112 protein-coding genes, 6 tRNA genes and 3 pseudogenes (2 of these 121 running past the window's edge) are annotated in these 112,936 nt (G+C 52.3%); 56 read left to right on the plus strand and 65 right to left on the minus strand.

Annotation, left to right across the window (positions count from 1 at the left end):
• Both mfd and MON40_RS05270 read right to left on the minus strand, forming a co-directional pair.
• On the minus strand, positions 1-2,683 hold the 5' portion of the coding sequence (gene mfd / locus MON40_RS05265; protein WP_003779363.1) for a transcription-repair coupling factor. Its footprint begins 1,001 nt before the window's first position; the window shows 2,683 of its 3,684 coding nt (coding positions 1-2,683); the start codon lies at positions 2,681-2,683; the stop codon falls past the left edge of the window.
• Positions 2,684-2,881: 198 nt separating this feature from the next.
• Positions 2,882-3,211: a DUF6984 family protein gene (locus MON40_RS05270; RefSeq protein ID WP_242926018.1), complete on the minus strand. Its 330-nt coding sequence runs from the start codon at positions 3,209-3,211 to the stop codon at positions 2,882-2,884.
• A gap of 297 nt (positions 3,212-3,508) precedes the next feature.
• Between MON40_RS05270 and MON40_RS05275 the strand changes: the two genes are divergently transcribed.
• On the plus strand, positions 3,509-4,027 hold the full coding sequence (locus tag MON40_RS05275; protein ID WP_039863156.1) for an LIC11966 family surface protein: 519 nt from the start codon (positions 3,509-3,511) through the stop codon (positions 4,025-4,027).
• A 293-nt stretch (positions 4,028-4,320) separates the two neighbouring features.
• Here the strand turns inward: MON40_RS05275 and MON40_RS05285 are convergent, their stop codons facing one another.
• The gene (locus MON40_RS05285) at positions 4,321-5,013 is read right to left on the minus strand and encodes a VIT1/CCC1 transporter family protein (protein ID WP_003779375.1); all 693 of its coding nucleotides are present in this window, start codon (positions 5,011-5,013) and stop codon (positions 4,321-4,323) included.
• Positions 5,014-5,201: 188 nt separating this feature from the next.
• Here MON40_RS05285 and MON40_RS05290 point away from each other — a divergent pair, with 188 nt between their 5' ends.
• Together MON40_RS05290 and MON40_RS05295 are read left to right on the plus strand one after the other, a co-directional pair.
• Positions 5,202-6,629, plus strand: a complete 1,428-nt coding sequence (locus MON40_RS05290) for an acyl-CoA dehydrogenase family protein (RefSeq protein WP_147611985.1) — start codon at positions 5,202-5,204, stop codon at positions 6,627-6,629.
• 118 nt (positions 6,630-6,747) lie between these two features.
• Entirely contained in the window at positions 6,748-7,317 is a 570-nt protein-coding gene (locus MON40_RS05295) for a hypothetical protein (protein WP_003779379.1), read from the plus strand.
• Between the two features lie 326 nt (positions 7,318-7,643).
• On the opposite strand, the gene typA is transcribed toward MON40_RS05295, so the two are convergent.
• Positions 7,644-9,455: a translational GTPase TypA gene (gene typA, locus MON40_RS05300; RefSeq protein ID WP_003765802.1), complete on the minus strand. Its 1,812-nt coding sequence runs from the start codon at positions 9,453-9,455 to the stop codon at positions 7,644-7,646.
• Positions 9,456-10,094: 639 nt separating this feature from the next.
• Here typA and bfr (MON40_RS05305) point away from each other — a divergent pair.
• The 8 genes and pseudogenes from bfr (MON40_RS05305) to MON40_RS05340 all read left to right on the plus strand — a co-directional run bounded on the left by bfr (MON40_RS05305) (position 10,095) and on the right by MON40_RS05340 (position 16,009).
• Positions 10,095-10,559, plus strand: a complete 465-nt coding sequence (gene bfr / locus MON40_RS05305; protein WP_003755417.1) for a bacterioferritin — start codon at positions 10,095-10,097, stop codon at positions 10,557-10,559.
• Between the two features lie 22 nt (positions 10,560-10,581).
• Positions 10,582-11,055, plus strand: coding sequence for a bacterioferritin (gene bfr / locus MON40_RS05310; RefSeq protein WP_003755415.1), 474 nt, complete (start codon positions 10,582-10,584; stop codon positions 11,053-11,055).
• A gap of 79 nt (positions 11,056-11,134) precedes the next feature.
• A pseudogene (locus MON40_RS05315) lies at positions 11,135-11,319 on the plus strand (hypothetical protein); the annotation flags it as partial.
• Between the two features lie 373 nt (positions 11,320-11,692).
• Entirely contained in the window at positions 11,693-12,196 is a 504-nt protein-coding gene (locus MON40_RS05320; protein ID WP_003778070.1) for a hypothetical protein, read from the plus strand.
• 125 nt (positions 12,197-12,321) lie between these two features.
• Positions 12,322-12,876 (plus strand): hypothetical protein, encoded by a 555-nt coding sequence (locus MON40_RS05325; protein ID WP_003755407.1) that lies wholly within the window; start codon positions 12,322-12,324, stop codon positions 12,874-12,876.
• 291 nt (positions 12,877-13,167) lie between these two features.
• Positions 13,168-14,118 carry a thioredoxin-disulfide reductase gene (gene trxB / locus MON40_RS05330; protein ID WP_003778074.1) on the plus strand — a complete coding sequence of 317 codons (951 nt, stop codon included), beginning with the start codon at positions 13,168-13,170 and terminating at the stop codon, positions 14,116-14,118.
• A 208-nt stretch (positions 14,119-14,326) separates the two neighbouring features.
• Complete coding sequence (corA, locus tag MON40_RS05335; RefSeq protein WP_039862941.1) at positions 14,327-15,397, plus strand: magnesium/cobalt transporter CorA; 1,071 nt, start codon at positions 14,327-14,329, stop codon at positions 15,395-15,397.
• Positions 15,398-15,526: 129 nt separating this feature from the next.
• Complete coding sequence (locus MON40_RS05340) at positions 15,527-16,009, plus strand: acyl-CoA thioesterase (protein WP_003755401.1); 483 nt, start codon at positions 15,527-15,529, stop codon at positions 16,007-16,009.
• Between the two features lie 152 nt (positions 16,010-16,161).
• On the opposite strand, the gene MON40_RS05345 is transcribed toward MON40_RS05340, so the two are convergent.
• Positions 16,162-16,626 carry a universal stress protein gene (locus MON40_RS05345; RefSeq protein ID WP_003755397.1) on the minus strand — a complete coding sequence of 155 codons (465 nt, stop codon included), beginning with the start codon at positions 16,624-16,626 and terminating at the stop codon, positions 16,162-16,164.
• A 192-nt stretch (positions 16,627-16,818) separates the two neighbouring features.
• Between MON40_RS05345 and MON40_RS05350 the strand changes: the two genes are divergently transcribed.
• The 5 genes from MON40_RS05350 (at position 16,819) to brnQ (ending at position 21,135) form a co-directional block, all read left to right on the plus strand.
• The gene (locus MON40_RS05350; protein WP_003778078.1) at positions 16,819-17,595 is read left to right on the plus strand and encodes a tRNA threonylcarbamoyladenosine dehydratase; all 777 of its coding nucleotides are present in this window, start codon (positions 16,819-16,821) and stop codon (positions 17,593-17,595) included.
• A 1-nt stretch (position 17,596) separates the two neighbouring features.
• Positions 17,597-18,067, plus strand: coding sequence for a hypothetical protein (locus MON40_RS05355; RefSeq protein ID WP_003741001.1), 471 nt, complete (start codon positions 17,597-17,599; stop codon positions 18,065-18,067).
• 51 nt (positions 18,068-18,118) lie between these two features.
• Positions 18,119-18,577 carry a hypothetical protein gene (locus MON40_RS05360; RefSeq protein ID WP_003755393.1) on the plus strand — a complete coding sequence of 153 codons (459 nt, stop codon included), beginning with the start codon at positions 18,119-18,121 and terminating at the stop codon, positions 18,575-18,577.
• 105 nt (positions 18,578-18,682) lie between these two features.
• On the plus strand, positions 18,683-19,570 hold the full coding sequence (locus tag MON40_RS05365) for a segregation and condensation protein A (protein ID WP_003778081.1): 888 nt from the start codon (positions 18,683-18,685) through the stop codon (positions 19,568-19,570).
• 227 nt (positions 19,571-19,797) lie between these two features.
• Positions 19,798-21,135, plus strand: a complete 1,338-nt coding sequence (brnQ, locus tag MON40_RS05370; RefSeq protein ID WP_003778085.1) for a branched-chain amino acid transport system II carrier protein — start codon at positions 19,798-19,800, stop codon at positions 21,133-21,135.
• A 141-nt stretch (positions 21,136-21,276) separates the two neighbouring features.
• On the opposite strand, the gene MON40_RS05375 is transcribed toward brnQ, so the two are convergent.
• The 11 genes from MON40_RS05375 to MON40_RS05425 form a co-directional block, all read right to left on the minus strand.
• Positions 21,277-22,410 carry an AAA family ATPase gene (locus MON40_RS05375; RefSeq protein ID WP_003778086.1) on the minus strand — a complete coding sequence of 378 codons (1,134 nt, stop codon included), beginning with the start codon at positions 22,408-22,410 and terminating at the stop codon, positions 21,277-21,279.
• A 32-nt stretch (positions 22,411-22,442) separates the two neighbouring features.
• The gene (locus tag MON40_RS05380) at positions 22,443-23,249 is read right to left on the minus strand and encodes an RNA ligase family protein (protein WP_003778088.1); all 807 of its coding nucleotides are present in this window, start codon (positions 23,247-23,249) and stop codon (positions 22,443-22,445) included.
• Positions 23,250-23,302: 53 nt separating this feature from the next.
• Positions 23,303-24,604, minus strand: a complete 1,302-nt coding sequence (gene paeA, locus MON40_RS05385) for a polyamine export protein PaeA (RefSeq protein WP_039862946.1) — start codon at positions 24,602-24,604, stop codon at positions 23,303-23,305.
• Between the two features lie 85 nt (positions 24,605-24,689).
• Positions 24,690-25,043 carry a DUF5713 family protein gene (locus tag MON40_RS05390; RefSeq protein WP_003778092.1) on the minus strand — a complete coding sequence of 118 codons (354 nt, stop codon included), beginning with the start codon at positions 25,041-25,043 and terminating at the stop codon, positions 24,690-24,692.
• A 146-nt stretch (positions 25,044-25,189) separates the two neighbouring features.
• Positions 25,190-26,374, minus strand: coding sequence for an NYN domain-containing protein (locus MON40_RS05395; RefSeq protein ID WP_003778094.1), 1,185 nt, complete (start codon positions 26,372-26,374; stop codon positions 25,190-25,192).
• Positions 26,375-26,441: 67 nt separating this feature from the next.
• Positions 26,442-27,428: a malate dehydrogenase gene (locus MON40_RS05400; RefSeq protein WP_003762913.1), complete on the minus strand. Its 987-nt coding sequence runs from the start codon at positions 27,426-27,428 to the stop codon at positions 26,442-26,444.
• Between the two features lie 125 nt (positions 27,429-27,553).
• A complete protein-coding gene (gene radA / locus MON40_RS05405; RefSeq protein WP_003778096.1) occupies positions 27,554-28,933 on the minus strand; it encodes a DNA repair protein RadA in 1,380 nt (459 codons plus the stop codon).
• A gap of 94 nt (positions 28,934-29,027) precedes the next feature.
• On the minus strand, positions 29,028-30,530 hold the full coding sequence (locus tag MON40_RS05410) for a S41 family peptidase (RefSeq protein WP_003763010.1): 1,503 nt from the start codon (positions 30,528-30,530) through the stop codon (positions 29,028-29,030).
• Positions 30,531-30,794: 264 nt separating this feature from the next.
• Positions 30,795-32,549 carry a peptidoglycan DD-metalloendopeptidase family protein gene (locus tag MON40_RS05415; RefSeq protein ID WP_003778098.1) on the minus strand — a complete coding sequence of 585 codons (1,755 nt, stop codon included), beginning with the start codon at positions 32,547-32,549 and terminating at the stop codon, positions 30,795-30,797.
• A gap of 183 nt (positions 32,550-32,732) precedes the next feature.
• Positions 32,733-33,377, minus strand: coding sequence for an alpha/beta hydrolase (locus MON40_RS05420; RefSeq protein WP_003778099.1), 645 nt, complete (start codon positions 33,375-33,377; stop codon positions 32,733-32,735).
• A 102-nt stretch (positions 33,378-33,479) separates the two neighbouring features.
• On the minus strand, positions 33,480-34,271 hold the full coding sequence (locus MON40_RS05425; RefSeq protein WP_003778103.1) for a polyamine aminopropyltransferase: 792 nt from the start codon (positions 34,269-34,271) through the stop codon (positions 33,480-33,482).
• A 243-nt stretch (positions 34,272-34,514) separates the two neighbouring features.
• Between MON40_RS05425 and MON40_RS05430 the strand changes: the two genes are divergently transcribed.
• The 4 genes from MON40_RS05430 (at position 34,515) to panC (ending at position 36,630) form a co-directional block, all read left to right on the plus strand.
• Positions 34,515-34,590 (plus strand) — tRNA-Thr (locus MON40_RS05430).
• 36 nt (positions 34,591-34,626) lie between these two features.
• Positions 34,627-34,702: transfer RNA gene (locus MON40_RS05435), tRNA-Thr, on the plus strand.
• Between the two features lie 131 nt (positions 34,703-34,833).
• The gene (panB, locus tag MON40_RS05440; RefSeq protein WP_039862949.1) at positions 34,834-35,622 is read left to right on the plus strand and encodes a 3-methyl-2-oxobutanoate hydroxymethyltransferase; all 789 of its coding nucleotides are present in this window, start codon (positions 34,834-34,836) and stop codon (positions 35,620-35,622) included.
• A gap of 171 nt (positions 35,623-35,793) precedes the next feature.
• On the plus strand, positions 35,794-36,630 hold the full coding sequence (gene panC / locus MON40_RS05445) for a pantoate--beta-alanine ligase (RefSeq protein WP_003778109.1): 837 nt from the start codon (positions 35,794-35,796) through the stop codon (positions 36,628-36,630).
• A 70-nt stretch (positions 36,631-36,700) separates the two neighbouring features.
• Here panC and MON40_RS05450 read toward each other — a convergent pair whose 3' ends face one another.
• Both MON40_RS05450 and trkA read right to left on the minus strand, forming a co-directional pair.
• Positions 36,701-37,426 (minus strand): SIMPL domain-containing protein, encoded by a 726-nt coding sequence (locus tag MON40_RS05450; RefSeq protein ID WP_003778111.1) that lies wholly within the window; start codon positions 37,424-37,426, stop codon positions 36,701-36,703.
• Between the two features lie 138 nt (positions 37,427-37,564).
• Entirely contained in the window at positions 37,565-38,977 is a 1,413-nt protein-coding gene (gene trkA, locus MON40_RS05455) for a Trk system potassium transporter TrkA (RefSeq protein ID WP_003762926.1), read from the minus strand.
• 392 nt (positions 38,978-39,369) lie between these two features.
• Here trkA and hisS point away from each other — a divergent pair, with 392 nt between their 5' ends.
• The 10 genes from hisS (at position 39,370) to xerD (ending at position 48,136) form a co-directional block, all read left to right on the plus strand.
• Positions 39,370-40,665 (plus strand): histidine--tRNA ligase, encoded by a 1,296-nt coding sequence (gene hisS, locus MON40_RS05460; RefSeq protein ID WP_039862951.1) that lies wholly within the window; start codon positions 39,370-39,372, stop codon positions 40,663-40,665.
• Positions 40,666-41,295 (plus strand): YfgM family protein, encoded by a 630-nt coding sequence (locus tag MON40_RS05465; RefSeq protein WP_003778117.1) that lies wholly within the window; start codon positions 40,666-40,668, stop codon positions 41,293-41,295.
• Between the two features lie 687 nt (positions 41,296-41,982).
• Positions 41,983-43,440: a ribosome biogenesis GTPase Der gene (der, locus tag MON40_RS05470; protein WP_003778122.1), complete on the plus strand. Its 1,458-nt coding sequence runs from the start codon at positions 41,983-41,985 to the stop codon at positions 43,438-43,440.
• A 368-nt stretch (positions 43,441-43,808) separates the two neighbouring features.
• Positions 43,809-44,099, plus strand: coding sequence for an RNA chaperone Hfq (hfq, locus tag MON40_RS05475; RefSeq protein ID WP_003755341.1), 291 nt, complete (start codon positions 43,809-43,811; stop codon positions 44,097-44,099).
• A 90-nt stretch (positions 44,100-44,189) separates the two neighbouring features.
• Complete coding sequence (gene mnmM / locus MON40_RS05480) at positions 44,190-44,744, plus strand: tRNA 5-(aminomethyl)-2-thiouridylate-methyltransferase MnmM (RefSeq protein WP_003778124.1); 555 nt, start codon at positions 44,190-44,192, stop codon at positions 44,742-44,744.
• Positions 44,745-44,796: 52 nt separating this feature from the next.
• A complete protein-coding gene (locus MON40_RS05485) occupies positions 44,797-45,171 on the plus strand; it encodes a SirB2 family protein (RefSeq protein ID WP_003762962.1) in 375 nt (124 codons plus the stop codon).
• Positions 45,172-45,186: 15 nt separating this feature from the next.
• The gene (gene folK / locus MON40_RS05490; protein ID WP_003778126.1) at positions 45,187-45,681 is read left to right on the plus strand and encodes a 2-amino-4-hydroxy-6-hydroxymethyldihydropteridine diphosphokinase; all 495 of its coding nucleotides are present in this window, start codon (positions 45,187-45,189) and stop codon (positions 45,679-45,681) included.
• A gap of 233 nt (positions 45,682-45,914) precedes the next feature.
• On the plus strand, positions 45,915-46,550 hold the full coding sequence (locus tag MON40_RS05495; RefSeq protein WP_039863011.1) for a deoxynucleoside kinase: 636 nt from the start codon (positions 45,915-45,917) through the stop codon (positions 46,548-46,550).
• A 104-nt stretch (positions 46,551-46,654) separates the two neighbouring features.
• Complete coding sequence (locus tag MON40_RS05500) at positions 46,655-47,092, plus strand: peroxiredoxin (RefSeq protein ID WP_003778131.1); 438 nt, start codon at positions 46,655-46,657, stop codon at positions 47,090-47,092.
• A 168-nt stretch (positions 47,093-47,260) separates the two neighbouring features.
• Positions 47,261-48,136 (plus strand): site-specific tyrosine recombinase XerD, encoded by an 876-nt coding sequence (gene xerD, locus MON40_RS05505; protein ID WP_003778132.1) that lies wholly within the window; start codon positions 47,261-47,263, stop codon positions 48,134-48,136.
• Positions 48,137-48,205: 69 nt separating this feature from the next.
• Here xerD and clpA read toward each other — a convergent pair whose 3' ends face one another.
• Positions 48,206-50,491 (minus strand): ATP-dependent Clp protease ATP-binding subunit ClpA, encoded by a 2,286-nt coding sequence (clpA, locus tag MON40_RS05510; protein WP_003778134.1) that lies wholly within the window; start codon positions 50,489-50,491, stop codon positions 48,206-48,208.
• Position 50,492: 1 nt separating this feature from the next.
• Positions 50,493-50,804, minus strand: a complete 312-nt coding sequence (gene clpS, locus MON40_RS05515; RefSeq protein WP_003755322.1) for an ATP-dependent Clp protease adapter ClpS — start codon at positions 50,802-50,804, stop codon at positions 50,493-50,495.
• 312 nt (positions 50,805-51,116) lie between these two features.
• Between clpS and MON40_RS05520 the strand changes: the two genes are divergently transcribed.
• A complete protein-coding gene (locus MON40_RS05520) occupies positions 51,117-51,320 on the plus strand; it encodes a cold-shock protein (protein WP_002217533.1) in 204 nt (67 codons plus the stop codon).
• An 82-nt stretch (positions 51,321-51,402) separates the two neighbouring features.
• A complete protein-coding gene (locus MON40_RS05525) occupies positions 51,403-51,630 on the plus strand; it encodes a hypothetical protein (RefSeq protein ID WP_039862953.1) in 228 nt (75 codons plus the stop codon).
• Between the two features lie 214 nt (positions 51,631-51,844).
• On the opposite strand, the gene MON40_RS05530 is transcribed toward MON40_RS05525, so the two are convergent.
• Both MON40_RS05530 and MON40_RS05535 read right to left on the minus strand, forming a co-directional pair.
• Positions 51,845-54,070 carry a DNA internalization-related competence protein ComEC/Rec2 gene (locus MON40_RS05530; protein WP_039862954.1) on the minus strand — a complete coding sequence of 742 codons (2,226 nt, stop codon included), beginning with the start codon at positions 54,068-54,070 and terminating at the stop codon, positions 51,845-51,847.
• Between the two features lie 158 nt (positions 54,071-54,228).
• The gene (locus MON40_RS05535) at positions 54,229-55,137 is read right to left on the minus strand and encodes a Dyp-type peroxidase (protein WP_003778142.1); all 909 of its coding nucleotides are present in this window, start codon (positions 55,135-55,137) and stop codon (positions 54,229-54,231) included.
• Between the two features lie 132 nt (positions 55,138-55,269).
• On the opposite strand from MON40_RS05535, the gene MON40_RS05540 reads away from it, so the two are divergent.
• The 3 genes from MON40_RS05540 (at position 55,270) to MON40_RS05550 (ending at position 57,218) form a co-directional block, all read left to right on the plus strand.
• The gene (locus tag MON40_RS05540) at positions 55,270-56,355 is read left to right on the plus strand and encodes a metallophosphoesterase (protein ID WP_003778145.1); all 1,086 of its coding nucleotides are present in this window, start codon (positions 55,270-55,272) and stop codon (positions 56,353-56,355) included.
• A gap of 280 nt (positions 56,356-56,635) precedes the next feature.
• Positions 56,636-56,836, plus strand: coding sequence for a (2Fe-2S)-binding protein (locus tag MON40_RS05545; protein WP_003755307.1), 201 nt, complete (start codon positions 56,636-56,638; stop codon positions 56,834-56,836).
• Between the two features lie 124 nt (positions 56,837-56,960).
• A complete protein-coding gene (locus MON40_RS05550; protein WP_003778149.1) occupies positions 56,961-57,218 on the plus strand; it encodes a glutaredoxin family protein in 258 nt (85 codons plus the stop codon).
• 108 nt (positions 57,219-57,326) lie between these two features.
• Here the strand turns inward: MON40_RS05550 and MON40_RS05555 are convergent, their stop codons facing one another.
• A complete protein-coding gene (locus MON40_RS05555; RefSeq protein ID WP_003778151.1) occupies positions 57,327-57,761 on the minus strand; it encodes a hypothetical protein in 435 nt (144 codons plus the stop codon).
• Positions 57,754-59,061, minus strand: a complete 1,308-nt coding sequence (locus MON40_RS05560; protein WP_003778152.1) for a homoserine dehydrogenase — start codon at positions 59,059-59,061, stop codon at positions 57,754-57,756. Before MON40_RS05560 ends, MON40_RS05555 begins: the two co-directional genes overlap by 8 nt.
• A gap of 348 nt (positions 59,062-59,409) precedes the next feature.
• On the opposite strand from MON40_RS05560, the gene MON40_RS05565 reads away from it, so the two are divergent.
• A complete protein-coding gene (locus MON40_RS05565; protein ID WP_003778154.1) occupies positions 59,410-59,784 on the plus strand; it encodes an Mth938-like domain-containing protein in 375 nt (124 codons plus the stop codon).
• 73 nt (positions 59,785-59,857) lie between these two features.
• Here MON40_RS05565 and MON40_RS05570 read toward each other — a convergent pair whose 3' ends face one another.
• The 14 genes from MON40_RS05570 to MON40_RS05635 all read right to left on the minus strand — a co-directional run bounded on the left by MON40_RS05570 (position 59,858) and on the right by MON40_RS05635 (position 71,443).
• Entirely contained in the window at positions 59,858-60,292 is a 435-nt protein-coding gene (locus MON40_RS05570) for a YiiD C-terminal domain-containing protein (protein WP_003778156.1), read from the minus strand.
• Between the two features lie 84 nt (positions 60,293-60,376).
• A complete protein-coding gene (locus tag MON40_RS05575; RefSeq protein WP_003778157.1) occupies positions 60,377-60,913 on the minus strand; it encodes a gamma carbonic anhydrase family protein in 537 nt (178 codons plus the stop codon).
• A gap of 115 nt (positions 60,914-61,028) precedes the next feature.
• The gene (locus MON40_RS05580; protein ID WP_003778160.1) at positions 61,029-61,319 is read right to left on the minus strand and encodes a hypothetical protein; all 291 of its coding nucleotides are present in this window, start codon (positions 61,317-61,319) and stop codon (positions 61,029-61,031) included.
• A 23-nt stretch (positions 61,320-61,342) separates the two neighbouring features.
• Positions 61,343-61,813 (minus strand): hypothetical protein, encoded by a 471-nt coding sequence (locus MON40_RS05585; RefSeq protein WP_242926019.1) that lies wholly within the window; start codon positions 61,811-61,813, stop codon positions 61,343-61,345.
• 19 nt (positions 61,814-61,832) lie between these two features.
• On the minus strand, positions 61,833-62,015 hold the full coding sequence (locus MON40_RS05590) for a hypothetical protein (protein WP_003778164.1): 183 nt from the start codon (positions 62,013-62,015) through the stop codon (positions 61,833-61,835).
• Positions 62,016-62,173: 158 nt separating this feature from the next.
• Positions 62,174-62,635, minus strand: a complete 462-nt coding sequence (locus MON40_RS05595) for a hypothetical protein (RefSeq protein WP_003778166.1) — start codon at positions 62,633-62,635, stop codon at positions 62,174-62,176.
• A 91-nt stretch (positions 62,636-62,726) separates the two neighbouring features.
• Positions 62,727-63,125, minus strand: a complete 399-nt coding sequence (locus MON40_RS05600) for a hypothetical protein (protein WP_003778167.1) — start codon at positions 63,123-63,125, stop codon at positions 62,727-62,729.
• Positions 63,126-63,434: 309 nt separating this feature from the next.
• Positions 63,435-64,928 carry a cardiolipin synthase gene (gene cls / locus MON40_RS05605; RefSeq protein WP_003778173.1) on the minus strand — a complete coding sequence of 498 codons (1,494 nt, stop codon included), beginning with the start codon at positions 64,926-64,928 and terminating at the stop codon, positions 63,435-63,437.
• A gap of 383 nt (positions 64,929-65,311) precedes the next feature.
• Positions 65,312-65,902, minus strand: coding sequence for a phosphatase PAP2 family protein (locus MON40_RS05610; protein WP_003778178.1), 591 nt, complete (start codon positions 65,900-65,902; stop codon positions 65,312-65,314).
• A gap of 381 nt (positions 65,903-66,283) precedes the next feature.
• Positions 66,284-67,345, minus strand: coding sequence for a uroporphyrinogen decarboxylase (hemE, locus tag MON40_RS05615; protein WP_003778181.1), 1,062 nt, complete (start codon positions 67,343-67,345; stop codon positions 66,284-66,286).
• Positions 67,346-67,499: 154 nt separating this feature from the next.
• Complete coding sequence (locus tag MON40_RS05620) at positions 67,500-67,940, minus strand: hypothetical protein (RefSeq protein ID WP_003778183.1); 441 nt, start codon at positions 67,938-67,940, stop codon at positions 67,500-67,502.
• A gap of 32 nt (positions 67,941-67,972) precedes the next feature.
• Positions 67,973-69,196: a heme biosynthesis protein HemY gene (locus MON40_RS05625; RefSeq protein ID WP_003778185.1), complete on the minus strand. Its 1,224-nt coding sequence runs from the start codon at positions 69,194-69,196 to the stop codon at positions 67,973-67,975.
• Positions 69,193-70,725 (minus strand): uroporphyrinogen-III C-methyltransferase, encoded by a 1,533-nt coding sequence (locus MON40_RS05630; RefSeq protein ID WP_003778187.1) that lies wholly within the window; start codon positions 70,723-70,725, stop codon positions 69,193-69,195. The genes MON40_RS05625 and MON40_RS05630 overlap by 4 nt, the downstream gene beginning before the upstream one ends.
• The gene (locus MON40_RS05635; RefSeq protein ID WP_242926045.1) at positions 70,712-71,443 is read right to left on the minus strand and encodes a uroporphyrinogen-III synthase; all 732 of its coding nucleotides are present in this window, start codon (positions 71,441-71,443) and stop codon (positions 70,712-70,714) included. The genes MON40_RS05630 and MON40_RS05635 overlap by 14 nt, the downstream gene beginning before the upstream one ends.
• Positions 71,444-71,633: 190 nt before the next feature.
• Between MON40_RS05635 and MON40_RS05640 the strand changes: the two genes are divergently transcribed.
• A complete protein-coding gene (locus MON40_RS05640) occupies positions 71,634-72,053 on the plus strand; it encodes a hypothetical protein (protein WP_003778192.1) in 420 nt (139 codons plus the stop codon).
• Between the two features lie 197 nt (positions 72,054-72,250).
• Here the strand turns inward: MON40_RS05640 and MON40_RS05645 are convergent, their stop codons facing one another.
• A complete protein-coding gene (locus MON40_RS05645) occupies positions 72,251-72,997 on the minus strand; it encodes a thermonuclease family protein (protein ID WP_003778194.1) in 747 nt (248 codons plus the stop codon).
• A 73-nt stretch (positions 72,998-73,070) separates the two neighbouring features.
• Positions 73,071-74,111, minus strand: a complete 1,041-nt coding sequence (locus MON40_RS05650) for a sensor histidine kinase (RefSeq protein ID WP_003755259.1) — start codon at positions 74,109-74,111, stop codon at positions 73,071-73,073.
• A gap of 77 nt (positions 74,112-74,188) precedes the next feature.
• Between MON40_RS05650 and argH the strand changes: the two genes are divergently transcribed.
• Positions 74,189-75,568, plus strand: a complete 1,380-nt coding sequence (argH, locus tag MON40_RS05655) for an argininosuccinate lyase (protein WP_039862957.1) — start codon at positions 74,189-74,191, stop codon at positions 75,566-75,568.
• Between the two features lie 71 nt (positions 75,569-75,639).
• Here the strand turns inward: argH and MON40_RS05660 are convergent, their stop codons facing one another.
• Positions 75,640-76,536: an IS3 family transposase gene (locus MON40_RS05660; protein WP_242926020.1), complete on the minus strand. Its 897-nt coding sequence runs from the start codon at positions 76,534-76,536 to the stop codon at positions 75,640-75,642.
• Positions 76,440-76,790, minus strand: a complete 351-nt coding sequence (locus tag MON40_RS05665) for a helix-turn-helix domain-containing protein (protein WP_242926021.1) — start codon at positions 76,788-76,790, stop codon at positions 76,440-76,442. The genes MON40_RS05660 and MON40_RS05665 overlap by 97 nt, the downstream gene beginning before the upstream one ends.
• A gap of 103 nt (positions 76,791-76,893) precedes the next feature.
• Here MON40_RS05665 and MON40_RS05670 point away from each other — a divergent pair.
• Positions 76,894-77,491: pseudogene (locus tag MON40_RS05670) on the plus strand (IS30 family transposase); the annotation flags it as partial.
• Here MON40_RS05670 and MON40_RS05675 read toward each other — a convergent pair.
• Together MON40_RS05675 and MON40_RS05680 are read right to left on the minus strand one after the other, a co-directional pair.
• Positions 77,447-77,713, minus strand: coding sequence for a hypothetical protein (locus MON40_RS05675; RefSeq protein WP_224783336.1), 267 nt, complete (start codon positions 77,711-77,713; stop codon positions 77,447-77,449). The pseudogene MON40_RS05670 and the gene MON40_RS05675 sit on opposite strands and share 45 nt — an antisense overlap.
• Positions 77,714-77,777: 64 nt before the next feature.
• Positions 77,778-79,931 carry a TonB-dependent siderophore receptor gene (locus tag MON40_RS05680; RefSeq protein ID WP_003778204.1) on the minus strand — a complete coding sequence of 718 codons (2,154 nt, stop codon included), beginning with the start codon at positions 79,929-79,931 and terminating at the stop codon, positions 77,778-77,780.
• 348 nt (positions 79,932-80,279) lie between these two features.
• Between MON40_RS05680 and MON40_RS05685 the strand changes: the two genes are divergently transcribed.
• Together MON40_RS05685 and MON40_RS05690 are read left to right on the plus strand one after the other, a co-directional pair.
• Positions 80,280-81,596 (plus strand): hypothetical protein, encoded by a 1,317-nt coding sequence (locus MON40_RS05685; protein WP_003778208.1) that lies wholly within the window; start codon positions 80,280-80,282, stop codon positions 81,594-81,596.
• An 82-nt stretch (positions 81,597-81,678) separates the two neighbouring features.
• On the plus strand, positions 81,679-82,686 hold the full coding sequence (locus MON40_RS05690) for an IS5 family transposase (protein ID WP_003778210.1): 1,008 nt from the start codon (positions 81,679-81,681) through the stop codon (positions 82,684-82,686).
• Positions 82,687-82,937: 251 nt separating this feature from the next.
• Here MON40_RS05690 and MON40_RS05695 read toward each other — a convergent pair whose 3' ends face one another.
• Both MON40_RS05695 and MON40_RS05700 read right to left on the minus strand, forming a co-directional pair.
• Entirely contained in the window at positions 82,938-83,147 is a 210-nt protein-coding gene (locus MON40_RS05695) for an alpha/beta fold hydrolase (protein ID WP_003778212.1), read from the minus strand.
• Positions 83,148-83,159: 12 nt separating this feature from the next.
• Positions 83,160-83,786 carry an NADPH-dependent F420 reductase gene (locus tag MON40_RS05700; RefSeq protein ID WP_003778214.1) on the minus strand — a complete coding sequence of 209 codons (627 nt, stop codon included), beginning with the start codon at positions 83,784-83,786 and terminating at the stop codon, positions 83,160-83,162.
• Positions 83,787-83,890: 104 nt separating this feature from the next.
• On the opposite strand from MON40_RS05700, the gene MON40_RS05705 reads away from it, so the two are divergent.
• Positions 83,891-84,766: a LysR family transcriptional regulator gene (locus MON40_RS05705; RefSeq protein ID WP_003778217.1), complete on the plus strand. Its 876-nt coding sequence runs from the start codon at positions 83,891-83,893 to the stop codon at positions 84,764-84,766.
• 14 nt (positions 84,767-84,780) lie between these two features.
• Here the strand turns inward: MON40_RS05705 and MON40_RS05710 are convergent, their stop codons facing one another.
• The 6 genes from MON40_RS05710 to MON40_RS05735 all read right to left on the minus strand — a co-directional run bounded on the left by MON40_RS05710 (position 84,781) and on the right by MON40_RS05735 (position 88,185).
• Entirely contained in the window at positions 84,781-84,936 is a 156-nt protein-coding gene (locus tag MON40_RS05710; RefSeq protein ID WP_003778220.1) for a hypothetical protein, read from the minus strand.
• A gap of 91 nt (positions 84,937-85,027) precedes the next feature.
• Positions 85,028-86,392 carry a serine hydrolase domain-containing protein gene (locus MON40_RS05715; protein WP_003778222.1) on the minus strand — a complete coding sequence of 455 codons (1,365 nt, stop codon included), beginning with the start codon at positions 86,390-86,392 and terminating at the stop codon, positions 85,028-85,030.
• 43 nt (positions 86,393-86,435) lie between these two features.
• Entirely contained in the window at positions 86,436-86,723 is a 288-nt protein-coding gene (locus MON40_RS05720) for a hypothetical protein (protein ID WP_147611969.1), read from the minus strand.
• Complete coding sequence (locus MON40_RS05725; protein ID WP_003778226.1) at positions 86,653-86,916, minus strand: hypothetical protein; 264 nt, start codon at positions 86,914-86,916, stop codon at positions 86,653-86,655. Before MON40_RS05725 ends, MON40_RS05720 begins: the two co-directional genes overlap by 71 nt.
• 118 nt (positions 86,917-87,034) lie before the next feature.
• Entirely contained in the window at positions 87,035-87,931 is an 897-nt protein-coding gene (locus MON40_RS05730; protein ID WP_242926022.1) for an IS3 family transposase, read from the minus strand.
• Positions 87,835-88,185, minus strand: a complete 351-nt coding sequence (locus MON40_RS05735) for a helix-turn-helix domain-containing protein (RefSeq protein ID WP_242925880.1) — start codon at positions 88,183-88,185, stop codon at positions 87,835-87,837. Before MON40_RS05735 ends, MON40_RS05730 begins: the two co-directional genes overlap by 97 nt.
• Positions 88,186-88,301: 116 nt before the next feature.
• Between MON40_RS05735 and MON40_RS05740 the strand changes: the two genes are divergently transcribed.
• Positions 88,302-88,748, plus strand: a complete 447-nt coding sequence (locus MON40_RS05740; protein ID WP_242926023.1) for a DMP19 family protein — start codon at positions 88,302-88,304, stop codon at positions 88,746-88,748.
• 39 nt (positions 88,749-88,787) lie between these two features.
• On the opposite strand, the gene glnD is transcribed toward MON40_RS05740, so the two are convergent.
• Positions 88,788-91,349: a [protein-PII] uridylyltransferase gene (glnD, locus tag MON40_RS05745; RefSeq protein WP_003778234.1), complete on the minus strand. Its 2,562-nt coding sequence runs from the start codon at positions 91,347-91,349 to the stop codon at positions 88,788-88,790.
• Between the two features lie 49 nt (positions 91,350-91,398).
• On the minus strand, positions 91,399-91,716 hold the full coding sequence (locus MON40_RS05750) for a helix-turn-helix domain-containing protein (RefSeq protein WP_003755250.1): 318 nt from the start codon (positions 91,714-91,716) through the stop codon (positions 91,399-91,401).
• A gap of 409 nt (positions 91,717-92,125) precedes the next feature.
• On the opposite strand from MON40_RS05750, the gene MON40_RS05755 reads away from it, so the two are divergent.
• From MON40_RS05755 to MON40_RS05800, 10 genes are all read left to right on the plus strand, one after another.
• Positions 92,126-92,202, plus strand: a tRNA-Pro gene (locus MON40_RS05755).
• Positions 92,203-92,488: 286 nt separating this feature from the next.
• Complete coding sequence (locus MON40_RS05760; protein ID WP_003778236.1) at positions 92,489-93,853, plus strand: sodium-dependent transporter; 1,365 nt, start codon at positions 92,489-92,491, stop codon at positions 93,851-93,853.
• Positions 93,854-94,204: 351 nt separating this feature from the next.
• On the plus strand, positions 94,205-96,088 hold the full coding sequence (locus tag MON40_RS05765; RefSeq protein WP_003778238.1) for a tetratricopeptide repeat protein: 1,884 nt from the start codon (positions 94,205-94,207) through the stop codon (positions 96,086-96,088).
• Positions 96,089-96,168: 80 nt separating this feature from the next.
• Positions 96,169-96,759 carry a lipoprotein insertase outer membrane protein LolB gene (lolB, locus tag MON40_RS05770; protein ID WP_070871046.1) on the plus strand — a complete coding sequence of 197 codons (591 nt, stop codon included), beginning with the start codon at positions 96,169-96,171 and terminating at the stop codon, positions 96,757-96,759.
• A gap of 14 nt (positions 96,760-96,773) precedes the next feature.
• The gene (gene ispE / locus MON40_RS05775; protein WP_003778242.1) at positions 96,774-97,622 is read left to right on the plus strand and encodes a 4-(cytidine 5'-diphospho)-2-C-methyl-D-erythritol kinase; all 849 of its coding nucleotides are present in this window, start codon (positions 96,774-96,776) and stop codon (positions 97,620-97,622) included.
• 6 nt (positions 97,623-97,628) lie between these two features.
• Positions 97,629-97,704, plus strand: a tRNA-Gln gene (locus MON40_RS05780).
• 11 nt (positions 97,705-97,715) lie between these two features.
• A tRNA-Gln gene (locus MON40_RS05785) sits at positions 97,716-97,791 on the plus strand.
• 11 nt (positions 97,792-97,802) lie between these two features.
• Positions 97,803-97,878, plus strand: a tRNA-Gln gene (locus tag MON40_RS05790).
• A gap of 243 nt (positions 97,879-98,121) precedes the next feature.
• Positions 98,122-99,105, plus strand: a complete 984-nt coding sequence (locus MON40_RS05795) for a ribose-phosphate pyrophosphokinase (protein WP_045072760.1) — start codon at positions 98,122-98,124, stop codon at positions 99,103-99,105.
• 66 nt (positions 99,106-99,171) lie between these two features.
• Positions 99,172-99,744 carry a 50S ribosomal protein L25/general stress protein Ctc gene (locus MON40_RS05800; RefSeq protein ID WP_003755233.1) on the plus strand — a complete coding sequence of 191 codons (573 nt, stop codon included), beginning with the start codon at positions 99,172-99,174 and terminating at the stop codon, positions 99,742-99,744.
• Positions 99,745-100,030: 286 nt separating this feature from the next.
• Here MON40_RS05800 and MON40_RS05805 read toward each other — a convergent pair whose 3' ends face one another.
• Both MON40_RS05805 and MON40_RS05810 read right to left on the minus strand, forming a co-directional pair.
• A complete protein-coding gene (locus tag MON40_RS05805; protein WP_174263546.1) occupies positions 100,031-100,756 on the minus strand; it encodes a metal ABC transporter ATP-binding protein in 726 nt (241 codons plus the stop codon).
• 454 nt (positions 100,757-101,210) lie between these two features.
• Positions 101,211-101,885, minus strand: coding sequence for a hypothetical protein (locus tag MON40_RS05810; RefSeq protein WP_003778245.1), 675 nt, complete (start codon positions 101,883-101,885; stop codon positions 101,211-101,213).
• 118 nt (positions 101,886-102,003) lie between these two features.
• Between MON40_RS05810 and MON40_RS05815 the strand changes: the two genes are divergently transcribed.
• Positions 102,004-102,447: an RpiB/LacA/LacB family sugar-phosphate isomerase gene (locus MON40_RS05815; RefSeq protein ID WP_003760350.1), complete on the plus strand. Its 444-nt coding sequence runs from the start codon at positions 102,004-102,006 to the stop codon at positions 102,445-102,447.
• Between the two features lie 182 nt (positions 102,448-102,629).
• Here MON40_RS05815 and MON40_RS05820 read toward each other — a convergent pair whose 3' ends face one another.
• The 6 genes from MON40_RS05820 to MON40_RS05850 form a co-directional block, all read right to left on the minus strand.
• The gene (locus tag MON40_RS05820) at positions 102,630-103,247 is read right to left on the minus strand and encodes a hypothetical protein (protein WP_039862967.1); all 618 of its coding nucleotides are present in this window, start codon (positions 103,245-103,247) and stop codon (positions 102,630-102,632) included.
• A 34-nt stretch (positions 103,248-103,281) separates the two neighbouring features.
• Entirely contained in the window at positions 103,282-104,760 is a 1,479-nt protein-coding gene (locus MON40_RS05825; RefSeq protein ID WP_003778250.1) for an AAA family ATPase, read from the minus strand.
• A gap of 90 nt (positions 104,761-104,850) precedes the next feature.
• On the minus strand, positions 104,851-105,009 hold the full coding sequence (locus MON40_RS05830; protein ID WP_167317433.1) for a hypothetical protein: 159 nt from the start codon (positions 105,007-105,009) through the stop codon (positions 104,851-104,853).
• Between the two features lie 124 nt (positions 105,010-105,133).
• Complete coding sequence (locus MON40_RS05835; RefSeq protein ID WP_003778254.1) at positions 105,134-106,708, minus strand: TROVE domain-containing protein; 1,575 nt, start codon at positions 106,706-106,708, stop codon at positions 105,134-105,136.
• Between the two features lie 517 nt (positions 106,709-107,225).
• A complete protein-coding gene (locus MON40_RS05845; protein ID WP_003778256.1) occupies positions 107,226-107,567 on the minus strand; it encodes a hypothetical protein in 342 nt (113 codons plus the stop codon).
• 9 nt (positions 107,568-107,576) lie between these two features.
• Entirely contained in the window at positions 107,577-108,047 is a 471-nt protein-coding gene (locus MON40_RS05850) for a hypothetical protein (protein WP_003778258.1), read from the minus strand.
• Positions 108,048-108,947: 900 nt separating this feature from the next.
• On the opposite strand from MON40_RS05850, the gene MON40_RS05855 reads away from it, so the two are divergent.
• Together MON40_RS05855 and rtcR are read left to right on the plus strand one after the other, a co-directional pair.
• The gene (locus tag MON40_RS05855) at positions 108,948-109,703 is read left to right on the plus strand and encodes a tRNA(His) guanylyltransferase Thg1 family protein (protein WP_003778259.1); all 756 of its coding nucleotides are present in this window, start codon (positions 108,948-108,950) and stop codon (positions 109,701-109,703) included.
• 13 nt (positions 109,704-109,716) lie between these two features.
• Positions 109,717-111,351 carry an RNA repair transcriptional activator RtcR gene (rtcR, locus tag MON40_RS05860; protein WP_003778262.1) on the plus strand — a complete coding sequence of 545 codons (1,635 nt, stop codon included), beginning with the start codon at positions 109,717-109,719 and terminating at the stop codon, positions 111,349-111,351.
• Between the two features lie 172 nt (positions 111,352-111,523).
• Here the strand turns inward: rtcR and MON40_RS05865 are convergent, their stop codons facing one another.
• The 3 genes and pseudogenes from MON40_RS05865 to MON40_RS05875 all read right to left on the minus strand — a co-directional run.
• Positions 111,524-111,979, minus strand: a complete 456-nt coding sequence (locus MON40_RS05865; protein ID WP_003778264.1) for a hypothetical protein — start codon at positions 111,977-111,979, stop codon at positions 111,524-111,526.
• 67 nt (positions 111,980-112,046) lie between these two features.
• Positions 112,047-112,157, minus strand: a pseudogene (locus MON40_RS05870) (IS5/IS1182 family transposase); the annotation flags it as partial.
• A 102-nt stretch (positions 112,158-112,259) separates the two neighbouring features.
• Positions 112,260-112,936: the 3' portion of a F390 synthetase-related protein gene (locus MON40_RS05875; RefSeq protein ID WP_003778268.1), read on the minus strand. The gene runs 610 nt beyond the window's last position; only the last 677 of its 1,287 coding nucleotides appear in the window; its start codon lies off the right edge, out of view; it ends in the stop codon at positions 112,260-112,262.

Below are 112,936 nucleotides of genomic sequence, written 5' to 3' on the forward strand. Positions count from 1 at the left end.
AAAACACTTGCCCGCCGCGTTTGAGTTCGCGCAACACGGCTTCGCGCACGCTGCCTTCGCTGAACGGTTTGACAAAGGTTTTGACGGCGAGGCGGCGGCTGGGCGCGGTGGTAATCAGCGAAAAGTCGCGCAGGCCTTCGAGTGCCATGCTGAGGGTGCGCGGAATCGGCGTGGCGGTCATGGTGAGGATGTCGACATTGGCGCGCAGGCGTTTGAGCTGCTCTTTCTGGCGCACGCCGAAGCGGTGTTCTTCGTCGATGATGACCAATCCTAAGTTTTTGAATTTGATGTCGTCCTGCACCAATTTGTGCGTGCCGATAACGATATCGACCGTGCCGTCCGCCATGCCTTCGAGCGCGGCTTTGGTGGCTTTGCTGTTGTTGAAACGCGAAAGGCTGGCGACTTTCACGGGGAAATCGGCGAAGCGGTCTGCGAAATTTTGCGCGTGCTGCTCGACCAGAAGCGTGGTCGGGGCGAGTACGGCAACCTGTTTGCCGCCCATCACTGCCACAAACGCGGCGCGCAGGGCGACTTCGGTTTTGCCGAAACCGACATCACCGCACACAAGGCGGTCCATCGGCTTCGCCTGCGTCAAATCTTTAATCACGGCGGCGATGGCGGCGGCCTGGTCTTCGGTTTCTTCGTAGCCGAAGCCGTCGGCAAACGCCTGATAGTCCAACTCGTTGATTTCAAACTTGTGTCCCGATTGGGCGGCGCGTTGGGCGTAGAGATTGAGCAATTCGGCGGCGGTATCGCGCGCTTTTTCGGCGGCTTTGCGCTTCGCCTTGTTCCATGCGCCGCTGCCGAGCTTGTGCAGAGCGACGTTTTCATGCGCCTGACCGGAGTAACGGCTGATTAAATGCAGTTGAGAAACAGGTACATAAAGCTGCGCTTCGCCCGCGTATTCGAGCAACATCATTTCGTTGGTTTCGCCGCCCAAATCCATCGTTACCAAGCCCATATACCGCCCGATGCCGTGTTCTTCGTGCACGACGGGGTCGCCGATGTTGATTTCGGCAAGATCGCGCAACAGGCCGTCTGAAACGGCGGCGTGTTTCTTGCGGCGGTTGTGAACGCGCGAACGGGCGACGTATTGGTAGAGCTCGGATTCGGTGATGACGGCGATGGCACCTTGAGCGGCAACTGCTTTGCCCTCTCCCCAACTCTCCCCCACGGGGGAGGGGGTAGGTTGCTGTTGGATTTGCCCGTGCAGATCACTTGCGATGAGGTGCAGGCTGCTTTTAGTTTTCAGGTCGTCTGAAACGGCGGCGGCACTTTGTTCCCTCTCCTGAGGGAGAGGGCTAGGGAGAGGGTTTGTTGCGGTTGTGGAAAATTCGGTTTGGTCGGCAACCGCTTTGCCTTCTCCCTCGGAGGCGAGAGTAGGTTGTTGTTGGCTCGGAGATTGTGACTCGCCCAGTTTGAACCCGTATGCCAACGGCGCGACCGTAATCATCAGCGGCTCGTGTGCCGATAAAAAGCCCTGCCAGTCGGACACGCTTTTGGCTTTCAAGCCGTTTTGCTGCAAGAAGCCGAGCATGGTTTCGCGCCGTCCCAAACTTTCGGCGCACAGCAAAATCCGCCCGTCAAAGGTCGTCTGAAAATCCTTCAATGCCTGCAACGGCTCGTCGGATTGGCGGTTGACGGCAAGGTCGGGCAGGGTGTGTTCCTTGCCGGAAACATCGGGCAGCACTTGTCCGTAGTTTTTCAGACGACCTGCGAACACATCGGCAGAGAGATACAAATGCTGTGGAAGCAAAGGCGGATAGGTTTCATCGCCCTGCGCCATGGCGTAACGCGATTTGACGTCGCTCCAAAAGCGGTTTGCCTCAGCGTGAACGTCGCCCAATGAGACAAACAGCGCATCTTCGCCGATATAGTCAAACAGCGTTTCCAGCTCGTTTTCAAAAAACAGCGGCAGGTAGTATTCCACGCCCGCGCCGAAGTGGCCGTTGCTGACGGCTTTGTACACAGCGGCATCGTTCGGATTGCCATCGACTTCCTCGCGGAAGCGGCTGCGGAAGATTTTTTGCGCCTCGCTGTCGGTGGGGAACTCGTGCGCCGGCAGCAGGCGGATTTCGGAAACGGGGGAGATGGTGCGCTGCGTGTCCGTGTCAAAGGTTTTGATGCTGTCGATTTCATCGTCGAACAAATCGATGCGGTACGGCATCTCGCTGCCCATCGGGAACAAATCGACAATACCGCCGCGCACGGCAAATTCGCCCGCCGCGACAACATGGGAAACATGGTTGTAGCCCGCGTCCACCAAATCGGTTTTCAGACGACCTATATCCAAAGTCTGCCCCGTTTTCAGCCAAAACGTGCGCCCCGCCAAAAACGGCACGGGCGGCAGCTTCTGCATCGCCGTGGCAACCGGTACGAACAACACGTCCGCCGCGCCACTCTTAATCTGCCACAACGCCGACAGCCGCTCCGACACCAAATCCTGATGCGGCGAAAAACGCTCATAAGGCAGCGTTTCCCAGTCCGGCAGGAACACCGCCGTATCGTGCGGACGGAAAAACCGCCATGCCGTCTGAAGGCGCAACGCCTGTTCCGCATCTTGGGTCAGCACGACTTTGAGCCGCTTATGCGGCAGATAACGCGCCAAAGCCAGCGGCAGCGAGCCTTGCGAAAGATTGAGCCAACGGGATTTTTCACGGGGTTTGGGGATAGGGTAGGTCATGGCGTAGGGACAATGGCTTGCGGCAGCCGGAAAATTTTTCGGGCCGCCGTGGTAGGTTGTAAAAGCGGGATTTTAGCAGATTAAAAGCGGGTATAAGGGATAGGATGGTTTGGTTGGTTTTCAGACGGCCTTTGTGTGCCAGAGGGTCGTCTGAAAATGTTTGTCCGTAAAAACCGATTGAAATGGATAGACTGAATATTACGGTTTGTCCGGATAAGCCAATAACGGGCTGAAGTCCGCTTTCCAAATATCCAGTTCATACAGTTGACCGTCGCTGTAAGAATATAGGGTTGCCAAAACCGGAATGCCGTCTTTATCGTGAAACAGGTATTCGGCGATTGGGATGATTTTTAGCGGGCGCGTTTGGTTTGTATCGCTGGAAAACAGAAAACTGCCCATCGCGCCGTCGTCGAGCGTGGTGACGCTGTTGGAAAAACGGGTTTCCAATCGGGCATATTGAGGTTTTTTGTTGGACAGAAGAAGATTCAACAAATCGGTTTCGTCTGCCGTCATCGGGCGTTTGTTCAATGGTTCAACTCCATGTATCTGCTGAAAAAGGGATGGTTCGTCCGGATGTTTTCAGACGACCTTTGGCGGCAGGAAGTCATTCTAGCGGATGCAAGCCGGCAAAGACAGCGGCTGCTTTTTCAGACGACATGTAAGGGTTTGTGATAAGGTATAAAACGTTCCTATTTTGGGAACGAGGTCGTCTGAAAACGGAGGGGAAGGGTATGCCGCAGCAGAAGTGCAGGCAGCAGGCATTTCAGATTTGCGTTATACTTTTCCCCGTCTGTGTACTTTACTTATGAGAAAGGCAGCAAAATTATGATTTTGGAATTCATTAAAAAACTGTTTGGCGCGACTGGCGGCGCATCGTCTTCGTCAAAACGCGGCGGCTGGAATGAGGAAGAGGGCGTGTATTACGCCAAAGGCAGCTACGATAACGCAGTAGAGTACAACAATGAGTTGATGTGTATTGCCAATTTTATGCTCTACCATATGGAAGACATGAACCAGGCAATGGACAAACGCGATTACGCCCAAGCCGAAAAAGTCCGTGTGCAGTGGATAGCCGCGATTCCCAATTACATCGCACAAGCCGATAAATTGGGTGCATACAAAGGCGATGCTTCCCTGTTGAATGCTTTGAAAAATCATCTGCATTTCTTTAGCGATTTGATGGAAGACGGCTATAAAAAGCTAATCCAAATCCGCGCTTCCGGCAAACACGGTTCGGAAGAAGATGAAGAGCAATTGGACGAGAACAACGAGAAAATCTTGGACAGTACCGATAAGTTCAATGAAGTGAGCGACGAGTTTTTGGAAAAATTCGAAGACGAATAAACCGTATAGGCGAATTTTGTATAGTGGATTAAATTTAAATCAGGACAAGGCGACGAAGCCGCAGACAGTACAGATAGTACGGCAAGGCGAGGCAACGCCGTACTGGTTTAAAGTTAATCCACTATAAAACGCTATCTTAAAACCAAAAATCCTCTAAATTCCTTACGACAGAATTTAGAGGATTTTTTTCATCAGCCGTTTTCTATAAAAATATAGAGAACCGCTGATTATCAAAAAGGTCGTCTGAAAACCGGTATGACGGGTTTCGCTACAAGTTTTCAGACGACCTCCATTCAAACTGCTACACCCGCCAGTTTGCCGATTATACCCGTAACCGCCAATGCCGCCACGCCCCACAGGCACACGCGCAAGACGGCGGGGGCGACAGGTGCGCCGCCGAGTTTGGCGGAGGCGTAGCCCAGTGCGGCGAGTCCGAACAAAGTGGTTGCCGCCAGCGTAGGGATCAGGGCGGCGGGAGCGGTCAGCGCGATCAGCAGCGGCAGTATCGCGCCGGCGCAGAACGAACCGGCGGAGGCAAGCGCGGCCTGCATGGGCTTGGCGGCGGAGGTTTCGGTGATGCCGATTTCGTCGCGGGCATGGGCGGAGAGCGCGTCGTGTTCCATCAATGCTTGCGCGACTTCGGCGGCAAGTGCGTCGGACAAACCGCGGCGGCGGTAAATTTCGGTCAGTTCTGCCAGTTCGGCATCGGGATTGGCTTCCAATTCGTGGCGTTCTTTGTGCAAATCGGCTTTTTCCGTGTCCGACTGGCTGGATACGGAAACATATTCACCCGCCGCCATCGAGACCGCGCCGCCGATCAGGGCGGAAACGCCCGTCAGCAGCAGGGTTTGGAAATCGGGGGCGGCAGCCGCGACGCCGGTCAGCAGTGAGGCGGTGGAAATCAGGCCGTCGTTCGCGCCCAATACGCTCGCGCGCAGCCAGTTGTTGCGGTTGCTGAAATGGCGTTCGCTGTGTTGTGAATACATGGCAGTGTTCCGGCGGTGTTTTGCGCTATGGTAGCACCGTATCGGTTTATCGGGGCAGCGTAATCATGCGTTTGCACGCTGAAAATCCGTCCACACTTGATAATCATTGTCGCTTAAACGGGTTTGTGGTATAAATCCTAGAAATTTAGCTCTAAACTCTAATAACTGCCGATTAACCGAGAATCATGATGACACACACCGAATCAAGCGCGCAGCCGTCAACTATGGACACGGCTGCTTTTTTAAAGCATATCGAATCCGCATTCCGCCGCATTTTTTCAGACGACCTCAATCTCATGCAATACCTGCCCGAAGACAAATGGCTTGCCTTGAAGCAGGCGGGTTTGCTGTTGCCCTTCCTCGACAAAAAACATGGCGGCCGCAAGGGCAGCCAGTTTGAAATCCAAGAAGTCCTGCGGATTGCGGGGCATTACGGCGTGCCCGTTACCCTGCGTACCGGCATCGAAGGTGCGCTGGTGTTGCAGCCTCTGCAAGAGTTTGGCGACGAAGCGCAAGTCGCGCAAGGTTTGGACATGGTTTTCAAAGGCGAGGGTGGTGGTTTGGGTATTACCGAACCCGAAACCTCCGGCGCGGCGATTGCCCGCGAAATGCAGTCCTACTACGAATACATCGACGAACAAACGATTTACGTCAACGCCGCGAAATATTGGCAGGGCAACTCGCAAAGCGACTTTCTCCTCGTTGCCGCCAAAGAGCGCAAAAACGGCAAACTCTCCAAAGTCATCAACCTGCTGCTCGTTCCCAAGCAATACATCCGCTACGAAGCCCTCGCATCCGAAGGCCTGCGCGCCGTCCGTTACGCCGTCAACCGCATTGATGCCGAAATGCCCGCTGCCGCCGTCATGAAACTCTCGCAGAGCGATGCCGCCGGTTTGCGCGCGTTCCAAAACATCTTTATCCGCAGCCGCCTGCAACTGATCGGCATGACGCACGGCATCATGGAATACATCATTGACAACCTGAACCGATATGTTCGCCACGACATCAAATTCGTCGATTACGAACGCCGCGAAATCCAACGCCGCCATCAGGTTTCCGAGATTCTTTACCGCTACGTCTGCCATTGCGTTTCGCCCGTTGCCCCCGTCGCCCATCAACTGATGGAGGCAAACATCATCAAAACCCTCGCCACGGAGTACACTTACGCCGCCGCGCAAATGTTGCAAAAACTCTTGGGCGCGAAGGGGTTTGAACGCGGACACACCGCCAGCAATATCGCTATCGACATCCGCCCCTTCACCATCTTCGAAGGTCCGAACGATATGCTTTATGCCGAAATTTACGACCAGTTCGTCCGCGCCACCGCCGAAGAAAAAGAAGCAGGCATTAAGTTGGACAAAAACCAAACCCTGCTCGACCGCCTGCAAACCGACGCCCGCTTTGCCGCCGTTGCGCGCGACTACACTTTACCCGAAGACATCCGCAGCTTCCTGCAGGAACGCACCCTGACCGACGCCTGCGCCTTGCAAAAAGTCTTCATCGGCAAAATCATCGCCCGACTATTTGTCTTCGTACAGGCGGAACACGAAGACACCGCAGCCTTCCTGTTGAACGACATCCGCAAAGACATATTGGACTGCCGATATTGCGGTTGATGGTTTAAGGCAGAGAGGTCGTCTGAAATCGGTTTTCAGACGACCTTGGGCGGATTTTTATGCTTTCGATTCAAAAGCGATTTCATTGCGAAAATCAAATGAATCAAGTGCTTTAGTCATGTTCATTGACTTTCAGACGACCTCCGAGCCCATGACCCTCTCCAAACTTCCTCTTTGGCAGACTCCCGAACAAGTCTGCGACATCTTACTTGCGCTGCCGGAAAAGCAGCGCAATCGTGCGTTGTACGAACTCGTTTCCCTTTTTGATCATGAAAACCCGCAAGGTCGGACGGAAGCCGAAAGTCAGCTTGCCGCCCTGCGCCTGCTGTGGTATGACCCGCGTTTTCAAGGTTTGGAAAACATCAGACATTGGCTGCGCGATGTGCTTGGGTTGGACGAGTCAAACGGTTCATGGCTTGCGTTGCAGGGCGAAATCGAAACGCTGATGGAAATGCTCCATCCCGAAACCTGCCGCACTTACGGAGAATACGGCGGTATGTTCAAAAGCGCGCAAACGCTCGAACCTTTTGTCGCCCGAATGTTCGAGCGCGATACCGAAGCCTCGCGCAGCATGGCTTGGGACTGTCTGTATTGGAACAAAGAGCTCCGCTGTTTACGCCCCGATTGGGATGAATGGTTGAAAGAAGAAATCCGAAATCTGCGTGGTAAATACGGCGAAAACAAATAGCCGCCGCAACTGATTCAGGTTGACTGAAAGGTGTTTCTGACTTTGAGCGGCTGAAAATCAAACCCGACTGTTTTTTATAGTGGATTAACTAAATCAGGACAAGGCGACGAAGCCGCAGACAGTACAGATAGTACGGAACCGATTCACTTGGTGCTTCAGCACCTTAGAGAATCGTTCTCTTTGAGCTAAGGCGAGGCAACGCCGTACTGGTTTAAATTTAATCCACTATAAACGGCAATTTTGTACGGGAACAAATAGCGAACAATAAAAAGGTCGTCTGAAAATTTCAGACGACCTTTTTTCATTTCATCAACAGCCTAGTGGAATCAATCCAGCTTTTTAAAGTGGCGGCGGCGTTCCAGTTCGCTCAGGTAACGCTTGCGCAGACGGATGGACTGCGGCGTGATTTCAACGAGTTCGTCATCGTCGATAAACTCGACCGCGCCTTCCAGCGTCAGCTTGATCGGGGTAGTCAGACGCACGGCTTCGTCAGTGCCGCTGGCGCGGATATTGGTGAGTTTTTTACCTTTGAGCGGGTTGACCACCAAATCATTGTCGCGGCTGTGGATGCCGATAATCATGCCTTCGTAGATTTTATCGTTGGGCGACACGAACATACGGCCGCGGTCTTCCAGATTCCACAAGGCATAAGCGACGGCTTCGCCTTGCTCTTGGGAAATCAGTACGCCGTTGTGGCGGCCGGGCATATCGGGTTTCACGGGCGCGTAGTCGTCGAATACGTGGCTCATCAAGCCGACACCGCGCGTCAGGGTCATGAATTCGCCTTGGAAACCGATTAAACCGCGCGCGGGAATATGGTATTCGAGGCGGGTACGACCGTTGCCGTCGCTTTCCATATTGGTCAGTTCGCCGCGGCGGCGGCCGAGTTCTTCCATTACCGCGCCTTGGTTTTCGTCGGGCACGTCCACGGTCAGGTTTTCGTAAGGTTCGCATTTTTGACCGTCGATGTCGCGGTACACGACGCGCGGCTTGCCGACTGCCAGTTCAAAGCCTTCGCGGCGCATGTTTTCCAGCAAAATGGTCAGGTGCAGTTCGCCACGTCCGGATACGCGGAACACGTCGGCATCGGCGGTGTCTTCCACGCGCAGGGCAACGTTGGTCAGCAACTCTTTTTGCAGGCGGTCGCGGATTTGGCGGCTGGTCACGAATTTGCCTTCGGTACCCGCCAGCGGGCTGGTGTTCACCATAAAGTCCATCGTCAGCGTCGGTTCATCCACGCTCAACATCGGCAAACCTTTGGGGTTGTCTTTGTCGGTAATGGTTACGCCGATACCGATGTCTTCGATACCGGAAATAATCACGATGTCGCCGGCTTCGGCTTCTTCAAGCGGTACGCGTTCCAAGCCTTTGAAACCCAAAAGCTGGTTGATGCGGCCTTGGGCGATTTGCTGGTCGTGGTTCATGACGGCAACGACTTGACCGGGTTTGATACGTCCGTTCAGGATACGGCCGATGCCGAGGCGGCCGGTATAGTTGTCGTAGTCGAGTTGGGAAATTTGCAGTTGTAGCGTTTCATCCGCACTGCCGCTCGGTGCAGGCGTGTGTTTTAAGATGGTGTCGAACAGCGGACGCATGTCGTTGCTCTCGTCGGTTTCTTCCAGTTTGGCGAAACCGGACAGGCCGGAAGCGTAGACAATCGGGAAGTCCAATTGCTCGTCGGTTGCGCCCAAGTTGTCGAAGAGTTCGAAAGTTTGGTCGATGACCCAGCTCGGACGGGCAGACGGTTTGTCGATTTTATTGATGACGACGATCGGTTTCAGCCCCAAAGCCAAGGCTTTTTTGGTAACGAAACGGGTTTGCGGCATCGGGCCTTCCTGCGCATCTACCAACAATACGACGCAGTCCACCATACCCAAAACGCGCTCCACCTCGCCGCCGAAGTCGGCGTGTCCCGGAGTGTCGACGATGTTGATGTGGTAGCCTTCGTAATCGATGGCGGTGTTTTTGGCGAGGATGGTAATGCCGCGTTCTTTTTCAAGGTCGTTGCTGTCCATCACGCGTTCGTCAACCTGCTGGTTGGCGCGGAATGTACCGGATTGGCGCAGCAGTTGGTCAACTAATGTGGTTTTGCCGTGGTCGACGTGGGCGATGATGGCAATGTTGCGAATTTGTTTCATGGTGATATGTATTTCAAATGATTTTTATCAAAAAGTAACTTGCAATTATATCACGGTTCATCTTATCGGACGGAGGGGGAGTAGATTAAATTTGAATCGGTACGACGTTTGTCCTGGTTCAACCGTCATTCACTATATGCGTACTGCGGCACAGTTTGACGATATAGTGGATTAACTTTAAACCAGGACGGCGTTACCTCGCCTTAGCTCAAAGAGAACGATTCTCTAAGGTGCTGAAGCACCAAGTGAATCGGTTCCATACTATCTGTACTGTCTGCGGCTTCGTCGCCTTGTCCTGATTTAAATTTAATCCACTATAAAAGAAAAGCATTTGAGAATAATTAATAATAAAATTTGATTGGGTTTTGTAATTTATTTGCTTTTATTTATGGTTAAAGAGTGTAAATGTTTTTGAATGTTGAAATGGATTCTTAATACCAATGGCAACAAATATCTATATAAAACAAGGTGTTGAATTTTCAGACGACCTTTTAAGGCTTCTGTTTTTTTTGATAATTGTTTGTATTTTAAATAGAAAATTTGTCAAGCGTCAGGCTTTTTCATACAATTCAGCCATCAAGAAACAACACGCAATGTTTTTTACAGACACTTTACAATTTCAAAGAAAGAGAAAGAATTATGCAAGGCAATCAAGCTGTTATCGATTATATGAACGAACTGTTGTCCGGCGAGTTGGCTGCACGCGATCAATACTTCATCCACTCACGCCTGTACTCCGAATGGGGCTACAACAAACTGTTTGAACGTCTGAATCATGAGATGGAAGAAGAAACAACCCACGCCGAAGACTTCATCCGCCGTATCCTGATGCTGGGCGGTACGCCTAAAATGACCCGTGCCGAACTGAACATCGGTACCGACGTGATTTCCTGCCTGAAAGCGGATTTGAACACCGAATACGAAGTACGCGATGCGTTGAAAAAAGGCATCAAACTGTGCGAAGAAGCACAAGACTACGTTACCCGTGATTTGATGATTGCCCAGTTGAAAGACACTGAAGAAGATCACGCCCACTGGCTGGAACAACAACTGCGTCTGATCGAACTCGTCGGCGAAGGTAATTACTACCAAAGCCAACTGTAATTAAGCGTATAAGGAGCTGAAAATGAAAGGCGATCGCTTAGTTATCCGCGAGCTGAACAAAAACTTGGGCTTGCTCTTGGTTACCATCAACCAATACTTCCTGCATGCCCGCATTTTGAAAAACTGGGGCTTTGAAGAATTGGGCGAACATTTCTTCAAACAGTCCATCCGCGAAATGAAATCCGCAGACGATTTAATCGAGCGTATTTTGTTCTTGGAGGGTCTGCCTAACCTGCAAGAATTGGGCAAACTGCTGATCGGCGAATCAACCGAGGAAATCCTGTCCTGCGATTTGACAAAAGAACAGGAAAAACACGATGCCCTCATCGCTGCCATCGCCATCGCGGAACAACAGCAAGACTACGTCAGCCGTGATTTGTTGGAAAAACAAAAAGATATCAACGAAGAACACATCGACTGGCTTGAAACCCAGCAGGAGCTGATCGGCAAAGTCGGTTTGCCGAACTACCTGCAAACAGCGGCGCAAGAGGACTAAAACACAAACCACTGCCAAATATAGCAGTCCCTGCACCCATAAACGGCATATCCTTTCGGATATGCCGTTTTTCTTTTAATATAGTGGATTAAATTTAAATCAGGACAAGGCGACAAAGCCGCAGACAGTACAGATAGTACGGAACCGATTCACTTGGTGCTTCAGCACCTTAGAGAATCGTTCTCTTTGAGCTAAGACGAGGCAACGCCGTACTGGTTTAAATTTAATCCACTATACTTTGTCAGTAAAAGAGACGGTTCCCTGCTTTGTTAAGAAGTGAATATGCGGAATATGTGGTTTTAAACTGAAATAAAATCATATGAATAATAATAAGTTATAAATATTTTTGTATTATTTCCCTTGCTGCTCTTGAAATATTTAGAATTTTTGTTTTAAACTGCACACGTTACCTATTCCATTATTTATGTATTCTGTCATGCAAACAGCGCATCATTCATCTGCTTTCTTCTATTGGTACCACACAAACGTGCGGTACTTTTTTGCGCTTGTCTGACACAGATTAGAGATAGGGATACGCAAATCAGAGCCGCCTCATTTGAGCGGCTTTTTTGTTACCTATACATGGCCGCATCAATTGAAATATGAAATAAAACACAACTGAATCAGGATTACAGCCATGACACCGTCCATAAACGCCCAAACAAAAAACCTTCCTTTACACCGCTGCCAAATGATTGTTGACGGCAACAGCCATCACACAACAGCTTCCCAAGCCTTACCGGGCAGTGCAGATACGCTGATCAGCGAGGCATTGATTCCGCAAATCCGTATGGTTGCCACTTTGATTGCAGGTGAAAGGCACGATTTTGAAGCAGACAGCCCTGCTGTCTTTACGGAGGAAGCCGATTTTTTTGCCGCACGCATCTTGGTATTGGGTGTACACCGTTTCCATCTGGATATCACATTGTTGCCCATGCTGAAAACCGCCAACCAACGCGCCCAAGCGTTTGCCAAACGCCACCATCTCCCATTTACCCCCGCCCAAATGCATATGAGCCTGCATGCCCGCCGTCCTGACAACTTGCTGATTGTCGAAACCGAACATGAAATGGAAAATCATGGCAGCCTGATTGCCAACAGCCTTGCTTTCGCAGCCAAACTTCCCCGCCTGCCTTTGTAAACCATATTGACGCACTTGATAAAAATCAAATTTGCACCATATTCCACGGCAAGGCGCAGTATATTGACGCGCAGTTTGCCGATAACGCTCGGCTTAGACAATACCACTTCAAAAAGGATAAAAAAATGAAAAAACTCATTGCCTTAGCCGCACTTTCCTCACTTGCTCTCGCTGCCTGCAAAGACAATACCCAAGCCCAGCTTGAGCAGCAGCAAAAACAAATCGAAGCGCTTCAGCAGCAACTTGCCCAACAACAAGACAATACGATTTACCAACTCACGCCGGAAGGTGTGAAAGATACCATTCCTGCCGAAGCACAAGCCAACGGCAACAATGGTCAGCCTGTGACCGGAACAGACGGACAACAATATATTTATGACCAATCCACTGGCAGCTGGCTGCTGCAAAGCTTGGTCGGTACGGCGGCAGGCGCATTCATCGGTAACGCGCTGGCAAACAAATTCACACAAGCGCGTAATCAAAACAGCCCGATTGCCCAGCGCGCACGCGCCCATTATTATCAAACGGCCCGTCCCAACAGCCGTACCAGCCAGCAACTCAATACCCGTAGTCTGCCTGCGCAACAACAGGCGGCGCAACAGCAACGTTACCGTCAAACAACCCAGCAGCCGTCCAATTATCGCCGCCCAATGAGTCGCGGTTTTGGCCGCCGCCGCTAAAGCCATTTGATTGTTTTAAACGGGTTTCCGATTCGGCAAAGAGTGCTGATCAGAGAAAGACAGCATAACAGAGTTCGCTGATTTGCCGATTAAAGCAGATGAAGGTCGTCTGAAAATTCAGACGACCTTTGTTTATGCATCGCCGTAAAATGCAAGATGCCTTTAGTTAATCCACTATATTTATCAAAAGAAAAGGGGAGTGCGGTTGCATCTGCATTTTCAGACGACCTGAGTTTCAAGTAAAATCTACCTCGTCTGAAACACACTCAATCTCTCAGTAAGGAAAACATCATGAGCAACCATCACAAACTCATCATCCTCGGCTCAGGTCCTGCCGGCTACACCGCCGCCGTCTATGCCGCCCGCGCCAACCTCAAGCCCGTCATCATAACCGGCGTCGAACAGGGCGGACAACTGATGACCACCACCGAAGTCGACAACTGGCCCGCCGACGCCGAAGGCGTACAAGGCCCGGAACTGATGGCGCGTTTCCAAGCCCATGCCGAACGCTTCGGCACCGAAATGATTTTCGACCAAATCCACACCGTCGATTTGCAAAACCGCCCCTTCACCCTCAAAGGTGATATGGATGAATACACCTGCGACGCCCTGATTGTCGCTACCGGCGCATCCGCCAAATATCTGGGGCTGCCCAGCGAAGAAACCTTTGCCGGCAAAGGCGTATCCGCCTGCGCGACCTGCGACGGTTTCTTCTATAAACAGCAAGACGTGGCCGTCGTCGGCGGCGGCAACACCGCCGTAGAGGAAGCCCTTTATCTCGCCAACATCGCCAATACCGTTACCCTGATCCACCGCCGCGACAGCTTCCGCGCCGAAAAAATCATGGTGGACAAACTCATGCAGCGCGTTGAAGAAGGCAAAATCATCCTCAAACTCAACAGCAATCTGGATGAAGTCTTGGGTGACGAAGGCGGCGTCACCGGTGCTCGTCTGAAACACAATGACGGCACTACCGAAGACATCGCCGTCAAAGGCGTTTTCATCGCCATCGGCCATAAGCCAAACACCGACATTTTCAAAGGCCAGCTCGATATGGACGAAACCGGCTACCTGAAAACCAAAGGCGGTACGGGTGACAACGTCGGCGCGACCAATATCGAAGGCGTATGGGCGGCAGGCGACGTCAAAGACCACACCTACCGTCAAGCCATCACCAGCGCGGCTTCCGGTTGCCAAGCCGCACTGGATGCCGAACGCTGGCTCGACCGCCAAGGGTTGTAAAACACCCGAAACGGTTTTCTCAAGCATAAAGGTCGTCTGAACCTTTCAGACGACCTTTTTTATAGTGGATTAAAATTGCAATGATACGGCGTTGCCAACGCCCTTATGTACTACCCGTACACGGCGGGCGTTGCCGCCTTGTCTCATTTTTATTTTAATCCACTATACAACAGAAAAACACATTATCCATCCTGCCTTATCCGATTTTATGAGCAAACAGCCCAACAGCGCAGACCCAGCCGAAATCCCGCAAGACCAAACCGTCCCGCGCAGCAATACCGACAACGCGCCGCGTTCCGCCATCCATCAGACGCTTTATTCCGCCGATACGTTTGCCCAGCACGATTATCTCGCGGGTAAAAAACTGCCCGACATCGCCCGCCCGCAAGCGGGGCAGACCAACTGGCTGCATTTCGTCGGCATCAACGACGCCACGCTGCTCAAATACACGCTGGAACCTTACGGCATCCACGAGCTGGTCATCGAAGACATCCTCAGCCGCAAACAACGCCCCAAAATCGAAGACTATGGCAATTATCTGTTTATCGCCGCGCAGGTTTACCACTACACCGCCGCCGGCAAACTGAATTCCGACCAAGTGTATCTGATTATCGGCAAGGATTTCGTGTTGTCGTTCCAGCAAAAACCGCTGGGGCTGTTCAGCCAGCTGCGCCGCCAAATGAGCGAAAACCCGCGCGGCATCCTCGGTAAAAACACCGCCTTTCTCGCCTATTGCCTGCTCGACCGCATCGTGGACGACTATTTCATCGTTTTGGAAGAGTACAACAACCGCGTCGAGGCCATAGACAAATCCCTGTTTAAAGATGAAAACAGCGACATTCTCGGCAAAATCGACCGCCTTAAGCGCGATGCGGTCCGCTTGCGCCGCACGCTTTTGCCCTTGCGCGACGTGTTCTATCAACTTGCCGTGCGCGTCGATTTCACCATTTTCAAAGGCGAGTCCACCGTCTATCTGCGCGACGTGTACGATCACAACATGCAGCTTCTCGAATCGCTCGACGCCTCGCGCGACATGGTGTTGAGCATGATGGACATCTACCTTTCCTTCCAGTCCAACCGCATGAACCAGCAGATGCGCGTCCTGACCGTCATCACCATCATCTTTATGCCGCTGACCGTCATTACCGGCATCTACGGCATGAACTTCGACAACATGCCCGAACTGCATTGGCATTACGGCTATTTTATCGTTTTAGGTTTGATGCTGTGCATCATCGTCGGGCTGCTGATTTTCTTCTCGCGCAGAAAATGGTTATAAACCCATAAAAAAATCCAATTTCCGTATATTCATATATTAAATACAATCAGTAAGGTCGTCTGAAAACCATCCCAACCACTGAACGGCCGCCCATCTAACACAAACATTCATTTTTAAAAGAGGAACACTATGGACCAAACCCGCCAACTCCCTTCACACGAACTCATCATGTCCGAACTGATGATGCCCGACACCGCCAATTTCAGCGGCAACGTCCACGGCGGCGAACTTTTGCGCCTGCTCGACCAAGTCGCTTATTCCTGCGCCAGCCGTTACAGCGGCAACTACTGCGTTACACTGTCTGTCGATAAAGTCCTGTTTAAAGAGCCGATACACGTCGGCGACTTGGTAACCTTCTACGCCAGCGTCAACTACACGGGCAGAACCTCCATGGAAATCGGCATCCGCGTCGAGGCGCAAAACATCCGCACCGGCGAAGTGCGTCATACCAACAGCTGCTACTTCACCATGGTTGCGGTTGAAGACGGCAAACCCGTTCCCGTCCCGCCGTTGGAAATCACCACCGAACGCCAACGCTGCCGCTATGAAAAAGCCAAAAAACGCAAAGCCTTGAGTCTTCAGGCATCGGACGAGGCTTCTTGCGGATGCTGAAAACGGACGGATAAAACGGATTACAAGACAAAGGTCGTCTGAAAACCAGGTTTCAGGTTTTCAGACGACCTTTTTATTTGACGGATAAGGACATTATCGAAACTGCGTCGGTCGAAGCAGTTTCAGACGACCTTCTTCAGTAGGGCAAACCCTTACGCTTCTTCCGCTTTGCTGCGGATAATCAGAAGCGGCAGGTGGCTTTGGCGCATAACGGTTTCGGCGAAGCTGCCCATCAGGAGGTGCATCAGGCCGGTTCGGCCGTGTGTGCCGAGTACCAGCAGGTCGGCGCCGTTTTCATCGGCGTAATCGACCAAATCCTGCGCCATTTCGCGTGCGCCTTTGTTGGCGACCAGCAGGTGTTTGACAATGTTTTCCACGCCGTTTTCGCGGGCGGTTTTTTCAGCGAAGTCCAAAACTTCGTTGCCTTGGGCGACGGCGGCAGCCTCGTAGCTTTCGTGTTGCAGGAATTCGGGGGCGAGCGCCATGTATTCGGCGGGGTTGGCGACGTGTACCAAAGTCAGGCGGGCGTTGTTGACGCTTGCCAACTCGGCGGCGTGTTTCAGGGCGTTGAGGGAAGTTTCGCTGCCGTCAACGGCTACAACCAGATGTTTGTACATAGTTCATTCTCCTTTTGCGCCGCAGGCGGCACTTTGTTTCATGCGGTTGGGAAGGGTCCGATATGAAACGATTATAGACTCTTTCGGGCTGCTGCAACAGCCCGTCTGCTTTCCAGTATAATATGTGTCGCATTCGTCCGCAGCGTTTTGCGTTGATTTTCATTCATTTATTGATATATCACAAGGTTGGGTATGAACGACACCGTTTTTCTTCCTTCGCGCCGTTTCGGCGGTATTGCCAGACTCTATGGAAATGAAGCACTGGCGCGGTTTTCGAGCGCGCACGTCTGCGTGGTCGGCGTGGGCGGGGTAGGCTCTTGGGCGGTGGAGGCTTTGGCGCGGACGGGCATCGGTCGTTTGACCTTGATTGATTTGGACAACGTCGCCGAGTCCAATGTCAACCGCCAGCTTCATGCGCTGACCGACGATTTCGGCAAGGCGAAGGTAACGGCGTTGCGCGAACGCATTGCCCAAATCAATCCGCAATGCGAAGTGGAGGAAATCGAGGATTTTGTGACGGAAGACAATCTGGAAACGCTTTTCAGACGACCTTTCGACTTTGTGATCGACGCGATAGACCAAGTGCGCGTCAAGGCGGCGATGGCGGCTTATTTCGTGCGGCACAATCAGCCGTTTATCCTGAGCGGCGGCGCGGGCGGACAGAAAAATCCGGCGTTGATTCAAACCGCCGATTTGAGCCGCGTTACCCACGACCCGCTGCTTGCCAACCTGCGTTATACCTTGCGCAAACGCTACGGCTTCAGCCGCGATACCAAAGAAAAAATGCGCGTGCCGTGTGTGTTCTCGACTGAAAACATTACGCCGCCGCAATCGGACGAAGCGTGTTCGACCGATACTGCGCCACAAGGTTTGTCCTGCGCGGGCTATGGCGCGAGTATGCTGGTGACGGCTTCTTTTGGGCTGTATTGCGCACAGGCGGCGGTGGAACATATTGCAGGACGGAAATGAGATGAATCGATTTTTTAAAGCCTATTTTATCGCCAGCTTGATTTATGCGGTTGTCTTCGGTTTGCTGATGTACGGTGACGGTTTGCTGTTTTCAGGATCCGAATGTTTTGATATTGCACCTGAAAATGAACAGCGTCTACAGTATTGTTCACGAGCTGCTGAAATGTCGGCTTTTGAGAAAGTGTCTTTGAAGGTTTTCTTCTTTCCGTTTTTATCTGTAATGTTATTGTCCCTACTCAATGCCGGCATTATGAAGTGGACCAAACGCTGTACAACTTCGATGACTCTTGCTTTGCCTATTGTCGAATGGTTGATTGTTTGGTTCGTTTTTTTACTGTGGGAATGGAGTAGTCTGGATAGTTGGATGTCAATAGGAGGACTTCTTTTTTTGGGATTGCCTGTTTATGGCATGGCAGCAGTTCAAGCCCTGAGTGTGTTGCGCTCTTCTGCAAATGCCAATCAGAAAATTTGATGTGGGTTTAAGCCTTTTGAAATTTATTTTTTCAGACGACCTTTTTTGCCTATGAACCGATTTTTCAAAGCCTATTTTATCGCCAGCCTGATTTATGCGGTGTGGTTCGGCGTGTTGATGTATGCCGTCGATCCGATGTTTGGCGCAATGGGATGCGACATGCAGTCGGGCGATTATTTGTGTTTTCAGGACGGCTCTCCGCGGCCGTTTACCAATTTCCTTTATCCTTTCCTGTCCGTTCCGATATTCAGCCTTTTGCACGCTGCCATCATGAAGTGGCGCAAACGCTGCTCGGTCGGGATGATTTGGTTTTTGGTCGGCTGCGAATGGCTGCTATTGTCGGTTTGGATAATTGCGATGCTGGCGCGCGATGGCTTTGTGTTTTCCCGCGATGCCGTTACGGTGCTGACCGGTTCGTTTTTCGCCGTTTTGCCTCTGCTGGGCATGGCGTTGGCGCAAACGCTTGCCATTGCCATCGCTTCTTTGAAAAGCCAACGCAAAAAAGGCTGATTTTTGTTTTACTGCACTCGTTTTGGCGAAACCCGCTGCGTTTTCAGACGACCCCGTTATTGATTAACCACCCATCAAACCTAATAAGAAAAAGCTCCTCTAAACATGCCTTCAGAACACCTTATTCCTTCCGCTGCGGCAACGTCGTCTGAACACACTGTCGCGTGGGTATTCGGTCAACCCGTAACCGATTTGCCGCAGGATTTGTTTATTCCGCCCGATGCTTTGAAGGTTGTCTTAAGCAGCTTCCAAGGGCCGTTGGATTTGCTGCTTTACCTTATCCGCAAACAGAATATCGACGTTCTCGATATTCCGATGGTGAAGATTACCGAGCAATATCTGCACTATATCGCCCAAATGGAAGCGTATCAGTTTGATTTGGCGGCGGAATATCTTTTGATGGCGGCGATGCTGATTGAAATCAAATCTCGCCTGCTGCTGCCGCGTCCCGAAGAGGTCGAGGATGAAGAGGCGGATCCGCGTGCCGAGCTGGTGCGCCGCCTTTTGGCTTACGAACAGATGAAGCTGGCGGCGCAGGGTTTGGATGCGTTGCCGCGCGCGGGACGGGATTTTGCTTGGGCGTATCTGCCGTTGGAAATCGCGGTCGAGGCGAAGCTGCCGGAGGTGTATGTCGCCGATTTGACGCAGGCGTGGCTGGGCATTTTGTCGCGGGCGAAACATACGCGCAGCCATGAAGTGATTCAGGAAACCATTTCCGTGCGCGCGCAGATGACGGCGGTTTTACGTCGTCTGAACGAGAGCGGGATATGCAAATTCAGCGATTTGTTCAAACCGGAGCAGGGCGCGGCGTATGTGGTCGTCAATTTCATCGCGCTTTTGGAGCTTGCCAAAGAAGGTTTGGTCCGCATCGTCCAGCCGGACAGCTACGGCGAAATCGAAATCAGCCTGAAACAGGAAAATTTAGAACGCCCGGAAGCGGAAGAGGGCGTTTCAGACGACCCCGCCGCCGACATTGAAGGCGAAACGGCATGATGATTTCACGCTTGGCAAAGCCATACCCATTTTAATCAACTGCCCTTTATATAGTGGATTAAATTTAAATCAGGACAAGGCGACGAAGCCGCAGACAGTACAGAGATAGTACGGAACCGATTCACTTGGTGCTTCAGCACCTTAGAGAATCGTTCTCTTTGAGCTAAGGCAAGGCAACGCCGTACTGGTTTAAAGTTAATCCACTATAAACAAACAGGTACGAATTTATGAACAGTGTTTCCCCGCTCAACCGTAAAGCCTCGCTGTGGGCGGTCGGTTTGATGTTGTTCGCTTTGTTTTTCGGTGCGGGCAATCTGATTTTCCCTGCTTATCTCGGACAACAGGCGGGGGAAAGCTGGTTCTCTGCGATGACGGGTTTCCTGTTGACCGGCGCGGGTCTGCCGCTGTTGGGCGTGATTGCCATCGGCTATTCCGGTTCGCGCGATGTGCAGGCGCTGGCATCCAGGGTTGCCCCTTGGTACGGCGTGGCGTTTGCCGTCGCGCTGTATTTGTCCATCGGGCCTTTGTTTGCCATGCCGCGTACGGCGACGGTGTCGTTTGAGATTGCCGTTGCGCCGTTCTTGAATGAAAGCCAGAAAACAGTCGGGCTGGCGGCGTTCAGCGTGGCGTTTTTCGGCGTGGCGTATTGGCTGTCGATGTCGCCGGGCAAACTGGTGGACCGCATCGGTAAAATCCTGACGCCCGTATTGCTTTTGACGATTGCCGTTTTGGTCGGCTACGCCGCGTTGAATCCGATGGGCGTTCCCGCTGCGGCACAAGGCGATTTTGCCCTCCGTCCGTTCATAAAAGGCATTTTGGAAGGCTACGGCACAATGGACGCACTCGCTTCGCTGGTGTTCTCCATTATCGTCATTGACGCCGTGCGCGCGATGGGGGTGGACAACCGCTCCGAGCTGCTGCGGACGACCGCTGTTTCAGGCATTGTTGCCGCATCTTGTCTGGCTTTGGTGTACCTCTTCATCGGCTATATGGGCGCAACCAGCGTGTCAGGCTTGGGACTTCAGGAAAACGGCGCGGAAGTCTTGTCGAAAACCGCGCATTTCTACTTCGGCGTACCCGGAAACATCCTCTTGGGCGTCATCGTCCTGCTCGCCTGCTTGAGTACCGCCGTCGGACTGATTACATCATGTTCCGAATATTTCAACCGCCTGTGTCCCGGCATTCCTTACAAAATGTTCGTCGTCATCAATACGGTCGTGTCTATGGCGTTGGCGAACAAAGGCCTGTCCTCCATCCTGACCTTCTCCATCCCGATGCTGATGCTGCTGTACCCGCTGACCATCGTCATCATCCTGCTGGTCTTCCTGCACAAACTGTTCGGCGGCAGCCGCATCGTCTATTTCTGCACCATGATGGCAACGCTAGCAGTCGGCTTGCTCGATGCCTATAAAGCCGCATTCGGTTTCAGCGAAGAAGTCGCCGCCGACATCAACGGCGCACTGCCGCTTTACAACGTCGGGCTGGGCTGGCTGCTGCCCGCAACCGTCGGCTTTATTTTAGGGTGCATCCTGAACGCCGCGCTTAAGAAAAAACATAAGGCTTAAATCACAAAACAAAGGTCGTCTGAAAGATTTCAGACGACCTTTTCTATTCAATCCCAGATAAATCCAGAAATTTGATGGATGCTCATTTTCGCAGGCTACCTGACCTTTATGGTTGGTAACCGCACTTCAGATGCGGACCGGTTAACCGGAAACCACAAAATCCACCGTATGCGCTTCGCTGTAATCGGGGATTTCCAGCTTATTGATCATACGATGTATCACATCATTCGGCACGGAATGTTCGCGGTTACGGTTTTGCGACAGCAATTGCGTGTAAGGCACTTCCAAATAAATCAGGTGTACCCGCGCGCCGTAGTCGGCGAACATCGGCAGCCACTTGCTGCGCAGGTCGCGGTTGAGGTTGGTGGCGTTGAAGACAAATGACGTGCGGGCGCGCAGGTATTCTTTTGCCTGCTCTTTACCCAAGCGCACGGCTTCGGCGGTGTGTTTTGGGTCGGCGGGATCGAGTTTGCGCTCGCGGCGGATGTCGTCCAGCGACAACATGGGCAGATGGGCAAGGTGTTGCCTGATGTAACTGTCTTTGCCGCTGCCTGCTATGGCGCACATGGCGTACACGTCAAAGGTTCTGTCGTCAAACGGCTGGTAATCGGGCATTTCGCTGCGGCCGTTGAGGTAGAGATAGCGGCCGTAATCGCTGGCGAAATTGCGCGCTTTGCCCCAGCAGCCGTTTTCTTCGCACAACTCGCGGAACAAGTCGATGCGCAGCAGGATATCCTGTTGGTCGCGGCAGATGCGGCCCAGAACGTCGGCTTTGGCAAGCATGGCGAGGTGGGTGGTATCGACCTGCAAAGAAGCAGAGATGGCGGCGCGTTCCGGATTCGGTTTGTCGATTGCCCACAGCGGCAGTCCGTGCAGGCGCACGAGTTTTGCTATCACTTCGCGCACGGCAAACGGCGCGGCAAGTTCGGTATAAAGCAGGGTACGGGCGGTGTATTCGCCTTTTTTGGCATGGTTCGGAGACACAATCCGCTCTTTGCCGCCTTGGCTTTCGCGCTTGGTGGTGCTGCGTTTTTCTACGTCGTGCAACATGGCGGCGGCAAACAGGATATGTTGCTCCTGCTCGCTGAGTGCTTGGAATTCGGGCAGTTCCAGCAGAGCTTCACACACCATTTTAGTATGGACGAACACATCGCCTTCAGCGTGCCATTCAGGATCCTGCGGCACGTTTTTCATATCGGCAAACCAACTGAAGCGATGCTCCAAGGCTTGCCAGTCGGGAAGTTTGCCGGGTGTGTAATGGGGGAATGTCCACATGGTCGTCTTTCTTATTATTGGATGACTTGACTTCAGGTCGTCTGAAACTGCCAGCTTTGCCAATGGTATTTGTCGTAGTCGATAAGGCGGGCGGGCTTCCAAGTTTTTGTCCAATGCACATCGGTTTTAACGTGTTTGGCGCGAACAAGTTTAAAGAGGTTGTCAAACTCGTTGGACTGTACGGGCAGGTTACCGTTGTTGGTGGCAAAATCAGCGGCATTGCGGATGACGAAACCTTCGCTGCATGCTTCGCCTGTTTTCGGGTCGTAGCCGCCGAGTTTGCCTGCGGTTTGCACGCTGTCTGTCCATGTTGCACCTAAATTGGCGAGCAGCCATTGCGCCAAAGCGGTGTCTTCGTCGGTGTATTTTTGGGTGAAGTCGGTAAGCGGCTGCACGATGGGAAGTTCGGGGACTGTGGGGAAGTCGAACAGCTGGGCATAGAATTTAACTTCTTCCCACGACAGCCAATGTCCGCCGCGACGGACGGCAAAAAGGTAAAAATAGCTTTCCAACTGCGAATAGGCGATGGAGTGGATACCGTACATGTTTTCGCCGAAAAGTTCGAGGTCACCCAAGTCGTCTTTGATTTGCTGCCAGCGTTGCAGCAGCGGTTTGTCCCACGGATGTTGGGTAGGGGCGGCATGGCTGCGGGCATAAAGACCGTGGGCGGCGAAGCAGTTGTTTTGCCCGTCCAGCTTTTCGGTCAATACCAATTGCGGCAGAGTAGCGAAATGCGCGAGGTAGCCGCGAGGCATAAAGCGGTCGTCTGAAGTTGTGCCTAGGCTGATGGGTGCGTGCAGGCTGCGGGCGTATTTTTGTGGTTCGGTGTTCGCCATCATGATTTGTCCTTGAAATTTATTTTTTAAGTTTTTCGGATGGTTTCTGCGGCTGATTATATTTTTTCTACCGTATCGCTTTGTTTGGACACCAAAAGCTGGTCGACTTTCAGATTTTCGGTGTCGATGATTTCAAATTTATAGCCCGCGTAAACCAAAAAATCAGTGCGTTTCGGGATTTTGCGCAGGGAATACATCATAAAGCCGGCGATGGTTTCGTAGTTTTCCGAGTTGGGAAATTCCTCGATGTCCAACGCGCGCATTACGTCGGCGAGCGGCGTGGCGCCGTCCACCAGCCAGGTATCTTCGGTGCGGCGGATGATTTGCGGCTCTTCTTCGGTATTGACCAGCTCGCCCATGACGATGCTCATCACGTCTTTCAGCGTTACCACGCCGACCACCAGCGCGTATTCGTTCACCACCACGGCAAAGTCTTCGCCGGAAGTTTTGAAGGTTTCCAAGACATCGTAAAGCGACAGCGTGTCGGGGATGAACAAGGCTTTGCGCAACACGCGCTTGTCGGTCAGGCGGACGTCTTTTTCTTTTAAAAACAAGGTCAGCAGCGTGTGTGATTCGATGTAGCCGATGACGCGTTCCAAATCGCCATCGCACACCAAGAATTTGTTGTGCGGTTTTTCCGACATGATTTCCAACACGGTATCGCTGCCGTCGTTTTTATCGAAATAGGCGATGTATTCGCGCGTGCTCATGGTGGAAGTCACCGTGCGCGCTTGCATGTCGAAAATATTTTCAATCAGGTAGTGTTCCTGCTCTTTCAACACGCCAGCCTGCGCGCCCGCATCGACGACGGCGTAAATGTCTTCCGAGGTCAGCTGCTCTTGGCGGACGGTGGAGATTTTGAAGAGTTTGAATATCGCGTTCGCCAGTCCGTCAAATGTCCAAACGAAAGGCTTTAGAATAAAAATCAAAAACATCATCGGCCGCACGATGCGCACCGCCACCGCTTCGGGATGGGTCATCGCTATGCGTTTGGGCATCAGGTCGGCAATCAGGATGAAGCTGCCCGTGACCAGCGCGAAGGTCAGCAGCGACGCGGCGGTAGTGCCCCAACTGCCCGCGTTTGCCAACAAACCGCCGAAATAAGGGCGCACCGCCGCTTCGCCGACGATACCGGCGAGAATGGCGACGGCGTTCAAACCGATTTGGACGACGGTGATGAAACTGCCCGGCTGCTGCTGCATGTTGAGCACATCCAGCGCGCGCGTGTCGCCGCCGTCTTTTGCCATGACTTGCAATTTGATTTTGCGCGCCGAGGCGAGCGCGAGTTCGGAGCAGGAAACGAATGCGCTGATGACGATCAGCAGGACCAATAATAATAAGGCTTCGAGAATATTCATGAAAAACGGTGTGTGTGGCAAACAGAGGACATTTTAGCATTAAAGGTCGTCTGAAAAATTCAGACGACCTTTTTGCCAGTCATACTTACCAATCGCGCGGGGCAACCAGTTCTTCGATGTCCGCATCTTCAAAGCCGTAGCTTTGGGCGATGTATTCCATATCGGTGGCAATCGTGTCTCTAGCGACGGTCTCGATTTCGCTGTCGTTTTCATCAAACTCTTCAGCCAATTCGTTGAAGCGTTCGGTAGCTGCGTGGGTTAGTTCGTATAGGGCGTCGAGATTTTCGGGCTGTTCGGTTTCGATTTGACGGCATAGTTCAACTAGGATGTTTTCTCCTTTTTGCACGAGTTTGGGCGGGAAATAATCGTCGTCGTACATATCCTGCAAAAAGGTGTGGTTTGCCAATTCGGTGTTGTTCAGTTGATGACGTGTAGTCATGATTTTCCTTTTCTATTTAGCAGATGGATTTTAAAAAAAGGTCGTCTGAAAGCGCAGCTTCAACGAAGTTAAAACGGTTTTGAGATTTTCAGACGACCTCTGTGGATTGTGGGCGACAGATTAGCCTTTTCCTTCAAACATATGGCTTAACTTTTGGCGGTAAAGCGTTTGTTGACGCGCAGGCGTTCGCCTCGGCCGGCTTTTTTGATTTCCAGCCAGTCGGCGAAGATGGCGTGGATGAGGTGGTTTATGGTTTCAAAGCCGTATTGCTGCGGGTCGGTGCCTTGTGCGGCGAGTTGCTTCGATACGTCGCTCAAACGTGCCCAGCCTTGTTCGTCGGCGTGGGTATCGACTGCCTGCTGTACGGCAGGGATAACGCGGGTAACGGGCAGTTTGCTGCTTTTGGCGGCGGGTTCGGGTTTGACGGGTGTCGATTGCGCGGTGTCTGCCGCAGGGCTTGGTGCGGTATTTTCGTTTTTGGTTGGGTTGGTTTTTTTGCTGCGCGTTTTGCGTTTTTGCGCGGCGTTGGGGTCGTCTGAAACGGTTTCTTCTGCCTGATGGGTTGCCACTGGGTTTTCAGACGACCTCTCTGTCGGCTTGTCGGCGGATTTGCGGCGGCGGACTTGGAGTTGGTTGTTGTCGGTGCGGTGTTCGAAGATGTCGAAGGATTTGATGAGGTCGGAGAGTTTGCCGTAGCCGTACAGCCTTGAGTCGAAATCGGGATTGATTTTGCTGATGTAGCTGCCGATGGGGCCGAGGTTTGCCCAGCCGAGATCGTCGGCGTTTTCGCGCACGGCGCGTTTGAGCAGGGACAGCGCGTCAGGGGCGGCGGATTCTTCGGCGGCAGGGTTGTTTTTGCCGTTGTTCTTCTCTTTTTCCCGGCGTTGTTTTTCGGGACGGAAGATTTCGGTGTAGATGAATTTGTCGCAGGCTTTGCGGAAGGCTTCGGGCGTTTTCTTTTCGCCGAAACCGTAAACGGTCAACCCGCTTTCGCGCAGGCGGCTTGCCAATCGGGTGAAGTCGGAATCGCTGGATACGATGCAGAAGCCGTCGAAATTGCCGCTGTATAGCAAATCCATCGCGTCGATAACCAACGCCATATCGGTGGCGTTTTTGCCTTTGGTGTAGGCGAATTGCTGGACGGGGATGATGGCATGGGGCAGGAGGGCGGCTTTCCATTTGGAAAGGCCGTGGCTCCAGTCGCCGTAGATGCGTTTGACGCTGGCGATGCCGTATTTGGCAACTTCTTCGAGCAGGCGGTCGATGATGTCGGCGGGGGCGTTGTCGGCGTCGATGAGGACGGCGAGTTTTTTGTTGGCCAATGTGGTCATGGGGACTCCGTGGTATTCATGTCAGTCGAGGTCGTCTGAAAACTGGTTTTCAGACGACCTCGATCTTTTAAAGCATATCTTGTATGGCGGCGCGTTCTTCTTCCAGCTCCGCCAGTGTCGCGGCGATGCGTTGGCGGCTGAACTCATCCGACAAGTCCAGGCCTTGGACGATGCGGTAGCTGCCTGCGTCGCAAATGACGGGGAAACCGAAAATCAAACCTTCGGGGATGCCGTAAGAGCCGTCGGAGGGGACGCCCATCGTTATCCATTTGCCGCTGCTGCCGAGCAGCCAGTCGCGCAGGTGGTAGATGGCGGCATTCGCGGCGGAGGCGGCGGACGACGAACCGCGCGCGGCGATGATGGCGGCACCGCGTCCGGCGATTTTCGGCATGAAGACTTCGGTGTTCCAATCGGGTTCGGTAATCATGTCTTTGACGGACTCGCCGTTGCTGGTGGCGTAGCGGTAGTCGGCGTACATGGTCGGGCTGTGGTTGCCCCAGACGCACATTTGCTCGATGGAAGGAATCGGGCGGTTGATTTTCTCGGCGACTTGGCTGACGGCGCGGTGGTGGTCGAGACGCATCAGGGCGGTGAAGTTTTCCGGCGGGATGTCGGGCGCGGACTTCATGGCGATGTAGGCGTTGGTGTTGGCGGGGTTGCCGACGACGAGGACTTTGACGTCGCGATGGGCAACTTTGTTCAACGCCGCGCCTTGTACTTTGAAAATTTCGGCGTTGGCGTGCAGCAGGTCGGCGCGTTCCATGCCTTGCGTACGCGGGCGCGCACCGATCAAGAGGGCGATGTCGGCATCTTTGAAGGCGACTTCGGGGTCGTCTGTGGCGAAGATGTCGGCAAGAAGCGGGAAAGCGCAATCCTGCATTTCCATAATCACGCCGCGCAATGCCTGTTGCGCCTGTGGCAGATCGAGCAGTTGCAGGATAACGGGTTGGTCGCGTCCGAGCATAATGCCGCCAGCGATACGGAACAGGGTCGCATAGGCAATTTGCCCTGCGGCGCCGGTAACGGCGATGCGGACGGGAGGCTTGAGTGTCATGTTTTTCCTTTTGAAGTCGTTGTTTTACTTGGTTTGCGGATTATAACAGCATTGAGTATTAGAGAATGAAAAGGTCGTCTGAAACTGGGAATAAGTTTTCAGACGACCTTTTCGATTGCTGTCTGTCAATTTTCCGCATCGCGGCAGATGTCGATGGCTTCCTGAAGGCTGGAAACGCCGAAGATTTTTAGGTTTGGGAACTCTTTTTCGTTGCGCGGCATATTGGCTTTGGGGACGATGGCGCGTTTGAAACCGAGTTTTTCCGCTTCTTTGAGCCGCTCTTGTCCGCGTGCGACGGGGCGGACTTCGCCGCTTAGTCCGATTTCGCCGAAGGCGACCATTTTTTCGGGCAGCGGGCGGTTGCGGAAGCTGGAGAGCATGGCGAGGATGACGGCGAGGTCGGCGGCGGGTTCTCCGATTTTGACGCCGCCGACGGCATTGAGGAACACGTCTTGGTCGAAGCAGGCGATGCCGCCGTGGCGGTTGAGGACGGCGAGCAGCATGGCGAGGCGGTTTTGTTCGAGGCCGACGGTGAGGCGTTTGGGGGTGAAGCCGTGTGCATCATCGACCAATGCCTGAATTTCGACCAGAAGCGGGCGGCTGCCTTCCTGTGTGACCAAAACGCACGAACCGGGCGTGTCGTCGCGGTAGCTGGCGAGGAAGATGGCGGACGGGTTGGACACGCCTTTCAAACCGTTTTCGGTCATGGCGAACACGCCCAGTTCGTTTGCCGCGCCGAAGCGGTTTTTGATGGCGCGTATCATGCGGTAGTTGGAATGTTGGTCGCCCTCGAAATACAGCACGGTATCGACCATGTGTTCCAGCACGCGCGGGCCGGCAATCGCGCCGTCTTTGGTAACGTGTCCGACCAGTATCATGGCGATGCCCATTTGTTTCGCCATGCGCGTCAGTTGGGCGGCGCATTCGCGTACCTGCGATACGGAGCCGGGGGCGGAGGTGATTTGGTCGGAATACATGGTTTGGATGGAGTCGATAACGACGACTTCGGGCTGATGCTGTTTCAATGCCGTCTGAATCGCTTCCATGCGGATTTCGGCAAGCAGGTTCACGCCTTCGGTGGGCAGTTCCAAACGCTGCGCGCGCAGGGCGACCTGTTGGGCGGATTCTTCGCCGGAAACGTACAGCACTTTTCGGCTTTGCGCCATTTTGGCGATGGTTTGCAACAGCAGCGTGGATTTGCCGATGCCGGGGTCGCCACCGAGCAGGATGACCGCGCCGTCAACCAGGCCACCGCCCAATACGCGGTCGAGTTCGCCCATGCCCGTCGGATTGCGCGGCACTTCGGTAGCGGTCACGGCGGAGAGGGATTGGACGGTTGAGGTATCCGCCGCCCAAGATTGGAAGCGGGCGTTTTTCGGCTCGGGCGCGGCCAGGCTTTCCTGAAGCGTGTTCCACTCGCCGCAATGCGGGCATTTGCCTTGCCATTTCGGTGAAGTGCCGCCGCATTCGGTGCATTGGTAGATGGTTTTGGGGGCTTTTGCCATGATGTTTTCCCTATGGGATTTTTGAAGTGTGAAAAGGTCGTCTGAAAACTGATATCGTTTTCAGACGACCTTTTTTCAAGGATTCGGACTGGGCTTATTTGCTTTCGTCTTTACCGTCTTTCTTGTCTTTTTTCGGAGCCGGTTTTTTCGCCGCCAAACCTAAAGACTTCTGCCATTCGGCTGGATTTTTCACTAAATCCAAGGCTTTGCGGAGCTGGTCGTCTTTGGCAGGATTAGGAATACGACGGCTGGAGAGGTCTTCGTCTTTCTCTTTGTCCTTGCCTTTTTTGGACTTGGCGTTTTCGTCGGCTTTGGCGGCTTCGTTTGAATCAGGCGTACTGATTTCGTTGCTGCTGTTGACGTCTTCGCCGCCGAGCGGGTTGCCGATGTGTCCGGCGAGGTCGGCTTCGCGGCTTTCAAAGGCGCGGTCTTTGTCTTTGACTTCGACGTCGGGAACGATGCCTTGCGCTTGAATCGAGCGGTCGTTCGGCGTGTAGTACAGTGCGGTGGTCAGTTTGACTGCGCTGCCGTTGGACAGCGGAATCAGGGTTTGAACCGAGCCTTTACCGAAACTTTGCGTACCGACGACGACGGCACGTTTGTGGTCTTGCAGCGCGCCGGCAACGATTTCGGAAGCGGAAGCGGAGCCTGAGTTAATCAACACGGTCATCGGGATGGTTTTCAACTCGGCGGGCAGATCTGCCAGCGGGTCTCTGCCGCTCGTGCGGATGTAGTCTTCGGGACGGGCTTTCAATACCATACCCTCTTTGCCGTCGCGGCCTTTGGTGCTGACGACTTTTGCGTCTGCGGGCAGGAAGGCGGCAGAGACACCGACCGCGCCGTCAAGCAGACCGCCCGGGTCGTCGCGCAGGTCAAGGATGATGCCTTTGAGCGGCGCGCCTTTGTTTGCCTTAATCAGGGCTTTGGCGGCTTCGTTGATGCCCGCTACGGTGCGCTCTTGGAATTGGGACACGCGGATGTAGCCGTAGTTCGGCTCGAGCAGGTGGTGGCGGACGCTTTTGACTTTAATGATGGCGCGGGTCAGGTTGACGACGATGGGCTTGTCCACGTTTTTGCGCGAAAGGGTCAGGGTGATTTTGGTACCCGGTTTGCCGCGCATTTTTTTCACGGCTTCGCTGGTGGTCAGGCCGCGTGTGGAGACGTTGTCGATTTTGGCGATGAAGTCGCCGCTTTTCACGCCTGCGCGCTCGGCGGGCGTATCTTCAATCGGGGCGATGACTTTGATAAAGCCGTCTTCCTGACCGATTTCCATACCCAAGCCGCCGAATTCGCCACTGGTGGATTCCTTCATGTCGGCATAGCCTTTTTTATCCATATACTCGGAATGCGGGTCGAGGTCGGATACCATGCCTTTCATCGCGCCTTCAAAGAGGTCGGCGTCGGATTTGTCTTGGTAATAATTGGCTTTGATTTGCCCGTAGACTTCCGCCATGTTGCGGATGGATTGTACGGGTAGGGTTTCGTTGTCTTTTTTGTCTTTTTCGGCGGCAAAGCTTTGAACGCTCAAGCTGAGGGCGACACCGCTGAATGCGCCGAGTGTGTAGAGTGCGACTTTTTTCAAAGTGGATGTTGACATTATGAATAGCTTTCTTTTTGTCTTATTTCATTTCAGACCGTAATGACTGTGAAACGGGGTGGGAAATATTGCTTCAGACGACCTGAATATACATTCGCAAGACTGTATGCGATTTACGCTTGTTAAACAACAGGGTTAGCGTAAAAAATATCTGCGCGGGTGTAAAAGCTTTTGAATATAGGGCCGTCGGGTCGGGTTGTTAAATTTCAGACGACCCCGTGATACGGTAAAAGGTCGTCTGAAAATGTCAAGCCGGTTTGCAGGTCAGCTTATCCAGGAGAGCGGGTTCATTGCCTGCCCATTGTAGCGGACTTCCAAATACAGGCCTTCCATGCCCGAAGGCAGGGTTCCGCTGATGCCCAGGCGGTTGCCAGCGGCTACGGCGTAGCCTTTGGCGACTTCGATTTCGCTCAAACCTGAATAGATGCTGACATAGCCGTCGCCGTGATCGATGACGATGACTTTGCCGAAACCTTCCAGTTCATCGGCGTAGGTAACTGTACCGCCGGCGATGCTGCTGACGATTGCCGGAGTCGTTTGGTAGAACACGCCTTTCCAAACTTCACCGTCGCCGCGGTCTTGTCCGAAGAGTCCGGCAAGCGTGCCGCTGACCGGTTTTTTCAGACGACCCTGCATGCGGCTGAAGCTGTTGGCATTGCTAATTCTGACGTAGGAAGGCGCGCGGATGTTCATGTCTTCTGCGGTCAGGTTGGACATGGCGGCGCGTTCGTCGGCGGCTTTTTGCGCGGCGGCGGCGCGGTCTTTGCGCGCTTTTTCAGCAGCGGCAAGACGGGCTTCGGCGGCTTTTTTACGCGCTTCGGCTTCCTGGCGGCGTTGCTCGGCTTTACGCTTTTCCAAGTCTTTCAGCAAGTTGTTCAGGCGTTGTTCGTTTTCTTTGTGGTTGATTTTTTTCTGCGCCTCTTTTGCCATCTGCGCGTTTTGGCGGCGGCTTTCCGCCTGTTCGGCAGTATTGGTTACACCTTGTCGGCGCAGCGAGGACTGGATGTTGACCTGAAGTTTTTTCAGATATGCCAGCTCGTTGTTGATTTTCTGCTCTTGCGCTGCCAGCTCTTTTTGCTGCTTCTCAAGGTCTTTGATGACTTGATCGTTGGCGGTGTTGATATAGCGGGTGTAACGCAGGAAGCGGGTTTTCTGACCCGGCTCGGCATTTTTCAGGAACAGGGCAACGGCGTTGGGCTGGCTGTTTTTATAGTTGCCTGAAACGAAACGGGAAATTTGCGCGCGCGTATTGGAAACCTGAGTTTTCAGGTAGTTCAAATCAGCATTGAGTTTTTGAAACTTGTCCCATGCGTCGCGCTGTTGGCGGTTGATGGCGGACAGGTTGATACGGCTTTGCTGCAACTGTTTCAACGTGGTGTTGACGTGGATGATGAAACCTTCGTTGCGGCTGCGCAGCGATTTTTTGCTTTCCAAATCATTGGCGGCGGCGGTTACTGCGGCTTTGAATTCGTCTGAATCGGCGGCAGCGGTTTTCTTATCGGCTTTGTCCGCTTTTTTCTCAACGGATTTTTTATCTTGTTTTGCCGCTGCTTCGTCTTTTTTAGGCAACTCGGCGGCTTCTTTTTTTGCCTTTACATTGTTTTTGGCTGCGGGTTTGTCTGCCGCTTTGTCTTTGCCTTTTACAGGCTCGGTTTTTGCGGGAACGGCTTTGCCTGCCTTCTCTTCCGCTTTGGCTTCACCTTTTTTGTTTTTGTCGGCTTTATCTTGTTTTTTGGTTTCTTTGTCGTTTCTGCGTTCTTTGGCACGCTCGTTTTTTGCCGCTTCGGCAGTTTCCTTTTTGCTTTTGGCTACGGGCTTGTCATCTGCCTTGTCCTTGGCGTTTTTGGCGGCAGGTTTCGCTTTGTCTTTGGCAGCTTCTTTTTTAGCAGGTTCGGCATCTTTTTTGTCTTTGACGCTTTTTTTGACAGGCGCAGCCTTTTCCTTAGGCGCGTCTTTGGCGGCGAAAGAAGGCGAAGCGAAACCGATGAGCAGGGCGAGTAAAAGAGGTTTGTAACGCATGATTGGGTTCTGGATCGTTAAAATAAAGGCAATAGGCGGAATTATATAGTCAGCGGGGTCGTCTGAAAATATTGTTTAGGCAATTAAAACGGCGGTCATGCTGTGTTGTTTGTCATATCGGATTCAGTATGGACAAGCTGCACGGCAAGGTTTGGCATCATATTATTTAATATGATGCTCCGTTTATTTTTGTTGTAAAACCGACGGCACGAATCGGGCGATGGTATCGCGCAGGACGATGAGTTTGCCGTGGAAGAAATGGGATGAGCCGGCGATGGTGATGACGGGCAAACCTTGCGGTTCCGCCCATGTCCAAGCCTTGCTGATTTCAACGACTTCGTCTTCTGCGCCATGAATCATCAGGGTTTTGGTAATGTCAGGGACGGCTGAAGGCTCGGGACGGTCGGTGTAGTGGTGTACTGCCGCGCCGATAAGCAGCAACAAATCCGGTTCGCGCTCTTGGGCGGCGAAGGTGGCGACATAGCCGCCGAAGGAGAAACCTGCCAATGCGAACAGTTCGGCTTCGGGGTGTTGTGCGCGGGCATAGTCGATGACGGCGATGCAGTCTTGCGTTTCGCCGCGTCCGTAATCGTGTGTGCTTTCGCTGTTGCCTACGCCGCGCAGGTTCGGCAGGTAGCAGTGGAAGCCGAGGTGCGATAAGGCTTTGGCGGCGGTTTGGATGACTTTGTTGGTGTTCGTGCCGCCTTGCAGCGGGTTGGGATGGTTGATGACTGCCACACCGCGTGCAGGTGTTTGCGCGGCAGGCAGGAAGATGGTTTCGAGCAGGCCGACAGGGCCGGATATTTGGATGATGTCAGGTTTTAACATGGGTTTTCCTTTATTTTGTGTGTGCTGTGAGGACGGTTTATTGCTTTATCAGGTGTTGCCGTCGCCCAATCTGTATTTAGGTTTTCAGACGACCTGTTCATCTCACAGATAAAAATGTTTGCCGTTGTTCGGGTTGCTTGCTTTCAAATCGTTCAACATCCGTTTGAAATCCAAGCCGTATTGTTCGCTTAATTTTTCCGCGCGTTTTTTCAGCTTGTCGAGGTTTTGCTCTTTCGGGCTGCTTTGGAACGCCATCACCGCCATATTGCCGTGACTTTCGGCGGGCAGTTCCAGCACGCGGCCTTCGAAGACGTTGAGCAGGCGTTCGATAAAGCGTTGGTAGCGTTTGTCGCCGCTCCACCAGTTGGTCACGAACACGCCGTCGGGTGAGAGGGCGTGGCGGCAGTCTTGGAAGAAGGGTTCTTCCACCAGCGCGTCGATGATTTGTTCGCCGTCGAAGCCGTCCACCAAAATCACGTCGGTATTGTGGCGGAACACTTTGATGTATTCCGCGCCGTCCGCTTCGACGATTTCAAAGTTTTCCCCTTCAAACGGCAGCTCGAACAGGCTGCGGGCGACGGCGATGACCTGCGGGTTGATGTCCACGGCGGTTTGTTTGGTGTCGGGCAGGTAGCTGTCTATCCAGCGCGCGAATGAGCCGCCGCCCAAGCCGATTTGGGTGATGTGTTTCGGCGTTTCTTCCGCAAACAGAAGCCAGCCCATCATTGCGCGGCTGTACGACAAAACCAGTTCGGCGGGATGGTCGAGGTTCATCGAGCTTTGGATGGTGTCGCTGCCTAGATGCAACGAGCGGATGTTGCCTTCTTCGGAAATGCCGACTTCGGGTAGGTCGGACTTGGCGGGGCGCAGGCGGCGGTAGGGGTGTCGTGGCATGGTGTAGGACGGATGGAGGGGAAAGGGGGGTATTTTATCAGAGTGTCGTCTGAAATGCTTTTTGTGCGGTTGTTTTTCAGACGACCTTTCGGTTATATGTCTGAGCGGCTTGGTTTATATATGGGGTAATCATTACGCTTGAAATAAATTTCTTTTTAAATCAGATATTTTTTATAAAAATTTACTTTGTGGGCAGTAAGCTATTGCCAAGTGGGGCAGTTAACGGCATAATTCGGCTTCTTTGCCGGTATAGCTCAGTTGGTAGAGCACCTGACTTGTAATCAGGGGGTCCCGAGTTCGACTCTTGGTGCCGGCACCAGTTTATCGCTGAAGGTGCCGCAAGGTATTTCAGTAAGCCGGTATAGCTCAGTTGGTAGAGCACCTGACTTGTAATCAGGGGGTCCCGAGTTCGACTCTTGGTGCCGGCACCAATCAAACAGCCCGATTGTGAAGCAGTCGGGCTGTTTTGCGTTTGCCGTTCGGGTGGCAGGGCGGCGGGCATTTCACTATAATAGCCCGTTTTAATCTAAAAGGTCGTCTGAAAAAGGCGGAATACATTCTAATGATTACTGTGAACACACTGCAAAAGATGAAGGCAGAAGGCGAAAAAATCGCCATGCTGACCGCCTACGAATCCAGCTTTGCCGCGTTGATGGATAACGCCGGCATTGATGTTTTGCTGGTGGGCGATTCCTTGGGCATGACCGTGCAGGGACGCAAATCCACGCTGCCCGTCAGCCTGCGCGATATGTGTTACCACACCGAAAACGTCGCACGCGGTACGGAAAACGCGATGATTGTCAGCGACTTGCCTTTTGGTGCGTATCAGCAGAGTAAAGAACAGGCGTTTGCCGCCGCTGCCGAACTGATGGCGGCAGGCGCGCATATGGTCAAACTCGAAGGCGGCGTTTGGATGGCGGAAACCACCGAATTCCTGCAAATGCGCGGCATTCCCGTCTGCGCCCATATCGGCTTGACCCCGCAGTCCGTGTTTGCATTTGGCGGATATAAAGTGCAGGGGCGGGGCGATAAGGCGGAAGCCTTGTTGGCAGATGCGAAAGCACACGACCAAGCGGGTGCCGCCATCGTGTTGATGGAATGCGTGCCGGCGGAATTGGCGAAAAAAGTAACCGAAACCGTCTCTTGCCCGACCATCGGTATTGGCGCAGGTGTGGATTGCGACGGGCAAGTTTTGGTCATGCACGATATGCTCGGCATTTTTCCGGGCAAAACCGCCAAATTCGTCAAAAATTTCATGCAGGGTAAAGACAGCATTCAGGCCGCCGTTGAAGCCTATGTTCATGAGGTTAAAGCTAAAACCTTCCCCGCTGCGGAACATTCGTTTGCTTGATACCCTTAACTGAAAAAGGTCGTCTGAAAAGGTTTTCATCGTAAAAACCGAATTTCAGACGACCTTTGTTTGTCCGTGTTCCCAGCGTATAATCGGCGCGTGATTTTCGGGCTGACAAAACACAGCGGATGAGCGCCGCAATCCCGAAAAAGATAAAGGACATTTTCCACCATGCAAATCATTCATACCATTAAAGAATTGCGCGAATGGCGCAAAAACGCAGGCAGCGTTGCCTTTGTCCCGACTATGGGCAATCTGCATGAAGGCCATCTCGCCCTCGTTCGCGAAGCCAAAAAACGCGCCGACAACGTCGTCGTCAGCATATTCGTCAACCGCCTACAATTCGGACAGGGCGAGGATTTCGACAAATACCCGCGCACCTTGCAGCAAGACGCCGACAAACTCGCCAACGAAGGCGTAGCTGTCGTGTTCGCGCCCGACGAAAAAGAGCTGTATCCCAATGTCGAGCAACGTTTCAACGTCGAACCGCCCAACCTCCAAAACGAATTGTGCGGCAAATTCCGCCCCGGTCATTTCCGCGGTGTCGCTACTGTCGTCAGCAAACTGTTCAACATCGTCCAACCCGATACCGCCTGCTTCGGCAAAAAAGACTACCAGCAGTTGGCGATTATCAAAGGCTTTGTCGAAGACCTGAATTTCAATATCGACATCATTCCCGTCGATACCGGCCGCGCTCCCGACGGACTCGCGCTTTCCAGCCGCAACCAATACCTCAGCGAAGCCGAACGCGCCGAAGCCCCGCGTCTGTACCGCGAATTGCAGCGCGTCGCTACCGAACTCAAAAACGGCAATCTCGATTATGTCGGTCTGGAGACAGAAACCGTCCGCCGCCTGACCGAAGCCGGCTGGGTGGTCGATTACGTCGAAATCCGCCATGCCGAGAGCCTAGCTGTCGCACGCACCGGCGACAAAGCCCTTGTCGTCCTCGCCGCCGCCCGCTTGGGAACGACGCGTCTGATTGACAACTTGGAAGTCAGCTTGGCTTGATTGTTGGAATGGAAAAAGGTCGTCTGAAAACCAAATGTGTTTTCAGACGACCTTTTTGTTTGGGAGCGTTTTACATCTGCACCAAGCCGTTGACTGTGATGCTGATTTCTTCTGAGCCGGGAGAAGGGGCTTGGATAGCGTTGTTTTCGTCGCTTGCCGAACGCTTGAACATGGCAGCTTCGGCATTCATCATTTTGGCGCGGGCGAAACCGTTGTCTATGGAACGGTTGCCGATGTGGCCTAAATTGAGTTTGACGATTTTGTAGTTGGAAAAACCGAGCGTTTTCGCTAAGTCTTGCGCGCGGTCTTTGAAGCGCAGGATGGCGGCTTTGCTGACTTGATCAACGGCGGCTTCGCGTTTTTCTTTGGATATGCTGAAGCCGATGCGGTTGAGCGTGGCAGTTTGCAGCGTTTCGTCAATCAGGCGGTTGATGGCGTCAAAGTCTTTGCTTTCGACTTTGAACACGGATTCTTCTTCCCAGCCTGTTTGGATGCGTTTGCCGTTGTTGTTGTATTCATAGCGCGGGCTGGCGTTGCGGTTGAGGATTTCGGTTTGGAGTTTGTTGTTTTGTACGGCTTTGTTGAAGTCGTTGAATTTTTTCTGAAACGCTTTGTTCACCGTAGCGCGGTCTTTGCCTTCGGAAGCAATGCTGAAGTAGGCGGTCATGGTGTCGCGGGTTATTTCGAGATGGGCGGACTCGGCAAATTCGACCATGTTGTAATGAAGGGTGTCGGTTTCGGCTGCGGCGGGCAGGGCGGTTGCGAGTATGAGGGCGGCAAGGATGGGGCGTAACATGGTTTTTCCTTTTGGTATCGGGTGTGGAAACAAATGGTATTGGATAATTTGTATCAGGTCGTCTGAAAGTGCAGCTTCAATGAAGTTGAAAAAGGTTCTGACTTTGCTGCAACAGGTTTCAGACGACCTTTGACGGTGTCAGCCGAAAAAGCCCATTTTGACTTGGATGAGTTTTTCGAGTTCGGGCAGGACGCGGCGGCGGGAGACGAAGAAGATGATGTGGTCGCCGTCTTGGACAATGGTGTCGGTGTGGTGCCCCATGATGACTTCGCCCGTTTCGGCACGGACGATGGCGGCGATGTAGCAGTCGCCCGGCCATTTGATGCCGCTGATGCGCCTGCCGACGATGGCGGAGGTGTTTTTGTCGCCGTGGACGACAACTTCGATGGCTTCGGCGGTGCCGCGTCTGAGGGGGTGGACGGCAACGATGTCGCCTCGGCGGATATGGGCGAGGATGGAGCCGATGGTGATGAGGTGCGGCGACACGACGATGTCGATTTTGTTGCCTTCGAGCAAATCGACGTAGCTGGAGCGGTTGACAATGGTGACGACGCGTTTTGCACCGAGGTTTTTCGCCAACAGGCTGGACATGATGTTGTTTTCGTCGTCGTTGGTCAGGGCGCAGAATACGTCGATTTCGTCGATGTATTCTTCGTCCAGCAGCGTTTCGTCGGTGGCGCTGCCTTGCAGGACGAGGGTGTTGTCGAGGTTTTCGGCGAGCCACTCGGCGCGGCGGGGGTTGTGTTCGACGATTTTGATGTCGTATTTGGATTCGAGCTGCTTGGCGAGGCGGTAGCCGATGTTGCCGCCGCCGGCAATCATGATGCGGCGGGTGCGCGCTTCTTTGGGGCGCAGTTCGCGCATGATGATGTTGACGCTGCTGATGTCGGCGGCAAAAAGTACCTCGTCGCCTTCGATGATGACGGTTTGCGGCGTGGGGACGATGAGGCGGTTGTTGCGGTATATGGCGCAGATTTGGCAGTCCGCGCCTTCGGGGAGGTGTTGGTTGATGTCGGCGATTTCACGGTTGACGAGCAGCCCGCCTTTACGCGCCTGTACGATGACCATGCGGACTTTGTCGCCGGCAAACCTCAATACCTGCAATGCGCTGGTGTAGCTGAGCAGCCCGACGAGCTGTTCGGTAACGAGCTGTTCGGGGCTGATGGTTTCGGTGATGTCGAAGACGGTAAGGCTGCCGTTTTCCGTATCGTCGTTTTCGGGGTAGGGGTATTCCAGATATTCGCTGGAACGGACGCGGGCGATGCGGCTGGGGATATTGAAGAGATCGGCGGCGATTTTGCAGGCGACGATGTTGGTTTCGTCGCTGCGGGTCAGGGCGAGCAGGAGGTCGGAGTCCGCTGCGCCCGCCTGTTCGAGGATAAACGGGGATGCGCCGTTGCCGAGTATGGTTTGGACGTCGAGGCGGCTGCCGATGTGTTGCAGGGCTTTTTCGTCGATGTCGATAACGGTAACGTCGTTGCTGGAAACGGAGGCGAGGTTTTGCGCGACGGTCGAGCCGACCTGTCCGCTGCCGAGGATGAGGATTTTCACGGTTTGGGTGGGTGGTTGGGTAAGGATGATGGGATTGTATAGTATAGTGGATTAAATTTAAATCAGGACAAGGCGACGAAGCCGCAGACAGTATAGATAGTACGGAACCGATTCACTTGGTGCTTCAGCACCTTAGAGAATCGTTCTCTTTGAGCTAAGGCGAGGCAACGTCGTACTGGTTTAAAGTGAATCCACTATAAAACAAAATAAAAAGGCTACAATGTCATCCTTGCCGCATTTCGGCTGCTTGGAATATATGGGGTCGTCTGAAAAATCACCGCACCGGTTTTCAGACGACCTTTTAGCCCAAATCCTTCATTGCCAAAACCTCACAACTCCTTAAAAATCAGCTATAATTGCCGACTATTTTGATTACGGTATCCCTATTTGAAATGGCACAAAAAATCCAATCCGTCAAAGGCATGAACGACCTTTTGCCTGTCGAACAAAAAGATTTCAAGTTGACCGCTGCGTTTTGGCAGGCATTTGAAGATGTGGTCGTCCGCTGGACGCGTGCTTATGGTTATCAGCAAATCCGTACGCCGATTGTCGAGCAGACGGGTTTGTTTGTCCGCTCCATCGGCGAAGAAACCGATGTGGTCGGTAAGGAAATGTATACCTTTTCCGATTCCAACGACTCTTTGAGCCTGAGCCTGCGACCGGAAGGTACGGCATCCTGCCTGCGTGCGGTGGTCGAACACAATCTGTTGTACAACAGCCCGCAAAAGCTGTGGTACATGGGTCCGATGTTCCGCCGCGAGCGTCCGCAAAAAGGACGTTATCGCCAGTTTCATCAGGTCGGTATCGAGGCTTTGGGTTTTGAAGGCCCGGACATCGACGCGGAAATCATCGCGATGTCGGCGGATTTGTGGGACAAGCTGGGTATCCGCGATTACCTGACTTTGGAAATCAACAGCTTGGGCAACCGCGAAGAACGTGCGGCGCACCGTGCGGCTTTGGTCGAATATCTGACCCGTTATGAAGACAAATTGGACGAAGACAGCAAACGTCGTCTGAAAACCAATCCGTTGCGCGTTTTGGATTCCAAAAATCCCGATTTGCAGGAAATCTGCAATGCCGCGCCGCATCTGACCGATTATCTGGGCGAGGAATCGCGCAATCATTACAGCCGTTTCAAAGCCATGCTGGAAGGCTTAGGCATTCAATACGTCGAAAACCCGCGACTGGTGCGCGGCTTGGATTATTACAACCAAACCGTTTTTGAATGGACGACCGACAAACTCGGCGCGCAGGCGACGGTGTGCGGCGGCGGCCGTTACGACGGTTTGATTGAAGAACTCGGCGGCAAGCCTGCGCCGTCCATCGGTTTTGCAATGGGCATCGAGCGTTTGCTGCTGCTGGTTAGCGAATACGGTTCGCTGGAAGTCAATGCCGCGCCTGACGTGTATGCCATGCATCAGGGCGAGGGTGCGGATTTGCAAGTGATGAAATACGCGCAAGCCTTACGCGCACAAGGTTTCAACGTGATGCAGCATTCCGGCTATCAAAGTCTGAAAGCGCAAATGAAAAAAGCCGACAACAGCGGCGCGCGCTTTGCTCTGATTGTTGCGCAAGACGAATTGGCGAACGGTATGGTTACGCTTAAAGACATGAACGGCGCACACGGTCAGCAAACCGTCGCCGCCGACGATTTAATCTACACTTTACAACAATGGAAGAACGCATAAATGGCAGCCCATCTCGAAGAACAACAAGAATTAGACAATTTTAAATACTTTTGGAAAAGTACCGGCCGATGGCTGTTTGCCCTGCTGATCGCGGCGGCGTTGGGCTATTTGGGCTATACCATGTATAAGAGCCATAAAGCCTCGCAAAGTCAGGAAGCTGCCGAAGTGTTGGCGAAAATCGTCGATAAAATGCAGGCAAAAGCCTCGCAAGCCGAAGTGAATGCCGATTTGACCAACCTCCAGCAAAATTATCCGGACTCCATTGCCGCCGCACAAGCGACGCTGATGGCGGCTGCGACCGAGTATGATGCCCGCCGTTACGACGTGGCGGAAGGTCATCTGAACTGGGTGTTGAAAAACCAAAAAGCCCCGCTGATTCAAGCATTAGCGGCGCAGCGTTTGGGCATCGTCCTATTGCAACAGAAAAAATATGATGCCGCGATTGCAGCCTTGAATACGAAAGTTGAAGCAGATTTCGAGCCGCTGCTTTTGGAAGCGAAAGGCGATGTTTACGCTGCACAAAACAAAACCAAAGAGGCCGCGCAAAGCTATCAGCAGGCTTTGGAAAAGCTGCCTAAAGACGCCATCGAACGCGAATTGCTGCAAATGAAGCTGGATTCGCAAAAATAAGGTCGTCTGAAAAATTGAAAGGCGTATGCGGCTTGTCGGAATCTTTCCGGCAAGCCTTGTCTGTTTTAATTGTGTTCCACTTTATATAGCGGATTAAAATAAAAATGAGACAAGGCGGCAACGCATACCGTACAGATCGTACATAAGGGCGTTGGCAACGCCGTATCATTGCAATTTCCATCCACTATATTTTCAGACGACCTTTTGTTTGAAGACGTATCATGCAGGGACAAGATTCGCCGAACAGGTCGTCTGAAAAGGCAGATTATTTGGCTTTGCGTTTGAGTAGAAAATACATAGGTACGATATAAAAGAGCGTGCTGATAATTAATGAGACTATGATTTTGAGTGGTCGGTCTGTTTGATACACGCCGAGCAATAAGCCAATGCCGAAATTCACAGGGAGAAAAATGCATAGTGATGTTAAGATGATCTTTTTCATTGCGTAAAATCCATTAACTATGGCCGGATGAAACTTGCCATACCGTATTTGAAGTTGATAAGCGCAGGCAAGTTCCCCAAGTCGAAGATGGCTGTATGGGACGGAAATTCCAGCTCAAGCCATTGTTCTGTTGAATCTATTTTCAGACGACCCCTTATCCTTTTTAACCTACCGTGTTTTGAAAAACACCTGCTCGTGTTGCAGGTTCGCTTCCGAACCGACACTTGATACAGAAAGAACTCATCATGAAACCCACCATCGCCCTTGTCGGCCGCCCGAACGTCGGCAAATCTACCTTGTTCAACCGCCTGACGCGCACCAAAGACGCGCTTGTGCACGACCTGCCCGGTCTGACCCGCGACCGCCATTACGGACACGGCAAAATCGGCAGCAAACCTTATCTCGTCATCGATACCGGCGGTTTCGAGCCGGTTGTGGACAGCGGCATTTTGCACGAAATGGCGAAGCAGACTTTGCAGGCTGTCGATGAAGCCGACGCCGTCGTGTTCTTGGTGGACGGCCGCACCGGCTTGACCCCGCAAGACAAAATCATCGCCGACCGTCTGCGCCAAAGCCCGCGCCCCGTTTATCTGGCGGTAAACAAAGGCGAGGGCGGCAACAGAGCCGTGCTTGCCGCCGAGTTTTACGAGCTGGCATTGGGCGAGCCGCACGTTATTTCCGGCGCACACGGCGACGGCGTGTATTACCTGATTGAAAAAATTTTAGAAAACTTCCCTGAGTCTGAGGCCGAAGAAGCCGATGTAAAACATCCCGTTTTTGCCGTTATCGGCCGTCCGAACGTCGGCAAATCCACGCTGGTTAACGCCATTCTCGGCGAAGAGCGCGTGATTGCCTTCGATATGGCAGGCACAACGCGCGACAGTATCCACATCGATTTCGAACGCGAAGGCAAACCGTTTACCATCATCGATACCGCGGGTGTGCGCCGTCGCGGCAAAGTCGATGAGGCGGTGGAAAAGTTCTCCGTTATCAAAGCCATGCAGGCGGTTGAGGCGGCAAACGTTGCCGTTTTGGTGTTGGATGCGCAGCAGGATATCGCCGATCAAGATGCCACGATTGCTGGTTTCGCCTTGGAAGCAGGGCGCGCGCTGGTAGTTGCCGTCAATAAATGGGACGGCATCAGCGAAGAGCGGCGCGAGCAAATCAAACGCGACATTTCCCGCAAACTGTATTTCCTCGATTTTGCCAAGTTCCACTTCATTTCCGCATTGAAAGAACGCGGTATCGACGGATTGTTCGACAGCATTCAGGCAGCCTACAACGCCGCAATGATTAAGATGCCGACGCCGAAAATTACCCGCGTCCTGCAAAGCGCCGTCGAACGCCAACAGCCGCCGCGCGCAGGTTTGGTACGTCCGAAAATGCGTTATGCCCACCAAGGTGGCATGAACCCGCCTGTGATTGTCGTACACGGCAATTCGCTGCACGCGATTTCAGACAGCTATACGCGCTACCTGACCCAGACGTTCCGCAAAGCCTTCAACCTGCAAGGCACGCCGCTGCGGATTCAATACAATGTTTCGGAAAACCCGTATGAAAATGCGGAAGACAAACCGAAGAAAAAACCGCTGCGCCGCGTCAGCCTGAGCAACCGCATCGAGAAACGCGAAGGCCGCAAGGAAGAGAAAAACCGTTTTAAAAAGAAAACCAAAGTCAGCGTGAAGAAACAGTACAGCAAATAAATCTGATGGAACAAGGGGCGTGCCGCGAGGCTTGCCCCTTTTAGATTGCTGTCGGGACGAATAGGGCGGTTGGAGGTGAATCCTCTTAAAGATTTTAGCTAAGGTATTGTAATAAAAATGTTTTATCTGATGATAAGGTCGTCTGAAAATCCAAATCTGCCGACCTGTTCCCTATGGTAAAAATCGTTTGTATTAAAATGATTTGTATAACACATTCGGGTAAAAAATCGTTGGAAAGCCCGTCGTTTGATAGAGGTTTGCATATTCTTACGGAAAAATAGTTGGTAATTTTTCTCGTTCGGGTCTACAATCCGACTCATGTTCGTTTTCAAAACGATTTCAAAATCATAATAATGGAGCTTATGAATATGACAGCTAAAGGACAAATGTTACAAGATCCTTTTTTGAATGCGTTGCGTAAAGAGCACGTTCCGGTTTCGATTTATCTGGTCAACGGTATCAAACTGCAAGGCCAAGTCGAGTCGTTTGACCAATACGTCGTTCTGCTGCGTAATACTTCCGTTACCCAAATGGTTTATAAACACGCCATCTCAACGATCGTTCCTGCCCGTGCCGTGAGCCTGCAACACGAGAACAAACCCCAAGCCGCCGCGGCTGCCCCGGTTCAAGTTGAGACCGTGCAACAACCTGCCGAATAATGTATGTAACGCATTAATCGATTCTGATACCTTACCGCTTGGTCGGTAAGGTATTTTTATTTTCAGACGACCTCTGTACGGTTTCATCTTATGCGGCTCGAAAACATCCTCCCTTTTGCACACATGCTTCTCAAACAAGCCTTAAAACCCGATGCCCGCGCTTTGGACGGTACGGCGGGAAACGGCAACGATACGCTGATGCTGGCGCGTTCGATCGGCAGCGGCGGGAAAGTGTGGGCGTTTGACGTTCAAGAGCAGGCATTGGCAAACACCCGAATGCGCTTGGAAGAAGCCGGCATGGCGGATAGGGTGGAACTGATATTGGACGGACATGAAAATCTAGCCACCCACATCCGCGAACCGTTGGACGCGGCGGTATTCAATTTCGGCTGGCTGCCCGGCGGCGATAAAAGCTGTACGACAGAAGCGGCAACCAGCATCCGCGCGTCGCTGCTGAAAACGGGCGGGCTGGCGGTTGCCGTCCTGTATCCCGGGCATGAGGCGGGGCGGCATGAAGCGCAGGCAATCGAAGATTGGGCGCAGCGGTTGCCGCAGGATGAATTTGCCGTTTTGCGTTATGGTTTTATCAACCGCCGCAACCGCCCGCCGTATTTGTTGGCGTTTGAAAAGTTACGTCAAGAATGAATGTTTGGGGTAGAATAGGCGCTTCTTTCAAAAACAATAACGTGCGACCGCTATGCAATATCTGTTTGTAAAATACAGCCATCAGATTTTCGTCACCATCACCATTTTGGTGTTCAATATCCGCTTTTTCCTGCTTTGGCGGCATCCCGATAAACCTTTGGCGGGTATCTGGAAAGCCCTTCCCCATCTCAACGACACCATGCTGCTCTTTACCGGCTTGTGGCTGATGAAGATTACCCACTTTTCGCCCTTCAATTCGCCGTGGCTCGGCAGCAAAATTCTGCTGCTGCTGGTTTACATCGGGCTGGGCATGGTCATGATGCGCTCCCGTCCGCGTTCGCCGAAGTTTTACGCCATTTATGTGTTGTCGATGGCTTGCGTCGGCTGCATCGTCTATCTTGCCAAAACCAAAACGCTGCCGTTTTAAATAGGTCGTCTGAACATGCCGCAAACCCATTTTGCCGTCATCGCCTTGGGCAGCAACCTTGCCGAACCCGCCCGCCAGGTCCGCGCCGCCTTGTCTGCGCTGGAGGCGCATCCGCAGATTCAAATCGAAAAAACTTCCTCGCTGTATGTGACCGCGCCGGTCGGCTACGACAATCAGCCTGATTTCGTCAACGCCGTCTGTTCCGTCCGCACTTCATTGGACGGCGTTTCGCTGCTTGCCGTGTTGAACCGTATCGAAGCGGATTTCGGGCGGGAACGCACGTTCCGAAACGCCCCGCGCACATTAGACTTGGACATCATCGATTTTGACGGCATCTCCAGCAGCGACCCGCATCTGACCCTACCGCATCCGCGCGCGCATGAACGCAGCTTTGTGATGAAGCCGTTGGCTGAAATCCTGCCCAATTTTGTTTTGGGCGGACACGGACGGGCGGCGGATTTGGCGGCCGCTTTGGGCGATGAAGGAATACGCCTGTTTGAAGCCGTTTGAGGCAGGACGGGTTTACCGTTTTCAGCCTGTCGGTAAAATGAACATACTTGCTTGCCGTCAATCCCGTATTGAACGCAAGCTATATTCAAGAGGTCGTCTGAAAAAGGAAATTGCTAAAGCGTTTGCTTTTTCAGACGACCTTTCAAGAAGGACGGCGGCAGGTTTGGGCAAATTCCGTCGGTCTGATAAAATGCCTCTTTCCAAAATATCAAAACAATATCATTAATCAAACCATGAACTATCGTTATATTGTCGTCGAAGGCTCCATCGGCAGCGGGAAAAACGCCTTGAGCCGCCGCCTTGCAGAACATTTCAGCGCGCTGTCGCTGGCGGAAAACCCCGAACACAACCCCTTCCTCATGAAGTTTTACGCCAACGCCTCACATCATGGCTTGGCGACCGAACTTTTTTTCCTGATGCGCCGCGCGGAAAGCGTGGACATCATCAAAAACGAATACGCACAAGGCGGCATGGTCGTCGCCGATTTCCTGTTGGAGAAAGACCGGATTTTCACGCCGGTCGTGTTGAATGAAGACGAGCAGCAGCTCTTCGCCGATTTGAAACAAAAAATCCTGCCCCAGTATCCCGCGCCTGATTTGGTGATCTACCTGCAAACCGCCGTGGACGGCAACCGCAAACGCCTGCAAAAACGCGGCGACGGCATCATCAATCTTTTCCCCGAAGGCTATTTGGGGCGGATACACGAGGGATACAGCCAGTTTTTCCACCTTTATCAAAACGCCCCGCTGCTGACTGTCAATGCCGACGAGTTGGACTTGCAAGGCAATGACGAACATTTCCAACTGTTGCTCAATGCGCTGAACGATTTGCAGGGAACGCGCAATTATCTGAATTTGAGCGAACACTGACGCAGTTTGCAAGATTGTGGTGAAACGCCGAAGCGGCTATGTTTTAGATTCATTTATTCCTTTGCTTTAGCATTTTCGCCACAGGTCGTCTGAAAGGAGACATCATGACCCAATACCGATTCACTTTGCCCTCAAGCAGTGGTAACGACTTCGATTCCGCCGAACATCTGCCGCTGGTTGTCTATTTCTACCCCAAAGACAGCACGCCCGGCTGTACCACTGAAGGTCTGGATTTCAACGCCCGTTTGCCGCAATTTAAAGAACTCGGCTATACCGTCGTCGGCATCTCGCGCGACGGCGTGAAATCGCATCAGAATTTTTGCGCCAAACAAGGCTTTAATTTTGAATTGTTGAGCGACAAAGACGAAACCGTGTGCAAAATGTTTGACGTAATCAAGCTGAAAAAGCTGTACGGCAAAGAGTCTTTGGGCATTGAACGCAGCACGTTCGTTTTGGATGCAAACGGCGAAATCATCCACGAATGGCGCAAAGTCAAAGTCGCCGGACACGCGCAGGAAGTTTTGGAAACGCTGTCCCGATAAACTGTAATGCAGCAAAAGGTCGTCTGAAAACGAGGTTGGCGGGTTCTGTCCAAGTAGGTTTTCATTTTCAGACGACCTTTTATAATGGACGTCAATCAGGGCAGGGTTGCTTGTCCCGATTCATATTCGATCCACGATACACCATCTTCGGACTGCCCGTAAAACCCCATGACCGACGAACTCATAGACAAACTGCTCGAATCGCTGTGGCTGCAAGACCGTCTCAGCCACAACACCTTGCAAGGCTACCGCCGCGATTTGGAAAAAATCGCCGTGCGCTTGGAAGCGGGCGGGCATACTTGGCTGGATGCCGAAGCCGCCGATTTGGCGGACGCCGTCTATGCGACGGACGAAAAGTACAGCTCGCAGGCGCGCGCCCTGTCCGCCTGCAAACGCCTATACGCCTGGTTAGAAGAAACCGAGCGTCGGACGGACAACCCGACCCGTTTCCTCAAAGCCCCGAAACAGACGCAAAAGCTGCCCACCCTGATTACCGAAGCGCAAATCGAAAACCTGCTTGCCGCACCCGATACCGACACGCCGCACGGCCTGCGCGACAAAGCCCTGCTCGAAGTCATGTACGCTACAGGTTTGCGCGTAACCGAAGCCGTCAAGCTCCAACTGGGCGATCTCGACCTCAACCGTGGCTGCATCCGCACCATAGGCAAAGGCGACAAACTGCGTATCGTGCCTATGGGCGAAGAAGCTGTTTACTGGGTCGAACGCTATTGCGCCGAATCGCGCCCGCTGCTGCTCAAAAACAAAATCTGCGACGAAGTCTTCGTCAGCCAAAAACGCAGCGGCATCTCCCGCCAACTTGCGTGGATGATTGTCAAAAATTATGCGGACGCCGCCGGCATCACTTCGCTCAGCCCGCACGGCCTGCGCCACGCCTTCGCCACCCACCTCGTCAACCACGGCGTCGATTTGCGTGCCGTACAACTCATGCTCGGACACGCCAACATCAACACCACCCAAATCTACACCCACGTCGCCAACATCCGCCTGAAAAACATCGTTGACGAACATCATTCGCGGAATTAAACGATTCCATTGAAAAAGGTCGTCTGAAAACAGAAATCTCGTTTTCAGACGACCTTTTGCCTTTATCCGTCAAACCGCTGCTGCTTCAGGTTTGGCTTTGTTTTTCTTGAATTTCAACACGGCTTCTTCTTTCGCTGCATCCCAGTCTATCCGCACGAAGCCGCCGTCGGCGAGTTTGCCGAACAGGAGTTCGTCGGCGAGCGGTTTGCGGATTTTTTCCTGAATCAGGCGGTGCATCGGGCGCGCGCCCATTTGCGGGTCGAAACCTTTTTCCGCCAGATACTTGCGCAATGCCGGCGTGAATTCGGCTTCGACTTTTTTGTCGAGGAGCTGGTGTTCGAGCTGGAGCAGGAATTTGTCCACGACTTTGGCGATGACGGGTTCGGACAAGGGCGCAAACGGGATAATCGCGTCCAAGCGGTTGCGGAACTCGGGCGTGAAGAGTTTGTTGATTGCCTGCATTTCGTCGCCGCGTTCGCGCTTGGCGGTAAAGCCGAGGCTGGGGCGGCTGAGGCTTTCCGCGCCTGCGTTGGTGGTCATAATCAGGATGACGTTGCGGAAATCGGCACTCTTGCCGTTGTTGTCGGTCAGTTTGCCTGCGTCCATGACTTGCAGGAGGACGTTGAAAATGTCGGGATGGGCTTTTTCGATTTCGTCCAAGAGCAATACGCAGTGCGGGTGTTTGTTGGCGGCTTCGGTCAAAAGGCCACCTTGGTCGAAGCCGACGTAGCCCGGCGGCGCACCGATAAGGCGCGATACGGCGTGGGGCTCCATGTATTCGGACATATCAAAGCGTTGCAGCGGTACGCCCATCGAGTAGGCAAGCTGTTTGGCGACTTCGGTTTTGCCGACGCCGGTCGGGCCGGAGAAGAGGAAGCTGCCTATGGGTTTGTCGGGCAGGGCGAGACCGGAGCGCGACATTTTGACGGCGGCAACCAGCGCGTCGATGGCGTTTTCCTGACCGTAAACCATGTTTTTCAAATCACGGCCGAGGAATTGCAGCACTTGTTTGTCGTCGTGCGACACGGTTTTTTCAGGAATCCGCGCGACTTTGGCGATGACGGTTTCGATTTGCGCTTTGCCGATGACTTTTTTCTGTTTGGATTTGGGCAAAATCCGTTGCGCCGCGCCTGCTTCGTCCATTACGTCGATGGCTTTGTCGGGCAGGAAACGCTCGTTGATGTAGCGGGCGGAGAGTTCGGCGGCGGCTTCGAGTGCGCCTTGCGTGTAGCGGACTTGGTGGAAGCCTTCGAACATCGGTTTCAAGCCGCGCAGGATTTGCACGGTTTCGGCGACGGTGGGCTCGACCACGTCGATTTTTTGGAAGCGGCGGCTTAAGGCGTGGTCTTTGTCGAAAATGGTGCGGTATTCGTCGTAGGTGGTCGCGCCGATGCAGCGCAGCGAGCCTTTCGCCAGCGCGGGTTTGAGCAGGTTGGACGCGTCCATCGTGCCGCCGCTGGTGCTGCCCGCGCCGATGATGGTGTGGATTTCGTCGATAAACAAAATGGCGTGCGGGATTTTTTCGAGCTGTTTCAAGACGGATTTGACCCGCGCTTCAAAGTCGCCGCGGTATTTCGTACCCGCCAAAAGCGAGCCCATATCCAGCGCGTACACTTCGGCATTTTTGAGCGCGTCGGGAATGTCGCCGTTGACGATTTGATGCGCCAAGCCTTCCGCCAGCGCGGTTTTGCCCACGCCTGCTTCGCCGACCAAAAGCGGATTGTTTTTGCGGCGGCGGCACAGGATTTGTACCAGCCGTTCCATTTCGTGTTTTCTGCCGATTAAGGGGTCGATGCGGCCGGCTTTGACTTCGGCGTTGAGGTTGACGGTGTAGTCCGACAGCGAGCCGCTTTTCGATTCGACGGGGTCGTCTGAATCATTGTCGGGGTCGTCTGAAAAGCCTTTGTGTTCGTCGTCTTCGGTTGCGCCGTGGGCAATGCAGCGCAAAACTTCAAAACGCGTAACCGATTGCAGTTTGAGGAAATAGACGGCATGGCTGTCGGTTTCGCTCATCAGCGCCACCAAAACGTCCAAAGGCTCGACCAAGCCTTTGCCTGCGGATTGGGTATGCACCATCGCCCGCTGGATGACGCGCTGGAAGCCGAGCGTGGGCTGGGTTTCGACTGTGTCCAAAAGGTGGTCGGGAATCTGCGGGGTATTTTCGGCAACGCTGGCGGCGAGCTGTTCGGACAACACTTTCAAATCCGCGCCGCAGAGCTTGAGGACGTTGGGGACGGAGGCGTCTTCTTCGATTAACACCAAAAGCAGATGCTCGAGGCTGATGAATTCATAATGAGCCTTACGCGCTTCGCGGTAAAGCTGCTGCAAAATCTGTTCCAATTCGGGTGAAAGCATATTAAATCTCCTCGACAATACATTGCAGCGGATGCCCTTCGGCTTTTGCCCGCTGCATGACCTGCTGCTGCTTGGTTTGGGCGATGTCCCGTGTGTAAGTGCCGCACAAGCCTTTGCCTTCGTGATGAACCAACAGCATCACCGCCACCGCCTGCTCCTGTCCGAGCATGAAGATTTCGGTCAGGATTTCGACGACAAATTCCATCGTGGTGTAATCGTCGTTCAGCAAAAATACGCCGTAACGTTTCGGCGGGGCGGTTTTTTGGTCGCTTAAAAGTGTATCGGATTCGTGATGTGTGTTTGGGTTGTTCATAAGTATTTTAGCTTTGTGGAAGAGGGCTTGTTTTCAGACGACCTTGTGGAAGGTTTGATACCAAATGAATCTATAAATATAGTGATTATAAGGTTTATTTCGATTTCTGTTGTATTTTGGTCGGTTTCCGCCATTTTCGCACTTTTTCCCTTGTATGGCTTGACGTTTTGGCTTAACAAATGTAAAAAGACGGTTAAGCAGAAGCCGGCACTCGACCAAGTATATAAAGCTAGGGAGAAACGCTGAACGTTTAAGTTTGCTGTATGCCTTATTTTGCTGATTTTGTTAATTTTTAAGTATAGGAAGTTTCTAATGGCAACCGGTATCGTAAAATGGTTTAACGACGCTAAAGGTTTTGGTTTCATCACTCCTGACGAAGGCGGCGAAGATCTGTTCGCTCACTTCTCAGCGATCAACATGGAAGGTTTCAAAACCCTGAAAGAAGGCCAACGCGTGTCTTTCGACGTAACCACCGGCCCTAAAGGCAAACAAGCTGCTAACATTCAGGCTGCTTAATTAAACGTGCGGCTTATGCCGTAGAATAATGGCGGGATTGATTCCCCGCCATTTTTTATTGTCTATGAGTAACGGAATCCATATGGCAGAAGACAAACAAAGCGCCGCCTACGCAAACGCCCTGCGGCAGTTGGGCGAACTCATCGCGCATCTGCGCAGCAGCGGGGAAGTCAGCTGTGCGGTGGCGGAACAAGAAGACCTGATGCTGATACGGCTTGCCGATTTGAAAATCGATTTGAGGCCGAATGATGAAAAGGCGATAGCGGATATCGACCGGTTTTACCGCCGCCATTTGGGCGACGGTAAATGAAGACGGATAATGCACAAACGCGTGATGAAGGTCGTCTGAAATCTCTATTTTACCCCTGCCTGTTTTTTGGGCAGTCTTATTTTCCCTTTTAGTATCAACCGTTAATCCGATATATCCACAACTGGATTCACATAAAGCAAGGATAACTATATTTTTGCGGCATAGAGGCTTTGGGGTCGTCTGAAAAGCCAATTTTTCCATACAGCAAACACATTTACTCAAACGGCTTTTTCTGCCAATAAAACTTATCCCTTTTCAGACGACCTTTAAAGATTTCATTACTGCCCAACTCAAACACTAATGTACCCGACAAATCCGTCCGCAACAAAGTCGCGCCGTGTGCGCGGACGCGGTTTTGGACGGCGGGAGTGGGGTGTTTGTAGGCGTTGGCGTAGCCGCTGGAAGCGACGGCGTATTTGGGGGAGACCGTGTTCAGGAAGCCGCCGGATGAAGCCGTATTGCTGCCGTGGTGTCCCAATATCAAAATCTGGCTGTACAGCGAGCTGCCGTAGCGTTCTACCAGCCCCGCTTCGCCTTTGACGCCCAAATCGCCCGTAACCAGCAATGCCTGTCCGTCGGAAACGACGCGCAAGACGCAGCTTCGGTCATTGTCTTCACCGACCGGGTTTTCAGACGACCTCAATAACTCGAAATCCACGCCGTCCCATTGCCATTGCGCTTCGGCGCAAAATTTTGCGTTCGGATAAAACTCAGGCTGTCCCGCCAGCGTTTCGCCGATTTCAATATCGGAAACGGCGTCCAAACCGCCGTCGTGGTCGCTGTCGTGATGCGACAGAATCAGCGTGTCCAAACGGCGTACGCCCATGGCGTTCAGGCTTGGCACGATACCCGTTTGCGCCGCCTGCGCCGTACCCGTGTCAAACAGCAGGTTGCGGTCGCGCGTCTGTACCAACACCGACAAACCCTGTCCCGCATCCATCACCGTAATCCGCGCCAACCCGTCGTCCAAGCGGTTGGGGCGGTAAAACACAAATCCAGCCAACACCAAACACGCCCAAGGCCGCAAACCCAGACCGCGCGGCAACAGCCACAGCAAAGCCGCTGCAAAAGCCAAAACCAACAGCGGCACAGGCGCGGCGGCTACGGCAAATTCAGGCGACACCTCCGCCAGCCAAACCAAGCCGCGCAAAGTGTATTCCGCCAAACCTGCTGCCGCCCATTGCAAAGGCGCGAACGGCAACACCGACCCCAGCAGCGCCAAAGGCGTCAATACCCAAGAAAACCAAGGAATCATCGCCGCATTGACCAAAGGGCTGATGATGGGCAACGACGCAAAAATATAGCCCAACAATACCACCGACAACACCGTCGCCGCCCATTGTCCGCGTACAGCCAAACGCCAGCCGCATTCTTTCAGACGACCTGCCGAAGCCCAAATCAAGGCGGCAATCAAGCCGAACGACAGCCAAGTGCCAACACCCAAAACTGCCAATGGATCAAGCAGCAACACCACCGCCAAAGCCTGCCACCACGCCGTCCAGCCCGAAGACAGACTGCCGCGCCACCAAGCCCAGGCAAACGCCGCCAACATCAAAACGCTGCGCTGCGTCGGTACGGAAAAGCCCGCCAGCAGCGCATAAAACAAAGCCCCTGCCGCGCCGCCCGCCAAAATCCACACGCGTGGTTTTGCCGGTATCCAAGGCAGTCGTCTGAAAATCAGTTTGACCAGCCAACCCGCCAACACCGCCACCATCGTAACGTGCAGCCCCGAAATACTGACCAAGTGCGTCAAACCCAAAGGTCGGAACGCCTGCCACAGTTCGGGCCTCAACGCCGATTGTTCGCCTATGCTCAAAGCCCGCATCAGACCGATACCGTCCGAAAAATCCGGACTTCTCGCCCCGACAGCCTGCCAACGGCGGCTGACTGCATCGCGCCACACCGCCAAGCCGACACCGCCGCCCTCGCGAACCAAGCTCCTGCCTTTGCCCAGCGTACCCGCGCCATCCAAACCGTTTGCCAACGCCCAAGCCTCGCGGTTCAGCCCGCGCAGGTTCACTTCGCCGATAACCGGTTTGAGCCGTGCCGACACTTTCCAGCGGCTGCCCACCGCCCAATCGCGTTTCTGATAATCCGACAGCAATAAATCAAACCGCCGCCCATCCTCCGTCCACGCCTTCGCCGCAAACTGCACCCGCCGCCCGTCGCCGCGCGGCATATCTGCGACTTCAACCGTCAACACCGACTCCGAAGCCCCGTTCAGCGGCCATTGCGCCGACAAAGCCGCTTCCGTCCGAAACACGCCGTAAGCCGCGCCGAGCAGGACGCACAGCATCATTCCCGCCACCGCAAACCGCCGCGAAGCCGCCAGCAAAACCAATGCCGCCGCCAGCCACGCACTCCAATGTGGTACAAACGGCAAAGCGAACGAAGCGATGACGCCGACTGCCCAAAACGGCAATCCATAATATTTCAGCAAAACTGTTTCCCTTTTTATTATTAGTTTTGAAATTAGGTGGAGATAATAATTGAATTTCCTACAAACGTCATGAAAAAGGTCGTCTGAAAACCTGAATCTCAAGTTTTCAGACGACCTTTCGTCTTAGGATTTCAATATTTCACATCGGCAACGCGGTTTTATAAATCCTGCAAACGCTCGACCGAAGGGGCGTAGTAATATGCGCCTGATACAGCAGTAGAAAGATGCTTGAGCAGCAGGTCGGTTTTGCCGTCGGCATCGCCGAACATGCTCAAGAGCTGTACTTCGATGTTGTGCAGGGTGTGGCAGTAGGCAGTGAACATCAGACCGTGTTCGCCGCTAATTTTGCCGAAGGGCAGGCTGCGGCGGACGATTTTCAGACCCACGCCGTTTTCTTTCAGGTTGACGCGCCCCAAATGCGAATCGGGCAGGCGAACGTCTTTGCTGAATTCTTCGTTGGCTTCTTTGCTGCGACCGACGCTGGCTTCTTGTTCGGCAACAGGTACGGCATCCCATTTTTTCAGGTCGTGCAGATATTTTTGCAGCAGGACGTAGCTGCCGCCGGTATCGGGTTGGCCTTCGGGAATAATGGCGACATCGCGGACTTTTTCATCGCCTTGCGGGTTTTCAGTGCCATCGACAAAGCCGTCCAGTCCGCGGTCTTCATACAGGCGCAAACCGTGTTCCTCGGTGGCGATGCTGATGCTGTCGCCGAACGCGGTCAGGACGGATTGGGCGAGTGCGAAGGCTGCGTTTTGGCGGTAGGCTTGGATATGGATGTAGATATCGTGCTGGGTCGCAGGGGCAAGGCCGTTGCCCATAACGGGGAAGGGCTTGATTTCGCTGCCTTCTTCTGCGTGTCCGAACGCTTTCCATGCGTCGCTGCCGAAGGCGATGGTCATGCCTAAAATGTCTTCGGGAAAGCGGGTTTTGAGTTTCTCCAAGGCTTCAAGCGAGCTTCGGCAGGCGGTTTTGATGTCGTCGTAGCGACCGTCGCGGATGTCGGCTTCGATGAATATGCCGGCTTGGGCGTGGTCGGGGATGATGGCGGTTTGTGGGCGGGGCATTGTGTTTCCTTTTCTGTTTATTGAGTTTTTCGGACAATATTATAGCACTTAAGGTTTTCAGACGACCTCGTCTGAAAGGGCGGATATGATAGAATCCGCCGTTTGTGTTTTGATTTCCAACAGGTTCGCTTTATGTTCGGCACGATGTTTTTGATGATGATTGTATTGCTCCAGCTTTTTACGTTCGGGCTGGGGCGTTCGTTGCAATGGCTGTTTGCGCCGGTGGTCGGCAAGGCGGGCAGGCGTTGGCTGATGGGGGTGTCGTATTTCGTGACCAACGGCCTGCTGGCGGGGCTTTTGTTGGAATTGGGACATTTTATGTTCCGCATCATGGCATTTTGGATGGTGTTGCTGCTGTTTGTGATGTATGCGGCGCTGGCGACGTTTGTCCTGTTTCTGCTGCTACGCAAATTCGTGGCCAGCCGGTCGCTGTCGCGCAGCCTGCGCTTGTTTGCGCCGCTGTTTGTGTTCGGCTTGGTCGGCTTTGGGATGTACAACGCTTATACGCCCGTCGTCCGTCATCAGACCGTCGTGATCGATAAGAAAATGGACAAACCGCTGCGTATCGGCATGGCAAGCGACCTGCACTTGGGGATTTTGTTCGGCGCGCGGCAACTGGATAAGCTGGTGGACATCATGAACCGCGAAAAAGTCGATTTAATCCTGTTGCCGGGCGATTTGATGGACGACAACGTCGATGCCTACCGCAAAGAGAATATGCAGCCGCATCTGGGTCGTCTGAAAGCGCCGTTGGGCGTTTACGCGACTTTGGGCAATCACGATATGTTTGGCGACAGCGCGCGCATCCGCCATGATCTTGAGGCGGCGGGCATTACCGTACTTGGCAACCAAGTGTTGCAACACGATGCTTTCCTGCTCGTCGGCCGCAACGACGATGTGGACCACGACCGTCCGTCTGTTTCTCAGTTGCTGGAAAACCACAATACCGACCAGCCCGTTTTCCTGATGGACCACCGCCCGACCGAAGTCGAGGCGCACGCCAAGCTGCCTATTGACGTTCAAGTTTCCGGCCATGTCCACAACGGTCAAATCGCACCGGCAAACCTGATTGTACGCACCCTCTACCGCCTTGCCTACGGCTACGAGGAAATCGGCGGAAGACATTTTTTTGTCACGTCCGGCTACGGTTTCTGGGGGATTCCGCTGCGCTTGGGTTCACAGTCGGAAGTGTGGGTAATTGATGTGAAAGGGAAATAGCGGTATTGCAAAATGAAAAGATAAAAAGTACAGGCTTGCCGTCTTGCCGTTGCGCAGCCTGTATTTTTTATTTGTTGTGAAATGTTATGACGTGCGCGGCTTTGCTGTTTTTAGAATATGGTTCCAATCTATTGAATCAATCGGAAAAGGAAAATCAATAGAAAATTACCAAATAAAACCGTTCGAACCGATCTTGCAATGCAAACTGTTTTTATTTATATTTACGTTTAAGAATAAAACACACTATCAATACTGAGCGAAAGAAAACACGGAGCACATCATGTTTGTTTGCATTTGCAACGCCATTACCGACCACGACATCAAAGAAACCATCGCTGCAGGCGCGAGTACCATGAGCGATTTGCAGGCTCAATTGGGCGTTGCCACTTGCTGCGGCTGCTGCGGCGAACTGGCGGCTTCCTTCCTGAATGCCAACAGTGCACAAACGACAGTTACCGCCGGTATCAATGTGCAATCCTAATCTTGTCTAAAGCATTATCAAAGGTCGTCTGAAACCGAAATCAAGGTTTCAGACGACCTTTGCATTGACGGCAGCCTTTATCTTACAATCCGTTTTTCGTTTACCACACCGCAAAGCATCCGCTATGAAGCTGACCCTGATGTTTCGAGAATATTGCAGTCTCTGTCACAAAATGCGTGAACAGCTCAAGCCGTATCAAGAGGCATTCGGTTTTGAGTTGGAAATCTTCGATGTCGATGAAGACCCTGTTTTAGAAGAAAAGTATAACGAACTTGTCCCCGTGTTATTGGATGGGGACGAAGAAATCTGCCATTGGTTTTTGGATGAGGAAAAACTGAAGGTATGGTTGGAAGGGAGGAAGAAACCGACCGCACGAGCATAGTTTGTTGTTCCATCCTGATGTGCAGTGAATCCCTTATCAATAAAAAGGTCGTCTGAAAAAAACAAACGGAGTTTTTTCAGACGACCTTTTTGCTATGTTAAAACCGGATTATTCCGCCTTCAAACCTGCCACACACTGCCTGTCGCGATCTTCAAACGCTTGCGCGCCGCCAAGCAGGTCGAGCTGCTCTTGCGGGCTGAGTTTGCCCAATGAACGGATTTGCTCTTCGGAAAGTTTGTCCAAAGGCTTGTCCCACATGCAGGTGCAGTAATCGGTGGCGAGTTTGCTGTTGTTTGAATCCAAGCCCCTTTCTTTCAAATCGTTTTGCCATTTTTCGGCAAAGGGGATGTTTTTCACGCAAGATTCAAAGATGTTCTGCTTCGCCTGCGGTTTGGACATGGCGCATTGCGAGAGCAGGGCAGTCGCGGCGAGCAGTGCCAAAATGACCCATGCCCAAATGCGGATGGTGCGGATTTTGGCTTTCGCTTTTTTACGCGCCGCGGCTTGCTCTTCGGCGGACATTTCGTTTTTCGGCTCAGTCATGCAGGCTTTCCATACGGATCATGGTGATCGGTTTTTCCACGCAGTTTAATGCTTCAATGGCGGCAATCGCGCGTTTGATGTGTTTCTCGACTGTGCTGTGGGTCAGAATTACGATTTCGGCGGTGGTTTGGTCGATTACACCTTTTTGGATTAAGGCCTCGATGGACACGTTTTCTTTTGCCAAAAGCGCGGCGATTTGTCCCAGCGTACCCGGTTCGTCTTTGGCTTGGACGCGCAGGTAGTAGCTGCTGGTGATTTCGTCCATAGGCAGAATGGTTTGCGCTTGGACTTGCGCGGGTTGGAATGCCAAATGCGGTACGCGGTGGTCGGTATTCGCTTCAATCAGGCGGGCGATGTCGATGATGTCGGCAACCACGGCGGAAGCGGTCGGCAATGCGCCTGCACCTGCGCCGTAATATAAGGTTTCGCCGACCATATCGGCGTTGACGCGCACGGCGTTCATCACGCCGTTGACGTTTGCCAATAGGCGGCTTTCGGGAATCAGGGTCGGATGGACGCGCAATTCGATGCCTTTGTCGGTTTTGCGGGTGATGCCCAAAAGTTTGATGCGGTAGCCGAATTCTTCGGCGTATTTGATGTCGCGGCTGTCGAGTTTGCTGATGCCTTCGAGGTAGCAGGCGGAGAAGTTCATCGGCGTACCGAATGCCAGCGCGCTCATGATGGTGATTTTATGGCCTGCGTCGTTGCCTTCGATGTCGAAGGTTGGATCGGCTTCGGCGTAGCCCAATGCCTGCGCTTCTTTCAATACGTCGGCAAACGCGCTGCCTTTTTCGCGCATTTCGGAGAGGATGAAGTTGCTGGTGCCGTTGATGATGCCGGCGATGCTGCGGATGCGGTTGGCGGCGAGGCCTTCGCGCAGGGCTTTGATAATCGGGATGCCGCCTGCTACTGCCGCTTCAAATTGCACCATGACGTTTTTTTCTTCCGCCAACGGGAAGATTTCGTTGCCGTATTCGGCGAGCAGTTTTTTGTTGGCGGTAACGATATGTTTGCCGTTTTCAATGGCTTTCAACACAGCGTCTTTGGCGATGCCGGTACCGCCGAACAGTTCGACGACGACATCGACGTCTTCACGCGCGACCAGTTCGAACGGGTCTTTGACAAAGGCTGCGGACGGGCAGATTTGGCGGGCTTTTTCTTCGCTCAAGTCGCATACGGCACTGATGCGCACTTCGCGTCCCAAACGGCGGCTGATTTCCGCCGCATTGTCCTGCAACACGGCAGCCGTACCGCCGCCGACCGTACCTAAACCTAAAAGACCGATGTTTACTGGCTTCATTGTGCCTCCTTGTGAGCCGATTTTCTTAAATTAAAAAGTAAAAACAGAAATTCAGAAAGCCCGAAACGTGCCGCCGCCGCAGGGGATTGATATAGTGGATTAACTTTAAATCAGGACAAGGCGACGAAGCCGCAGACAGTACAGATAGTACGGCAAGGCGAGGCAACGCCGTACTGGTTTAAAGTTAATCCACTATAATGCTGATTTTGCAAGGGCGGAAGACGCAGGCTAAAGTCGCCCATCCTACCTGAAATTGCCTGATTTTGCACCTTTTTTACGGAACGCGGCGAAAGGGCGCAAAGCCTGTTTGAAATAGATGTATCAAGCCGAGAAAGAAACGGAAGAAAAATGCTGATAGAAGAAAACAAAACCGATGAAACCCTAAGCCTGACCGCTTATCGGGCGGGCGCAATCGAAGCGGGCGGCAAAACCTACACCGCGCCCATCATCTGGCGCAACGGCAAAATTGAAGCAATGAACGTGCAAACGCCGTCCGAACTGACTGCCGCCGACCTGTTTCAGACGACCTCCGATTCGGACGGTTTGCCCGAAGTCATCATTATTGGCACGGGGGAGAAGCAGCAGTTCCTCCATCCGAAAATCGCCGCCGAACTTGCCGCACACGGCATCGGGCTGGAATGTATGAACACAGCCTCCGCCTGCCGAACGCTGGTGTTGCTGCAAGGCGAAGGACGCAGCGTTTGGGCTTGGCTTTGGGTGTGAATAGACATCCGCTGGATATAAAAAGGTCGTCTGAAAATTTCAGACGACCTTTGTCTATGAAACAGCCGATACCTTATCCCAATACGACAAACCGTCCGTCAAAGACGGCAGCCAATTCGTTTTCCGAATAGATTTCGGTTTGCAGGGTGATTTTTCCTTTTTTATGGCGCTCAAACATGGTTTTGAGTTTTTGCCACTCTTCAGCCGGCGGACTGCGCGTGATGATGGTCAGATCGCCTCGTGCAGGGCGCAGATAGCGGGTAGTGCCTTCTTGAATGACGATATTGCCATCCGATTCGGGGCAATGGAGATAGACAGTTGCCCAGCCGCCGACGGTTGCCGCCAATGCGATACTGCCGCCGAAGGCAGTATTTTTATGATTGCGGTTGGGGGCGTGGGGTGCGAAAAGTACGGTCTGATCCGCTGTGGTTTCCAAGACGCTTAGCTCGAGCAGGGCGGTCGCAGGGATGTGGGTATGTAGGAAATCTTGCAGGGTTTCGGGGTTCATGGTCGGTATCGGGATGGGTCGTCTGAAAATCAGAGGCAGGCAGCAAAGCCCTATCAATTATAGCGATAGGGTAGTGCAGAGGGCTTATTTTGATTGCTTGTGCTGTCCTGCCAGCCGTACATAATGCGCGGACGAATATTTTAAAAACCCTTTTTCCTTGTCCGTCAGCGGGCGGACTTGTTTGACGGGCGAGCCGACATAAAGATAGCCGCTTTCCAAACGTTTGCGCGGCGGTACCAAGCTGCCAGCGCCTATCATTACGTCGCTTTCGACGACGGTATCGTCCAAAATGGTCGTACCCATGCCGATTAACACGCGGTCGCCGATACGGCAGCCATGCAGCATAACTTTGTGTCCGACGGTAACGTCTTCGCCGATAATCAGGGGCGAACCTTCAGGCTTTTCCGCGTTTTTGTGTGAAACGTGTAAAACGCTGCCGTCCTGTACATTACTGCGTGCACCGATGCTGATGCTGTTCACATCGCCGCGCAAAACGGCATACGGCCAAACGGATACATCTTCGGCAAGCGATACTTCACCGATAATGACCGAAGTTTCATCGATAAGGCAGGACTCGTGGACTTGCGGGGTATGGTCTAAGAAGGGACGGATGGGGTTCATGTGGTTATTTCCTTTGTAAGCAGGGTTTGTTTTAAGAGGAGGTCGTCTGAAACGGATTTCAAGTTTTTTCAGACGACCTTTTTAAATGTTAGGTTTTGAGCCGATCTATCCTTAACTAAAACCACCTGTTAACAGGACATTTTTCTTCATATTTGGCTAAATCACTCGATTTTATCTTGTTTAAAGACACTAATTGTCTACATGATTTTTGAAATCTACCGAAAGATTCGCAATCTCCGGCGACAGAAGCATAAAACCATAGATACTGATCAATTTCTTCCAAGAAAGATAGTTTACAAATATTATCTATTTGATTTTCCATGATTCCATCGGCTACTTCATATTGCTCATTATCAAGTAATTCATCTAAAATTGATTCAAACTCTTCAAAATTTTTAAAAATCATCTCTATATTCTTGATTAATTGAATTATATTTCAGATTCCTGTAAAAGAATTTCCTCTAAAATATTAATTATTTTTCTGCTAAAAGGATGTTCGTGTGTACCCGGTAATATAAGAGTGTAGTAATACACTTCATGAAGTATAAAAATATTCTTTCTCAAGATGTTGCCTTTAGGACAGTCATCATATAGGTCTTCATATCCATCATAATATGCATAATCTGCCATTGTATTCATTCTTAATGATCGATAGTACTGGCATGCCAATGATATTTGGCCTTCTCCATGTTGATCAAGTTTATAGGCATTCTCTTCTGAGAAATTCTCCATTTCATGATCTTTAACATACCCATAAAAAAAACTGCCATCAAATAGTTTGTCATCCTCATAAATAATGCAATTTGGCCATAGCTCAACTATTGCTTTATTGAAACCATTCAAAACAATATCAGGTTTTTTATTTGAGACAACAAAGTATTCTATTCCTGTTATATTCATATCAATAATCCCGTTTTAATTATTTAGCAGTTTTACCATGCTCCAACATTTGGTGCTGAGTTACAAGTAAATTTGTTGGAGAGGCGGTAACGATAAATCTTTCACGATCTCCATCATAAGGACGGGAAAAGAAACTGTCTGATGACAAAAAATCAACCACGGGTTGTGCTGATTCAAGTATTTGATTCCAAGTCTTTTTCATTGCTATTACAGTCTTTAGTAGTTTTGTCTTCTCACAATGTACACCATACCTCTCCAAAAGAGCTTTCAACTTGTGAGATAAAGCTTTGATAAAGCAACACCTAGCATATATCTCATATATGCCCTACAAATGAATTTATTTTTTATACTGAACACAACTTACCTATTTAAATTATTCCAAACGGTAAACCCCCTATACCCACCAGTAATTATTACTTTACTATCCAGGCAATAAAGTAAAATATCCTCATTGTCCATAAAATATACCGCATTTAAAATTTCTTTTAAAAATTCTTTTTGAAAACAGAAGCCTATTTTTGAACTATGGAAAAGCATAAAAATCTCATTTTCACCAATCTCTGCTTTAAGATCAGAAAAAAAACATTCTTTTTCCAATTCTGAGTAATCTAAATAACGATATTTTATAGTTAAATCATGATCAAAATATACAATCCTATCTTCTGTTTTAGAAATATATGTTTCCCAGAATAGTTTAGTTGGATTTTCATCAAAAAACTGTATTTTTTCTAATATTTCTTCACTTATACCAGATGCCTTAAGTTCTACATATGAAGGGTAAAGCCCTTCCTTTGATAATTTATATAATATATCTTTTTTCATTTACTCTCCCTTTCTTAAAGCTGGAATAGAACCATTTCCATTAAAGAAAATATGACCATGACCACAGTTACCTTGAGCTTTGGCTTTTTGACTATAATCTTTCCATTTTATTGGCGTAACAATTCAACAAAATGTCCATATAATATGGCATTGTTTCTTCAAGGAAGTTTACTACACCCTCTTTCGTGAGCTTTTTATCTGCCCCATGTAAATTCTTATCTAGAGCACCCAGACAATTGGTATTACTTACTTTACAACCAATAATGTAGTGCCAATCGAAATCCTCCAAATCCGAGAATTGCTGAGTAGCCATAATCTCCTCCCACTCATCCCATTCGTCGCCTAACAGATATCTGGCTTCTTCCGGAGAAGTGGTAACGATAAATTTTTCACGATCACCGTCATAAGGACGGGAAAAGAAACTGTCTGATGACAAAAAATCAACCACGGGTTGCGCTGATTCAAGTATCTGATTTAAAGTCTTTTTCATTGTTGATTGCCTCTTGACTTAAAATTTACAAGCACCAAGCCCGGGAATATTTGTTTACAGGGCGCGGGCGAGATGAAAAATATTCGGTTTATATTATCTATCTGTCTTTGGGCTGACAACTGTTATAGTGGATTAACTTTAAACCAGTACGGCGTTGCCTCGCCTTGCCGTACTATCTCTGTACTGTCTGCGGCTTCGTCGCCTTGTCCTGATTTAAATTTAATCCACTATATCCAAACAAAAGGGTCGTCTGAAAAGGGCCCCAAGCTTTTCAGACGACCTTTGGTCTTGTACGAACGGTAAGCCTGCCTATAACAGCGGACTCATCAGGCGGACGGTGTTTTCTATCAGCCCGCGGAATTTGGAGCGTTGCTGCCATGCTTTGACGGTGATGTAGCTGCTGTTTTTGAGGTAGTCGCGTTGCAGGTTGCAGATTTGTTTGGTGATGTCGCGGTCGTAGATGGCGAGGCTGATTTCGAGGTTGAGGAAGAAGCTGCGCATGTCCATGTTGACCGTGCCGAAGAGGGCGTAGTCTTCGTCTATGGTCATGGTTTTGGCGTGTAGAAGTCCGCCTTTGAACATGGCGATTTTGACGCCTGCGTCGAGTAACATGGGGTAGTAGGCGCGGGAGGCGTAGCGCACCATGAAGGAATCGACTTTGGCGGGTAGGATCAGGGTAACTTTGACGCCGCGTTTGGCGGCGATGGTCAATGCCATCAGCAGGGGTTCGTCGGGGACGAAATAGGGGGTGGTAATGGTGATTTGTTTGGTGGCGGCGTAAATCGCGCTGATGATGGTTTCGTAAATGACGTGGCTGCCTTGTTCTGGCGCGGAGGGGATGACTTGGGCGACGATGTCGCCCTGCTGCATTTTTTCGGGAAGGATTTCGGGAATGCGCTCTTGCGCCTGCGTCAGATATTGCTGCACGCTTTCGAGGTTTTCGTCGGTTTCGACGGCGAGGTCGGCAAAGAAGACGGCGGAGAGTTCGAGTACCAGCGGGCCGGTGCAGCGCATCATGACGTCCACCCATTCGCCGACGCCTGAATCTTTTTTGAAGAAGCGGGGATCGGCGAGGTTGAAACTGCCGGTGTAGCCGATTTTGCTGTCGATGACGAGGATTTTGCGGTGGTTGCGCAGGTCGGTGCGGGTAAAGAAGGTGCGCCAGACGCCGACGGGCAAGGAGGCGTGGACTTCTATGCCGGCTTCGCGCAGGGTTTCTACCCAGCCGCTGTCGAAAAAGCGGCTGCTGCCGACGGCGTCGGCGAGGATGGCGCAATCCAAACCTCTGTCGGCGGCGGCGAGGAGTTCGTTTAACAGTTCTTCTATCCTGCCTTCGGGTTCGATGATGTAGAAGGCGAGCATGCAGGAATGGCGGGCGGCGCGGATGTCGGCAAGCATGGTGTCGATGATTTCATCGGTGGTGGACAGCAGCGTCATGGCGTTGTTGCGCGTCGCGCCCAGTCCTGTTCCTTTGGCGGCGACTCTGCTGATGCCGTGATAACGGGATTTGACGTTGTCGCCGACGCCGAGGTAAATCTCGGAGAGGTAGCTTTCGGCGAAGCTTTGGTAGAAGCGGTTCATCTCACCCGTACGCTTCGCACGCGCCGTGCCAAGCCGCGGCTCGCCGATAAGCAGGTAGGCGATGGTGCCGAAGACGGGGAAAAGGAAGAGGATAATCAGCCAGGCAAACGTGGAGCCGATGTTTTTTTGTTTGTACAACACGCGCAAGACGCAGCCGAGCGCGGCGCAGGTGTGGGCGAAAATGAAGATTTCCGTCCAGGTGATGTCTTTTAGAAAAGTCATGTTCGATAGGCGGTGGAGGAATGGCGGGAGCGGATGTATAGTGGATTAACTAAATCAGGACAAGGCAACGAAGCCGCAGACAGTACAGATAGTACGGAACCGATTCACTTGGTGCTTCAGCACCTTAGAGAATCGTTCTCTTTGAGCTAAGGCGAGGCAACGCCGTAATGGTTTAAAGTTAATCCACTATATTTTTGAGTCTGACTGGTTTGAGGCGGTAAGGTTCAGATGGTGAGTATATACAAAGGCCGTCTGAAAAACGAGTTGACACCGATAAGTGGGTGTTTTTCGTTTTCAGACGACCTTTTGAGTTTTGTTTTAGCGAAACTCGCTTCGCTCGTTTTCAGACGACCTTTTAGGTTTTTTTATTAGGATTGGGTGCGTCAAAGCACTAAAAGATACAGCCAGTAGGCAAAGCCGCCCAATGCAGCGCCTGCGGGCAGGTCAATCAGGTAGTGCTGTTTGGTAAAGATGCAGGACAGGGCAATCAATACGGGAAAGAGGAACGCGGCGGTACCCAAAGTCGGCAGCGCGTGCAGGGCGGTCAGCATGGCGACGGAAACGTGCATACTGGGGAAGCAGTTGCTGGCTTGGTCGAATTTTTGAACAAACTGTAAAAACCATTCGGACGGTGTTTTGCCGGTATTGATGCTGCGCCAATGCGGCGGAGTGGAAACGGGAAACAGCCAGAAGAACAGCATTTGCATAAACAGCAACATCAGGAAGCTGAACGCCATCATGTTGAAATGGCGGTGGTCGGTGGCGATGATGTTGAGGTAGAGGATGGCGGGGTAGTAAAGAAAGCTGTATATCCACGACCAACGCGGGCGGAAAGGGATTTTTTCGTCTATCGGGGAATTCCAAACAATCTCTTTGCGCAAAGGGTGGCGCTGGGTATAAAAGTAAAACTGATAAGCGCCGATAATCATCACGCCGCTCAATATCAGATTGACGAAATAGTCTTGAAAGTTCATGTGTGTGTTCCTAGAGGGGCTGTCAACATTCAATAGTTTCCGTGTCTTTTTATCCTCAAAGCGGAAGATTCAAGGTGTCCAACCTTGTTGCGGTTTCCGCCTTGAATCTTCCGCTTTGTGAACAAAAATCCACTGGGGAAATTAAATGTTGACAGCCCCTAAAAAGATGGATTTTATTGAAATTGGAAAGGTTGTTTTAAAGAACATCATCATACATGTCTTTTGAAATATGTGAAATCAATCTGATTTGATTTGGGTAAATATGCAGTCAGTTAAATAGAAAATGTCTGATTTTTACTTTTCATCCAATATAAAAGGTCGTCTGAAAACCAAACCGGTAGGCAGTTTGGGTTTTCAGACGACCTTTTACGTTACGCCCAATCAGGCGTGATATTGGCGCGACAGTTCGTGTACGGTATCGACTAAGATTTTGGCGTGTTCGGGGTCGGCGTGTTGGTTGATGCCGTGTCCGAGGTTGAAGACATGGCCGCTGCCGTTTCCGTAGTCGGCTAGGATGCGCGCGACTTCGGTGCGGATGGATTGGGGTGTGCCAAAGAGGGCAAACGGGTCGAAGTTGCCTTGCAGGGCGACTTGGTTGCCGACGCGGCGGCGTGCTTCGCCGATGTTGCACGTCCAGTCCAAGCCCAATGCGTCTGCGCCGATTTCCGCCATGCCCTCCAGCCACAGCCCGCCGCCTTTGGCAAACACGATAACGGGAACGCGTCTGCCTTCGCTTTCGCGTTTCAAACCGGCAACGATTTGGCGGATGTATTTGAGGCTGAATTCTTTAAACGCCGCATCGCTCAGGACGCCGCCCCAAGTGTCGAAAATCTGCACGGCCTGCGCGCCCGCGTCGATTTGGGCGTTGAGGTAGGCGGTAACGGCTTGGGCGTTGGTGTCGAGGATTTTGTGCAGCAAATCGGGACGCGAGTACATCATGGTTTTGATGGTGCGGAATTCTTTGCTGCTGCCGCCTTCGACCATATAGCAGGCGAGCGTGAACGGGCTGCCGGAGAAACCGATAAGCGGTACGCGGCCGTCCAATGCTTTGCGGATGGAGCCGACGGCGTCGAAGACGTATTGCAGTTTTTCCATATCGGGAACTTGCAGCTTGGCAATGTCGGCTTCGTGTTGCAAGGCGCGTTCGAATTTCGGGCCTTCGCCTTCGGCAAAATACAGTCCCAAGCCCATTGCGTCGGGGACGGTCAGGATGTCGGAGAACAGAATCGCTGCATCCAAATCGAAGCGGTCTAAGGGCTGGATGGTCACTTCGGTCGCCAATTCGGTGTTTTTACACAAATCGAGGAAACTGCCCGCTTTCACGCGCGTGGCTTTGTATTCGGGCAGATAACGCCCCGCCTGACGCATCATCCAAATCGGCGTGTATTCGACGGGCTGTTTGAGCAGGGCGCGGAGGAAGGTGTCGTTTTTCAAAGAGGTCATGTGGGGCTTTCGGTTTGTTTGTAAAACGGGGAAGGAAAACGGTTTTCAGACGACCTTTGCGGCGGTTTCCGCAATGAAAGGTCGTCTGAAAAGGGGAGGGACGAGCACATTTGCCTAGGTAATCATCAGTAGATGATTAAACGGCAGCAGGTTTTCATGGGGTTTCAATGGTGCGTTTATCTTCGATATGGATAACTTTGAGTTCTTCAGCATCACAATCGCGATGAGAGCGCCCTTCGATACCGATTTTGAAATCTTCATCCAATCCTTGTTCTTTTAGGATTAGTGTAAAAATTTCGGGATGATGGCATGAAACGGCATATCCATCGCCGCTATCTAAAGTGATAATGCCAAAATCTGCAGATGGTGTTCCTATTTGAACTTTGCCCCATTTGCTTAATATCTCTTTAGCCTGTTTCGCCAGATCTTTTTCCGGTTCAAGTAAAATGACGCAAGTACCATTTTCAAAGAGCACCCAAGATTTTTCGTTTCCATTAATGCTCTTTTTCCAAACATCAATTAACTTTTGGCGATAAGTAGGCGTTCCAATTTCAAATATTTCTTTCTTTTCCTTAAAGGAATCTGAAGGTCCCATCAAATTCTCCCAGATAAAGATATTTCCCAAACTCAGCTATGCTGCTCCAACGCCGCGTGGCGTTCGTCATCGGAGACGGCTTCCAAAACCAATTTCCGCTGTTCCTGAGCTTTTTGCGGCTGTCCGGTTTCGTCGAGTACGCGTGCCAGCATGAGGCGGGCGGCGATGCTCGGTTGCAGGGCGATGCTGGCTTCGAGGTAACTTTGCGCCTTGCCCCACAGGCTGCGGCCGTAGGCAAGCTGTCCGAGGTACATCAAGAGCGGTGCGTCGTCGGGTTTGTCTTTCAGCCAAGAATCAGCAAGGTCGATGGCTTTTTGCTGGCCGCGTTCGTTGAAGAAGCGGACGCTTTCGACGAAGGCTTCCAAAAGTTCGGGGCGGCGGTTTTGTGGGTAGTATTGGCGCACCCATTTGACGGCTTCGGTATAGAGTCCGAGACGCTCGTATTTTTCGGCAATGGCGACACACAATTCGTCCGCTTTGAGTCTCTCGGGAATGCGCTTCAGACAGGTTTTCAGACTGGCTGCGTCTGATGCTTCCGCCAATAGGCGGCGGTATGCCCAGCTTTGGTATTGTTCCGCTTCAAAATCGTTAATCGCGCCGACTTTCATCAGTTTTTCGGATTTCGCCAACACATCTTCTGCATCGCCGTGGTCAAAGGCATAACGCAGTTGCAGGCGGGCGAGGCGGGATAGGTTGGGATGGATGCGCGCGGCGGCGTTCAGATTTTCTAGGGCGGTCGGATAATCGCGGCGGCCGAGTGCGGATTCCGCCAACAACAGATAGCGGGAAAGCTGCTGTTTGTTCGGCAGTTTTTCGATGTCTTTCAGGTAGTGGTCGCGCAGTTCGAAGTTTTCCATTTGGTCGGCGGCGTGCGCGCCCAGCATCAACGCGAGATTGCGGTTGTCGCCGGCTTCTTTGTTTTCCAATACTTTGGCGGCTTCCTGCTCCGCTTTTTCAAAGCGGCCTTCAAAAAACGCCAAACCTGCGCTGTTCAAAGCAACGGCTGCCTGACGGCCTTTGCGCGCCGTACCGAAACGCTGCATACGGGCGGGGATGTTCATCAGGCCGACGATGAATTTGATCAGGAAATACAGGGTAACAACAAACAGAACCAGCCCTAAGATAAAGGCGTGCAGGTTGACCCGCATCATGACCTGTCCGACGACGATATAGACATTACCCGTGTAAATACCGGAAGTTAGGACGATGCCGACTGCGGCGGCGAATAAAACGACAATCCAGACGACGGCTTTCATGCACGGCCTCCTTTGGTCTCAGCATCGGCGGCAGGGCGGCTTTGTTTCTCAGGAGCCGCTTTCTTTTCCGGCTCGGAAATGTTTTGCGGTTTGGCCTCGGAAGGCAGCGCCGGAGCTTCTAAAGGCTTCGTGTCTGCTTGGGCGGAAGGGGCGGGTTTCTGCGCAGGGGTAGGTCTTGCTTTGGCAGGATGGGCAGCCCTCGGAGCCGGTGCGGTTTTCGGTGCGGAAGCAGTTTCATTCACCTGCGAGGCGGTTTGAGGAGCGGCAGCTTCGGACGCGGCGGAGGGCAGGGGCGCGGACGCGGCGGTTGTTACGGGTTCGGGCAGCGCAACCGGAGTGCGCGTACCGTCTTGATAGGCGCGGATTGCGCTGAGGCTGGCTTTCAAACTGTCGTCTGAAATCATGCGTACATCCAGCGCTTTCAATTCGGACAACTCTTTCAGCCATGCCTGTGTTGCGGGCGATTTGCCGTCAAAGTATTGTTTGACCGCGGCTTCGACGTAGTTCAAATCGCTTTGATAAACCTCGCCGTTGTGCTGCATCAGCGCGGTACGCGCATCCAAAAGGCGCAGGCGCAGGTTTTCGCGGACGAAATACGCCTGTTCGGGCGACAGCAGCATCGCGTCTTTATTGTCGAGTCGGCGGACTTCCACCAGCCCTTTCAGTGCAACCAAAGATTTATCCCAAGTATTTTGCCACCAAGAGCCTGAAGATGCGCCGTTGCTTTGCGCCTGCTCGCCCGGCTGCAATACGCCGTCCAACACCAGCGGCAGGCCGGAAACGGCGGTTTCCAAACGGTCGAGGCGCAGCGCCGTGCCGGAAATATCGACATACGGACGGTTTTTCAATGCCGCCAAATCATGGCTGACGGCTTGTTTGATGGGCAGCAGCTCGGGCTGGTCGAAACGGCTCAGGCGGCCGTCGATATGTTCCAACACCGCCGCCGCGCCTTGTACGTTGCCCGACAGCAGCAGTTGCTGCGAGGCGAGGTTCAACATGGTTTCCGCTTCGTCAACCAGCCAGTTGACGCGCCCTTTGGTCAGCTCCTGATACGCTTTTTGCGTCAACAGGATTTGTTCGCTGTTTGCCATTTGGGCTTTGCCCAAGCGCTCCAGTTCGGCTTGGATAGCGGTTTGACGGTTTAAATGGTCTTTCAGGAGTAAAGCGTTTTCAGATTCGCCCAAGGCGGCTTTATCGAGCTTTTGGTTAAACGAAAGCTCCTGGTTTTTCAAGACATTTTGTCCTTGCACAAACAAAAAGCCGCTTGCGCCCAAACCCAGCAGCGCCAGCACCAGCGCGCCTACCGCCAGCCCTCTGCCGCCGGATTGTTTGATGATGACGGGGGCGGGTTGGTTTTGGGGAAGATTTTTAGATTCAGACATGTGTGTTCCTGCGTATTCGGAGGTTTTAGGCTGCTTGGCCTTTTTCGGAGCCGCTGTTTCAGACGACCCCGCGTTGCCCTGACTGTCGACGATAATCGGCCGACCGGCTTCGTTTGCTTCGGATGGATTGTCTTCAGACCGGCTCATCGGTTTGCTCCTTAGGAAATGATGAAAGTGCCGCTTTCAGAGAAGCGACGACCCGTATGTGGCGCGCACCCGCCTCGCGAAGCGCGTCGGCTATGCGCGGATGATGGGTGAAGTATAACAAGGATTCAAAGAATCGGGAAAATTGCGGCGGAACCTGCGCAAACAGCCCGCGCACCAGTTCGCCCGAAGCGATAAAGGCGGCATCAATGGACTCGGTATCAAAATCCTGCCAATTCAATTCATTAGGTCGTCTGAAATACACTTCCGCGATTTCCACCGCAAAGTCTTTTTTCTTTAACGACTCTGCCAAAAAATCGCGCCCGCCGCGTCCGCGCACAATCAATATGTGTGCGCCTTGCGGCAGTGTATCCCAAACCGGCAGCCGCAACACCGCCTCGCTGTCGTTGCCTTCTTTCGGCACAGATACATTTTTCGCGCCGCAGCGTTCCAACGCCCGGCCGCTTGCCTGCCCAACCGCAACCTGAACCTTCAGGTCGTCTGAAAAATCCACATACGGCGCCGAGGTTTCAACCACCGTCGGACTGACCCAAAACACCGCATCCGAGCGGGAAAACTGTTCTCCCAAGTCGCGCAACGCCGCTTCGTCAGGCTCGATTTCAACCGGACTCAACACCCGCGCGCGCCACCCTGCCTGCGAACAGGTGCGCACATCATCTCCCGCGCGCGCGGACGGACGGACAATCAGCATGACAGGCATTTCAGACGACCTCTTTAATAGGATGGATAATGGGGCGATGACGTTTAAATCGGTTTGAAAAAGCATATCCAATGGATATAATTCTTTTTGTATTTTTACGGCTGAACCCTGCCAAGTCAATACTGAGTATGGTTTCAATAATGTATTGGACGGTATGGCAGGGTAGAATTCGATTTTAGGAAAACATAATATGAACAAAATAGCGACAATACTTTTCACTGCGTTACTGGTGCCGTCTGTCTCTTTTGCAAGCGGAGACAATGCCGCCAAGATCCGTTTGGTGAAGAAGATTTATCAAGAGGCAAGCCGCGATGATGAATCGGGCGTGAAGGTTTTGAACCGATATGCCGACGATTCTTTGAAAAAAGCCATCCGTACCGCTTCTCGGTCGGCGGATTTGTGTATAGAGGCCGATCCGATATGGAACAGTCAGGATCCCGAAACCGAAGTCAAGGTCAGCGTGTCTGCCTTTTCTAACGGCAAAATTCGTGCCAGCTTCAAACAATGGGGGCATCCGACCAAAGTAGATTATTCGGTCAGCTGCTCCGGTAATGTCTGCAAAGTGACGGATGTCGATCATCTCAAACGGACTTGGCTGCAATGCCGTTAGTTTGTCGAATACATGAAAAGGTCGTCTGAAAATATTTTTCAGACGACCTTTTTTATACTGGGAGCTATCGAGATTCAATAGTTTCCGTTGCGTTGGAAATCCTTGCAAGGCGTCCAACCTTGTTGCGGTTTCCGCCTTGAATCTTCCGCTTTATGAACAAAAATCCGCTTGGAAAATTAGATGTCGAGAGCCACTGGTTACCAAATGCCAAACCATTGTCCGCTTGATTCTTGACGGCGTTCGTTGTGTCCGCCGTTTTGCCCTTCGCGCTCTTCGCGGCGGAAGTCCCACGGGGCTTGGGGATTTTTACCGCTCCACAAGCCTTTGCGTTTTTGTTTCGCCTGTTTTTGGGCGGCGGCGTAATCGGTATAGGCGGTTTTGCTTTGTTGCTTTTTGGCATAGCTGTCGTAATGCCATGCCGCTCCGTCGCGGAGTTGCATGAGGTTCAAATCGGTCGTCCCGACGGAAACTTGCGCGACTTCGCGTTGGTAGCGGTCTGTTTCAAATACGCGTACCTTCGCCTTTTTGCCGTCGGCGGCATCAATCAAGTTGTCCCGCGAACGTGTGCCGTATGCCTGATTGATTTCGGGCGCATCGATATACGCCATGCGGATTTTGTGTTTCGCGCCGTCTTCGTCGATAACGTGGAGGGTGTCGCCGTCGTGGATTTTGGAGATTTTGCCGCGATAGGTATGGGGAGTGGTGGAATTGCGTTTTTGAGTGTGCGGACGGCTTTGGTGTGCAGTATTTTCAGACGACCCTGATTTGACGGTTTCCGATAATAATGCGCCGAAGGCTTCCATACCGAGATGGCTGCTGCCTGTGAGCGCAGAAGCGAATTGCACGCCGGAGCGGATGATTTCGGTATCGCGCGAGCTGTAACCCAATGCGCCCAAGACGGACAAAACCACGGGAAGCCATTTTAAGATTGTTTTGGTTTTCATAAGGTTGACGGTGGTTTGTTTGAGGTCGTCTGAAACTTTTCAGACGACCTTTGACCTTTGGAGGATGGTTGTATTAACCGAACAGCCTGTTTACATCAGAGGCTTTTTTGCGGTAAGGCAGGCGGATGTCGACACGGAAAATGCCGTCGAGTTGGCGGCTTTGGATTTTGGCATCGTTGTCGTACATCAGTGTCAGGCGTTCTTTGAGGTTGTGCAATGCCATCGAGTTGCCTTTGTGCGGTTTGGCGTTTTCGCTGCTTTCAGGCGGGGTGTACGGGTTTTCGATGCGGATGTAGATGGATGATTTGTTGAGCTTGGTAAACACGGTAATCATGCCGGGGCGGTGGGTCGATTCGACGCCGTGGAAGACCGCGTTTTCCAAAAGGGGTTGGAGCAGGAGGTGCGGCGTTTCCGCGTCATCGGGCGCCTGATGCTGCCACATTACCTGCACGCGCATATGGCCCATGCGGATTTGTTCGATGGCGATGTATTCCTGCGCCCATTCGATTTCCTGTCCTAAAGTGCTGCTTTGGCTGCCGTCGCGCAGTTGGGCGCGGAAGAGGTTGGCGAGGTTCTCCAGCAGGGTTTCCGCATCATACGGACGCAGGCGGATAAGGCTGATGGCGGCATTGAGGCTGTTGAACAGGAAATGCGGGCGGATGCGGGCGGTCAGCGCGCTGAGGCGGGCTTCGGAAATCGAAGGCGCAAGGCCGTTCCGGCGCGAAGCTTCGTAATACATCAGCCCGAGCAGGAAAAGGTTGAACAGGAAGAAATGTTGCGAGAGCGTTCTGCCGTGTGTTTTCAGAATGAAGAAATCGACGATTGCAAATATCGATAAATTCAAAAAGTAGGTAATAATGACGCCGTAGGGCGATGTTTTGATGGCAGGGGTGAAGATATTGACGAAATAGGCTTTAACCAAAATCCCCAACAATACGGGAAACACCCATTGGGAATGATGGTAGATCTCTGCGGAATAGGAGAGCGAAGAATCGCTGATCAAGGGTAGAAAGAACAGACTGCCCAAGACAATAATCAAAAGGCGCACGACTGTTGCCGAATTGCGCAGGTCCGGGACGGCGAATGTATTGTTGATTTGACGTATAATAGACATAAAATTTCCAACCGTTTTCTTTTAATGCGTTTATACGAGCCTTATTGGCTCTGTTATTTTATCTGAAGGACGAAACCATGAGTAAGGACAAAACCTGGTCGGGCCGTTTTAACGAGCCTGTTTCCGAGCTGGTGAAAAAATACACCGGTTCGATCGATTTCGATAAACGGCTTGCCGAGTGGGACATTCAGGGTTCGCTGGCTCACGCGCAAATGCTTGTTCAATCAGGTGTTTTGAGTGAAGAAGATTTGGCGGCGATTCGTCAGGGAATGGCGGAGATTATAGCAGAAATCAAGGACGGTACTATTTCTTGGTCGCTGGATTTGGAAGACGTCCACATGAACATCGAACGCCGCCTGACCGAAAAAATCGGCGATGCCGGCAAACGCCTGCATACCGGCCGCAGCCGTAACGACCAAGTTGCCACCGACATCCGCCTGTGGCTGCGCGACCAGATTACCGTCATTCAAGACCTGATTCGAAGCCTTCAGACGGCCTTGGTCGATTTGGCGGAACAAAACGCTGAAACCGTCATGCCCGGTTTCACCCATCTGCAAGTCGCCCAGCCTGTCAGCTTCGGACACCATATGCTCGCCTACGTCGAAATGCTCGGACGCGATTTCGAGCGCATGACCGACTGTCGCAAACGCGTCAACCGTATGCCGCTCGGCGCAGCCGCCCTTGCCGGTACGACCTATCCGATTCAGCGCGAAATCACCGCCGAATTGCTGGGTTTCGAACAAATCTGCCAAAACTCGCTCGATGCCGTATCCGACCGCGATTTTGCCGTCGAGTTCACCGCCGCCGCCTCGCTGATCATGGTTCACCTGAGCCGCCTGTCCGAAGAATTGATTTTGTGGATGAGTCCGCGTTTCGGCTTTATCGACATCGCCGACCGTTTCTGCACAGGTTCGTCCATCATGCCGCAGAAGAAAAATCCTGATGTGCCCGAACTCGTGCGCGGTAAATCCGGCCGTGTCATCGGACACCTTATCGGCTTGATTACCCTGATGAAATCGCAGCCCTTGGCGTACAACAAAGACAATCAGGAAGACAAAGAACCTCTGTTTGACACCGCCGATACGCTCATCGACACCCTGCGGATTTACGCTGACATGATGCGCGGCGTGACCGTCAAACCCGACAATATGCGCGCCGCCGTGATGCAGGGCTTCGCTACCGCCACCGATTTGGCGGATTACTTGGTGAAAAAAGGCATGCCTTTCCGCGACAGCCACGAAGTCGTCGCCCAAGCCGTGCGCCACGCCGACCAAGCAGGCGTCGATTTGAGCGAACTGTCGATCGAAGTCCTGCAAGGTTTCAGCAACCTGATTTCAGACGACGTGTACGGCGTACTGACACCCGAAGGCAGCCTGAACGCGCGTAACCACTTGGGCGGAACCGCGCCGGAACAAGTGCGCTTTCAAGTGAAACGCTGGCGGGAATTGTTGGCTTAAAGAAAATGAAGTAAGGAGGTCGTCTGAAAACTGAACTGGCCCCCAAATCTTGGACACTCATAAAAGCCTATTCAGGCGCTCTGTGTAAGCTGGGTTCTGTATGCGACAGGACTCAGCTTTTTCAATTTCAAACTGCAACGCTCCCGGTTGTAGTAATCCATATAGTCATCTATCTGTTTCATCAATTCGTCCACCGTCAATTCTCCTGCGTTATAGAAACACTCCGTCTTCAACACCGCAAAGAAGCTTTCCATCGGTGCATTGTCCCAAAAATTCTCCTTACGCGACATGCTTTGAACCATGGAATGTTGGGCAAGCAATTCCCTATACCCCGCCGTACGGTACAGCACGCCTTGGTCAGAATGAAGCATCGTTCCTTTATCAGTCAGACGGGGTGCGGCTTTTTCGAGCATTTCCTTCACCATTTCGCTGTCGGCTCTGCGGCTCATGGCGTAGGCGACGATCTCGCGGTTGAACAAGTCCAAGATTGGCGAGAGGTACAGTTTGCCGTCCTTCCCTTTGAGTTCGGTAACGTCGGTCAGCCATTTTTCGTTGGGCTTTCGGGCTTTGAACCGGCGTTTGAGGAGGTTTTCCGATATTTCGTCCATAGCGGGATGGCGGTAGGCTTTTTTCGCCCGTATGAGGGCTTTCAGTTCCAACTGCTTCATCAATCGCGCCACTTTTTTGCGGTTCCAACCCAATGCTGCGGCAATGCGCCTTTGTCCGTAGCGTCCTTTATGCCGCCGGTAGGTTTCGACAAGGAGGGCTTTGTCGGCTTCGTCGGGGTCGGGTCGGTTTTGGTGGTGGTAGTAAAAGCTGCTTTTAGGCAGGTTTGCGATGTGCAGCAGGTATTTGAGCGGGTGTTGCGCCCTCAGTGTTTGGACGGTTTGGCTTTGTCCTTTTCGGTCTGTTTTTGGCTGAGGGCTTTTAACTCCTTTAGATAGGCAACCTTTGCGCGCATATAGCACAGTTCTTCAATAAGTTCTGCCTGTGTTTTTTCTTGGTCGGGTTTATCTGCGATGAAGGGGTTTTTGCGGTGTTGGGGCATGGTTTTGGATTGTGGATGTTCGAGTGCGCCGATGCCGCCTTCTTGATAGGCGCGTATCCATCGTCTCAGGTGGGTTCGGGAAATGCCGTAGTGGTCTGCGGTACGCTGTTGGCTGCGTATGTGCAGGTAGTGGAGTACGGCTTGGTATTTGAAGTGTAATGTATATTTGCTCATAAAAAAACTGCACCTTGTGAGTTGGAGGGGATGTCCAACTTTTGGGGTGCAGTTCAAGGCCAGTATGCGGTAGCATACGGCCTTTCCTGCAAGAAAGATTGCCATGAGCTACATGCAACTGACCCAAGACGAACGATACCATATCCAATACCTGTCCCGCCACTGCACCATCGCCGAAATCGCCAAACAACTTAACCGCCACAAAAGCATCATCAGCCGAGAAATCAAGCGGCACTGCATCCAAGGACAGCAATACAGCGCCGATAAAGCACAGAAGCAAAGCCGGCTGACCAAACAGCACCGGCGAAAACCCTATAAGCTCGATTCGCAGCTGGTTCAACACATCGACACCCTTATCCGCCGCAAACTCAGTCCCGAACAAGTATGTGCCTACCTGCATAAACACCACGGGATCACACTCCATCACAGCACCGTTTACCGCTACCTTCGGCCAAGACAAAAGCAACGGCGGCACCTTGTGGCAACACCTCAGAATATGCAGCAAAACCTACCGCAAACGCTACGGCAGCACATAGACCAGAGGCAAAGTGCCCAACCGCGTCGGTATAGAAAACCGACCCGCCGTCGTCGATCAAAAAGCCCGCATCGGCGATTGGGAAGCCGACACCATCGTCGGCAAAGGACAGAAAAGTGCATTATTGACCTTGGTTGGACGCGTTACCCGCTACGCCATCATCTGCAATGAGTTCGGAAACTGCGTGCATCGCAGGGCGACATAAATTCTGGTTATGCGCCAGGATACATTGATAATCGACGCAATAGGTGTGGTAATCCTCGACCTCAATGTTGTAGACAGTGGTGCGGCAGCGGCGGTAATGCCGTTGTCCGAGCAGGTTCTCGTTGTTCGGTACGTCTGCCCAATCCAATGTCGGGCGATTCAGTGATTCGTCAGTTAGAACCATCTCATAGCTGTTGCCTAAATTCGACTCTTTCCAGCCGTAAGCCAGGTTGGTTGGCTGTGCCCATTTAAAAGCGGTATTTGAAGCCCAACACTGCGCTGCGCGCTTCGCCGTAGGCGAGGAAGGTGGAAAGCGTACGGTAGCGGGTGTTGAAGACGTTGTTGACGTTTAAGGTGGCTTCGGAGTTTTTGCCGATGCGGTAGGCGGCCATCAGGTCAACCAGGGTGTAAGCTTTCTGGGTGGCAGACTTGCGGGCGCGTTCGAGCGAGGGAGCGTCGTTTTCGTCGGCCAGCGCGCTTTTGTTGATGTTGCTGGTTTTACTCTGCCAGCGCAGGCTGCCGCCGAGGGTGAGACGCTCGTTCAAATCATAGGTGGTGGCGAGTTTGATTTGGTGGCGCGGCAGGTCGGCTTCGTAGGAGTCTTCGCCGCCTTTGCGGTTTTGCACGGTGTAGCCTGCGCTGACGAACCAGTTGTCGTTAATGCGGCCGGCGGCTTCGGTTTCAAAGCCGCGTGTGCGGATGTTGTCTTCGGAAACGTAGTAGTCGCCGCTTTCCACGTATTTGGGCATGCCGTTTTTGCGGGTGTCAAAGAGGGCGGCGGAGACGTTGAGGCGTTGGTCGAAAAATTCGCCTTTGAGGCCGATTTCGATGTTGCGGCCGGTGGTGGGTTTGAGGAAGCGTCCGTCTTGGCCTTTGTCGAACACGGGCTCGAACGAGGTGCCGTAGCTGATGTAGGCGGAGAGGTTTTCGCTCAGGTCGAACACGGCGCCGATGTAGGGGGTGGCTTTGCTGCGGGTTACTTTTTCGTTTGTGCCTGCGACGTGTTCGGCTTTTTGCATGGTGATGCGGCTGTAGCGCGCGCCGCCGATCAGGGCGAGGCGTTCGACGGGGCGGAAGCGGGTGGCGAAGTAGCCGCCGAACTGGCGGGCACGGATGTCGTCGTCGGCGGTATATTCCGCGTCGGGTACGGGGTTGGCCGAGCGCAGGCTGCGGTTGTTTAGAAAGTCGTGCAGGCCGAAGGCGTTGTCGTAACGGGCAAAGCGGCTGGGGGCGCGGTTTTTGGTGTTGAAGCCGCTGATGCCGAACAGGATGTCGTGTTTGCGACCGAGAAGGTTGTATTTGCCGTCCACCGAGGCGACGAAGCTATGGGTGGTGCTTTTTTCGCCGGAATCGGTTTCGAGCAGGTCGATTTGGCGGGTGTCGTGGTCGGTTTTCATCGCCGCGTAGCCCTGCCGGTCGTGTATGGTGTTGCGCGTCCAGTTGTATTCGAGCTTGGTTTTCCAGTCGGGCGAAAAGCGGTGGCGTACTTCGGCGAACACGTTGCGGCTGCTGTATTTGTAGGATGTGCCTTTGGGCGAATTGTTGGCGTGGCGGCTGATTTCGTTTTTCAGCGGGTAGCCTTCGCTGTCGTAGGCGGTGGGCAGGAAGACGGGGGTGTCGGTTTCGCGGCGGTTTTGCAGCTGCGTGCCGACGGAGAGGGTGGTGGCGGGGGCGGCATCCCATTCGGCAACGGCATACAGGCTGCTGTTGCGCATTTTCGCGTCTTCAATCATGTAGCCGCTGCGCTCGTGTCCGGCCACAATGCGTCCGCGCAGGCTGCCCTCGGTGTTCAGGCTGCCTGAAACGTCGCCGTTTACGCCCCAACGGCTGTGGTTGCCGATTTCAGTGCCGATTTCGGCTTTGAAGTCTTTGGTGGGACGTTTGCGCACGAGGCTCACTTGTGCGGAGGGATCGCCCGTGCCGCCCAAGAGGGCGGACGCGCCGCGCAACACTTCCACGCGGTCTAGCGCGCGGGTATCCACGCCGCCCCAGCCTGTCCACGAGTCTTTGCTGAAACCGGAGCTGCGGTAGGGCACGCCGTCCATCTGGAAGTTTTTCACTTCCATGCCGCGCGAGTGCAGCCCGGCATAGCGGTCGCTGCCGCCGCTGCCGCTTTTCACGGTAACGCCGTTGGTCTGCTCCATCACTTTGCGCAGGCTGTCGAGTTTCCAGTCTTCCATTTGTTTGGCGGTCATGACGCTGACGCTCTGCGGCGTTTCGCGCAGGGTCATGCCGATGCCCAGCGGAGCGTAAGTGCCTGCGGTGGAATAGCCTTGGTTGAGCGTGGCGGGTTTTGTGCCGGTAACGGTGACCGTATCCAAGGCGGCTTCGTCTTCGGCAAAGGCAAACAGCGGCATCAGCGCCAGCGCGAGCAGGGTGGGACGGCTTTTCGGGTATTTCATAAGGATGTCCTTGATGGTGGTTAAAGTTGAAAACGATAGCGATTATACTTGTTCCACATTGTTTTTTATAAGTTTTGTTTGAATTTGTTTTACAGAAGCACGCAGAGGCCGTCTGAAAGCGAAGCGTCAACGGCGTGAAAACGGCCGAACCCGCAGGCATGCGGTTTCATTTCTTTGAAGCCTTGCTTTCAGACGACCTCATGACGCAGCCCGAGCGCGCAAAGGCCGTCTGAAACGGCTGTTCAGACGGCCTTTCCCGTTTGCGCTCCGGCGGACGGCCTGCGGTTGAGGCACGCCGCAAAGCGTGCTAAAAGGCGGCCTTTCCCGTTTGAACCGATTGGAGTTCCCATGCCTACCCGCCGTGAATTTTTATTGTCTGCCGCCGGCGCGACCGTGTTGCTTACCGTGGGCGGCTGCGCTGCGTTGGGCGGCGCGTCGGATAATGCCGTCGAATCGGCCGCCGCCGTAACCCGCGTGTTTGGCGACGGGATGCGGCTGGTGGCGGTGGCGGTGAAGTACCGCGCCGATGTGTCCGCCGCCGCGCTTGAGCCGTCGCAATACGGCGTGGCGGGGCGCACGGTGGAGCGCGTTTATGTGGCGCAAAGTGCCGACGGGGCGCCGTCTGAACGCGGCCGTTTTGTGGTTGTGCAGCTCAATCCGTATGACGAGGGCGCGTTGCTTACCGTAAAAAAAGGCCGCCCTGCCAACAAACCGGCCAATGCCGCCCCCGCCAAAAACGACCCGGGCAAGGCGGGCGACAAGGGCGACAGCGCGCCCACGCTTAAAGCCGCCGCTGCCGAAGTAAACATCGGTGCGCAAACCGTTCAGACCAGCGTTGTCATCAACGAAGTATTCGACGACTTCGTCCAGCGCGAATACGCCGACAAACAAACGGGCAAAACCGTGCGCTACAACCTGTTTGCGCCGAAGAATATCGAAGATGGCAAACGCTATCCGCTGGTGCTGTTTATGCACGACGCGGGTGTAACCGGCACCATCGTTAAAGCGCCGCTGTATCAGGGCAACGGCGCGATTGCGTGGGCGTCGCCCGAATTTCAGGCGCAGCATCCCTGCTTTGTGATTGCGCCCGAGTTTGACGAAATTATTGTGGACGATACCAGCACCGCGTCCAACTATCTCGATGCCACTATCAACCTAATCAAATACTTGCAAACCAAGTTACCCATCGACGGCAAACGGCTCTACACCACCGGCCAGTCGGGCGGCGGCATGATGTCGATTGCGATGAACATCAAATATCCCGACTTTTTCGCCACGTCATATCTCGTTGCCTGCCAATGGAATCCCGCGCTGCTCACGCCGCAGATGAAAAACGTGAAATGGTGGATTACCGTGTCGCAGGATGACGCCAAAGCCTACCCGGGCGAAATCGCCATCACCGAAAAACTCGCTTCGTTTGGCGCAAAAGTCGCCCGCGCCGACGATTGGGACGCGCAATGGCCGGTCGACAAGTTTCAGACGGCCTTCGACAAAATCGCCGCGCAAAACGCCAATGTGAATTTCGTTACCTTTGCCAAAGGTACGGTGTTCAAAACCGCCGCCGAAGCCAACGCGGGCGGCGCGTCGGGGCACACGTCCACGTGGAAATACGCCTACAACATCACGCCGGTATTGGATTGGATTTTTCAGCAACGCAGGGCGTAGCTCGGGTTGAGACCTGATGAGACCTTTGCAAAATCCCCCCAAAATCCCCTAAATTCCCATCAAGACATTTAGGGGATTTCTCATGAGCACCTTCTTCCAGCAAACCGCACAAGCCATGATTGCCAAACACATCGATCGCTTCCCACTATTGAAGTTGGATCAGGTGATTGATTGGCAACCGATCGAACAGTACCTGAATCGTCAAAGAACCCGTTACCTTCGAGACCACCGCGGCCGTCCCGCCTATCCCCTGTTGTCCATGTTCAAAGCCGTCCTGCTCGGACAATGGCACAGCCTCTCCGATCCCGAACTCGAACACAGCCTCATCACCCGCATCGATTTCAACCTGTTTTGCCGTTTTGACGAACTGAGCATCTCCGATTACAGCATCTTATGCCGCTACCGCAACTGGCTGGCGCAAGACGACACCCTGTCCGAACTGCTGGAATTGATTAACCGCCAACTGACCGAAAAAGGCCTAAAAGTAGAGAAAGCATCCGCCGCCGTCATTGACGCCACCATTATTCAGACCGCCGGCAGCAAACAGCGTCAGGCCATAGAAGTCGATGACGAAGGGCAAGTCAGCGGTCAAACCACACCGAGCAAAGATGAAGATGCCCGTTGGACAAAGAAAAACGGTTTATACAGACTCGGTTACAAACAACATACCCGCACCGATGAGGAAGGCTATATCGAGAAACTGCACATTACCCCAGCCAATACCCATGAGTGCAACCACCTGTCACCTTTGCTGGAAGGTATAGCCGAAGGTACGACCGTCTATGCCGACAAAGGCTATGACAGCAAGGAAAACCGGCAACATCTGAAAGAACATCGGTTACCGGACGGCATTATGCGCAAAGCCCACCGCAACCGTCCGCTGACGGAAGCGCAAACCAAACGCAACCGATATTTATCGAAGACCCGTTATGTGGTCGAACAAAGCTTCGGTACGCTGCACCGTAAATTCCGCTACGCCCGGGCAGCCTATTTTGGGCTGATTAAAGTGAGTGCGCAAAGCCATCTGAAGGCGATGTGTTTAAACCTGTTGAAGGCGGCTAACAGGCTAAGTGCGCCCGCTGCTGCCTAAAAGGCGGCTCGGATGCCTGATTATGGGGCGTCCGGGGAGGATTAAGGGGGTATTTGGGTAAAATTAGGCGCAATTAGGGGCGAAAACAGCCGAAAATCTTTATTTAGGTTCCGGCTGTCAGCGAAAAGGTGAAGAGAGGTATTTTGCAAAGGTCTCTGGTTGTGGGAAGCAAGCTGAATGTACGGGTGAATTCCGCCGTAAAACTGAAACGCCGTCTGAATTCGTTCAGACGGCGTTTTGTTTTCTAACCCTCAATCCCGCAGAAACTTGTCAATCATCGCCCAGGCAGCGGAAAAGCCGCTTTGCAGCACGCCGTGCGGGGCGTTGGCAACGATGGCGAGTTGCGCCTTGGGCATGGCGCGGTAGGCGGCAAGTACGGTATCGAGCGGGGCGTTTTGGTCTTTTTCGCCCGCCAGCAGCAGCGTTGGCGTTTGGATGTGGGCGAAATCGGCGCGGCTCATGCCGAAGCGGTTTTACAAGCCCGACCACATCGGGGCGATGCCCGTACCTTTGCCGAGGAAGAAGCCGAACAGGATGTTCATCTCGCCCAGCGGTTCGAGGAAACGGCTGTTGCGTAAGCCGCCTGCATCCACCGCCTTGAAGCCCATGTCCGCGGTCAGCGCTGCCGCCCGTTTTTTCGCCTCTTCATCATCGGCGGCGAGAAATACCTGAACCGTCTGCCCACTGCGTGCGGCCGGGTCGAGCAATTGGGCGAAAACGGTGTTGAATCCTTTGACCACGGCCGCCTGCGGTGCGGCTTTGGCGATTTCCTCGGCAGCGGACGTCGTAAAGCCCAGCGACAGGTTTTGGAAATCCGCCGTAACGGGATTGCTGATGTCAATCAGCGTCTTGCCCGAAACATCGAGCTGCTGCAACACTTCCGCCGCAGCGGCATAAGGCAGGGCGAGAAACACGGTCTGCGCCGCAGCAACGGCCTGTGCAAGCGTGCCGCCCTGCGCCTGTGCGCCGGTTTTCTGCGCCAGCGCCTGCGCTTTGGCAGCGTCGCGTGCGCCGATAAATACATTTTTGCCGGCAGCGGTCAGTGCGGCAGCCAGCCCTGCGGCCATATTGCCGCTTCCGATAATAGCGATGTTGCTCATGTTGTTGCTCCTGTGCTTGTTGGGATGGCGGGATTATCGCTCTTCCAAATCCGCAAGAGTAGACGCTAAAATGAAAACGAAATTTTCAGATATGGAAAGCAAAGATGGATTTCAACGCGATAAAAGTGTTTACCGCCGTGGTGCAGGCGGGCAGTTTGTCGGCGGGGGCAGCGCGCTTGCAGATGCCCGTTGCCACCGTCAGCCGCAAAATCAAAGAGCTGGAAAACGGCCTCAACGTGCAGCTTTTGGAACGTACGGGGCGCGGCGTGCAGCCGACGCTTATCGGTCAGCAGGTGTACGAGCAGGCGCATTTGAGCGTGGAAACGCTGGATAACATCGCGCAGCAAGTCATCGGCGAGCAGGCGCAATGTGCCGGGCGCTTGCGCCTGTCGCTACCGTTGACGTTTGAGCCGGGCTGGCTGCTGCTGGGCGATTTTCAGGCTGCCTATCCGCGGATTGAGGTCTTCGTCCTCGCCACCGAGCGCAAACTGGATTTGTTGGCCGAAGGCATCGATGTTGCCTTGCGCAGCGGCGGTTTGGCAACCGACAGCCTCGTCGCCCGCAAATTCGGCGACATGCGCCTGCAACTGGTCGCCAGCCCCGACCTGCTCGCCCGCTGCGGCACGCCGCACCGCCCCGATGAGTTGGCGCAAAAACCCTGCATCGGCTGGTCGCCCCTGCCCGAACATCCCGTGCGCTGGTCGCTCGGCGGACAAAGCATCATCCCGCCCGCCGCCTTCTGCTGCAACGACTACCGCCAACTGCGCCAGCTCGCCCTGCTGGGGCGCGGCATCACCGACCTGCCCGATTTCTTCGCCCGCCCGCTGCTTGCCGAAGGCGCATTGGTCGAAGTGCTGCCCGATTTCCCCTTCCCGCAGCTGCCGCTGCACCTGCTCTACGTCAAGCACCGCCACCCGTCGAGCGTGGTGCGGGTATTTGTCGAATTTTGTTTGGATAATGCGGGCAAGTATTTGGCATAAACCCGAAAGCTGCCCTACCCCGCCCGTTCCGCCAACACCTCGCCCAAAAAATCCGCCACCGCGCGGATTTTTGCCGAGCGGCGCAAGTCTTCGTGCAGCACCAAATAAATATCGGCGGCGAATTCTTCCTTTTCCGTCGCATCATGCAGTGCCGTAGGTTGGGTATTCATGCCCGATAAGTTTCGTTTACACAACGTCGGGCATGAATACCCGACCTGCGCGGGAATGACGCCGTTTAGAAAAGCAGAGTTTTCAGGCTGCCTATTGCCCCTGCGCTTTGTCGTCCGCCATCTCTTCCAACCACAGCCGCACCGTTTTCCCCTTCACAAAATCGGCATTGCCTTCAAACGCGCGGCGCTCGCAGACTACGCGGTAGTCTCGCTCTTGGATGTCGCCGTTGTTTTGGTGGCGGGTGGGCAGAGCTTGGCACCTGCCTGCGTCGGCAAATTTGGCGTGCAGGTCTTTCAGACGGCCTTTGGGTACGGCGGGATGCGGTTTGTTTTGTTTGATGAGCAGCAGGACGCGCTCGAAGTTGCGGGTGAGGGCGGGGTGTTGGTCGGGGATGGGGACGTGGGTTTTTTGGTAGCGCGGGTTGGTACGCGCGGCGATGCCTTCAATGATGGCTTCAGTATCTACGCCTGCCAAATTGGTTAACACGACAATATCGGTGCCGTCGCCTTCGTAGCGGCGCAGTTCGGTGCTGAAGCCCTGCCATGCGCCGGGGTGGCCGCTCATGGGGCTGCCGTCGGGAGCGGGGACGAGCGACCAGCCGAAGCCGTAGGGGTAGCTGTCGCCGTTGTTGAGGCGGGCGGGGGTGAAGATTTCGCGCCAGGATTCGGGCTTGAGGATTTGGCGTGCTTCTACGGCGGCGAGCCAGCGGCGGTAGTCGTGTAGCGTGAGATAGAGCGAGCCGTCGGCGGTTTGGTTGTGGTAGGGGGCGACCCATTCTTGGTTTTTCAGGCTGCCGTCGGCGTCGTCAAGCTCATAACCTGCGGCGCGGTGGGGGACGATGTCGCGCTCGCTGATCACGCGGGCGGAAGTCATGCCCAGCGGGGCGAACACGCGCTCTTGCAGGATTTCGCCGTAGTGTTTGCCGGAGACGCGGGTGATGACGGCGCCGAGGACGGCGTAGCCGTTGTTGCTGTATGCCCAGCGGCTGCCTAGTTTGAATTGCAGCGGGGCGGTGTAGATGCGGCGCAGCATTTGTTTTTCGCTGCTGTTTTGCTGCCAGTCGGTTTCAGTGTTGCCGATGCCGCCAGTGTGGTTGAGCAGGTGGCGGATGGTGATGGGCTGCCAGCTTTTGGGCGCTTCGGGCAGGTAGGCACGCACGGATTGGTCGAGGTGGATTTTACCGTCTTCCACCAACAGCATCACGACGGCAGCGGCGAACATTTTGCCGATGGAGGCCGTCTGAAACACGGTGTCGGCAGAGACGGGGATTTGGTGTTCTACGTTTGCCAGCCCGTAGCCTTGTTGTTTGACGATGTTACCGTTGCGGTAGATGCCGACGGCAAGGCCGGGGATTTTTTGCCGCTCAAGCTCGGCTTGGGCGAAGTCGTCGATGGGGTCGGCGAGGGCGGGGAGGGATAGGGCGAGTAGGAGAGGGAGGATGAGGTTTTTTTTCATGGGATTGCCTTTTGGGTTGGGACAGGGTGGGGTTTCAGGCTGCCTATTTTGCCTGCGCTTCTTGGGCGCGTTTTTGCCAGTATTCGGCTTTGGCTTTGCGCTCGTTTTCGGGTGGGTCGGGTAAGCCGTAGGCGGCAAATTGGTAATATTCGGCAAGGCGCGCGGCGGCTTTGCGGCTGCCTTGTTCGGCTTGTGTGGTTACGGCGGCAAGGTCTTGCGGCAAAATGTCAAAATACTGCGGCGTGGCGGGAGGCGTCGGGTTAGTAGTTTTTTGCCAGCTCGGCCAGATGCGGCGACAGGGTTTCGCCCGCCTGCGCGGCTTGGTAGGCAAGATAAGCGGCTTGGTATTTGTAGTAACCGTCGTATTGCTGTTGAGCTTGTCGCAGCAGGGTTTTGCCGTTGGGCTGTTCGGTTTGGTCGGGGGCTTGGCTGGGGCTGGCGGTCATGGCGGGCGGCTCGTGGATGTTTGGATTGGAATCGGTGCAGGCGGCGAGCAGGATAAGGGCTGTGATTAGGGGTCGCATGGGGTTTTCTTTCGGGCGGGGCTGCTTTGATGCTGGCGGATTCGCATTTGAAGTGCAACTTTCCATAACAGAAAAAGGTGAACTGGCCCCCAAATCTTGGACGCTCATAAAAGCCTATTCAGGCGCTCTGTGTAAGCTGGGTTCTGTATGCGACAGGACTCAGCTTTTTCAATTTCAAACTGCAACGCTCGCGGTTGTAGTAATCCATATAGTCATCTATCTGTTTCATCAATTCATCCACCGTTAATTCCCCTGCACGATAGAAACACTCCGTCTTCAGCACCGCAAAGAAGCTTTCCATCGGTGCATTGTCCCAACAATTCGCCTTTCGCGACATGCTTTGAACCATGGAATGCTCCGCAAGCAATTCCCTATACCCCGCCGTACGGTACAGCACACCTTGGTCGGAATGAAGCATTGTTCCTTTATCAGTCAGACGGGGTGCGGCTTTTTCGAGCATTTCCTTCACCATGTCGCTGTTAGCATTGCGGCTCATGGCATAGGCGACGATCTCGCGGTTGAATAGATCCAAGATTGGCGAGAGGTACAGTTTGCCGTCGCTCCCTTTGAGTTCGGTCACATCGGTCAGCCATTTTTCGTTGGGCTTTTTGGCTGTGAACCGACGTTTGAGGAGGTGTTCCGATATTTCGCCCATGGCGGGATGGCGGTAGGCTTTTTTCGCCCGTATAAGGGCTTTCAGTTCCATCTGCTTCATCAGCCGCGCCACTTTTTTGCGGTTCCAATCCAATGCTGCGGCAATGCGCCTTTGCCCGTAGCGTCCTTTATGCCGTTCGTAGATTTCGGCGATAAGGGCTTTGTCGGCTGCGTCGGGGTCGGGGCGGTCTTGGTGATGGTAGTAAAAGCTGCTTTGGGGCAGGTTTGCGATGTGCAGCAGGTATTTGAGCGGGTGTTGCGCCCTCAGTGTTTGGACGGTTTGGCTTTGTCCTTTGCGGTCCGCTTTTGGCTGAGGGCTTTTAACTCCTTTAGATAGGCAACCTTTGCGCGCATATAGCACAGTTCTTCAATAAGTTCTGCCTGTGTTTTTTCTTGGTCGGGTTTATCTGCGATGAAGGGGTTTTTGCGGTGTTGGGGCATGGTTTTGGATTGTGGATGTTCGAGTGCGCCGATGCCGCCTTCTTGATAGGCGCGTATCCATCGTCTCAGGTGGGTTCGGGAAATGCCGTAGTGGTCTGCGGTACGCTGTTGGCTGCGTATGTGCAGGTAGTGGAGTACGGCTTGGTATTTGAAGTGTAATGTATATTTGCTCATAAAAAAACTGCACCTTGTGAGTTGGAGGGGATGTCCAACTTTTGGGGTGCAGTTCAAACTGGAAACAGGGTTTCAGACGACCTTTTGTAATCCGGCTGTATCTATTGGGAAAAATGATGAACGAACAAGATCAAGTAGAAATTTTTGAATCACTGTTGCAACAAACTGTTGACCGTTTGTTCGATAAATACGATGGAAATTTCGACCGTTTGGATAAACAAGAGCAAGAATTGGTTTACATTTGGCGCGCGGAAGCCGATATTTACAACGGCGGCATGCTCCAGTTTTTATGTAATTGGGGCTTTTCTGCCGCCGAAACGACCTGCGATATTTTAGAAAAAATGAAGGCCAATCGTAGTGCAGCCTTGATACGCCAGGCACTCGAGACAGTTACGTCTGAGGTGCAGAGAGTGCAAAAAGAAGGAAAAGTTTTAAAGGAAACATGGGATATTCCGAAATATCTCAGTTTGGAAAGTGAAAATCTCCTTGAGGACTTAGACGAGCAATATTGGGAAGACCCTGATAATTTATGTCAAAAAGGCTGGCAACATTATTTGAGCTGATTTTCAGACGACCTCATACTTTTCCTCTAAATCCAACCATCACACCGACAATTGTTCCAACAAAGCCTGTTTCAACGACGACTGCGTTTTCGGGTTTTTCAAATCGGGGCTGAAGACGATGAAGTTGTCTTCGACGCGTTCGTCCAGCGTGGAAATTTTGGCGTAGCGCAGGCTGACGTTGTGGGCGAAGAAGACTTCCGCCATGTCGGCGAGCAGGAAAGGGCGGTTGACGGCGGTGATTTCGACGGAGTACCAGTCGGGGTAGTCTTCTTCGGGGGTGATGGTAATGCTTGGCGCAATCGGCATGTAGCGGCTGCGGCGGCTGATGCGGCGGCTGCGGCTTTGGGTTTCGGCAACAGTGTGTCCGTGGATAAAGCTGTTAAGTTCTGCTTCGAGCGCGCTTTGGATGTCGGGGTAGTCTTCGGGGGCGTGCTGCGAGGGGATTTGCACGATGAAGGTGTCGAGGATGTAGTCGTGTTCGGTGATGAAGGCGCGGGCGGCGAGGATGTCGAAGCCGTGGCGGCTGAAGATGCGGCAGAGGCGGGCAAACAGGCGCGGACCGTTAGGCATGAAGACCATGACTTGGAAGCTGTCGCTTTTGGGCAGGATGCGGCTGCGGACGATGGGGGTTTCAAAGTCGTGTACGAGATTGGCAGCGTGCCACAGGATTTCGCGGGACTGATGGCGGGCGAAGTAGGCGGAACCGAGCGCGTTCCATAGTTTTTTCTGCTGTTTTTCGGGGACGGCGGCGCGGGTAAGCAAATCGGCGGCTTCTTGTTGGCGGCGGCCGAAGAGGGCGTGCGGATTGCCGCCGTTGCCTGCGAGGTAGCGTCCGGCGGCGTGGAACAGGCTTTCCAGCAGGCTGGCGCGCCATGCGTTCCACAGTTTGGGATTGGTGCCGCGTATGTCGGAAATGGTCAGGAGGTAGAGTGCGCTGAGGCGTTCGTGGGTTTGTACGCGTTTGCAGAAGGCATCGAGTACGTCGGGGTCTTGGATGTCTTCTTTTTGGGCGACGGTGGACATGAGCAGGTGGTTTTCGACCAGCCAGGCGAGCAGGTTGCTTTCTTCTTCGGTCAGGAAGTGGTCGGCGGCAAATTGGCGCGCGTCTGCGATGCCTTGTATGGCATGGTCGCCGCCGCGTCCTTTGGCGATGTCGTGGAAGAAGGCGGCGAGATAGAGGATGTCTTGTTTTTCAAAGGACTGCATCAGTGCGGAGGCGTAGGGCAGCTCGTGGCTGTGCATGTCTAGGGCAAGGCGGCGGACGTTGCGGACGACGGCGAGGATGTGGTCGTCCACGGGATAGATGTGGAACAGGTCATGCTGGAGCAGGCCGACGATTTTTTCCCATGCAGGCAGGTAGCGGCCCAACACGCCGTAGAGGTTGAGAAAGCGCAGGGTTTGGGTCAGTCCGTTGCCGCGGCGGAAAAAGCCGGCGAAGCGGCGGCGGTTTTCGGGATTTTGGTAGAAGCTGCGGTTGATTTTGCGCGTCGCGCCCCACCAGGCGCGCAGGGTTTGCGGTTCGAGCGCGGTAATGTCGTTGCGCTGCTGCATGATTTCAACGATTTTGAAAATGTGTTCGGGTCGTCTGAAAAAAATATCGGTGTGCCGCGCGGCGATTTGGTTGTTCACTTGGATGTAGTCGTCGTCAATCCGCAGGGTAACGCGCATCGGCGTCGAGGAAACGCGGCTTTGCAGCATGGGTGTGAGGATGCCGCTCAGTTGTTTGACAGTTTTAATCGCGCGGTAAAACACGCGCATCAGTTCTTCGCTTTGGCGGCGGAGATTCACACCCTTATAGCCCATGCTTTCGGCGACTTGAGGCTGCAAATCGAACAGCAGGCGGTCTTCGGTGCGCTTTGCGTTTAAATGCAGATGGATGCGGATGTGGGCGAGGCGGCGATAGCCGTGTGAAAGCATGCCGGCTTCGGTGCGCGTTAGAATGCCTTGTTTGACCAGCGCAGGCAGGTTGGCCGCCAAGCCTTGCGCCTTCGCTATCCAAAGCAGGGTGTGGATGTCGCGCAGACCGCCGGGACAGCTTTTGATGTTCGGCTCCAATACCGCTCCCGAACCTTGCGATTTGGCATGGCGGTGTTCCATCTCCACCAGTTTTGCTTCGATAAACGCGGCTACATTGCGTTGCACGTTCATTTTTTCCGTCAATTCGTCCGCTGTCTGGCGGTTGCCGAACAAAAAACGAGCCTCTAAAAACGCCGTGTCCCCCGTAATATCATCGCGCACGCTTTCGCACAGTTCGTCAACGCTGCCGCTTTTGACCGACGGCGAAAGTTTCATATCCCACAAAGCCTGCACGAAAGCCGCAATTTTTTCCTGAAGGTCGTCTGAAACGGTTTCAGACGACACGACTGCCAAATCCAGATCAGAATAAGGATACAGCTCGCCGCGCCCGAAGCCGCCGGTCGCCATCAGGCATAACGCGCTGTTTTGAAAATGCTCTGCCCACAATGCCGCCAACAATGTTTCGACTGCCACCGTGTATTCCCTGAAAAATACCGACACGCGGTTGGCTTTCAAATAATGCGCTTCGGCGGCAGCGCGCTGCTGTTTGAAGGTTTCCAATGCTGAAGACAGGTTTGCAGACATTTTTTATTCTTTCGAGTTATGGGGAGAGGGGAGGTGGATGATTTGGCGGTCAAATATCGTTTTCAGACGACCTCTGTTGGGCATCAGAGGGATTGGTCATCAGGTTTAGCAGCTCCTGCGGCGGCAGCAGCAACTGATATGCCGCCACACCCAAAGCCGTCGCCATTTTTTCAATATTCGACAACGCAATGTTCCAGCGTTTGCGCTCCACAGCCGATACATAAGTCCTGTCCAAACCGCATTGCCGCGCCAGCTCTTCCTGAGACCAGCCTTTATTCACGCGGAAAAGCCGCATGTTGTACGCCAAGACTGCCCGTAAATCCTGCTCGTCAGGCAGTTCGGCAGGCGGAGTCAATTTATTGCTCATGATTTTGTTTCCGGATAAATGGTTGAGATTAAGAATTTGCTGTTACGGATTTTACTTCACATAAAAGCCAAAAAAAAGGGGTGGCAACAGCCACACCCAAACACACACACATCAAGAGGAAAGAGATAGAGAGTATTAAATCAAAGCAGATGCGTCATCTACTGATCAGAAAATCTTGAGGACTTTGAGAAATTGTCGTCTCAGCTCCAATGTCGGCGATTATAAATGAAACTCAATTTGGAGCTTTGATTCAAATCAAGTCTGAGGATTATTTATAAAATAAATTTTAAAGATAGGTTATGTTAATTGAAAACAGGGGCAGATTGAAGGCAATTCATCTATTTTTATTTTAGATTGTGAACAAAATCCGTGCATCCTGCCGAAAATTCCTCTATAATAGCCACTCATTCGGAATGTAGCGCAGCCCGGTAGCGCACTTCGTTCGGGACGAAGGGGTCGGAGGTTCGAATCCTCTCATTCCGACCAAATATAAAAACCTGCTTTGATTGCATGATCAAAGCAGGTTTTTTCATATCGTGGTTTCAAGTCTGAATCCTGACATTTTAATAGGGTGGGAAATGACAATGGTTTCCTAGTGTATCCAGCTATATCCCCTGTTTTGTTTTAAGACGACCTTTGTCTTTATAGTTTTTCCCTGAAAAATGCAAAATTCCCAGATATTTTCACTATACTGCTTTTTGATATTCAGTTAAGAACCGTTAATCCGTTCGCGTATAATTTCAAGTTTTCCCAACAAGGCAGATGGTGTTTTATGTCTTCCAACCAACCCCGTCAAACTTGGTCCAACCGTTTGACTTATATCCTTACCGTTGCCGGCGCGACTGTCGGCTTCGGCGCGACGTGGCGTTTCCCGTATTTGGTCGGTGAAAACGGCGGCGGCGCGTATGTGTTTTTATTCTGTATCGCCATGTTTGTTATCGGTATTCCGATGATTTTGGTGGAAAACGTCATCGGACGGCGCAAAGGTGTGAACGCGCTGGACGCGTTCGGCGGCTCGTTGAACGGCAAACCCGTCGCCAAAATTTGGAAACTGGTCGGCTGGATGGGCTTGCTCGGATCGTTCGGCATTATGGCGTATTACATGGTGCTCGGCGGCTGGGTGATCAGCTATATCGTTAATATTATTAGCGGAAACCTGAATATTTCCAGCCCTGTCAGCGGCGAAATAACGAAAAGCTTCTTTACCGAACACATCGAAAACAGCCCTTGGGAAATTGCGTTCTACACTTTCTTGTTTGTCGTTGTGAACCAATGGATTTTGGTCAAAGGCGTCATCGGCGGCATTGAAAAAGCGGCGAAATACCTGATGCCGCTGCTATTTTTATTCCTGATTGCCATGGTCGTGCGCAACGTTACCCTGCCGGGCGCGATGGAAGGGATTACTTTCTATCTGAAGCCTGACTTCAGCAAGATTACCGCAGAACTTTTCGTCTTCGTTTTGGGGCAAGTATTTTTCGCCTTAAGCTTGGGTTTCGGCGTGATGATTACCTTGTCCAGCTATCTGGATAAAAACGAAAATCTGGTTCAAACCGCAGTCATTACGGCAATTACCAATACCATCATCGCCGTACTTGCGGGCTTTATGATTTTCCCGTCGCTCTTCAGCTTCGGCGTCGCCCCCAATTCCGGTCCGACTTTGGTATTCCAAAGTTTGCCGATTGTGTTCTCGAATATGTGGGCTGGACCTGTGTTCGCCGTGATTTTCTTCTCGTTGCTCCTGATTGCCGCGCTGACAACTTCACTGACCATTTATGAAGTGTTGATTACGACCATTCAGGAAAAAACCAAAATCCGCCGTACCGCAGCGATTACGATTGTATTGGCTGCTATCTTCATCTTCGGCAACATTCCGTCCATTCTGAGCTATGGTCCGTGGAAAGACGTTTCCGTGTTCGGCAAAAATATTTTCGATGCTTTTGACTACATCAGCGGCAATATTTTGTTTATGCTGACCGCGCTCGGCTCCGCGCTGTTTGTCGGTTTTGTGATGAAGGACGAAGCGAAGGACGAATTGCTTTATAAAGGCAACCATACGACGGTCAATATTTGGTTTGCCTATGTGAAATACCTCGTGCCGTTGGTGATTTTGCTGATTTTCGTCAGCAATTTGTTGTAATGGTGCGTAAGGTTGTCTGAAAACTTTAAACTGCCTTATATTTCAGTATTGATAAAGCTTGTTCAGGCGGTTGATGTAAGCTGGGTTCTGTAAATGACAGGACTCAGCTTTTTTGATTTCGAGTCGAATTGTTGATGGCCATAGTCTGCTTATATTTGATTATGGTGGTTAAGCGCGAAGAGATAGTCGGGAACCTGTTCAAATTCAGGGTATAGGGTCGTCTGAAAAGGAGGAATATTACAATAGGTTTACGGTTGCTTAAATCTACAAAGTTGGCCGCTTGTGATAAAGTTACGTTTGATTATGGCCGTATGAATTCTGATGCGGCTTTTTTGTACACAAAGGATTGTTATGTTGCTGTCCCCAACCCGCGCCCGCACGATTGCCGCTGCGGTCATGATGTTGTTTGCGGTGCAAGTTTCCGCCGCCAGGCAGGATAATGCCGTCGAGGTGAAAACACCGAAAGACGTGAAACAGATTATTCAAAAGAGAAACCGCTTTACACCTGACGAATTCAAGGTCGAGCAGGCTCGCCGTGTGAATATACAAAACCGTGCAAATCAGATATTTACCTTGTTGAGCGGCGAAATACTGTTGCAGAAAGGTGATGCCGGTACGGCGTTGGCAACATACATGATGATGTTGAACAATACCAAATCGCCGGAGGTGGCGGAACGCGCTTTAGAAATGGCGGTTTCGCTCAATGCGTTCCAACAGGCGGAAATGATTTATCAAAAATGGCGTGAAATCGAACCTGTTCCGGGTAATGCGCAAAAACGTATGACTTGGCTACGCAATATCTTGCTGGGGCAGGGCGATAAGACCTTGAATGGTTTGGATGATATTTTGGCCAATGCCAGCGAAGAACAGAATCAGCGTATTTTCCTGCTGTTGGCTCAGGCGGCGATTCAGCAACCGGGGTTGGCAGAGAAAGCTTCGTCACAAGTCCATAAGGAAGCTTTGAAATATAAAGATTTGCCGGAAGCTGCGATTGCCGATGTGATTTTCAGTGCGCAAGGCGGTAAAAAGAAACATGCCATTGCGGCATTGCAACGTTTGGCAGGGCTGGATGCAGAGATGCTGCCGCCGACTTTACTGACTTTGCGGCTGATGGCGCAACGCAGTCCCGAGATATTAAACGGCTTCTTCGAGCAAACCGATACGCGCAATCTTTCGCCCGTATGGCAGGAGTTGGAAATCGTCAACCTGATTTCCAATAAACAAAACGACAAAGCCTATGCGCGCCTGCGTACGCTGTTGGAAAATAACCCGAATCCAGACCTGTATATTCAGGCAGCGTTGTTGGCAAGCAATCGTAAAGACGATATTTCGACGATTATCAATTATTTGGATAAAGCGTATAACATCGGAACAAGCGAACAACAAAGCCGTGCCGCCCTGATTGGTGCGATGGCTTATGCCGATGTTAAAGACTATCCCAAAGCCAAACAATGGCTTGCCAAAGTTGTTTCCCCCAGTTATGTTTTTGATAAAGCAGTTTTCGGTGCTTCATTAGAGGCCGAGCAAGGAAACGGTAAGGCAGCCTTGGCAGAAGCACGTCGGGCGCAAAGCCTGCCCGAGCAGGAAGGGCGTTATTTCGGCAGTAAGGAATTGCAACGGGTTACCCTGTTTGCTTTGTCCAAACACGATAATTTGCAAGAAGCATTGTCCGAGCTGAATAAAATGTTGCCCAAGATAAGCCGGCAGCCGGATGCCATGGAGCAGTTGCCTGATGTTTTGTACCAACGAGCCATGATTTATGACCGTATGGGCGATCAGGGCAAGGCAATTGCCGATTTGCGCCGCGTAGTCGAATTGGCACCGGATAACGCCAACGGTTTGAATGCGTTGGGCTATATTTTGCTGTCCCCAACCAAGAAAAATTTAGACGAGGCCTTTAAACTGATTCAGGCTGCTTATCAAATCGAGCCGGAAAACCCTGCCATCAATGACAGTTTGGGTTGGGCGTATTTCCTGAAAGACGATGTGCAAACCGCATTGCCTTATTTGCAATATGCGTTTGAAAAATATCCCGATGCAGAAGTTGCCGCACATTTGGGCGAAGCATTGTGGGCATCCGGAGAGCAGGAAAAAGCCAAAAAAATATGGACGGACAGCCTGAAGGGCGAAGGCGATATGAAAATATTGCGGGAAACCATGAAACGTTTCGGCGTGGAGGCTGCTCCTAAACCAACGAAAAAAGCCCAATCGGGGCGTTCCGTAAAATCGAAATAATGAAAGAGGTCGTCTGAAAGCAAGGCCTTGGAAGAGGCCGGGATGATAGATCGTTTTCAGACGACCTTTTGGGAGTATTTATGAAATTACAAACCTTAGTATCTATTGCAACACTGACATTGCTTGCCGCTTGTGTGCATCCTAATTTGTCTCAGCAAAATGATTGGAAGCCGGCGGAGAATGTCAATGATTTCACTGCAGACGGAAGATTGGCAGTAAAAGTCGAAGAAAAAGGCTCTTACGCCAATTTTGACTGGTCCTATCAAAATCAAGTCCAAACCATTAGCGTCAATACGCCTTTGGGCAGTACGGTCGGACAGTTATGTAAAGACAATCAAGGTGTATTGGCAGTAGACAGTAAAGGTCGAGTCTATCAGGCAGAAACAGCAGAAGAGCTCAGCAACAAACTTTTGGGCTATGAATTGCCTGTTCAATATCTGCATATTTGGGCGGATGGCAAACGCGTTGCCAATGCGCCATATCGATTGTTGCCCGATGGCCGTTTGGAACAATTCAATTGGACTATTACACGCAGCACCAATAGCGAAGGCAAGCCGAAAATCCTTCAATTGGAAAATGCCAAATTAAATGTCCGTCTGGTATTTGACGAAGTCAACCACGAACCTGCTGCCAGCGATCAGACGCAATGTGCAGCCCGCCTTAAAAAATAAAAAAAGAGCTTGATATGGACATTCCTTCCGATGCTCAAGCCTTTCCCGCGCCTGCTAAGTTGAATCTCGATTTGCGTATTACGGGCAGAAGGGATGACGGATATCATAATTTAGAAAGTATTTTCTGCTTTGTCGGGCTGTATGATACCGTCTGCCTGAAGCCACGAGACGATAAAAAGATTATTCTGCATAATCCCACTGAAGGTATTCCTTACGAACAAGATTTGGCTTATCGTGCCGCGCTTTCTTTGCAGCAACATACCGGTTCCTGTCGTGGTGTGGAAATCTGGTTGGAGAAAAAGATTCCGACAGGGGGAGGATTGGGCGGAGGCAGCTCCGATGCGGCAACCGTGTTAACCGTGTTGAATCAATGGTGGCAATGTCGGCTGACAAGGCAACAGCTTATTGATTTGGCGGTCGGTTTGGGTGCGGATGTGCCGTTTTTCCTTTTTGGGCAAAGTGCTTTTGCACGAGGAATCGGTGAGCAATTAGTCAAAATAGAAATTCCTAAACAATGGTATGTGATAGTCAAACCGTCGGTACATGTTTCTACTGCTAAAATTTTCTCGCATGGGAACTTGACACGAAATTCCAAACCAAGCATAATGCCGACTTTCCAATCTTTGCAGCCGTTTAGAAATGATATGCAGGCTGTTGTTTTTCAGGAATATCCTGAGGTTTGGAAAGCTTATTGTGAATTATCCGAATATGGTTCTGCGCTAATGACAGGATCTGGAGCGTGTATATTTCTCTCTACGGATAGTTGGCAAGAAGCAAACAATATATACCAACAAGTTTCACAATCATATGAAGCATATTGTGTTGAAGGTTTAGACGTTCATCCTTTGTTTCAAATGATTTGATAAAGTTGGGGAGTCGTCAAGCGGTTAAGACACTGGATTTTGATTCCAGCATGCGAAGGTTCGAATCCTTCCTCCCCAGCCAAATCCCTTTGTTGGGGAGTCGTCAAGCGGTTAAGACACTGGATTTTGATTCCAGCATGCGAAGGTTCGAATCCTTCCTCCCCAGCCAGCACCCTTTATTGGGGAGTCGTCAAGCGGTTAAGACACTGGATTTTGATTCCAGCATGCGAAGGTTCGAATCCTTCCTCCCCAGCCAAATAAGAGCGTGTAAGTTCCCTTACACGCTCTTTTATGTTGAAAATCAATGACAACGCAGAAAAACTTTGTTTTATAGTGATAAATTTGGATTGTGATGAGGCGTAACCGCGATATAACGCTGCAAATTTAATTCACTATGCCGTTCATTGTGCGTATAATACCGCTCGTAATGTCTTGGACATAGGCAGAGGGAAGCATGACGTTTTCTGAGCGGAAGTTAAACATAAAATCAGGTGAAAATATGGCTGCATACGACAGTTTGATGGTATTTACCGGCAACGCAAATCCGGAGTTGGCGCAACGCGTTGTCAAACACTTGGATATTTCGTTAGGCGAAGCCTCCGTATCCAAATTCTCAGACGGCGAAATTGCCATCGAATTGATGGAAAACGTCCGTGGTCGTGATGTATTTATCCTGCAGCCTACCTGCGCCCCAACTAACGACAACCTGATGGAAATCCTGACGATGGCCGATGCGCTGAAACGCGCTTCCGCCGGTCGTATTACCGCAGCAATTCCTTATTTCGGCTATGCCCGCCAAGATCGCCGTCCGCGTTCTGTGCGCGTTCCGATTTCCGCCAAACTGGTGGCAAATATGTTGTATTCCGCAGGTATCGACCGTGTTTTGACTGTTGATTTGCATGCCGACCAGATTCAGGGGTTCTTTGATATCCCTGTTGACAACATCTACGCCACTCCTATTCTGTTGAATGACATCAAACAGCAGCGGATTGAAAACCTGACCGTAGTCAGCCCCGATATTGGCGGTGTAGTCCGCGCCCGTGCTGTTGCAAAATCATTAAATGCCGATTTGGCAATTATCGACAAACGCCGCCCGAAAGCCAATGTGGCGGAAGTCATGAATATTATTGGCGATATTCAAGGCCGTACCTGTCTGATTGTGGATGACATGATTGATACTGCGAATACGCTGTGTAAAGCTGCCGTCGCTTTGAAAGAGCGCGGAGCAGAACGTGTCTTGGCATATGCCAGCCACGCCGTATTCTCCGGAGAGGCAGTCAGCCGTATTGCCTCGTCCGAAATCGACCAAGTTGTCGTTACCGACACCATCCCTCTGTCTGAAGCGGCCAAACAATGCGACCGTATCCGTCAAGTGACGATTGCCGGCCTTTTGGCTGAAACGGTCCGCCGCATCAGCAATGAAGAATCCGTCTCATATCTTTTCAATGAAGAAGTGATGACAGGCAGCATGTTGCTGCCATAACCCCGAAGCCGTCTTAAGCTGGTCGCGGCCGATGACGGTAGTTTTATTTAATTTGGAGTATTTAACATGACTTATGAAATTCAAGCCTCTGTTCGTGAAGCACAAGGCACTGGTGCGAGCCGCCGCCTGCGTCGCGAAGGCCAAATCCCCGGTATTTTGTACGGTGAAGGTCAAGAGCCCGTTGCAATTGCTGTGGATCACAAAACTGTATTCTACGCATTGGAAAAAGAATCTTTCCACACTGCACTGATCAAACTGTCCCTGAACGGTGAAACCAAAGACGTTATCGTCCGTGATTTCCAAATGCACCCGTTCCGTCGCGAAGTTCAACATATCGACTTCCAGGCCGTTAAAGCCGACCAACCTGTACGCATTCGCGTTCCCCTGCACATTGTTAACGCTGAAAACTCTCAAGCCGTGAAACTGCAAGGCGGTCGCGTATCCCTGTTGAACACTACTGTTGAAGTGGTCGCTTTGCCTGCCAACATCCCTGCATACTTGGATTTGGACTGTACTAAAGTCGTTGCCGGCGACATCCTTCACCTGTCTGACATCCAACTGCCTGAAGGTGTAGAAAGCGTTTCTCTGAAACGTAACGAAAATCTGGCAGTTGCAACCGTTACCGGTAAAAAACGCTAATCATCGTTTCAAGGATGATTTGAAAAAACTGCACTAGTAATAGTGCAGTTTTTATTTTGCAGCCGTAAGCTAATTGCTTGATAGGACTTCAATAAAAAAGCATTGCAATGGAAATTTGCAATGCTTTTTTGTTATATAGTGGATTAAATTTAAATCAGGACAAGGCGACGAAGCCGTAGACAGTACAGATAGTACGGAACCGATTCACTTGGTGCTTCAGCACCTTAGAGAATCGTTCTCTTTGAGCTAAGGCGAGGCAACGCCGTACTGGTTTAAAGTTAATCCACTATACCTCGCACCAATCTGCCGATTCTTGCCTTTGCATCAGTGCGTTGGCTTGGCTTAAATTGGCGTCGGTCAGTACAGTATGGGTTGCGCCTGCGGCAACTTTTTCCCGTGCAATCAGAATGGTATGGGGAAAATAGGTTCGGACTTGTTCGTAATCATGCAAAACGGCAATGATGGCTTGGCCTTCTTCATGGCATTGTTTCAATACGTCTAGCAATGCGTAAGTTGTCCGAGCATCTACCGCGTTAAAAGGTTCGTCCAAAAGCAAGAAGTTGGCGTTTTGAGCCAGCATCCGCGCAAATAGGACACGTTGGAATTGCCCGTTGGAAAGGTGGGCGATTTGACGGTCGGCAAGATCCTGAACGCCGACGCGCTCCAATGCAGCCATCACCCGTTGGTGTTGTTGGGCGTTCACGCGGCCAAAAAAGCCTATTTCGTACCATAAACCCATCGCGGCAAGCTCAAAGACAGTCATGGGCTGGCTGCGGTCAATGTCCGACTGCTGGGGCAGATAGGCGATATCTTTACGTTGCAATCCTTCAAGGGACACTTTGCCCGTATCGATGTTTTGAAGTCCCATAATGGCTTTGAGCAGCGTGGATTTTCCCGCACCATTGGGGCCGAAAATTGCCCACATGCTGTGGTCTTCAAAAGTAATATCGATATGGTGGATGGCAGGGCGGCGTTGGTAGCTGACTGTCAGATTTTCTACCTTGATGCTCATGATGCGACTGCCCAAAAATATATTGCCCATAATGCTGCAATTGCAAGAAGGGCAATCAGCAGCCGTTGGAATAGGCCGGTTAAGAGAATGGAATTCATAAGTCGTAAAGCATTCAGACGACCTTAAGGTGATGAGCTGGCGCAAGCAGATAAGAACATCGGCGGCATATAACAAATTTTGATTTTGCTATGAAACTAAAGTAATGCGCTACCGAATTATTGGTTTGCTCTAAGAGAGGGATAGGTCGTCTGAAAGAAAGTAAATGAGTTTTGAGATGATACTGTATAACATTCTGACTGTAAATTTGTTTTTGACAATACAAGATTGAAAAGGAGGCGGCATGGTTTGTTTGACGCTTGGGGTCGTCTGAAAATGTTTTTCAGACGACCTTTTCGTTATTGGATGGAGTCACGCTATCTGTATTTGAACATAGCCACCCGTATCAGTTTGATTTTTATTTTTGCGCCTTCTGATTGGCTTTATTGTTGAGTGAACGTAACTGGTGTGCTACGAAATCCTTGGCAGCCTCCACTTGGGACGGAACAGTCGGGTTTTCCCCGAAATATGAGATTTTCGGCAGCGGGCTGAGGAAGCTGTCGATGTCTTGCGGGGTGAGGAAACGACCGTGTAGGTCGAAGCCGACGTTTAAGGCACGGCCGGGGATTTCTGCCAGACGGTCGTGTAAATGGCCGTATAAGTGATACCAGCCTTTGTGGCAGCCGTCCCATTCGTTAATCGGGTAGTGGAACAAAATCAGCGTATTGTCTATTTCGTCCAATTGCAGTTTCCGGTAGGTTCGGGCGGATGACAGTAACGGATGTCCGTCGTGTTTGACGGTTTCAAACAGGTATTTGTTGTGACGGCGGACGATGTCGTCGTGGTTGCCGTAAATCAAGTGGTGTTTGCCGTTGAGGCGCGATAGGACGGCTGCGATTTTTTTGATGTCGTGGGCGAAAGACAAATCGCCCAAGTTGTATACGTCGTCGTCGGGGGAGACGGTGTTGTTCCATGTTTCGATCAGGTATTCGTCCATGTCGGCGATGTTGTCGAAAGGGCGGAACTGCGGACAGAATTTGGCAATGTTTTTGTGTGAAAAATGTAGGTCGGATGTGAAAAAGATTTTGCTCATGTTGCGTTTCCTGTGATTTTTCGATGCGGTTTATGGTGCGGTAGTGCGGCTATCGGCTTGAACCGTCTTGCAAGCGGGCGTATGCTGGTTATGTTTATTATGTGGTTAAGGAGTATGTATGCGTTTGGTTATTGCCGCGCCTGCCAACGGCGCACTATTGAAAGACGCGCTTAAAGCGCATTTACAAAACGATCCGCGTGTCGGCAGTCTGGTTGATTTGTCGTCATCGGACGGAACGTATCCGCAGCTTTCGTTTGCGGCGGCGCAGGAAGTGGCGGCGGGACGTGCCGACCGCGCGCTGTTGATTTGCGGTACGGGCGTGGGTACGGCGATTGCCGCCAACAAGATACGCGGCATACGGGCGGCGACGGCGCACGATTTGCTTACCGTCCGCGGCTCGGTGGAAAACTACGACGCGCAGGTGTTGTGCATGGGGCAGAATGTGATTGCCGCGCCTGCCGCTTGGGCGCTGGTGGATATTTGGTTGGATTTGCGCCACGACACAAGCAGCAGTTATGCGCCTAAGGTTGGCGAAATCGAGGCATTCGAACGCGGGGCGTAAGCGCATTATTGTTTTGGTTTTATAGCGGATTAAAATAAAAATGAGACAAGGCGGCAACGGGTGCCGTGTACGGATAGTACATAAGGGCGTTGGCAACGCTGTATCATTGCAATTTTAATCCGCTATAAACAGACGACCTTGTCGTACCCTGCCATCAAGGTCATCTGAAAACGTTTAAATGCTTATTTTCCGCTTTTGCTGCAAGGATGCTTCGCGCTGTTGTCGCAGACGGTAAAATTACGCAACTGGTTGATAGCCTCGAAGACTTCGGCTTTGTTGGGTGCATAGCGGAAGGCGTATTGTTTCACATACAGGCCGTCGTTGCCTTGTATTGCTTTTACCCAAGTAAATTCGGATTTGTTGGTTTGTGGGTTGTTTTCGCAAGCCATCAGCCATAATACGAAGGGATAACCGTTTTCTTCCCCTTCCCGTACGGTGTCAAAGTTGCCTTTCGGACAGGCATTCTGCCATAAGGAAGCCATATCTGCCCGAAATCTTTCTACGCCCGGTTTCGCGCCTGCCATGGATTGCAGGGTGATCATTTTTGTCCAGTTGTCGACAGTCTGTTTTTGCGGTACGAGCTCGACCATGATCATGCCGTTTTGTTCGGTTTGATAGTCGATTTTGAAGTCTTTGGGCGGTTCGCCGAAGGACGCCATCTCCGCAGCTTGCGCCGCCTGTGCCGCCAACGGGAACATTACGGCGGCAAGCATCAATTTTTTGACAAGATTGGTTTTTTTCATCGTTTTTCCTTTTGCAATAATGAGGGGCGGATGAGACGAAGTATCCGCCGCCGTCATATTATCACAAGCGTCCGGCATTTTTCAGACGACCTTACAGTTGCCGTAAGAATGCTTGGATAAACGCGATCTTATCCAATTCCGGCATAGCATTGAACGCTTCACGATGGTCGTGGATATGGTCGATTAAGGGGTAAAACTCTTCATCGACGTGGCGTTTGTCGAGCTTGCGTCCGATGTTGCCTTCGTTGCTTCGTCCCAGAAACTTGGAAATCAGGTAATACGGTGATTTGAGTTTGAACAGCATTTCGCCGTTTTGCGCATCAAATACCATAAAGCCTTCGTGTTCCACATTTTTCAGACGACCTTTCAGCTCGCCGAATGTGATGTTTTTCAACGTTTCGGGGCGGCGGATGCCGTATTGTTTGCCGATTTCGTCCAATTCGGCTTCGCTAAACTGACGGCCTGTCGCCACGTCGATGCAGCCGATTAAGGTTTCACCCAATTCTTCGCGGATGATGTGGACGTCTTTCGCGTCTGTGATTTCAAACAAAAAAGTGTGGTTCGGATAAGCGCGGAACAGGGGTTCGTATTGCGCGCAGTGTACGGCGGTCATGTCGGCAAACGCGCTGTCGAGCGAACCGGTGGTCGAATACAGCACTTTGCCGTCAAACGCCGCGCCGTAGGACGGATGGTCGTCTGAAAGCGAGACGAAAGTGCAGCAGCCGAGGAAGCCGTTTACTTTTACGACCGCATCCACCAATCTATCGTCGCTGATTCGGATCGGATAACGGCTGCCTTTGGCAATACGTTCCGAATAATTGAACACTTTTTTAAACGGGCGCACGATGATGCGGTTGTGCGCGTCGATAATCAAACCGCGCATTTCCAGCAGCGCATCGTCGAAGCGGTTGTCGTAGAACACGCTGCGGGCGTATTTCAACACGCGCAATTCGGGGTAACGTTTGGACGCTTTGGCGGTAAAGTTGCGGCTGCCGTGTTGCAGATAATTTTCGGTGACAAAGGTTTGCTGCGCTTCGTCAAACGGCAGGGGTTGCTGCTGGAAAGCCTGCATTTGCTTGATTTTTTCCAGTTGTTCCGCGCTGGAGGGTTGTACGGCTTCGACGTGGATTTCGTTTGCCACACGGTTTTGGTTCAGCTTGATATACGCCGCCAACACATCATGCTCTTTCACGCCATGCAGGTTGGGATAGAAATTGTGCATACGGTAGATTTCTGTTTCAAAACCGCTTTTTTTCGCCAGATCCAACAAATGGCGGCAACGCGAAGCCTTTTGGTTGGTGTTGGAATGGATGATTAAAATGTTGCGGTTCGGATTTTGGCGTCCGATTTTTAAGGTCTCGGTCATCAAAGCATTACCGCGTTTCTGAGCCTTATCCAACGCCTCGCCCGACCAGCGGTACACGCCGTTTTCGTCAGTCATGAGCAAGTCGTTTTCAATACGGACGATTTCCGCATCCGGATACTGCGCTTTAAATTCGGCGGCTTTTTGTTCGGCGAAAGTCGATTTTCCCGAACCTTGGTGTCCACGGATTAAGATGAATTTTTGCATAGTGTTTGATTTCCTTATTTGGGTTTTCAGACGACGTTTGGTGTGAGGGGTCGTCTGAAAACAATACGGGCGATTTCCTTATTTGGGTTTTCAGACGACGTTTGGTGTGAGGGGTCGTCTGAAAACAATACGGGCGATTTCCTTATCGATTTCTTCCGCCAACAAACGGACGGGATAACTTTGCCAATCGGGATAACGGCTGCTGTGATAACAATGCCAATAGCTGCGGATACGGTCTTTCTGTCTCATGCCGCAAGGCTGCGGGAAAGGTTTCAATCAGAGCAAGTTCGTCAGCATTCATGTTTGCCACTCAATCTTTTACCGGTAAGGTCGTCTGAAAATGTTAACACCTTATTTTCAGACGACCCCTTGGCTAATTTACCGCCGCCAGCTCGGTTTTCTCAATCTCTTCCACCCAGAAATCCGCGCCCATACCTTGCTCGGCGAACGAGCCGATGAGCGTGAACACTTGGTCGGAGAAGCCTCCAATGTTCAAGATGTCGCAGCGGTTTTGCATCTGCACGGTGGTGTAGGGCTGGATGTCCAAGCAGACGAGTTTGGCTTCAGGGCAGCGTTGTTTCAGGATGTCCCATTCTTTCATCAGGCCGGTCTTGCCGCCCCATCGTTGTCCGCGGTCTGCCCAGCTTTCGTTGTCGGACACGATGACGACCAAATCCACATCGGCTTTTTCGCGGTTCAGCATGGCGAGCGGTGCGCTGCATGCCGTTCCGCCGCCGCCGATATTGGCGAGTTTTTGGGCGTTGGTCATGATGCTGTCGCGCGGGTTGAGCTGCACGTTTACCGTGATTTGTTCAAACGGTATCACACGGGCTTTCGGATTGGTGCGCAACATAGCAGCGGACACGAGCGCGGCGATGTCGATGCAGCGGGTTCTGCTGGTCGCGCTGCCGCGATAGCCGGTGGCCGGGCTGTGCATGGAGCCGGAGACGTCCGGGCAAACCACGACTTTGCCTTGGATTGCCGGTACGTTTTGTACGGCGGTTTCCATCGCGTCTTGCAGCGCTTCGCGGATTTCAGACGGCATCTGTTCGGATGTTGCCTGATACGCGGTCAGCAATTGGTAAGGCAAGACGCGGGCGCGGCGGATGGCGGTTTGGTCGCGCAGTTTTTCTGCCACCATTTTGATGTTTTTGCTTTTCGCAAACACATCGTGGCGCAGGAGAGTGTTCAGGTTTTGGCGAACCTGCTGCCATGAGCCGTTGCGGGCGATTTGCGCCCAGTCGCCGCTATTCAATTCCAAAGCAGTGAGCATTTGGAAGGGAACGTCGGGCAATGCGCCTTGGCGGCTTTGTTTGTAGTCTTCAAAGGCGCGGGTGATGGGCGGCAATGCTTCGCGGTCGTACGGTTTGCCGATAAGCCACGCAAACCAGGCGGCACGCCATGCTTCACGCGGTTTGGGATGCACCATTTTGACCACATCCGCCAGCGACGGAGCATTGCCGATAGCGGCGTTCAACAGTTGTTTTTCGGTAGCGGTCAAAAGCCAGGTCTGCATCAGTTTTTTCGGACGGTTGCCGAAGGATTTTCTGCCGACTGCGCCGCTGCGGATGATTTGCGCGAAGTTGCGCAACATTTTACCGTTGTCCGCCACTTGGTCGAACACGCGGGCAAGCATGTTCACGTCTTTTTGCGCCAACACGGCAAGCAACAGCGCAGGCATGTCTTTCATGAAACCTTTTTGACGGGCATACACGGCGGTTTTGGCGATAAACTCGGCATCCAGGTTTTCTGCCAATTCCAATACTTGCTCAAGTTGGTCTTGCGCATCGGTGTAGTAGGTGCTGTTCAGGCAGCCGGTGGCGGCAAGTTGGGCGAGCTGTTGCTTGGGTGTCAGCGTGTAGGCGATGCCGCCTGCTTCGTTGCGGGTGTCGGCAGCGGTCAAACGGGTTTTAACGGATTGGAACAAGGTGGTGTTAGCCATTTTCATTTCCTTTCGTGTTGTTGGTTTTGGGTGGTCTGAACTGTTCAGACGACCTCGAATGGTTGGCAGCGCAGCGGCTAATATTTGAAGGGATACGGTTTTTTAACGTGGAAGGTTAATGTAATCCCTTCAGGCATCCGCCTGCTGCCGTAAAAAAAGGTGGGCGGCTAGATTGGCAGGATTTCTGCTTCGTATTATTAGTACGACGATTGTTTATCCAATGTAATCCTGCCGGCATCCGCCCGTAAGGGGCGGGCGCATCCTGCAACAAGGGTTGGGGAAATGCATTTTTTACGCGCTCTGCCGGTTAAGCTATTCCGCCTCTGTCTGACGGAAACGGGATTTGAACCCGTACCTCGTACTCCCTAAGTGATGTAATTTCCCCGGCATTTGCCGGTTGCGCCCTTAAACTTTTTATAGTGGATTAACTTTAAACCAGTACGGCGTTGCCTCGCCTTGCCGTACTATCTGTACTGTCTGCGGCTTCGTCGCCTTGTCCTGATTTAAATTTAATCCACTATATTTAATCCTCTAAAATCTTGCTTTCAATCATGCAGCGGATACATGCCTGCCGCACATAGGCTTTGCGGTCGTCTGAAAGACGCAGCACAAGCATGCTTCCATAGCCGAACAGAAAATCTGCTTCTTTGCCCTGCGCCGTGCCGAGTATTTCGGCTTGGCGGAAGGTGCGGCCGTCTGAAAGCGCGATGTCGTAACGGCAGCCTTCCTTTATCAAACTGCATTCCGCTTCGGGAAAAGCCTGTTTCCGCCAAGCCTGCTCGCGTTTGCGGCTGCGGCAGGTTTGGAATGACCAGCAAACCAGAGTCGAAAAAACGATGACGCCTATGATTAGCCAAGTGTTCATATCTATTCCTTAAAGTCGGCTCAATTTCAGGTAGCTTTTTTTCGGAAAAGGATGTTCTACCCATCTTTCCAAATATTCTTTTTCGCCGATATTCAGATAAATATCTTCTAAAATCAGACGGATGTTTTCCGCCAATTCATACCGGTCCACTTTGCCGTGCCATAAGGTTTGTTGTGGACTGCGATTGAAGTTGAAACTGAAAAACCAGTCGTCTGAATAAATCAGCCTCACTTCGGCTTCGTTGCTTTGTTCGGCTGCAGATACCAGTAAGGCCAGTTCGCCGGGTTCGTCTAAAAACAGGACTTTCGCCTCAGTAATGCTGCCGCTGCTTTGCAGAGCAATTGCTAAATCACATAAATCTTTCAGCGAATCATGCAGATAGGAAACAGCCTGTTGATAGTTCTCTTCGCCATATTTCACGGTAACGCTTGCCCAGCCTGCATCGTGCAGTTGATAGGCGATATGAAATGGTTCGGTCATGGCTATGCCTCCTTCAGGTCGTCTGAAAGTGTTGATAAGGGGCAGCACGGCAAACAACGAGTTTTTTGGAAACGCCTAATTGCTCTAACCGACTGAGCTACCCGCCGAAAGCGGGGCAGGACTCGAACCTGCGACGGATGTAGTTCCCAAGGCATTTGTCCGCCATGCTGCAAAAAAGGGTGGGCGGCTAGATTGGCAGGATTTACGCCGTTTCCGGCGGCGGGAATCGAACCCGCAATAACCGATCTAATGTAATCCTGCCGGCATCCGCCCGTAAGGGGTGGTACATCTGGCAACAAGAAGTAGAGAAATTTTTACGCGCTCTATCCTCTGAGCTACTCTGCCATAGTTGGCGGCAGAGGCGGGATTCGAACCCGCGACCTCGAGCGTTGGCAGGCTGTAATTCCTCCGGCATTTGCCGAATGCACCTAAAACGGTTTTCATCGTAGGTCGTCTGAAAAGTTTCAGACGACCTCGAGTGATCAAGCGATACAGCAAGCCATCAACCATTCAGGGAAACAAGGCTGGCATTTGCCTGCTGAATCAGAAAAGGTGGGCGACTAGAAAAACAAGACGTCAACGCCTATTAGGCGAGGCAGGAGTCGAACCTGCAGAAACCTTGTAGTCTTGTCGGCATTCGCCCTGTAACGACACGGCAGCTAAAAATTTACGGAAAATTCTTTCCTATATAACTGTATTTCCCGCAGCATCTGCTGCATCGTTACATTTACAACATAGCCAACAGCGTGCCAACGATAAAAAAATTTCAAAATTAATTTTTAATTTATTGAATAAAAAGAAAATATATTTTTATGTGGTCTTTTGCGGCAAAAAGAGTAGAATGCTGAAAAATATATTTTTAGATAGATTTATAGAAAATAAGATATTTAAGGAGATGTGATGCGATTCGACGATTTGGACAAACGCCTGCGGCAATACGAAACCGCTTACGATTTCTGCGTGCCGCAGGAAAATTTCATCGTAGTGCGCTTGGACGGGCGCGGCTTTACGCGGTTGACTAAGGAGGTTTGGCAGTTTGAAGCCCCATTCGACATCCGTTTCCGCGACCTGATGGCACACACCGTCCGTCATTTGATGAAATGCGGTTTCAATGTGGCGTATGGCTATTCCGAAAGCGATGAAATTTCGCTGCTGTTGCGCCGCGACGACGATACTTTCAAACGCAAAACGCGCAAAATCATTTCGGTATTGGCGGGCGAAGCCAGCGCTGCCTTTTCGGTGGCACACGGGCAGCCCGCCGCTTTTGATGCACGGGTTTGCGTTTTGCCGAACGAAAAACTGGTGGTCGATTATTTCCGTTGGCGGCATGAAGACGCGCACCGCAACGCGCTCAACGCCCACTGCTATTGGATGCTGCGTAAAAAAGGCGAAAGCATGTCCCGCGCCACGGATGCCGTCAGCGGGCTGACACGCGCTCAAAAACACGATTTGCTGTTTGAAAATAACATTGATTTCAACGAACTGCCCGCGTGGCAGAAACGCGGCTTCGGCGTGTATTTTCAGACGACCTTGAAAGAGGGCTTCAACCCGCAAACCAAAGAGAACGTACAGGCGGAACGCCAAATCTTACATACGGATTTCGAGCTGCCTTTGGGCGACGATTACGGCGCATTTGTCTTGGAAAGAATCGTTTAGAGGTCGTCTGAAAATGAATACTGCACCCAAAAAACAAGTCGCCGTCAGCTTTCTCGGCACGGTGTTGGACAGCGGTTTCGGTCAAGGGCGTTGGCAGAAGTGGCGGCCGAATGTCGCCATGAATCAGCGTCATGATTTCCATCTTGACCGCATGGAGCTGTTTTATGCGGAGAAATACCGCGATTTGGCGGATCATGTAAAAGCCGATATTCAGCAGGTATCGCCGCACACCGTTGTCAATCTCGTGCCTATGGAGCTGGAAAACCCGTGGGATTTTTCCGAGGTTTATACCAAGCTGCATGACTGGGCGGCGGGCTATACGTTTGATACTGAAGAAGAAACTTATCTTACCCACATCACCACGGGTACGCACGTCGCACAAATCTGCCTGTTTTTATTGGTAGAATCGCGCCAAATCCCCGGCGTGCTGCTGCAGACTGCGCCGCCGAAAAACCAAAGGCGCAGCATGGGGAAAGGTGATATCGGCGGTTATGAAATCATCGATTTGGATTTGGCGCGTTACGATGTGCTTGCCGAACGCCTTGCCGCCGTGCGCGATGACGCGGTGCGCTACCTGAAAAGCGGCATCTCTACACAAAACGCCGCCTTCAACCGCATGATTGCCGAAATCGAACAAGTCGCGCTGCATTCTCCGTCGCCGATTCTGCTCTCCGGTCCTACCGGTGCGGGCAAATCGATGCTGGCACGCAGGATTTTCGAATTGAAAAAGGCGCGCCACCTGATTAAAGGCGAGTTTGTCGATGTGAACTGCGCCACCTTGCGCGGCGACGGCGCGGCTTCCGCCCTGTTCGGACACAAAAAAGGTGCGTTTACCGGCGCGGCGGAAAAGCGCGAAGGCTATTTGAAAACCGCCGACGGCGGCGTGCTGTTTTTAGACGAAATCGGCGAATTGGGCTTGGACGAACAGGCCATGTTGCTCAAAGCCATTGAAGAAAAACATTTTTATCCTGTCGGCAGCGACAAGGAAGTGCAAAGCAGCTTCCAGCTGATTGCCGGTACCAACCGCGACCTGCGGCGGGAAATCCGCGCCGGACGCTTCCGCGAAGACCTGTTCGCCCGCATCAATATTTGGAACTATCCGCTGCCCGCGCTTGCCGACCGCCGTGAAGATATCGAGCCGAACATCGAACACCAGCTCGCGCTCGCATCGCAGGAACTTGGTCGCGCCACCCGTTTCAATAAAGAAGCCCTGTCTGCCTACCTTGCCTTCGCCCATTCAAACGAAGCCCGATGGCGCGGCAACTTCCGCGACCTTGCCGCCAGCATCATGCGCCTTGCCACGCTTGCCCCGCAGGGCAGGATACAGGTGGAACAAGTGGCGGCGGAAATTGAGCGGCTCAAATGGTTATGGGCTGAAGAGGCGGATTCAGACGACCTTTTGCACAAGGGGTCGTCTGAAAAGGCGGATAACTATCCCGACAAAATCGATTGGGAAAATTTGGATTTGTTTGACCGCTTGCAATTGCAGAACGTGATTGATGAATGCCGAAAACACCAAAACATGGCGCAGGCGGGAAGGGCATTGTTTCATGTTTCCCGAAACAGCCGCGCCAAAACCAATGACAGCGACAGGCTGCGCAAATATTTGCAGAAATTCGGTTTGGAGTGGGGCGATATCGTGCAGTAGATGAGGCTTAAACCGAGCGGGTTGGGGCGGGAGAGGTTTTTATTTCGATTGGCTGGTATTAGGAAGGGTCGTCTGAAAAACTGTTCTCAAGATTCACTGAGTTCGTTTTAGCTCCGCAGAAACTGACTGCGTCCGTTTTCAGACGACCTTTTACTTTGTGGCGGGGATGTATTTATGGTTTGGTCAGATAAGGATATAGATTCAGGCGTCCGTCTTGACGTACGGCTAAATAGTCCGGTGCATCAAACCTCATCCCAGTGCCGTGATAAAGGCATTTTTGCTGAGGATCGGGATACAGTCCGCCGCCCAAATAGCCGATTTCTAGCGGTTGCTGATTGGCAGCATACTGTTTTAACACTGCGGCAGCAGCTTGTGTTTGTTCGGCGGTGGGATGGTCGTCGGCTCGTCCCAGACCAAACAGATCCCAAAAGGTTTTTCTAGGAGGGGTAATACGGATATTGTATGTCGTACACCCATCGTCATAAATTAGGTGTTCTATTTGGCGGACGGAAATTCGATAGTAACCGTGGCTGCCTACAATACTGAGGACTTGGGCTTTTGAAAAATCACCGCCTGCATAGGCTGCTAACGGAAACGATAGGAAGAAGAGGGGGATAAGGTGGCGCATAAGGTTTAGGTCGTCTGAAAGAGTGTTTGGCGTTACTGCAAGCTTAACATGGCAGGTACTACGGAAAGTATAGTGGATTAAATTTAAACCAGTACGGCGTTGCCTCGCCTTGCCGTACTATTTGTACTGTCTGCGGCTTCGTCGCCTTGTCCTGATTTAAATTTAATCCACTATAGGAAGGTAAGGTCGGGTATGGCGTTTTCTTTTTACTGGAAGGGTCGTCTGAAATTTTTCAGACGACCTTTTTGTCTTTGGTTTTAAAGATAATGTTTTAAAACGCTTACGGATTTTCACCATACGGGGAAATTTTCGTCACGCGCCGGCGTTTTTGGTGCAGGGGGCGGGTTTGTTCCGGCTGGAAAATGTAATTAAAGGGGCGAAGTTGCAGCGTCTGCCACAGGCGGTCCAGGTTGCGTGTGGCGGCGGCGCGGGTTTGTTCTGTGTCGGGCGTGAGGAAAATGTGCAGGGCTTTGCCGTGTTGCTCGACGCGGTATTCTTGGATAAGGTCGTCTGAAATCATGGCGCGGCGGATGAAGTCGGCGTAGAGGGCGTAAGGTTCGCCGTTTGCCGTGCGTGCGTCGAGGATGTCGTCGCAGCGTCCTTCGATGGCGCTGATGCGGGCGAATGCGCTGCCGCAGGGGCAGGGGGCGTCGTTGGCAATCAAAACGTCGTCGAGGCGGTAGCGGATAACGGGTTGGCTTTTGCGGTTGAAGTCGGTGATGATGGGGGCGAAGCGGCCGCTTTCGCGGTCTATCCAGTCTTTTTCGATATAGACCATGTCTTCGTTCAGATGCAGGTTGCCGTGGGCGCAGGTGTGGGCAAGGAAGCCTTCGGTGCATTGGTAGATTTGGTGAACCGGCGTGCCGAAGCGTTGTTCGATGCGGGTTTTGACTTGAGGTTCTAAAACTTCGGCGACGGAGATGATTTTTTTGGGGTGTATGGCGAGGTCGGGGTGTT

Origin of the sequence: Neisseria macacae ATCC 33926, assembly GCF_022749495.1 — a bacterium.
GTDB lineage: Bacteria > Pseudomonadota > Gammaproteobacteria > Burkholderiales > Neisseriaceae > Neisseria > Neisseria macacae.

Excerpts from the sequence above, each read along its gene's own strand:
- MON40_RS05275 (WP_039863156.1), top strand. The coding sequence starts at position 3,509 with ATGATTTTGGAATTCATTAAAAAACTGTTTGGCGCGACTGGCGGCGCA.
- MON40_RS05285 (WP_003779375.1), bottom strand. The coding sequence starts at position 5,013 with ATGTATTCACAACACAGCGAACGCCATTTCAGCAACCGCAACAACTGG.
- MON40_RS05290 (WP_147611985.1), top strand. The coding sequence starts at position 5,202 with ATGACACACACCGAATCAAGCGCGCAGCCGTCAACTATGGACACGGCT.
- MON40_RS05295 (WP_003779379.1), top strand. The coding sequence starts at position 6,748 with ATGTTCATTGACTTTCAGACGACCTCCGAGCCCATGACCCTCTCCAAA.
- typA (WP_003765802.1), bottom strand. The coding sequence starts at position 9,455 with ATGAAACAAATTCGCAACATTGCCATCATCGCCCACGTCGACCACGGC.
- bfr (WP_003755417.1), top strand. The coding sequence starts at position 10,095 with ATGCAAGGCAATCAAGCTGTTATCGATTATATGAACGAACTGTTGTCC.
- bfr (WP_003755415.1), top strand. The coding sequence starts at position 10,582 with ATGAAAGGCGATCGCTTAGTTATCCGCGAGCTGAACAAAAACTTGGGC.
- MON40_RS05320 (WP_003778070.1), top strand. The coding sequence starts at position 11,693 with ATGACACCGTCCATAAACGCCCAAACAAAAAACCTTCCTTTACACCGC.
- MON40_RS05325 (WP_003755407.1), top strand. The coding sequence starts at position 12,322 with ATGAAAAAACTCATTGCCTTAGCCGCACTTTCCTCACTTGCTCTCGCT.
- trxB (WP_003778074.1), top strand. The coding sequence starts at position 13,168 with ATGAGCAACCATCACAAACTCATCATCCTCGGCTCAGGTCCTGCCGGC.
- corA (WP_039862941.1), top strand. The coding sequence starts at position 14,327 with ATGAGCAAACAGCCCAACAGCGCAGACCCAGCCGAAATCCCGCAAGAC.
- MON40_RS05340 (WP_003755401.1), top strand. The coding sequence starts at position 15,527 with ATGGACCAAACCCGCCAACTCCCTTCACACGAACTCATCATGTCCGAA.
- MON40_RS05345 (WP_003755397.1), bottom strand. The coding sequence starts at position 16,626 with ATGTACAAACATCTGGTTGTAGCCGTTGACGGCAGCGAAACTTCCCTC.
- MON40_RS05350 (WP_003778078.1), top strand. The coding sequence starts at position 16,819 with ATGAACGACACCGTTTTTCTTCCTTCGCGCCGTTTCGGCGGTATTGCC.
- MON40_RS05355 (WP_003741001.1), top strand. The coding sequence starts at position 17,597 with ATGAATCGATTTTTTAAAGCCTATTTTATCGCCAGCTTGATTTATGCG.
- MON40_RS05360 (WP_003755393.1), top strand. The coding sequence starts at position 18,119 with ATGAACCGATTTTTCAAAGCCTATTTTATCGCCAGCCTGATTTATGCG.
- MON40_RS05365 (WP_003778081.1), top strand. The coding sequence starts at position 18,683 with ATGCCTTCAGAACACCTTATTCCTTCCGCTGCGGCAACGTCGTCTGAA.
- brnQ (WP_003778085.1), top strand. The coding sequence starts at position 19,798 with ATGAACAGTGTTTCCCCGCTCAACCGTAAAGCCTCGCTGTGGGCGGTC.
- MON40_RS05375 (WP_003778086.1), bottom strand. The coding sequence starts at position 22,410 with ATGTGGACATTCCCCCATTACACACCCGGCAAACTTCCCGACTGGCAA.
- MON40_RS05380 (WP_003778088.1), bottom strand. The coding sequence starts at position 23,249 with ATGATGGCGAACACCGAACCACAAAAATACGCCCGCAGCCTGCACGCA.
- paeA (WP_039862946.1), bottom strand. The coding sequence starts at position 24,604 with ATGAATATTCTCGAAGCCTTATTATTATTGGTCCTGCTGATCGTCATC.
- MON40_RS05390 (WP_003778092.1), bottom strand. The coding sequence starts at position 25,043 with ATGACTACACGTCATCAACTGAACAACACCGAATTGGCAAACCACACC.
- MON40_RS05395 (WP_003778094.1), bottom strand. The coding sequence starts at position 26,374 with ATGACCACATTGGCCAACAAAAAACTCGCCGTCCTCATCGACGCCGAC.
- MON40_RS05400 (WP_003762913.1), bottom strand. The coding sequence starts at position 27,428 with ATGACACTCAAGCCTCCCGTCCGCATCGCCGTTACCGGCGCCGCAGGG.
- radA (WP_003778096.1), bottom strand. The coding sequence starts at position 28,933 with ATGGCAAAAGCCCCCAAAACCATCTACCAATGCACCGAATGCGGCGGC.
- MON40_RS05410 (WP_003763010.1), bottom strand. The coding sequence starts at position 30,530 with ATGTCAACATCCACTTTGAAAAAAGTCGCACTCTACACACTCGGCGCA.
- MON40_RS05415 (WP_003778098.1), bottom strand. The coding sequence starts at position 32,549 with ATGCGTTACAAACCTCTTTTACTCGCCCTGCTCATCGGTTTCGCTTCG.
- MON40_RS05420 (WP_003778099.1), bottom strand. The coding sequence starts at position 33,377 with ATGTTAAAACCTGACATCATCCAAATATCCGGCCCTGTCGGCCTGCTC.
- MON40_RS05425 (WP_003778103.1), bottom strand. The coding sequence starts at position 34,271 with ATGCCACGACACCCCTACCGCCGCCTGCGCCCCGCCAAGTCCGACCTA.
- panB (WP_039862949.1), top strand. The coding sequence starts at position 34,834 with ATGATTACTGTGAACACACTGCAAAAGATGAAGGCAGAAGGCGAAAAA.
- panC (WP_003778109.1), top strand. The coding sequence starts at position 35,794 with ATGCAAATCATTCATACCATTAAAGAATTGCGCGAATGGCGCAAAAAC.
- MON40_RS05450 (WP_003778111.1), bottom strand. The coding sequence starts at position 37,426 with ATGTTACGCCCCATCCTTGCCGCCCTCATACTCGCAACCGCCCTGCCC.
- hisS (WP_039862951.1), top strand. The coding sequence starts at position 39,370 with ATGGCACAAAAAATCCAATCCGTCAAAGGCATGAACGACCTTTTGCCT.
- MON40_RS05465 (WP_003778117.1), top strand. The coding sequence starts at position 40,666 with ATGGCAGCCCATCTCGAAGAACAACAAGAATTAGACAATTTTAAATAC.
- der (WP_003778122.1), top strand. The coding sequence starts at position 41,983 with ATGAAACCCACCATCGCCCTTGTCGGCCGCCCGAACGTCGGCAAATCT.
- hfq (WP_003755341.1), top strand. The coding sequence starts at position 43,809 with ATGACAGCTAAAGGACAAATGTTACAAGATCCTTTTTTGAATGCGTTG.
- mnmM (WP_003778124.1), top strand. The coding sequence starts at position 44,190 with ATGCGGCTCGAAAACATCCTCCCTTTTGCACACATGCTTCTCAAACAA.
- MON40_RS05485 (WP_003762962.1), top strand. The coding sequence starts at position 44,797 with ATGCAATATCTGTTTGTAAAATACAGCCATCAGATTTTCGTCACCATC.
- folK (WP_003778126.1), top strand. The coding sequence starts at position 45,187 with ATGCCGCAAACCCATTTTGCCGTCATCGCCTTGGGCAGCAACCTTGCC.
- MON40_RS05495 (WP_039863011.1), top strand. The coding sequence starts at position 45,915 with ATGAACTATCGTTATATTGTCGTCGAAGGCTCCATCGGCAGCGGGAAA.
- MON40_RS05500 (WP_003778131.1), top strand. The coding sequence starts at position 46,655 with ATGACCCAATACCGATTCACTTTGCCCTCAAGCAGTGGTAACGACTTC.
- xerD (WP_003778132.1), top strand. The coding sequence starts at position 47,261 with ATGACCGACGAACTCATAGACAAACTGCTCGAATCGCTGTGGCTGCAA.
- clpA (WP_003778134.1), bottom strand. The coding sequence starts at position 50,491 with ATGCTTTCACCCGAATTGGAACAGATTTTGCAGCAGCTTTACCGCGAA.
- clpS (WP_003755322.1), bottom strand. The coding sequence starts at position 50,804 with ATGAACAACCCAAACACACATCACGAATCCGATACACTTTTAAGCGAC.
- MON40_RS05520 (WP_002217533.1), top strand. The coding sequence starts at position 51,117 with ATGGCAACCGGTATCGTAAAATGGTTTAACGACGCTAAAGGTTTTGGT.
- MON40_RS05525 (WP_039862953.1), top strand. The coding sequence starts at position 51,403 with ATGGCAGAAGACAAACAAAGCGCCGCCTACGCAAACGCCCTGCGGCAG.
- MON40_RS05535 (WP_003778142.1), bottom strand. The coding sequence starts at position 55,137 with ATGCCCCGCCCACAAACCGCCATCATCCCCGACCACGCCCAAGCCGGC.
- MON40_RS05540 (WP_003778145.1), top strand. The coding sequence starts at position 55,270 with ATGTTCGGCACGATGTTTTTGATGATGATTGTATTGCTCCAGCTTTTT.
- MON40_RS05545 (WP_003755307.1), top strand. The coding sequence starts at position 56,636 with ATGTTTGTTTGCATTTGCAACGCCATTACCGACCACGACATCAAAGAA.
- MON40_RS05550 (WP_003778149.1), top strand. The coding sequence starts at position 56,961 with ATGAAGCTGACCCTGATGTTTCGAGAATATTGCAGTCTCTGTCACAAA.
- MON40_RS05555 (WP_003778151.1), bottom strand. The coding sequence starts at position 57,761 with ATGACTGAGCCGAAAAACGAAATGTCCGCCGAAGAGCAAGCCGCGGCG.
- MON40_RS05560 (WP_003778152.1), bottom strand. The coding sequence starts at position 59,061 with ATGAAGCCAGTAAACATCGGTCTTTTAGGTTTAGGTACGGTCGGCGGC.
- MON40_RS05565 (WP_003778154.1), top strand. The coding sequence starts at position 59,410 with ATGCTGATAGAAGAAAACAAAACCGATGAAACCCTAAGCCTGACCGCT.
- MON40_RS05570 (WP_003778156.1), bottom strand. The coding sequence starts at position 60,292 with ATGAACCCCGAAACCCTGCAAGATTTCCTACATACCCACATCCCTGCG.
- MON40_RS05575 (WP_003778157.1), bottom strand. The coding sequence starts at position 60,913 with ATGAACCCCATCCGTCCCTTCTTAGACCATACCCCGCAAGTCCACGAG.
- MON40_RS05580 (WP_003778160.1), bottom strand. The coding sequence starts at position 61,319 with ATGATTTTTAAAAATTTTGAAGAGTTTGAATCAATTTTAGATGAATTA.
- MON40_RS05585 (WP_242926019.1), bottom strand. The coding sequence starts at position 61,813 with ATGAATATAACAGGAATAGAATACTTTGTTGTCTCAAATAAAAAACCT.
- MON40_RS05590 (WP_003778164.1), bottom strand. The coding sequence starts at position 62,015 with ATGAAAAAGACTTGGAATCAAATACTTGAATCAGCACAACCCGTGGTT.
- MON40_RS05595 (WP_003778166.1), bottom strand. The coding sequence starts at position 62,635 with ATGAAAAAAGATATATTATATAAATTATCAAAGGAAGGGCTTTACCCT.
- MON40_RS05600 (WP_003778167.1), bottom strand. The coding sequence starts at position 63,125 with ATGAAAAAGACTTTAAATCAGATACTTGAATCAGCGCAACCCGTGGTT.
- cls (WP_003778173.1), bottom strand. The coding sequence starts at position 64,928 with ATGACTTTTCTAAAAGACATCACCTGGACGGAAATCTTCATTTTCGCC.
- MON40_RS05610 (WP_003778178.1), bottom strand. The coding sequence starts at position 65,902 with ATGAACTTTCAAGACTATTTCGTCAATCTGATATTGAGCGGCGTGATG.
- hemE (WP_003778181.1), bottom strand. The coding sequence starts at position 67,345 with ATGACCTCTTTGAAAAACGACACCTTCCTCCGCGCCCTGCTCAAACAG.
- MON40_RS05620 (WP_003778183.1), bottom strand. The coding sequence starts at position 67,940 with ATGGGACCTTCAGATTCCTTTAAGGAAAAGAAAGAAATATTTGAAATT.
- MON40_RS05625 (WP_003778185.1), bottom strand. The coding sequence starts at position 69,196 with ATGAAAGCCGTCGTCTGGATTGTCGTTTTATTCGCCGCCGCAGTCGGC.
- MON40_RS05630 (WP_003778187.1), bottom strand. The coding sequence starts at position 70,725 with ATGAGCCGGTCTGAAGACAATCCATCCGAAGCAAACGAAGCCGGTCGG.
- MON40_RS05635 (WP_242926045.1), bottom strand. The coding sequence starts at position 71,443 with ATGCCTGTCATGCTGATTGTCCGTCCGTCCGCGCGCGCGGGAGATGAT.
- MON40_RS05640 (WP_003778192.1), top strand. The coding sequence starts at position 71,634 with ATGAACAAAATAGCGACAATACTTTTCACTGCGTTACTGGTGCCGTCT.
- MON40_RS05645 (WP_003778194.1), bottom strand. The coding sequence starts at position 72,997 with ATGAAAACCAAAACAATCTTAAAATGGCTTCCCGTGGTTTTGTCCGTC.
- MON40_RS05650 (WP_003755259.1), bottom strand. The coding sequence starts at position 74,111 with ATGTCTATTATACGTCAAATCAACAATACATTCGCCGTCCCGGACCTG.
- argH (WP_039862957.1), top strand. The coding sequence starts at position 74,189 with ATGAGTAAGGACAAAACCTGGTCGGGCCGTTTTAACGAGCCTGTTTCC.
- MON40_RS05665 (WP_242926021.1), bottom strand. The coding sequence starts at position 76,790 with ATGAGCAAATATACATTACACTTCAAATACCAAGCCGTACTCCACTAC.
- MON40_RS05675 (WP_224783336.1), bottom strand. The coding sequence starts at position 77,713 with ATGGTTCTAACTGACGAATCACTGAATCGCCCGACATTGGATTGGGCA.
- MON40_RS05680 (WP_003778204.1), bottom strand. The coding sequence starts at position 79,931 with ATGAAATACCCGAAAAGCCGTCCCACCCTGCTCGCGCTGGCGCTGATG.
- MON40_RS05685 (WP_003778208.1), top strand. The coding sequence starts at position 80,280 with ATGCCTACCCGCCGTGAATTTTTATTGTCTGCCGCCGGCGCGACCGTG.
- MON40_RS05690 (WP_003778210.1), top strand. The coding sequence starts at position 81,679 with ATGAGCACCTTCTTCCAGCAAACCGCACAAGCCATGATTGCCAAACAC.
- MON40_RS05695 (WP_003778212.1), bottom strand. The coding sequence starts at position 83,147 with ATGAGCCGCGCCGATTTCGCCCACATCCAAACGCCAACGCTGCTGCTG.
- MON40_RS05700 (WP_003778214.1), bottom strand. The coding sequence starts at position 83,786 with ATGAGCAACATCGCTATTATCGGAAGCGGCAATATGGCCGCAGGGCTG.
- MON40_RS05705 (WP_003778217.1), top strand. The coding sequence starts at position 83,891 with ATGGATTTCAACGCGATAAAAGTGTTTACCGCCGTGGTGCAGGCGGGC.
- MON40_RS05710 (WP_003778220.1), bottom strand. The coding sequence starts at position 84,936 with ATGAATACCCAACCTACGGCACTGCATGATGCGACGGAAAAGGAAGAA.
- MON40_RS05715 (WP_003778222.1), bottom strand. The coding sequence starts at position 86,392 with ATGAAAAAAAACCTCATCCTCCCTCTCCTACTCGCCCTATCCCTCCCC.
- MON40_RS05725 (WP_003778226.1), bottom strand. The coding sequence starts at position 86,916 with ATGCGACCCCTAATCACAGCCCTTATCCTGCTCGCCGCCTGCACCGAT.
- MON40_RS05735 (WP_242925880.1), bottom strand. The coding sequence starts at position 88,185 with ATGAGCAAATATACATTACACTTCAAATACCAAGCCGTACTCCACTAC.
- MON40_RS05740 (WP_242926023.1), top strand. The coding sequence starts at position 88,302 with ATGAACGAACAAGATCAAGTAGAAATTTTTGAATCACTGTTGCAACAA.
- glnD (WP_003778234.1), bottom strand. The coding sequence starts at position 91,349 with ATGTCTGCAAACCTGTCTTCAGCATTGGAAACCTTCAAACAGCAGCGC.
- MON40_RS05750 (WP_003755250.1), bottom strand. The coding sequence starts at position 91,716 with ATGAGCAATAAATTGACTCCGCCTGCCGAACTGCCTGACGAGCAGGAT.
- MON40_RS05760 (WP_003778236.1), top strand. The coding sequence starts at position 92,489 with ATGTCTTCCAACCAACCCCGTCAAACTTGGTCCAACCGTTTGACTTAT.
- MON40_RS05765 (WP_003778238.1), top strand. The coding sequence starts at position 94,205 with ATGTTGCTGTCCCCAACCCGCGCCCGCACGATTGCCGCTGCGGTCATG.
- lolB (WP_070871046.1), top strand. The coding sequence starts at position 96,169 with ATGAAATTACAAACCTTAGTATCTATTGCAACACTGACATTGCTTGCC.
- ispE (WP_003778242.1), top strand. The coding sequence starts at position 96,774 with ATGGACATTCCTTCCGATGCTCAAGCCTTTCCCGCGCCTGCTAAGTTG.
- MON40_RS05795 (WP_045072760.1), top strand. The coding sequence starts at position 98,122 with ATGGCTGCATACGACAGTTTGATGGTATTTACCGGCAACGCAAATCCG.
- MON40_RS05800 (WP_003755233.1), top strand. The coding sequence starts at position 99,172 with ATGACTTATGAAATTCAAGCCTCTGTTCGTGAAGCACAAGGCACTGGT.
- MON40_RS05805 (WP_174263546.1), bottom strand. The coding sequence starts at position 100,756 with ATGAGCATCAAGGTAGAAAATCTGACAGTCAGCTACCAACGCCGCCCT.
- MON40_RS05810 (WP_003778245.1), bottom strand. The coding sequence starts at position 101,885 with ATGAGCAAAATCTTTTTCACATCCGACCTACATTTTTCACACAAAAAC.
- MON40_RS05815 (WP_003760350.1), top strand. The coding sequence starts at position 102,004 with ATGCGTTTGGTTATTGCCGCGCCTGCCAACGGCGCACTATTGAAAGAC.
- MON40_RS05820 (WP_039862967.1), bottom strand. The coding sequence starts at position 103,247 with ATGACGGCGGCGGATACTTCGTCTCATCCGCCCCTCATTATTGCAAAA.
- MON40_RS05825 (WP_003778250.1), bottom strand. The coding sequence starts at position 104,760 with ATGCAAAAATTCATCTTAATCCGTGGACACCAAGGTTCGGGAAAATCG.
- MON40_RS05830 (WP_167317433.1), bottom strand. The coding sequence starts at position 105,009 with ATGAGACAGAAAGACCGTATCCGCAGCTATTGGCATTGTTATCACAGC.
- MON40_RS05835 (WP_003778254.1), bottom strand. The coding sequence starts at position 106,708 with ATGAAAATGGCTAACACCACCTTGTTCCAATCCGTTAAAACCCGTTTG.
- MON40_RS05845 (WP_003778256.1), bottom strand. The coding sequence starts at position 107,567 with ATGAACACTTGGCTAATCATAGGCGTCATCGTTTTTTCGACTCTGGTT.
- MON40_RS05850 (WP_003778258.1), bottom strand. The coding sequence starts at position 108,047 with ATGACCGAACCATTTCATATCGCCTATCAACTGCACGATGCAGGCTGG.
- MON40_RS05855 (WP_003778259.1), top strand. The coding sequence starts at position 108,948 with ATGCGATTCGACGATTTGGACAAACGCCTGCGGCAATACGAAACCGCT.
- rtcR (WP_003778262.1), top strand. The coding sequence starts at position 109,717 with ATGAATACTGCACCCAAAAAACAAGTCGCCGTCAGCTTTCTCGGCACG.
- MON40_RS05865 (WP_003778264.1), bottom strand. The coding sequence starts at position 111,979 with ATGCGCCACCTTATCCCCCTCTTCTTCCTATCGTTTCCGTTAGCAGCC.